67 protein-coding genes and 1 pseudogene are annotated in these 81,389 nt (G+C 68.6%); 35 read left to right on the top strand and 33 right to left on the bottom strand.

The genetic code is table 11. From position 1 onward, the window contains the following. Window positions 1–155 precede the first annotated feature (155 nt). The 3 genes from AC3A5R_RS19045 to AC3A5R_RS19035 all read right to left on the bottom strand — a co-directional run bounded on the left by AC3A5R_RS19045 (window position 156) and on the right by AC3A5R_RS19035 (window position 3,160). On the bottom strand, window positions 156–542 hold the full coding sequence (locus tag AC3A5R_RS19045) for a hypothetical protein (RefSeq protein WP_487622340.1): 387 nt from the start codon (window positions 540–542) through the stop codon (window positions 156–158). 93 nt (window positions 543–635) lie between these two features. After that, entirely contained in the window at window positions 636–2,219 is a 1,584-nt protein-coding gene (locus tag AC3A5R_RS19040) for an alkaline phosphatase family protein (protein ID WP_487622339.1), read from the bottom strand. An 80-nt stretch (window positions 2,220–2,299) separates the two neighbouring features. Beyond that, on the bottom strand, window positions 2,300–3,160 hold the full coding sequence (locus tag AC3A5R_RS19035) for a CDP-alcohol phosphatidyltransferase family protein (RefSeq protein WP_487622338.1): 861 nt from the start codon (window positions 3,158–3,160) through the stop codon (window positions 2,300–2,302). Between the two features lie 143 nt (window positions 3,161–3,303). Here AC3A5R_RS19035 and AC3A5R_RS19030 point away from each other — a divergent pair, with 143 nt between their 5' ends. The 6 genes from AC3A5R_RS19030 (at window position 3,304) to AC3A5R_RS19005 (ending at window position 8,600) form a co-directional block, all read left to right on the top strand. After that, window positions 3,304–4,323 (top strand): zinc-dependent alcohol dehydrogenase, encoded by a 1,020-nt coding sequence (locus tag AC3A5R_RS19030; protein ID WP_487622337.1) that lies wholly within the window; start codon window positions 3,304–3,306, stop codon window positions 4,321–4,323. 3 nt (window positions 4,324–4,326) lie between these two features. Further along, the gene (locus AC3A5R_RS19025; protein WP_487622336.1) at window positions 4,327–4,722 is read left to right on the top strand and encodes a 6-pyruvoyl trahydropterin synthase family protein; all 396 of its coding nucleotides are present in this window, start codon (window positions 4,327–4,329) and stop codon (window positions 4,720–4,722) included. Between the two features lie 10 nt (window positions 4,723–4,732). Further along, a complete protein-coding gene (locus tag AC3A5R_RS19020; RefSeq protein WP_487622335.1) occupies window positions 4,733–5,821 on the top strand; it encodes a glycosyltransferase family 4 protein in 1,089 nt (362 codons plus the stop codon). A 160-nt stretch (window positions 5,822–5,981) separates the two neighbouring features. Further along, window positions 5,982–6,986, top strand: coding sequence for a lysylphosphatidylglycerol synthase domain-containing protein (locus tag AC3A5R_RS19015; protein WP_487622334.1), 1,005 nt, complete (start codon window positions 5,982–5,984; stop codon window positions 6,984–6,986). After that, complete coding sequence (locus AC3A5R_RS19010; RefSeq protein WP_487622333.1) at window positions 6,979–7,851, top strand: RibD family protein; 873 nt, start codon at window positions 6,979–6,981, stop codon at window positions 7,849–7,851. The genes AC3A5R_RS19015 and AC3A5R_RS19010 overlap by 8 nt, the downstream gene beginning before the upstream one ends. Then, complete coding sequence (locus AC3A5R_RS19005) at window positions 7,848–8,600, top strand: GTP cyclohydrolase II (protein WP_487622332.1); 753 nt, start codon at window positions 7,848–7,850, stop codon at window positions 8,598–8,600. Before AC3A5R_RS19010 ends, AC3A5R_RS19005 begins: the two co-directional genes overlap by 4 nt. 80 nt (window positions 8,601–8,680) lie before the next feature. On the opposite strand, the gene AC3A5R_RS19000 is transcribed toward AC3A5R_RS19005, so the two are convergent. From AC3A5R_RS19000 to AC3A5R_RS18985, 4 genes are all read right to left on the bottom strand, one after another. Continuing rightward, window positions 8,681–9,532, bottom strand: a complete 852-nt coding sequence (locus AC3A5R_RS19000) for a carbohydrate ABC transporter permease (RefSeq protein WP_487622331.1) — start codon at window positions 9,530–9,532, stop codon at window positions 8,681–8,683. Further along, a complete protein-coding gene (locus AC3A5R_RS18995; RefSeq protein ID WP_487622330.1) occupies window positions 9,532–10,488 on the bottom strand; it encodes a carbohydrate ABC transporter permease in 957 nt (318 codons plus the stop codon). The genes AC3A5R_RS19000 and AC3A5R_RS18995 overlap by 1 nt, the downstream gene beginning before the upstream one ends. Window positions 10,489–10,508: 20 nt before the next feature. Then, a complete protein-coding gene (locus tag AC3A5R_RS18990) occupies window positions 10,509–11,828 on the bottom strand; it encodes an ABC transporter substrate-binding protein (protein WP_487622329.1) in 1,320 nt (439 codons plus the stop codon). 164 nt (window positions 11,829–11,992) lie between these two features. Next, a complete protein-coding gene (locus tag AC3A5R_RS18985; protein WP_487622328.1) occupies window positions 11,993–12,469 on the bottom strand; it encodes a hypothetical protein in 477 nt (158 codons plus the stop codon). A 224-nt stretch (window positions 12,470–12,693) separates the two neighbouring features. Between AC3A5R_RS18985 and AC3A5R_RS18980 the strand changes: the two genes are divergently transcribed. Continuing rightward, entirely contained in the window at window positions 12,694–13,611 is a 918-nt protein-coding gene (locus tag AC3A5R_RS18980; RefSeq protein ID WP_487622327.1) for an SDR family oxidoreductase, read from the top strand. On the opposite strand, the gene AC3A5R_RS18975 is transcribed toward AC3A5R_RS18980, so the two are convergent. From AC3A5R_RS18975 to AC3A5R_RS18950, 6 genes are all read right to left on the bottom strand, one after another. Next, window positions 13,586–13,957 (bottom strand): hypothetical protein, encoded by a 372-nt coding sequence (locus AC3A5R_RS18975; RefSeq protein ID WP_487622326.1) that lies wholly within the window; start codon window positions 13,955–13,957, stop codon window positions 13,586–13,588. The genes AC3A5R_RS18980 and AC3A5R_RS18975 overlap by 26 nt on opposite strands. A gap of 173 nt (window positions 13,958–14,130) precedes the next feature. Continuing rightward, a complete protein-coding gene (locus AC3A5R_RS18970; protein WP_487622325.1) occupies window positions 14,131–15,177 on the bottom strand; it encodes a LacI family DNA-binding transcriptional regulator in 1,047 nt (348 codons plus the stop codon). Window positions 15,178–15,272: 95 nt separating this feature from the next. After that, window positions 15,273–17,126 carry an ABC transporter ATP-binding protein gene (locus AC3A5R_RS18965; protein WP_487622324.1) on the bottom strand — a complete coding sequence of 618 codons (1,854 nt, stop codon included), beginning with the start codon at window positions 17,124–17,126 and terminating at the stop codon, window positions 15,273–15,275. Beyond that, entirely contained in the window at window positions 17,123–18,055 is a 933-nt protein-coding gene (locus tag AC3A5R_RS18960; protein ID WP_487622323.1) for an ABC transporter permease, read from the bottom strand. Before AC3A5R_RS18960 ends, AC3A5R_RS18965 begins: the two co-directional genes overlap by 4 nt. Beyond that, on the bottom strand, window positions 18,052–19,041 hold the full coding sequence (locus tag AC3A5R_RS18955; RefSeq protein ID WP_487622322.1) for an ABC transporter permease: 990 nt from the start codon (window positions 19,039–19,041) through the stop codon (window positions 18,052–18,054). The genes AC3A5R_RS18960 and AC3A5R_RS18955 overlap by 4 nt, the downstream gene beginning before the upstream one ends. 88 nt (window positions 19,042–19,129) lie before the next feature. Continuing rightward, a complete protein-coding gene (locus tag AC3A5R_RS18950; protein ID WP_487622321.1) occupies window positions 19,130–20,782 on the bottom strand; it encodes an ABC transporter substrate-binding protein in 1,653 nt (550 codons plus the stop codon). Between the two features lie 213 nt (window positions 20,783–20,995). Here AC3A5R_RS18950 and AC3A5R_RS18945 point away from each other — a divergent pair, with 213 nt between their 5' ends. The 8 genes from AC3A5R_RS18945 to AC3A5R_RS18910 all read left to right on the top strand — a co-directional run bounded on the left by AC3A5R_RS18945 (window position 20,996) and on the right by AC3A5R_RS18910 (window position 38,099). Continuing rightward, window positions 20,996–24,526, top strand: coding sequence for a GH36-type glycosyl hydrolase domain-containing protein (locus tag AC3A5R_RS18945; RefSeq protein ID WP_487622320.1), 3,531 nt, complete (start codon window positions 20,996–20,998; stop codon window positions 24,524–24,526). A 1-nt stretch (window position 24,527) separates the two neighbouring features. After that, window positions 24,528–26,693 (top strand): glycoside hydrolase family 3 N-terminal domain-containing protein, encoded by a 2,166-nt coding sequence (locus AC3A5R_RS18940; protein ID WP_487622319.1) that lies wholly within the window; start codon window positions 24,528–24,530, stop codon window positions 26,691–26,693. Window positions 26,694–26,756: 63 nt separating this feature from the next. Then, window positions 26,757–29,090: a beta-galactosidase gene (locus AC3A5R_RS18935; RefSeq protein ID WP_487622318.1), complete on the top strand. Its 2,334-nt coding sequence runs from the start codon at window positions 26,757–26,759 to the stop codon at window positions 29,088–29,090. 212 nt (window positions 29,091–29,302) lie between these two features. Continuing rightward, complete coding sequence (locus tag AC3A5R_RS18930; protein WP_487622317.1) at window positions 29,303–30,217, top strand: tyrosine-type recombinase/integrase; 915 nt, start codon at window positions 29,303–29,305, stop codon at window positions 30,215–30,217. A 136-nt stretch (window positions 30,218–30,353) separates the two neighbouring features. Next, window positions 30,354–31,538 carry a hypothetical protein gene (locus AC3A5R_RS18925; protein ID WP_487622316.1) on the top strand — a complete coding sequence of 395 codons (1,185 nt, stop codon included), beginning with the start codon at window positions 30,354–30,356 and terminating at the stop codon, window positions 31,536–31,538. 527 nt (window positions 31,539–32,065) lie between these two features. Further along, a complete protein-coding gene (locus AC3A5R_RS18920; protein ID WP_487622315.1) occupies window positions 32,066–34,615 on the top strand; it encodes an NACHT domain-containing protein in 2,550 nt (849 codons plus the stop codon). 265 nt (window positions 34,616–34,880) lie between these two features. Further along, the gene (locus AC3A5R_RS18915; RefSeq protein WP_487622314.1) at window positions 34,881–36,611 is read left to right on the top strand and encodes a toprim domain-containing protein; all 1,731 of its coding nucleotides are present in this window, start codon (window positions 34,881–34,883) and stop codon (window positions 36,609–36,611) included. A gap of 801 nt (window positions 36,612–37,412) precedes the next feature. After that, entirely contained in the window at window positions 37,413–38,099 is a 687-nt protein-coding gene (locus tag AC3A5R_RS18910; protein ID WP_487622313.1) for a hypothetical protein, read from the top strand. Window positions 38,100–38,536: 437 nt separating this feature from the next. Here the strand turns inward: AC3A5R_RS18910 and AC3A5R_RS18905 are convergent, their stop codons facing one another. Then, the gene (locus tag AC3A5R_RS18905) at window positions 38,537–39,373 is read right to left on the bottom strand and encodes a DUF4062 domain-containing protein (protein WP_487622312.1); all 837 of its coding nucleotides are present in this window, start codon (window positions 39,371–39,373) and stop codon (window positions 38,537–38,539) included. A 725-nt stretch (window positions 39,374–40,098) separates the two neighbouring features. Then, window positions 40,099–40,299, bottom strand: coding sequence for a hypothetical protein (locus AC3A5R_RS18900; RefSeq protein WP_487622311.1), 201 nt, complete (start codon window positions 40,297–40,299; stop codon window positions 40,099–40,101). 360 nt (window positions 40,300–40,659) lie between these two features. Between AC3A5R_RS18900 and AC3A5R_RS18895 the strand changes: the two genes are divergently transcribed. Further along, window positions 40,660–41,499 carry a protein NO VEIN domain-containing protein gene (locus AC3A5R_RS18895; RefSeq protein ID WP_487622310.1) on the top strand — a complete coding sequence of 280 codons (840 nt, stop codon included), beginning with the start codon at window positions 40,660–40,662 and terminating at the stop codon, window positions 41,497–41,499. 254 nt (window positions 41,500–41,753) lie between these two features. Here the strand turns inward: AC3A5R_RS18895 and AC3A5R_RS18890 are convergent, their stop codons facing one another. Together AC3A5R_RS18890 and AC3A5R_RS18885 are read right to left on the bottom strand one after the other, a co-directional pair. Next, window positions 41,754–43,400: a GTPase domain-containing protein gene (locus tag AC3A5R_RS18890; RefSeq protein ID WP_487622309.1), complete on the bottom strand. Its 1,647-nt coding sequence runs from the start codon at window positions 43,398–43,400 to the stop codon at window positions 41,754–41,756. 9 nt (window positions 43,401–43,409) lie between these two features. Further along, window positions 43,410–47,306, bottom strand: coding sequence for a GTPase (locus AC3A5R_RS18885; RefSeq protein WP_487622308.1), 3,897 nt, complete (start codon window positions 47,304–47,306; stop codon window positions 43,410–43,412). A 254-nt stretch (window positions 47,307–47,560) separates the two neighbouring features. Between AC3A5R_RS18885 and AC3A5R_RS18880 the strand changes: the two are divergent. The 3 genes and pseudogenes from AC3A5R_RS18880 to AC3A5R_RS18870 all read left to right on the top strand — a co-directional run. Next, window positions 47,561–47,752, top strand: a pseudogene (locus tag AC3A5R_RS18880) (ATP-binding domain-containing protein); the annotation flags it as partial. Window positions 47,753–49,245: 1,493 nt separating this feature from the next. Next, window positions 49,246–49,539 carry a class I SAM-dependent methyltransferase gene (locus AC3A5R_RS18875; RefSeq protein WP_487622307.1) on the top strand — a complete coding sequence of 98 codons (294 nt, stop codon included), beginning with the start codon at window positions 49,246–49,248 and terminating at the stop codon, window positions 49,537–49,539. Beyond that, window positions 49,527–50,141, top strand: a complete 615-nt coding sequence (locus AC3A5R_RS18870; protein WP_487622306.1) for a class I SAM-dependent methyltransferase — start codon at window positions 49,527–49,529, stop codon at window positions 50,139–50,141. The genes AC3A5R_RS18875 and AC3A5R_RS18870 overlap by 13 nt, the downstream gene beginning before the upstream one ends. A gap of 43 nt (window positions 50,142–50,184) precedes the next feature. On the opposite strand, the gene AC3A5R_RS18865 is transcribed toward AC3A5R_RS18870, so the two are convergent. Further along, window positions 50,185–50,916 (bottom strand): hypothetical protein, encoded by a 732-nt coding sequence (locus AC3A5R_RS18865; RefSeq protein ID WP_487622305.1) that lies wholly within the window; start codon window positions 50,914–50,916, stop codon window positions 50,185–50,187. A gap of 274 nt (window positions 50,917–51,190) precedes the next feature. Then, window positions 51,191–52,570, bottom strand: a complete 1,380-nt coding sequence (locus tag AC3A5R_RS18860) for a hypothetical protein (protein WP_487622304.1) — start codon at window positions 52,568–52,570, stop codon at window positions 51,191–51,193. 449 nt (window positions 52,571–53,019) lie between these two features. Here AC3A5R_RS18860 and AC3A5R_RS18855 point away from each other — a divergent pair, with 449 nt between their 5' ends. The 3 genes from AC3A5R_RS18855 (at window position 53,020) to AC3A5R_RS18845 (ending at window position 55,072) form a co-directional block, all read left to right on the top strand. Next, window positions 53,020–53,562, top strand: coding sequence for a hypothetical protein (locus AC3A5R_RS18855; protein ID WP_487622303.1), 543 nt, complete (start codon window positions 53,020–53,022; stop codon window positions 53,560–53,562). 143 nt (window positions 53,563–53,705) lie between these two features. Further along, complete coding sequence (locus AC3A5R_RS18850; protein ID WP_487622302.1) at window positions 53,706–54,284, top strand: ArsR/SmtB family transcription factor; 579 nt, start codon at window positions 53,706–53,708, stop codon at window positions 54,282–54,284. Further along, complete coding sequence (locus AC3A5R_RS18845; protein WP_487622301.1) at window positions 54,281–55,072, top strand: SRPBCC family protein; 792 nt, start codon at window positions 54,281–54,283, stop codon at window positions 55,070–55,072. Before AC3A5R_RS18850 ends, AC3A5R_RS18845 begins: the two co-directional genes overlap by 4 nt. A gap of 315 nt (window positions 55,073–55,387) precedes the next feature. On the opposite strand, the gene AC3A5R_RS18840 is transcribed toward AC3A5R_RS18845, so the two are convergent. From AC3A5R_RS18840 to AC3A5R_RS18815, 6 genes are all read right to left on the bottom strand, one after another. Next, the gene (locus AC3A5R_RS18840) at window positions 55,388–57,424 is read right to left on the bottom strand and encodes an alpha/beta-hydrolase family protein (RefSeq protein ID WP_487622300.1); all 2,037 of its coding nucleotides are present in this window, start codon (window positions 57,422–57,424) and stop codon (window positions 55,388–55,390) included. Between the two features lie 686 nt (window positions 57,425–58,110). Continuing rightward, window positions 58,111–59,025 (bottom strand): cysteine synthase CysM, encoded by a 915-nt coding sequence (cysM, locus tag AC3A5R_RS18835; protein WP_487622299.1) that lies wholly within the window; start codon window positions 59,023–59,025, stop codon window positions 58,111–58,113. A gap of 213 nt (window positions 59,026–59,238) precedes the next feature. Further along, the gene (locus tag AC3A5R_RS18830) at window positions 59,239–59,625 is read right to left on the bottom strand and encodes a Crp/Fnr family transcriptional regulator (RefSeq protein ID WP_487622298.1); all 387 of its coding nucleotides are present in this window, start codon (window positions 59,623–59,625) and stop codon (window positions 59,239–59,241) included. Between the two features lie 623 nt (window positions 59,626–60,248). Continuing rightward, a complete protein-coding gene (locus AC3A5R_RS18825) occupies window positions 60,249–60,413 on the bottom strand; it encodes a hypothetical protein (protein WP_487622297.1) in 165 nt (54 codons plus the stop codon). 135 nt (window positions 60,414–60,548) lie between these two features. Further along, window positions 60,549–61,247, bottom strand: coding sequence for an HAAS signaling domain-containing protein (locus AC3A5R_RS18820; RefSeq protein ID WP_487622296.1), 699 nt, complete (start codon window positions 61,245–61,247; stop codon window positions 60,549–60,551). Next, on the bottom strand, window positions 61,244–61,603 hold the full coding sequence (locus AC3A5R_RS18815; protein ID WP_487622295.1) for a PadR family transcriptional regulator: 360 nt from the start codon (window positions 61,601–61,603) through the stop codon (window positions 61,244–61,246). The genes AC3A5R_RS18820 and AC3A5R_RS18815 overlap by 4 nt, the downstream gene beginning before the upstream one ends. 553 nt (window positions 61,604–62,156) lie before the next feature. Between AC3A5R_RS18815 and AC3A5R_RS18810 the strand changes: the two genes are divergently transcribed. From AC3A5R_RS18810 to AC3A5R_RS18790, 5 genes are all read left to right on the top strand, one after another. After that, on the top strand, window positions 62,157–64,007 hold the full coding sequence (locus AC3A5R_RS18810; protein WP_487622294.1) for a glycoside hydrolase family 15 protein: 1,851 nt from the start codon (window positions 62,157–62,159) through the stop codon (window positions 64,005–64,007). 193 nt (window positions 64,008–64,200) lie between these two features. Next, complete coding sequence (locus tag AC3A5R_RS18805) at window positions 64,201–64,608, top strand: aromatic ring-opening dioxygenase LigA (RefSeq protein WP_487622293.1); 408 nt, start codon at window positions 64,201–64,203, stop codon at window positions 64,606–64,608. A 70-nt stretch (window positions 64,609–64,678) separates the two neighbouring features. Next, window positions 64,679–65,725 (top strand): glucose 1-dehydrogenase, encoded by a 1,047-nt coding sequence (locus AC3A5R_RS18800; protein ID WP_487622292.1) that lies wholly within the window; start codon window positions 64,679–64,681, stop codon window positions 65,723–65,725. Window positions 65,726–65,935: 210 nt separating this feature from the next. Beyond that, a complete protein-coding gene (locus tag AC3A5R_RS18795) occupies window positions 65,936–66,817 on the top strand; it encodes an NYN domain-containing protein (protein WP_487622291.1) in 882 nt (293 codons plus the stop codon). Window positions 66,818–68,139: 1,322 nt separating this feature from the next. After that, window positions 68,140–68,547, top strand: a complete 408-nt coding sequence (locus AC3A5R_RS18790) for a hypothetical protein (RefSeq protein ID WP_487622290.1) — start codon at window positions 68,140–68,142, stop codon at window positions 68,545–68,547. Window positions 68,548–68,703: 156 nt separating this feature from the next. On the opposite strand, the gene AC3A5R_RS18785 is transcribed toward AC3A5R_RS18790, so the two are convergent. Continuing rightward, window positions 68,704–69,177 carry an amidohydrolase family protein gene (locus AC3A5R_RS18785; protein WP_487622289.1) on the bottom strand — a complete coding sequence of 158 codons (474 nt, stop codon included), beginning with the start codon at window positions 69,175–69,177 and terminating at the stop codon, window positions 68,704–68,706. 152 nt (window positions 69,178–69,329) lie between these two features. Here AC3A5R_RS18785 and AC3A5R_RS18780 point away from each other — a divergent pair, with 152 nt between their 5' ends. Beyond that, entirely contained in the window at window positions 69,330–69,608 is a 279-nt protein-coding gene (locus AC3A5R_RS18780; protein ID WP_323095307.1) for an antibiotic biosynthesis monooxygenase, read from the top strand. 293 nt (window positions 69,609–69,901) lie between these two features. On the opposite strand, the gene AC3A5R_RS18775 is transcribed toward AC3A5R_RS18780, so the two are convergent. Next, on the bottom strand, window positions 69,902–70,369 hold the full coding sequence (locus AC3A5R_RS18775; RefSeq protein WP_487622288.1) for a cupin domain-containing protein: 468 nt from the start codon (window positions 70,367–70,369) through the stop codon (window positions 69,902–69,904). A gap of 314 nt (window positions 70,370–70,683) precedes the next feature. After that, window positions 70,684–71,145, bottom strand: coding sequence for a hypothetical protein (locus tag AC3A5R_RS18770; RefSeq protein ID WP_487622287.1), 462 nt, complete (start codon window positions 71,143–71,145; stop codon window positions 70,684–70,686). 169 nt (window positions 71,146–71,314) lie between these two features. Here AC3A5R_RS18770 and AC3A5R_RS18765 point away from each other — a divergent pair, with 169 nt between their 5' ends. Together AC3A5R_RS18765 and AC3A5R_RS18760 are read left to right on the top strand one after the other, a co-directional pair. Continuing rightward, a complete protein-coding gene (locus AC3A5R_RS18765; RefSeq protein WP_487622286.1) occupies window positions 71,315–71,518 on the top strand; it encodes a hypothetical protein in 204 nt (67 codons plus the stop codon). Between the two features lie 79 nt (window positions 71,519–71,597). Next, entirely contained in the window at window positions 71,598–72,008 is a 411-nt protein-coding gene (locus tag AC3A5R_RS18760) for an MmcQ/YjbR family DNA-binding protein (RefSeq protein ID WP_487622285.1), read from the top strand. A 35-nt stretch (window positions 72,009–72,043) separates the two neighbouring features. Here AC3A5R_RS18760 and AC3A5R_RS18755 read toward each other — a convergent pair whose 3' ends face one another. The 4 genes from AC3A5R_RS18755 to AC3A5R_RS18740 form a co-directional block, all read right to left on the bottom strand. Continuing rightward, window positions 72,044–73,006 carry an alkaline phosphatase family protein gene (locus AC3A5R_RS18755; protein WP_487622284.1) on the bottom strand — a complete coding sequence of 321 codons (963 nt, stop codon included), beginning with the start codon at window positions 73,004–73,006 and terminating at the stop codon, window positions 72,044–72,046. Between the two features lie 318 nt (window positions 73,007–73,324). Next, window positions 73,325–73,579 (bottom strand): Smr/MutS family protein, encoded by a 255-nt coding sequence (locus tag AC3A5R_RS18750; protein WP_487622283.1) that lies wholly within the window; start codon window positions 73,577–73,579, stop codon window positions 73,325–73,327. A gap of 405 nt (window positions 73,580–73,984) precedes the next feature. Continuing rightward, window positions 73,985–75,613, bottom strand: coding sequence for a SulP family inorganic anion transporter (locus tag AC3A5R_RS18745; protein ID WP_487622282.1), 1,629 nt, complete (start codon window positions 75,611–75,613; stop codon window positions 73,985–73,987). A 113-nt stretch (window positions 75,614–75,726) separates the two neighbouring features. Further along, window positions 75,727–76,071 carry an ArsR/SmtB family transcription factor gene (locus AC3A5R_RS18740; protein ID WP_487622281.1) on the bottom strand — a complete coding sequence of 115 codons (345 nt, stop codon included), beginning with the start codon at window positions 76,069–76,071 and terminating at the stop codon, window positions 75,727–75,729. A gap of 194 nt (window positions 76,072–76,265) precedes the next feature. Between AC3A5R_RS18740 and AC3A5R_RS18735 the strand changes: the two genes are divergently transcribed. Continuing rightward, on the top strand, window positions 76,266–76,856 hold the full coding sequence (locus AC3A5R_RS18735) for a TetR/AcrR family transcriptional regulator (RefSeq protein WP_487622280.1): 591 nt from the start codon (window positions 76,266–76,268) through the stop codon (window positions 76,854–76,856). Next, a complete protein-coding gene (locus tag AC3A5R_RS18730; protein ID WP_487622279.1) occupies window positions 76,856–77,947 on the top strand; it encodes a glycosyltransferase in 1,092 nt (363 codons plus the stop codon). The genes AC3A5R_RS18735 and AC3A5R_RS18730 overlap by 1 nt, the downstream gene beginning before the upstream one ends. 143 nt (window positions 77,948–78,090) lie before the next feature. Here AC3A5R_RS18730 and AC3A5R_RS18725 read toward each other — a convergent pair whose 3' ends face one another. Further along, complete coding sequence (locus AC3A5R_RS18725; protein WP_487622278.1) at window positions 78,091–78,522, bottom strand: ester cyclase; 432 nt, start codon at window positions 78,520–78,522, stop codon at window positions 78,091–78,093. A gap of 567 nt (window positions 78,523–79,089) precedes the next feature. Here AC3A5R_RS18725 and AC3A5R_RS18720 point away from each other — a divergent pair. The 3 genes from AC3A5R_RS18720 to AC3A5R_RS18710 all read left to right on the top strand — a co-directional run bounded on the left by AC3A5R_RS18720 (window position 79,090) and on the right by AC3A5R_RS18710 (window position 81,371). Then, window positions 79,090–79,731: a DUF1326 domain-containing protein gene (locus AC3A5R_RS18720; protein ID WP_487622277.1), complete on the top strand. Its 642-nt coding sequence runs from the start codon at window positions 79,090–79,092 to the stop codon at window positions 79,729–79,731. A 38-nt stretch (window positions 79,732–79,769) separates the two neighbouring features. Beyond that, on the top strand, window positions 79,770–80,516 hold the full coding sequence (locus AC3A5R_RS18715; RefSeq protein WP_487622276.1) for a DUF2182 domain-containing protein: 747 nt from the start codon (window positions 79,770–79,772) through the stop codon (window positions 80,514–80,516). A 198-nt stretch (window positions 80,517–80,714) separates the two neighbouring features. Beyond that, window positions 80,715–81,371, top strand: a complete 657-nt coding sequence (locus AC3A5R_RS18710) for an alpha/beta hydrolase (protein WP_487622275.1) — start codon at window positions 80,715–80,717, stop codon at window positions 81,369–81,371. Window positions 81,372–81,389: the final 18 nt, after the last annotated feature.

Below are 81,389 nucleotides of genomic sequence, written 5' to 3'. Positions count from 1 at the left end.
GACGACGCCACACCGCCCTCGACGGGCTCCCACCGATCAGCCGCCTGTCACCAACGTCATGACCGGGTACACCTAGGGGCGACGACCGGCGACGCGCGCGGGCTTTGTCACGCCAGTCCCCCACGCCAGCCAGCCGACGCGTCGGCACCGGCGCGTCAGGCGTGGCGTCCCGTGTGGGCGGTGGGGTGCATGACCTCGGCCCGCTGCTGCACGAGCAGCACGGCCCCGACGACGATGCACACGACCTCGGCGATCGCGGCAGCCCAGACCGACCAGCCGCGCCACTCCGTGTGCACGCCCATGAGCCCGACCGTCGAGGCGATGGTGAACGCGCCGAGCGTCGCGGCGCCGAAACCGAGCGTGAGGAACGCCGGGACCCAGTGCCGCCACCGCACGAGCAGCACGGCGATGACGATGCCGGCCACGACGTTGACGAGGAACATCGGCCCGACGCTCTGGTTGCGCACGCCGTCGAACCACAGGTAGAGGTGCACTCCGGCGGAGACGAGCAGCGCCGCGGCACCCACGAGTCGCAGGGTCATCGAGACCCTCCCTTCAGTGTCACAGCCGGTCGTGAGACGCGCGGCCCGCTGTTGGTTGGACACCCTTGACGACGCCTGTCGGGACAGGTCGGTTCAGCGGAACGAGGTGAGGATGCGGTCGCGGACGGCGCTCATCGGCCACACCGGTGCACCGGCGCCGGGGCGCAGGCCGGCGCCCCAGCCCCATGCGTCGACGCGGCTGCTGACACCGGCGTCGCGGGTCAGCAGGGCGACGGGCACGTCGTGCGACGCGTTGTCGCCGGAGACGACGCTGGCGGGCTGGTGGTCGCCGAGGACGAGCACCACGAGGTTGCGGTCGCGAGTGTTCGTCAGCCACGACACGACGCTCTCGAGGGAGTACGCGACGGTCCGCGCGTACGCGTCGCGCACCCCGGCGTCGGTGCGCCAGACGACCTGTTGCGGGATCGCCGTGCCGGCCTGGGCCGCGAAGACCGAGCCGTCGCCGAGGCTCGTCCAGTCGACGAGGCGCGGCAGGGGAGCCCATGGGATGTGGCTCGTCACGAGGTCGATCTCGGCGAGCACCGGCCGGCGGGAGGACGGTGCGAGCTCGAGGCGGTCGAAGGCCGACAGCGTGTACTGGTCGGGCATCGGCGCGTAGCCGAAGCCGGGTCCGCGGTAGCCGAGCGTGCGGGCGTCCCACACCTGGTCGTAGCCGTAGAAGTCGCGGCCCTCGGGCCAGTCGTGGCGGTTGGCGGGCACGACGTCGACGGTGCGGTAGCCGGCCTTGGCGAAGACGTGGCTCAGGGTGAGCCGCTGCGTCGTGACCAGCTGGTCGTAGCGCTGCTGGCTGTCGACCCACAGCCCGGACTGGGTGCTCGAGTGCGCGAGCCAGCTGAAGCCGCCGAAGGTCGGAGACCTGAGCCAGGCACTGCGCATCGAATAGCCTTGTGCGGAAAGCGCCTTCGTTCCGCTCGCCAGGGCCTGGTCGACGACCGGGGCGTCGAGGGCGACCTTGCCGTAGCTCTCGACGAAGACGACGACGACGTCCTTGCCGCGCAGCGCGCCGAGCAGCCCCGACGTGTCGGCTGCGGCGAACGGGTCGGTGCCGATGGCCGTCGCGAAGGCGGCGTGGTCGCGGACGTCGGCGACGGCCTTGCGCGCCTGCGCGTCGGCCAGCGCGACCGTGCTCGACGCGGCGAAGGGCACCCCGGGCGTCAGGGCAGTGCCCGTGACGAGAGCCACGAGCCAGACCGCCGCGAGGGCGGCGAGGAGCCGCCGGGCCGGCGTGCGGTGCCGTTCGGCGAGCCGGGCCAGGCGGCGCAGGGCGAGCGGCACCGCTGCGAGCACGCCGAGGAGCGCCAGCCCGGCCGCCACCGCCGCCACGACGGCGACGACCGTGCCGGACGCGTCGTTGACCAGATCGAAGCCGGACGCCGCGTAGCGCCAGTCGCTGAGCAGGTTGAACGGCCGGTAGAAGAAGACGTCGCGGAACACGAGGTCGAGGATGCGGACGAGCAGGAGCACGGCGAGCAGGACGCCGAGCGGCGGGAGCACCCACCGACGGACCCACCGGCCCACCCGCGACGGCACGGCGAGGACGAACGCGCCGATGACGAGCACCTCGACGGGGATGCGCAGGAACGCGACGGGTCGCAGGGGCGACGAGGTGGGGGCCGTGAGCGTCACCCACACGAGGGCGCCGGCGAGCAGCGTCAACGCGGTCGCCCCTGCGCGGCGCGCGCGCGGACCGGGCCCGACGCGTCGACGCGCCCGGCCCGACGTCGGCGCCGGCGCGGTCACCCGGACCGCCGCTGCGCGATGAGGACCCGCGTGTCGGCCATCGTCACGATGACGGCGCGCCCCGAGGTCACGGCCACGGGCCGGTCCGGCCTCGCGGGCTCCGGTGCCGACACGGGCGTGGCCGCGGCGGCGCTGTCGGTGCTGTCGGGGCTGTCGGTGCCGCGCCGGCGCCACAGCGTCGCGGCCTCGGTGCCGAAGGACACCGCGAGCGCCCCGAGCCCCAGCCCGACGACGCCGACGGCGAGCGCGGGTTGCAGCAGTCCCGAGGCGGCCGCTGTGAGCCCGACGCCCTGGTAGGCGGCGACGGCCTTGCGCCACCGCCGTGCCGGCACCCCCCGACGCAGCCACGGCGCGAACCGTTGGGCGGCGAGCAGCAGGTAGCGGGCGGCCCCGACGCCGAGCACCCACCAGCCGACGTCACGGGACACGTGGACGGCGAGCACGAGGATGAGGAAGGCGTCGGACTCCATGTCGAACCGGGCTCCGAAGGCGCTGACGGTGCCGGTGCGCCGGGCGACGCGCCCGTCGACGGCGTCGAGCGACAGCCCGACCGCCGCGAGCGCGACGAGCGCAGCAGTCCGCGTCCCGGCGCCGGCGTCCGCGTGGCTCGTCGCGGCGTCCGCCACGAGGGCGGCGACGCCGCAGGTCAGCACCGCCCGCGCCAGGGTGACGCCGTCCGCGGGCCCCGGCATCGAGCGTCCGGACGCTGCGAGCCCGACGGTGACGAGAACGAGAAGGACCGTGGCACAGGCGAATCCGACCGCGAGCCCGGCGGGCCCGACGCCCACCCCGACCGTCAGAGCCAGGACGAGCGCCACCGACGTGGCGAGCCCGACCACAGGGCCCCGGTGAACCATCCGTCCCACGCTACCTCCGGCTCGTCGGGCGGGCACCGGGCCCCGGAGGGCGGCCCGCATCGCACCCAAGGACGCCGGCCGCCACCCCCCGGTTCACGCGACGCATCGGCCGCGAGGCGGCCGGGCGTGGTTACGCTGGCGCCGTGGCGACAGACGCGAGGGCGTTCTGGCTGGTCGAGCCCGGCAGGGGCGAGATCCGGCCCGAGGCCGTGCGCGCTCCCGGCCCCGACGAGGTGCTCGTGCGCACGCTGCACTCCGGCGTCAGCAGGGGCACCGAGACGCTCGTCTTCCGTGGCGCCGTCCCCCGCAGCCAGTGGGACGCGATGCGGGCGCCCTTCCAGGACGGTGACTTCCCCGCGCCGGTCAAGTACGGCTACCTGTCCGTCGGCGTCGTCGAGGAGGGGCCGGACGCGCTGCGCGGGCGGACCGTCTTCAGCCTGCACCCGCACCAGACCGCCTACGTCGTGCCGGCGTCGGCCGTCGTCGTCGTGCCCGACGGGGTGCCGCCGCAGCGGGCCGTGCTCGCCGGCACGGTCGAGACCGCCGTCAACGCGCTGTGGGACGCCGCGCCCCTGCTCGGCGACCGCGTGGCCGTCGTCGGCGCGGGGATGGTCGGCTCCAGCGTCGCCCGTCTGCTCGGGCGGTTCCCCGGAGTCGAGTGCACGCTCGTCGACGTCGACACCTCCCGCGCCGAGACCGCCGCGCGCCTCGGCGTCGGTTTCGCGAACCCGGCGACCGACCGCCTGCCACTCGGCGAGTGCGACCTCGTCGTCCACGCGAGCGCCACCTCGGCCGGGCTGCAGACCGCCCTCGACCTGCTCCGCCCGGAGGGCACCGTGATCGAGCTCAGCTGGTACGGCGAGAAGACCGTCGAGCTGGCGCTCGGCGGGGCGTTCCACTCGCGGCGACTCGCCATCCGGGCCAGCCAGGTCGGCGTCGTGTCACCGGCGCGGCGCTCCCGGTACTCGACCTCGGAGCGACTCGCCCTCGCGCTCGACCTGCTGCACGACGACGCCTTCGACGCGCTCGTCACGGGCAGCTCGCCGTTCGAGGACCTGCCCGACGTGCTGCCCCGGCTCGCCGACGGCAGCCTCCCGGCGATCTGCCACGCCATCACCTACCCGACCACCCCGACCACCCCGACCACCGACGGAAAGGCCTGACCGATGTTCGGCGTCACGGTCCGCGACCACATGATGGTCGCGCACAGCTTCGAGGGCGAGCGGTTCGGCCCGGCCCAGCGCCTGCACGGCGCGACGTTCGTCGTCGACGCGACCTTCCGCGGGCCCGAGCTCGACGGCGACGGCATCCTGCTCGACATCGGCCTGGCCACGGAGCAGGTGCACGAGGTTGTCGGGGCCCTCAGCTACCGCAACCTCGACGACGACCCAGACCTCGCGCGCAACACCTCCACCGAGGTGCTCGCCCGCCTCGTGGCCGACCGCCTCGCCGAGCGCGTCGCGGCCGGCGACCTCGGCACCGAGCCGGGCCGGCTCACGGGGCTCGTCGTGACGCTCCACGAGTCGCACGTCGCGTGGGCGTCGTACGAGCGCACCGTGTGAGGGCCTGAGGGTGCCCACCCTCCACGCCGTCCTCCCCGACGCGGTCCACGACCCCGCGCGGCCGAGCGGGGGCAACACGTACGACCGACGCGTCCTGGCCGGGCTCACCTCGCTCGGCTGGACCGTGCACGAGCAGCTCGTGACGGGGCGGTGGCCCGAGCCCGACGCCGTGGGGCGGCGGTCCCTCGCCGACGCGGTCGGACGAGTCTGCGCCGACGGACCCGTGCTCGTCGACGGGTTGCTCGCCTCCCGCTCGCCCGACGTGCTCGTGCCCCTCGCGCGTCGCACCCCGCTCGTCGTCCTCGTCCACCTCCCGCTCGGCGGTGAGCCCGAGCGCGCCGTGCTCGCCGCGGCCGCTGTCGTCGTCACGACGAGCGCGTGGTCCCGGGACCGCATCGTCGCCCTGCACGGTCTCGACCCCGCCCGCGTCCACGTCGCCGAGCCCGGCACCGACCCGGCAGCCCTTGCGGCCGGCACGCCCGGTGGCGGGTCGCTCCTCTACATCGGGGCCGTGACCCCGCTCAAGGGCGTCGACGTGCTCGTCGGCGCGCTCGCCACCCTCACCGACCTGCCGTGGCGGTGCGTCGTGGCGGGGTCGCTCGAGGTCGACGCGTCGTTCGCGGCGCGCGTGGTGGAGCGGACACGTCGGGCCGGGGTCGCCGACCGCGTCACCTTCCCGGGGCCGCTCACGGCCGATGCGCTCGGCGACGCGTACGCCGCGGCCGACCTGCTCGTGGCGCCCTCGCGCGCCGAGACGTACGGGGTGGCCGTCGCCGACGCCCTCGCCCGCGGCCTCCCGGTCGTCGCGAGCGACGTCGGCGGACTGCCGGACACCCTTCGAGGACCCGAGCACCGGGGCCTCGACCGGATGAGTCCACCTGCGCACTCGACGGGGGATCCGGGCGTGACGGGGGTGCCTGGGGTGCTCGTGCCGGCCGGCGACCCGGCCGGCCTCGCGGCGGCCCTGCGCGCGTGGCTGACCGACCCCGGGCTGCGCGGACGGTTGCGGTCCGGGGCTGTCGCGCGGCGCGAGACCCTGGCACCGTGGTCGGAGACGGCTCGACGCGTCGATGCCGTGCTCCGGGGGCTCGGCCCCTGACCGGCGGCCGGCGCTTCGGGAGGCGGCCGACGGGGTAGTGGAGGGTCAGACCGGTCGAGGTCGAGGTCGAGGTCAGCCGCTGAACCTGGCGGTGCCCGGTGGCGTCCTCGCAGATGGCGCCGCAACGGCGTCGACGGACAGGCGTGCGGAGGAGGCGGTGATGGCTCGGACTCCAAGGCGGCTACGCCTGCTCGGCATCGGCGCGCTCGTGGCCGTGCTCGCGTGGCGGGTGGGACCCGCAGCCCTGGGCGACGCGCTCCGCGGCGTCGACGCGCGTGCCCTCGCGGTCGCGGCAGTGGCGGCCCTGGCCGTCGCGGCGGTCTCGACGCCGTGCGTGGCGTGGCGCTGGGTGCTCGTCGCGCGGGGTCTCGGCCTCGAGCTCTCGCTCCGAGACGCCGTCGCCGCGTCGTACCGGGCCCAGTTCCTCAACGTGACGCTGCCGGTCGGGGTGGCCGGCGACGTGCACCGCGCGGTGTCGCACGGTCGCTCGTCCGGTGACGTCGGTCGCGGGGTGCGGGCCGTGCTGTGGGAGCGGACGGCCGGCCAGGTGGTGCAGGTCGGGCTCGCAGTGGCCGTGCTGCTGGCGGCGGCCTCGCCGCTGCGGTCCGTCGTCATCGACCACCTCGCGGCGCTCGGCGCCGTCGTGCTCGTGATCGTCGTCGCGGTCACGGTCGCCCTCCGGATCCGATTGCGCGACAATGCTTCCCGAGCCTCCCGCGTGGCTCGTGCTCTCGTCGGCGACGTGCGTCACGGCCTGCTCGCCCGACGCGTCTGGCCGGGTGTCGTCGCCGCGTCGGCCGTCGCCGTCGTCGGTCACGTCGCCACCTTCCTGCTCGCCGCGTGGGCTGCCGGCGCCGCCGTGACCCCGATGCAGGTCGTGCCGATCGCCTTCGTCGTGCTGCTCGCGGCGGCCCTGCCCCTCAATGTCGCGGGATGGGGCCCGCGCGAGGGTGCGGCCGCGTGGGCCTTCGGCGTGGCGGGCCTCGGAGCCGCCCAGGGCGTCGTCGTCGCGGTCGTCTACGGCGGCCTCGTCATGGTGGCCGGCCTGCCGGGTGCGGTGGTGCTGCTCCGCGACGGTGCACGCCGGCCCCGCCGCACGGGTGGCCGGGTACGCGTCGACCCGCCTGCACGCGTCGACGGTGTCGTGGGAGGCGCCCGTGCCTGACGTCGGAGACAGCACCCCAGCCCTGCGCAGCCGTCGGGCCGCACGGACGGCCGGGTCACACCGGCCCACCACGCGCCCGACGCCCGACGCGTCCACCACGCCCGACGCGTCCACGTCACCCGACGCGTCCGCGGTGTCCGCTGCGCGGCCGTACGTCGTGCTCAGCTGCGGCATGTCGATCGACGGCTATCTCGACAGCCCGACGCCGCAGCGGCTGCTCCTGTCGAACGACGACGACTTCGACCGCGTCGACGCCGAGCGGGCCGCGTCCGACGCGATCCTCGTCGGCGCCGCGACGATCCGCCACGACGACCCCCGCCTGCTCGTCCGGTCCGCGGAACGCCGCGCCGAACGCGTCGCCCGCGGCCTGCCCGCGTCACCGACGAAGGTGACGCTGACCCGGCGGGCCGACCTCGACCCGAGCGCCCGGTTCTTCGCCGCCGACGACGCCGAGAAGCTCGTCTACTGCGCCTCCCCCGCGCTCGAGTCGGCCCGCCGCCGGGTCGGGCACCGCGCCACCGTCGTCGACGCCGGCCATTCCTGCGACCTCCGACGCGTCTGGGCCGACCTCGCCGGGCGCGGCGTCGGCCGGCTCATGGTCGAGGGCGGCGGCACGGTGCACACCCAGGTGCTCGCCGCCGACCTCGCCGACGAGCTGCAGCTCGTCGTCGCGCCGTTCTTCGTCGGCAGCTCGCGCGCCACCCGGTTCGTCGGCGACGCCGCGTTCCCGTTCAACGAGCAGCGGCGAGCCCGGCTGGCCGAGGTGCGCCAGATCGGCGACGTCGTCCTGCTGCGCTACGCCCTCTCGCCCCGCTTCGACGAGACGGACGACGGTTTCGACCACGGCACGAGGGGGAACGCATGACCCAGCCCATGCCCCGCTCACACCGCCCCGCCGGGGCCGCGCCCGCCGGGACCGCGCCCGCCGGGGCGGTCACGCCGATCCGACCTGCCGGGGGCCCGCCGCCACCGGCGTCGGTCCGGGCCGCGGTGCGGGTGCCGGTCGCGCTGGCCGACGGGTTCGAGACCACCGCGCTGGCGTACTCGTTCACCGGCCTCGTCGACGGGCTCGAGCACGTCGCTCTCGGACTCGGCGACCGCGCCGACCCCGCCCGTTCGTCCCACCGCCGCGCACACGGCCCCGAGGCGCCACCGCTCGTCCGGCTGCACAGCGAGTGCCTGACCGGCGACGTGTTCGGCAGCCAGCGCTGCGACTGCGGCCCGCAGCTGCACGAGGCCGTCCGCCGGCTCACGGCCACCGGCGGCTACCTGCTCTACCTGCGACAGGAGGGCCGCGGCATCGGCCTCTATCCCAAGCTCGACGCGTACGTCCTGCAGGACTCCGGCCTCGACACCTACCAGGCCAACGTCGCGCTCGGCTTCGGTCCCGACGAGCGCGACTACACCGTCGCCGCGCAGATGCTCCTCGCGCTCGACCTGCCACGCGTCCAGGTGCTGACGAACAACCCCGACAAGCCGGCCCAGCTCGAGCGCCTCGGCATCGGAGTGACCCGGCAGGTGCCGACCGCCGTCCACGTGTCTCCCGCGAACGCCCAGTACCTGTCGACGAAGGCCACCCGCGGCGCCCACACGCTCGACCTCCCGCCCGCCTAGAGCTGCCGCCCCACTTCGGTTCGAGGTATTCGCGCGTCCCAGAGACCGCGCAGATACCTCGAACCGGGAGGTCGGACGCGTCAGTCGCCGGCGATGCCGCTGCGCTCGACGCCCTGGACGATCCAGCGCTGGAGGAACAGGAACATGAGCAGAAGCGGCAGGATCGCGACGAGCGCGGCCATGAACAGCTGGCTCACCTGCACCGACTGCGCCGTGAGGAAGGTCGACAGCGCGATCTGGACCGTCCACGACTCCTGGTCGCGGCCGATGACGAGCGGCCAGAGGAAGGCGTTCCACGAGCCGATGAAGGTGATGGTGCCGATGGCGGCGACGAAGCCCGTGGAGTTCGGCACGACGATGCGCCAGAAGGTGCCCCAGTACGAGAGCCCGTCGATGAACGCGGCCTCCTCGATCTCCTTGGGGAAGTTCAGGAAGAACTGCCGGAAGAGGAACGTCGCGAGCGCCTGGAAGAGCCCCGGGATGATGAGTCCGCGCAGCGTCGAGATCCAGCCGAGCGTCGACACGAGCACGAAGCTCGGCACGAAGGTCACGGCCGCGGGGATGAGCAGCGTCGCGGTGATCGAGTAGAAGACCGCGTTCGACCATCGGTAGGGGATCCGGGCGAGGCCGTAGCCGGCCAGTCCCGACACGACGAGGACGCCGACCGTCTGGGTGACGGCGATGAGCCCGGAGTTGACCAGCGAGCGGGCCATCGGGATCGCCGGGTTGGCGAACAGGTCGGTGAGGTTGGCCGTGTTCCACGTCGGCGGCAGCCAGTGGAAGTCGGGCGAGGAGAGATCCTGCTCGCGCATGAACGCGCTGCGCACGACGAGGTAGAACGGCACGAGGAACAGCAGCGCCGCGACGACGAGCGCGCTGTACCGGGCCCACCCGGCGACGCGGGACTGACGCTTGCTGCGGACGATGGCCATCAGGCGTCCCTCTCCCCGATGCGCAGCAGCCGGCCCTGCACGACGGCGACGATCGCGATGATGAGCGTCAGGATGACGGCGCCGGCCGATCCGTGGCCGAAGTCCTGACCCGAGCCGAGGGCCGTGTAGTAGAGGTACACGAGCGGCGGCCGGGCGTATGGCGGGTAGGTGCCGAACGTCGACAGGATGTTGTAGAACTCGTCGAACGCCTGGAACGCGTTGACGAGCAGGAGCAGCAGCACCGCCGTCGACGTCGCCCGCAGCTGCGGCAGCGTGATGTGCCGGAACACCTTCCACCCCTCGGCGCCGTCGATCGCGGCGGCCTCGTAGAGCGTCGGGCTGATCCGCTGGATGCCCGCGAGGAAGAGGATCATGTAGAACCCGATCTGCAGCCAGAGCCGGGCCGTGACGATGACGAGCCAGTACCAGGGCGGGTCGGCGAGGCTGAGCCACGGGATCGAGTCGACGCCGAACCAGCCGAGCACCGCGTTGGCCAGGCCCGAGCGGATGCCGCTGAAGATCGACATCTTCCACACGAGGGCCGCGACGACGTACGAGCAGGCCGTCGGCAGGAAGAACACCGAGCGGAAGAACGCCTGCATGAACCGCGTCCGCGCCACGAGCAGCGCCGCGCCGAGCGAGAGCACGAAGGTCGTCGGCACGATGAAGATCGCGAAGAAGAGGAAGGTGAGCAGGCTGCTGCGGAACGCCGGGTCGCGCAGCATGTCGAGGTAGTTGCCGACGCCGACGAACTGCGTCGGGGTCACCGTGTTGTACGCGTCGAAGAACGACAGGTAGATCGACCACGCGATCGGCACGTAGACGAAGACGACGAGCCCGAGGACGAACGGCCCGACGAAGAGCCAGAACCACACGTTGCGGTTCTGGTAGCCGCGCAGCCGCCGACCCGGCGGAGGGTGGGGTGGACGCGTCGACGCGGGGGGCGACGCGTCCACCCGGGTGGTCGCCGGCGCGCTCAGGCGAGCACCCTCTTGAGCTCGGGCTCGGCGACGGCCTTGACCTTGGCGATCTCCTGGGCCGGGTCGGCACCCTCCTTGACGATGCGGTTCATCGCGTCGCCGAAGGCCGTGACGCACTTGGGCGTCCACAGCAGGGGACTCTGCGCGTGGCCGACGTCGGTCGCGAGCTTGGCGGCGTCGGCGGCCTGCCCCTCCTTGAGCGTCGAGGCCTGGCCGATGAGGCTGGTGCGTGAGGGGATGTGGAAGCCGTACGCGGTGGCGAAGTCGAGCTGGTACGCGGTCTGGTCGACCCAGAGCCACTTGGCGAACTTCTTCGCGGCGTCGACGTCCCTGGCCTTGGCACTGACGCACGAGCCGTACGCGCCCACGGGCACCGACGCCTTGCCCTGGCCGTCGAGGGCCGGCCAGGCCAGGACGCCGAAGTCGTCGCCGAGGCCCTTCTTGATGTCGGGGAAGGTCCACAGGCCGGTGAACTGCATCGCGGCGAGGCCGGAGGTCAGGGCCGACGCGTCGAACCAGTCCTTGGGCGCGCCGAGCAGCAGCACCTTGGCCTCCCACATCTCGCGCAGCTTGCCGAGCGCGGTGGCGGCGCGAGGGTCGTCGAAGCCGAACTCGTTGCTCTCCGTGAGGTAGTCGAGGCCCGCCGACCACAGCATCGGGCCGCCCATGAGGCTCGCGCCGCCGTCGTTGCCGAGGAAGAGGCCCTTGACGTTGCCCTGCGTCAGCTTCTTGGCCGCGGCGATGAGCTCGTCGATGGTCTGCGGGGGCTGGATGCCGGCCTTGTCGAGCATCGACGTGCGGTAGACGAGCAGCTGCATGTCGACGACCTGCGGGATGGCCCAGACCTTGTCCTGATAGGTCATCCGCTTGAGGATGCCGGGGTTGAAGTCGCTCCTGGCGTCGCCGAGCAGGTCGGTGAGGTCGACGACCTGGTTGCCCTTGATCATGTCGATCGTCGGGCCGTTGCCGTACTCGAAGACGTCGGGGCCGGCGTCGGTCAGCAGCGACGCCGCGGTGGACTGGTCGTAGTCGCCGGGCTTCCAGCTGACCTTGACCGTGGCGTCCTTGTAGGCGGCGGCGTACTTCTCGACGGCCTGCTGGGTGCCGGCCTCGCCGTACTGGTGGTACCACTGCTGGATCGACGCGCCGCCACCTCCGCCCCCGGTGGCCCCGCCGGACGCCGCGGGCTCGCGGCCGGTGTTGCTGCCGCACGCGGCGAGGGCGCCGGTGACGACCGCCGCCCCGCCGAGGCCGAGAAGGGTCCGGCGGCTGAACGCGCCGGAGAGCTGGGTGAGCTGGGTCTGCTGGTCCGTCATTCCCCTGGGTCCTTCCTGCCCGTGGCACGGGCACCGAGTGTCGGCCGGGCCCTGACTGAACAGATACCCGTCCGCGCTCGATCGTAAGCCGCATATCGGACCGTCGCCTTTGCAGGCGTTGGCGATTCGCGGGCCGGAGGGCGGCGGTGAGCCGGCTGCGCCGCTCAGATGGCGGCGGGCGAGTCGAGGGGGTTGTCGGCGGCGGTCTCGGAGGCGGTGCGCAGCAGCTCGCCGATGAGGATCAGGGTCTGCTCGTCCTCGGGCAGGATGCGCCGCCCGAACGGTCCGCGGGCCAGCGCCACGCCCTCGCCGATGCGCAGCACGGTGCGGCGCACGTCCTCGCGGGTGCCGGCGTCCATCCGCTCGAGCAGCCGCGTCACCGCGAGCATGCCCGACACGACGCTGCGCCCGTCGAGCTCGAACTCGTCGAAGAGCCAAGCCCGTTCGGCGGCCGCCCCGGCCAGTACCTCGCGGCCCGGGCCCTCGCTGCGCAGGGCCGCCGACGTGGCGGCGTCCCAGAACGCGCCGCGCTCGTCCTCGTCGAACCGGACCCGGCCGGCCAGGGCGCTCAGCACCCACACCGGCGCGAGGCGCAGCGTCAACCACTCGACGGCCGTCCACTCGTCCTGCCAGCGGCCCATGACGCCACCTCCTCCTGCCCGCGCGAAGACCCGACGGGTGACCCGTCCAGCGTACGACCGGCGCGCAAGCGGCTCCCCGCCCGATGACCGGCCACCGTCCGGCACGACCGTCCGGCGCGGGCATCCCCGGGCGGCCTCGTGCGTTGTCAGTGAGGATCGGCCGCAGCCCGCTGCCGCCCGGCGGCAGGCCCGCCCGGGCCGCACCCTCCAGAGAGGCACCGTGCATGACCCAGCTCCCCGACCTCACCGGTCGCCACGTCGTCGTCACCGGCAGCAACAGCGGCACCGGCAAGGAGGCGGCCCGACGCCTCGCGGCCGCCGGCGCCGACGTCGTCATGGCGGTGCGCTCCACCGACAAGGGCGAGGCGGCCCGCGCAGAGATCCTCGAGGGCAGCCCCGACGCGTCGGTGACGGTGCGCCGGCTCGACCTCGCCGACCTCGCCTCGGTGCGGGCGTTCGCCGGCGAGCTGCTTGCCGAGGGGCGGCCGATCGACGTGCTCGTCAACAACGCCGGCGTCATGGCGCCGCCGAAGCGGTTCGAGACCGTCGACGGGTTCGAGCTGCAGCTCGGCACGAACTTCCTCGGCCCGTTCGCGCTGACCAACCTCCTGCTGCCGCTCGTGCTCGCCGGCGAGCAGCCGCGGGTGGCGACGATGACGAGCGGCGCTGCTGCGATGGGTCGGATCGACTTCGGCGACCTGCAGTGGACCTCTCGCCGGTGGAGCGGCTGGCGCTCCTACGCCCAGTCCAAGCTCGCCGACAGCCTCTTCGGCCTGCAGCTGGCCCGGGTGGCCACCGAGCGTGAGTGGCCGCTCCTCAGCACTCTCGCCCACCCCGGCTACACCCGGACCAACCTGCAGGTGGCCGGGGCGAGCCTCGGCCGCGAGGGTGCCAGGCCGCCGCTCTACACCCGCATCTCGGTGCTGCCGGTGCAGGAGGTCGAGCAGGGCACCGAGCCGCTCCTGCACGCCGTCGCCGACCCGACCGCCACCCAGGGCGCGTTCTACGGCCCGGGCGGCCGGTTCGGGCTCGCGGGTCCGACGACGCTCGTGCCCCAGCCGCGGTCGGCCCGCAAACCCGAGCTCGCCGCGTCGCTGTGGGCCGTGGCCGAGAAGCTCACCGGCACGACGCTGCCCGACTGACGCGTCCGCTGCGTCTGGTGATCGGCATCCGACGCGCCTCGACGACCGGGCGCAGCACGGCCTCGACGTCCGGCGCGCAGAACCAGCGGCGCAGGCAGTCGTCGGCCAGCACGTTGGCGAGCGATCCGAGCACCATCGACTGGTCGAGCGACAGGTAGCCCTCGCCCGGCTTGGCGCACGGGCTGAATCCCCAGTAGCCGTAGTCCATCTCGTCGAGGGCGTACTCGCGCTGGAGGGCCACGGTACGGGCCTCGTTGACGCCCCAGGTGCCCAGCGCCCGTGCGGCCTCGGGCACGAAGATCGTCGGCATCAGCGCCTCGAACATCGAGCCGCCGTAGGTCGGCACGACGTTTGTCAGGCATGCAGGAGTCCTCGGGGAGGGAAGGGTTCGCGGGAGCGCTCCGACGGACCGCCACGAACTGACGCGTCGGGCGTGGCTGAGCACGGACGCCGCCGGTCGACGCGCGTCGTGGCCGTCCGTCGGACGCGCGCCGGAGGAGAAGGCGGAGGAGGCGGAGCTCAGGCGCCGGCGACGGACGTCTGGTCCCAGTCGCAGCCGCAGGAGCCGCGGACGACCAGACGCGTCGGGAGCACCTGGGGGTGCACGTCGGTGGTGCGCCCGCCGATGCGCTCGTGGAGGCGGATCGCGGCCCAGCGACCGAGCTCGCGCATCGGTTGCTGCACCGTGGTGAGGCCGGGGGCGAGGTACCGGGAGGTCATGATGTCGTCGAAGCCGACCACTGCGAGGTCGCGCCCGACGACGCGCCCCTCCCGCGCCAGCAGGACCATCGTCGCGAGCGCGAGCTCGTCGTTGGCACAGACGAGCCCGTCGACCGGGCCCTCCGATGCCTCGATCGCCCGCAGGCCCTCCATGACGGCACGGCCCGAGTGCTCTTCGTACGGCACGTCGATCGGCGCGGCCACCTCTTCGCCCCGCTTGCGGGCGAGCGCGTGCTGGAAGCCGCGGTAGCGCTCCGACACGTCGTGCGAGGTGGCGGTGTCGCCGACGAAGACGAGGCGTCGGCGTCCGTGGTCGAGCACGTGTCGCGTCAGCTCGGCCGAGCTGATGAAGTTCTCCACCTGCACGGCGTCGGCACCCTCGATGGCGTCGCGCGCCACGAGGACCGTCGGTGTCGAGCGGACGATCTGGCGCACCATGGCGTCGCTGACTGTGTCGTTGGCGATGACGATGCCGTCGACCCGGGCCAGCATCCGGCGCACCGCCGCCTCGACGTCCTTCGACGCGTCGCAGACGAGCACGACCGTCGACTGGTTGTCGGCAGCGGCCGTGGACTCGAAGCCCGAGAGCAGCTCGGAGTAGTAGGGCCCGCGCAGGCCGGGCAGGACGAGCCCGTGCGTCTCGTGCTGGGGCACGTCGACCGGGCGGCCGGCCCGGAGCGGGACGTACTCGAGCTCCTCGACCGCCCGCAGCACCCGCTGCCGGGTGCGGGCCGACGCCGGGGTGGACCCGCTGAGCACGCGCGAGACGGTGGCGATGGACACGCCGGAACGCTCGGCCACGGTGTAGATCGTCACCGGGCGAGCGTCGTCGCTGCTTGTCGTCACCGAGGCCCCTTCGCGTCGGGACAACTGTGCACGGCGTCAGCCGAGCGGACAAGCCGGGCGCGCGGTCGCGCCCGGCCGGTCGGTCGCTGCTCGGGTCAGAAGGGGTTGGGGATGGCGTCGATGAGCTTGCGCGTGTACGCGTCGCTCGGGTCACGGATCACCTTGAGGGTCTGGCCCTGCTCGACGACGCGGCCCTGGTTGAGCACGATGACCTCGTCGGCGAGCATCCGGGCGCTGAGCAGGTCGTGCGTGATGTAGAGGATGCCGACGTCGCTGTCCTGGACGAGGTCGTGGAGCAGCTCGAGGATCTCGGCGCGGATCGACACGTCGAGGCTGCTGATCGGTTCGTCGGCGACGATGATCTCGGGCTGCACGGCGAGCGCCTTGGCGATGACGACGCGCTGGCGCTGGCCGCCGGACAGCTCGTAGCCGTACCGGTTGACGAAGCGGTCGGCCGGGGTGAGGGCGACCTTCTCGAGCAGCTCGTGCACGCGGTCGCGCAGCTCGGCGCCCTTGAGCCCGTGGTAGTTCGCGAGTGGGCGGGACAGGATGTAGCCGAGCCGCTTGGCCGGGTTGAGCGAGCTGTACGGGTCCTGGAAGACCATCTGCACGTGGCTGCGGTAGTCGCGCAGGCCGCGTCCGCGGAAGCCGGATACGGTCTCGTCGCCGCGCGGGCCGTGGAAGACGATCCGCCCCGACGTCGGGCTGTCGACGCCGGTGATCATGCGGGCCAGCGTCGACTTGCCGCTGCCGCTCTGGCCGACGAGTGCGGTCACCTCGCCCTTGCGCAGCGTGAACGACGCGTCGGTGACGGCCTCGACCTTCGTGACGGTCAGGCCGCGGCGGCGGCTGAACACCTTCGACACGTTCTCGACGGTGAGGATCGGCTCGCCGCGCGCCGCGTCGGCCGACTCCGCAGCCGTCTTGACGAACTGCGGCCCCTCGAAGTGCCTTGTCGGCTCACCGAACTCGAGCGCGCCATCCTCGGTGCGCTGCAGCCGGGCCACGTGGCAGGCGGCGCGACCACCGCACAGCGGCGCCAGCTCGGGCTCGACGCTCGTGCACCGCTCGATGCGCTCCGGGCACCGCGGCGCGAAGCTGCAGCCGGCGATCGGCAGCGAGAGGTCCGGCGGGCGGCCGGGCACGTACGTGATCCGGACCTCCTCGGCCCGCGGGTCGCCGTAGGAGCCGAGCAGGCCCTTGGAGTACGGGTGCAGCGGCTCGCGCAGCAGCCCGGCCGCGGTCTGCTCCTCGACGATCCGACCGCCGTACATGACGAGGATCCGGTCGGACAGGTCGAGCACGGTGCCGATGTCGTGGCTGATGAAGAGCACCGCGAAGCCCTGCTCGGCCTGCAACCGCCGCACGTTCTCGAGGATCGAGTGCTGCACGACGACGTCGAGCCCGGTGGTCGGCTCGTCGAGGAGCACGAACTTCGGCTCGAGGGCGAGCGCCAGGGCGAGGTTGACACGCTGGCGCATGCCGCCGGACAGCTCGTGCGGGTAGGCGCCGATGAACTTGTGGTCGATGATGACCATGTCGAACAGCTCGCGGATGCGACGCGTCACGGCCTCCCCACGCAGCCGGGAGTGCTGCTCGATGACGTCGCGGAACTGCGCCTCGACGCGCGTCACCGGGTTGAGCGAGTTCATGCTGCTCTGGAAGACGGTCGAGATGTCGCGCCAGCGCAGCGACCGCAGCTCGTCCTCGGGCAGGCTCGTGATGTCGGTGCCGTCGAAGGTGATGCTGCCGCCGCTGATGCGGCCCGGGCGCTGGAGCAGGCGCAGCACCGCGGTACCGAGCGTCGTCTTGCCGGAGCCGGACTCGCCGATGAGACCGACGAACTCGCCGGGCGCGACGCTGAAGGAGACGTCCTGAACGGCGTCGAGCGCGCGGTGCGACTTGGGCTCGTAGCGGACCGACAGGTCCTTGACCTCGAGCAGGCTCATGCGTCCTCCCTCAGGTGGGGGTTGCTCAGCAGGTCGACGCCGAAGTTGATGAACGACATGCCGGTGATGAGGATGGCGAGGACGAGGCCGGGGGTGAAGACCCAGAGCCACAGTCCCTGCGTGATGGCGCCCTGCGCGTTGGCCTGGTAGAGCATCGTCCCCCACGACACGCTCTGCGTGTCACCGAGGCCGAGGACCGCGAGGCCGGCCTCCGCGCCGATGGCACCGGTGGCGGCGCCGACGAAGGCGGCCACGACGAGCGAGCTCATGTTGGGCAGGATCTCGCGGAAGATGATGCGCAGCGTGCCCTCGCCGGAGAACTTGGCGGCCGTCACGAAGTCGCGGTTGCGCAGGGTGATGATCTGAGCGCGCTTGGCCCTCGCGCCGCCCGCCCACGAGGTGATGGCGATGACGAACACGATGAGCCACACACCGCGCACCTCGCTGTACGCGACGAGCGTGATGATGAGCGGAAGCGCCGGGATGACGAGGGCGACGTTGGTGACGAACGACAGGATGTCGTCGACGATCGTGCCCTCGGCGTAGCCCGAGACCATGCCGATGACCAGCGCGATCAGCGTCGCCAGCAGTCCGCCGAAGAGGCCGACGAGCAGGGAGACCCGGGTGCCGTAGATGAGCTGGGAGGCGATGTCGCGGCCGTCGGTCGTCGTTCCGAGCCAGTTCTCGGCGCTGGCACCCGCCAAGGGGGTGAACGACGAGTCGAGCGGGTCGTGCGGGGCGATGAGGGGTGCGAAGACGGCGACGAGCACGTAGACCGCGACGATGACGATGCCGACGCGTGCCTTCCTGCTGCTCCACATCACCTCCCACCAGCGGTCGGGACGCTCGGCGTCGGGCACCTGCTCGACGTTGACGGCCTGGGTCGGGTCGCCCTCGGACATCACCTCGTGGACCGGCAGAGTGGTCATGACTGGGCCCTCCTGGCGCGCGGGTCGAGCACTCCGTAGAGCAGGTCGGCGACGAGGTTGGCGACGAGCACCCCGACGGTGGTCAGCAGCATCAGCGTCTGCAGCAGCGGGTAGTCCTTGTTCTGCACGGCCTCACCCATGAGACGGCCGAGGCCCGGGTAGTCGAAGGCCTGCTCGACGAGGATGGCGCCGCCGAGCACGCCGCCCAGGGCCAAGGCGAAGCCGGTGACGCTGGGCAGCAAGGCGTTCCGTGCCGCGTACTTCAGGGCTACGGCCCGGTCCGGCAGGCCCTTGGCCCGCGCCAGACGGATGTAGTCCTCACCGAGGTTCATGATCATCGTGTTGCGCATGCCGAGGATCCAGCCGATCGGCGTGACGATGAGCAGGGCCACGGCCGGCAGGAACGAGTGCGACACCGCCTCCTGGATGAACGGGAAGTTGAAGCCGGGTGTCGACTCCTCGTAGCCGCCCGAGGTCGGGAACCAGCCGAGGGTGTAGCCGAAGACGTAGAGCAGCAGCAGCGCGATCCAGAACGGCTGCAGCGTCCCGAGGAAGGTCGACCCGAGGGTCACGACGGAGTCGAGGCGCGAGTTGCGCCGCCACGCCGCATAGGCACCGAGGACGATGCCCACGACGAAGGAGAGCACCTGCGTGACGGTCACGAGGATGACCGTCCACCAGAAGGCCTGGCCGATGACCTCGGTGACCTTGAACGGGTAGTAGCTGTAGCTGAGGCCGAAGTTGCCGCGGACGAGCTGGCCGAGGTAGTCCCAGTACTGCGACAACAGTGAGCCGTCCGGGGCGCCGAGCATGGCACGCATGGCCTTGACCTGGGCCGGGTCGAGCTGCGCGTCCTTGCCGGCCAGCTTCTTGACCATGATCTCGGCCGGGTCGCCGGGCTGCAGGCGCGGGATGAGGAAGTTCAGCGTCACCACGGCCCAGAGGGTCGCCAGGAAGAAGCCGAGCTTGCGGGAGACGTACTTCATCGCGTCCTCCTGTCCTCGGTCAGGCGCGGCCGGCCGGGCGGGGCGGGCACGAGTGCCCGCCCCGCCGTGCCGGGAGATGCCGGTCGCATCACTTCGGCGCGGTGAGCCGCGTCATGACGAGGAGGCGGTCGTCGGACGGGTTGGCGTACGCGTTGTCCTCGCTCGGCCAGCCGACGGCGTGGTCGGTGCGGTAGATGATGCGCGCCGGTGCGTAGATGAGCGAGGTGACGGGGTACTTCGTCATCATCGTGTCGACGAGCTCGCCGAGGTACTTCTTCTGGTCGGCCTTGTCGATCGACTCCGAGAGGTCCTTGACCGCCTGGTCGGTGGCCGGCTCGCTGTAGCGCTCGACGTTCGGGAAGATGTCGGTCGCGGTCGGGATCTGCTTGCTCGAGAGCTTGGCTCCGATGTTCTTGGCCAGCTCGCAGCCGCCGTGGAGGTACTCGAACATCAGCTGGAAGTCGCCGGTCTTCTTCTGGCCGTCGACCGAGTCGGGCGCCGAGGCAGTCACCTTCGTGTTGACGCCGGCGGCGTTCATGCCCTGGGCCACGACGTCGGCCATCGCCTGGTAGTCGATGAAGCCGGCCTGCACCGAGAAGTTCACCGCCAGCGGCGAGCCGTCCGGGTTGGTGCGCTTGCCGTCGGCGCCCTTCTTGTAGCCCGCGGCGTCGAGCAGCTGGTTCGCCTTGGCCACGTCGTAGGGCAGGACCGTGTCCTCACCGGCGTACTTCTCCGGCAGCAGGTCGCTCATCGAGGGCAGCTTGAGACCGGTCTGGCTGGCCGGCTTCATGATGCCGTACGTGGCCTTCGTCGACATGCTCTGCTTGTCCATCGCGTAGCTGATGGCCTCGCGGAACTTCGGGTCGTTGAACGGCGGCTTCTGGTCGTTGCCGGTCAGCACGGTGGTGCCGTTGGGCGCGTAGTAGAAGTGGTTGTTCTTCGGGTCGGCGTCGACGAACGTCTTCTGCGGGTTGGGGATCTCGCCCCAGTAGGCGTCGAGCTGGCCCGAGCGCAGCTTGAGCGCGGCCTGCGAGGCGTCGTAGTTGCCCTCGAGGACGAGCTTCTTGACCTTGATCTTGTCGGCCTGCCAGTAGTCGGCGCGGCGCTCGAGCACGAGGCGGCGGCCGTTGTAGCTGCCGATCTTGAAGGGACCGGTGAAGATCGGCGTCTTGTCGACGTACTTCGACGGGTCGCCGACGGTGCCGTAGTAGTGCTCGGGCAGGATCTTGGTGCTGATGATGCTGTCGTACTTCGGGGCGGCGTTGCCGCTGAACTCGAAGACGACCTGGTTGCCCTGGGCCGTCACGGACTTGGCCGGGGCGCCGAACGTGTCGTTCCAGACGCCTGCCTTGTCGATCGCGGGGTACTTCTTCAGCAGGTTGAACGTGAAGGCGACGTCCTCCGCGGTGAACGGCTTGCCGTCGCTCCACTTGACGCCCTGGCGGATGTCGAGCGTCAGCTTGGTGGGCCCGTCCCAGGTCGCCTTGGTGGCGAGCCAGGGGGTCTCCTCGCAGGTGAGGTTGTTGCGCACGATCAGCGGCTCGTAGAGCCAGTTGGTCGTCAGCGGCTTCGGGGAGTTGGGGTTGTAGTTGACCAGGCCGCCGACGGTCGCGTCGGCCTCGGCCGGGAACGTCAGCTGCTCGATCATGCCGCCGCCACCACCGCTGCCCTGGTTCGCCTTCTGGGCGGCGCTGCCGGCGCATCCCGTCAGGGCGAGGGCGGCGGCCGTCAGGCCGGTCACGATCAACAGGGGTTTGGTACGTGTTCGCGTCATTGCGGACCTCCGTCAGGGGGCGGGAATTCCTCTGAGAATTGGGGCGGCCCGTCACGGATGTCAACGCTTTCGACGCATGTAACTACTTTCATGCACTTCCGCGTGCTCACGCTGACTTTCATTTGTTTTCAAGGCAATTGGGGGTGGAGGTCCGAGAGACGCTGGTGGTACGAAAGATCCGTGCTCGACGACAACGCCGTCCTCTCCGCCCTTCCGGCCCGTACCCTCAGCAGCGCCGCCGGTCTCACCGCCGAGGTGCTCGACGACGGTGCGCTGCGCCGTCTCGAGGCCTTCGGGCTGAGCCTCCTGCTCCACCCGGCAAGCGTCTCCGAGGCAGGTCTGGCCAACGTCCACCTCCGGGTGCACCGGCCGGACGGCGTGAGCCGCCTGCCCCTGCTGGGCCCGGACGCCGCGGGCCCGGACGCCGGTGCGCGTACCGTCTCGCTCGGCAGCGAAGGCCCCGGTGGCACCGACCGCACCGTCGTCGAGGGCGTCCACGAGGGCATCGCCTACCGGCTCACCCTGGCCCTGGGCCGCGAGCACCCGAGCTGGCACTGGCGCCTCACGACGCGCAACACCACCGACGCCGCCGTCCGCGTCGACGCCGTGCTGACCCACGACCCGGCCCTGGCTCCGCTCGGTGCCGTGCGCACCAACGAGTACTACGTCGCCCAGTACCTCGACGTGACGCCCGTGGCCGTCGACGGCCACGGCACAGCCCTCGCCGTACGGCAGAACATGCCCGGCCCCCGCGTGCCGTGGCTGCTCGTCGGCACGACCGGCCGCGGCACCGGCTGGGCCACCGACGCGCTGCAGCTCGTCGAGCGCCGTGCCGACGGCGTCCGCTGGCCGGGCCTCGACGCACCCGAGCTCCCGGGCGAGCGCCACCAGCACGAGCACACCTTCGCCGCCCTTCAGGACGAGGCGGTGCACCTCGCGCCCGGCGCCTCGCACACCACCGGCTTCTGGGGCATCGTCGTCGAGCACCACCCGGAGGCCACGTCCGACGCCGACGCCGAGTGGGCGCACGCCGCCCTCGCCGACGGCCCTGACGCGCCCGACGCGTCCGGGGACGGGGACGTCAGCAGCGACGCCGGCCGCCGCGCGTCCGACGGTGCCGGAGCCCACGCGTCCGGCGACGGCACCGGTGCTCCCGCGCACTCGACGCTGTGGTCGAGCGCGCCCGGCTTCCCGTCGCGCGGGCTGATGGGCGACGAGCTCGACGCCCTCGGGCAGACCGCCGGCCGCCGCCACGTCGAGACGATCGACGGCACCGAGGTGGCGTGGCAGCTGCCCGACGGCCAGCTCGTCACGGCCGCCAAGGAGCTCGCCGTCCTGCGCCCGCACGGCCAGCTCCTGCGCACCGGCGACGCCCTGACGCCCGACACCCGCACCCTCACCTCGACGGTGTGGATGGCCGGCACCTTCCACTCGCAGCTGACCCGCGGCCATGCCGGCCGGCAGACCGCCGTCACCGGGCGACGCACGTACCTGGGCCTGCTCCGCGCCAGCGGCGTGCGACTATTCGTCGACGACGGCGCCGGCGGCTGGCAGCTGCTCGAGACGCCGAGCGCCTGGAAGGTCGGCCTCGACCACGCCACGTGGTGGTACGCCGACGCGTCCGGCCTCCGCATCGCCGTCACCTCCACCGCCCCGGCCGACGAGCACCGGCTCGGCCTCACGGTCGAGCAGTCGGGTGGGGCTCCCCGGCGACTGCTGCTCACGGTCCAGGTGGCCGACGATTTCACCGACGCCCCCGAGATCACGCTCCACGACGGCGGCGCCGAGGTGACGCCGGCGGGGTCGCCCCGCGCGTGGCACGTGTCGTGGACCGGGCGCGGCGACGCCGAGGCCGGCGACGCGCGTCTGCAGTCCGACGGCCGCACCCGCAGCGAGGGCTGGCTCACCGTCCTGCTCGAGCCGGCGGCCGCCGTCGACGTGACGCTCACCGCGGGCGACGCGTCGGGCGACCCTCACGAGGTGCAGCCCTCCGACGCGCCGTTGGGCGCGAGCTTCTGGGACGCCACGGCCCACGCCGTCACCCTCGGCACCGACAGCCGCAATGACACCGACGCCTCCACCGCGACGCAGGTGGGCAACCTCGCCGCCGCGCTGCCGTGGTTCACCCACGACGCGTTCGTCCACTACCTGTCGCCGCGCGGGCTCGAGCAGTTCTCCGGCGGTGCGTGGGGCACCCGTGATGTGTGCCAGGGCCCGGTCGGGCTGCTCACCGCCCTCGACCGGCAGGACGCCGTGCGCGACGTGCTGCTCATGGTGTTCCGCGCCCAGAACGAGCGCGGCGACTGGCCGCAGGCGTTCGAGTTCCTGCCGCCGCTGCCCGAGTCGGGCCAGCAGGACTCGCACGGCGACGTCGTGTTCTGGCCGGTGCTCGCGGCCGGCGACTACCTGCGCACGACCGGCGACGCGTCGCTGCTCGACGAGCTCGTGCCGTTCGTCGGCGACGACGCCCTGGCCGCGCCGCTGCCGGTGGCCGAGCACCTCGCCGCCGCCGTGCGCCGCATCGCCGAGTCGACGGTGCCGGGCAGCCCGCTGCCGGCCTACGGCCACGGCGACTGGAACGACTCACTCCAGCCGGCCGACCCGCGTCTGGCCGCGAAGATGGTGTCGACGTGGACCGCCGTGCTGCAGACCCAGGCGCTGCGCACCCTCGCCGAGGGCCTGCGCGCGGCCGGGGGCGACAGCTCGACGGCGCGCCTCGCCGACGAGTGCGACACCCTCGCCGACGCCACGCACGCGGCGCTGTCCGCGCAGCTCGACGCCGACCCGGTGCTGCCCGGCTACCTGCTCCAGCAGGACGCCGGCGGCTTCGAGCCGCTCGTGCACCCGACCGACACGATGACCGGCCTGAGGTACGGCATCCTGCCCTGGATCCACGCCATCAGCGCCGAGCTGCTGACGCCCGAGCAGGCCCGCCACCACCTCGACCTCATCGGCGTGCACCTGCTCGGCCCCGACGGCGCGCGCCTCTTCGACCGGCCGGTGCGCTACGCCGGTGGCCCGATGAGCGTGTTCCAGCGGGCCGAGGCGAGCACGTTCTGGGGCCGGGAGATCGGCCTGATGTACATGCACGCCCATCTGCGCTACGCCGAGGCGCTGGCCCGGGTCGGCGACGGCGCGGCGCTGCTCGAGGCGCTGGCCAAGACGAGCCCGGTCGGCCTGGATGCGCTGGTGCCGCAAGCGCGCCCGCGCCAGACCAGCTGCTACTACTCCTCGTCCGACGGCGCCTTCACCGACCGGTACGACGCGCAGGACCGCTACGCGGCGCTCATCGCCGGCGACGTGCCGCTCGAGGGCGGCTGGCGGGTGTACTCCTCCGGCCCGGGCCTCGTGCTGCGGCTGGTCACCGAGGCGCTGCTCGGCGTGCGCCGCCGCGGCACCGACGTCGAGCTCGACCCGGTGCTGCCGCCGGGCTCGGGCGAGCTCGTCGCCACCGTCCCGCTCGCCGGCCACCGGGTCCGCCTGACGCTCACCGCGGGCGCGGAAGGGCACGGCGTCCGACGCGTCACCGTCGCTGGCCGTGACCTCGACACGCGCTCGCTCGCCAACCCCTACCGCCGCGGCGGCGTGGCCGTCACGCTCACCGACCTCGTCCCGACGCCCGACGCCCCCTACGCCGCAGCCGCGCCCGACGCGTCCGCATCCACGGTGTCCGGCACCCCCACCCTCGAGATCTCCGTGGAGACCTACTGACATGACCACGCCCACCGAGCGCCCCTGGCTCGACGCCGCGCTGCCCGTCGAGGAGCGCGTCGACCTGCTCATGGCGCAGATGACCCTCGCCGAGAAGGTCGCCCAGACCCACCAGGTCGCCAACATCCACCCCGACGACGACGCGGAGCAGATCCGCGCGGGCCGCATCAGCTCGAGCCTCTACGCGTCGGGAGCCACGGCCGGCAACGAGCGCGACGAGGGCGTCCTCGTCGGCAACATCGACGCGGCGCAGCGGCACGCCGTCGAGGGCAGCCGCCTCGGCATCCCGATCCTCTTCGGCCGCGACGTCATCCACGGCCACCGCACCGTGTTCCCGATCCCGCTCGGGCTCGCGGCCTCGTTCGACCCGGAGCTGCTCGAGGAGGCCGCGACGATCGCCGCCCGCGAGGCCGCGGTCGACGGTGTGGCGTGGACGTTCACGCCGATGGTCGACATCTCGGAGGAGCCGCGGTGGGGCCGGGTTGCCGAGTCGCTCGGTGAGACGCCGGTGCTGTCGGGCCGTCTGGCGGCCGCGCTCGTGCGCGGGTTCCAGGGCGAGCACCCGAGCGACCGCGACCGGCTCGCCTCGTGCGCCAAGCACTTCGTCGGCTACGGCCTCGCAGCCGGCGGGCGCGACTACGACACGGTGAGCGTCGGGGAGAACACCCTGCGCAACCTGCACCTGCGCCCGTTCAAGGACGCCGTGGACGCCGGCGTCACCACGGTCATGGCGGCGTTCAACGACGTCGACGGCACGCCGATGCACGCCCACGAGCGGCTGATCCGTGAGGTGCTCAAGGACGAGTGGGGCTTCGACGGCGTCGTCGTGGCCGACTGGAACGGCATCGGGCAGATCGTCTTCCAGGGCGTCGCGGCCGACCGGCGCGAGGCGGCCAAGCTGGCCATCCACGCCGGCGTCGACCTCGACATGGTCAGCGCCTCCTACCTCGACCACCTCGAGGAGCTCGTCGAGTCGGGCGAGGTCGACGTCGCGCTCGTCGACGACGCCGTGCGCCGCGTGCTGCGCCTCAAGTTCCGGCTCGGCCTGTTCGAGCAGCCGTACGCGACGCGGGAGGGCGCCTCGAACGCGCCCACGCCACAGACGCGCTCGGTTGCGCGACGTGCGGCCCACGCGGCGCACGTGCTCGTCAAGAACGACGGCGTGCTGCCGCTCGGCGAGGATGCCGGACGGGTCCTGCTGTCGGGGCCGTTCGTCGATGACGGCGACGCGCTGCTCGGCACGTGGGTGCTCGACGGCCGCGGCGAGGAGGTCGCCACCCCCGGCGACGCGCTGCGCGAGCGCCTCGGCGACCGGGTCACCGTCGCCGACGGACGCTTCCCCGACGTGACGCTCATGCAGGCGCGGGCCGCCGACACGTCGGTGCTGCTGCTCGGCGAGCACCGGTCCCGCTCGGGCGAGGCGCAGTCGGTCGTCGACATCGGCCTGCCGCCCGGGCAGCTCGAGCTGGTGCGGGCGGTGGCCGCGTACGGCAAGCCGCTCGTCGCCGTCGTGTACACCGGGCGTCCGCTCGACCTGTCGGAGGTGCTCGACCTCGCCGACGCCGTGCTGGTCGTCTGGCACCCGGGCACCGAAGCGGGGCCGGCCCTGGCCGACGTGCTCCTCGGTGACGTCGAGCCGCACGGCCGGCTGCCGATGACGTTCCCGCTCTCGACCGGGCACATCCCGACGAGCACCCACCAGCGCCCGACCGGCCGCCTCATCCGCGTCGACGTCGACCGGCAGGAGGGTCGGTACATCGACGCGCTCACCTACCCGCGCCTGCCGTTCGGCCGCGGACTCGCCTACACGACAGTCGAGTACGGCGAGCCGAAGCTGTCCGACGCGACCCTCACCGGTGACGCGTCGGTGACGCTGTCGGTGACGGTGACGAACACCGGCGACCGGCCGTGCCGCGAGGTCGTCCAGCTGTACTTCCGCGACCCGGTGGCGCAGGTGACGCGTCCGCTCGTCGAGCTGACCGACTGGGCCGTCGTCGACATCGAGCCGGGCGCGGCCCGCGAGGTGCTCTTCGACGTGCGGGCCGAGCAGTTCGCCTACTACGGGCGCGACCTCACTGCGCGCGTCGACGACGGTGCCATCGAGCTGCTCACCGGGCCCGACGCGGCGTCCCTGCACTCGGTGACCCTGACGATCCAGACCGCCTGAACCGCTGAATCCGCTTCACCTGCCTGATCTTTCGCTCTCCGCCTAGACCACCTGAGAAGGACCATGATCCAGACGAAGGACCGACAGCTGCTCATCGGCGGGGAGCCCCGCATCGTCATGGCGGGGGAGGTGCACTACTTCCGTGTGGCCCGCGAGGAGTGGGGTCAGCGGCTCGACCTGCTCGTCGAGGCCGGCTGCGACACCGTTGCGTCGTACATCCCGTGGATCGTCCACGAGCTGCCCGACGGGTCGATCGACGTCGAGGGTCGGACGCGTCCGGAACGTGACGTCGCCGCGTTCATCGACCTCGCGGCCGAGAAGGGGCTGCGGTTCCTCGCCCGGCCGGGGCCGTTCATCATGGCCGAGCTGAAGAACGAGGGCCTGCCCTACAGCGTGTACCGCGACCACCCGGAGGTCGTGCCGTCGGGCTGGGACGGCGTGCCGACGACGTCGCGCACCGTCGACTACCTCGCGCCGGCCTTCCTCAAGGAGACGGGCCGCTGGTACGACGCGATCATGCCGGTGCTCGCGCCGCGCCTCGAGCCGGCCGGCGGCAACGTCGTCGGCGTGCAGCTCGACAACGAGGTGGGGATGCTCGCCTGGGTGACGAACACACCCGACCTCACCGACGGGCTCGTCGAGGCCTTCGGCGCGTTCGTGCGCGACCGGCACGGGGACGCGTCGCCGTACTCGGCGTCGCCGGGGTCGGACGACTGGGCGTCGCTCGTGCGGTCGCCCTCAGAGGCGGACGCGGGGCCGCTGCGCCTCGACCTGGGGCTGTTCATGCGGCGTCGGTTCGGCGAGTACGTCGCGACGCTGCGCGCGATGTGCGAGGAGCGGGCCGTGCGCGACGTGCCGTTCCTCGTCAACATCCACGGCACCGAGGGCGGCAACGGGGCGCCCTTCCCCATCGGCATCAGCCAGCTCGTCGACACCTACTCGGGCATCCCGGGCATGGTCTCCGGATCGGACCACTACCTCGGCGAGGCAACGCTCAACACGATGACCGACCTCTACGTCATCAACGCGTACATGGCCGCGGTGCACGACGAGGACCAGCCGCTGACGTCGCTGGAGTTCGAGGCCGGGTCGGGCGACTACGGCGCGGGCGCCGAGATGCAGTACGACCCGTCGACGGCCGACCTCAAGACGCGCCTGTGCCTCGCCCAGGGCAACAAGCTCATCAACTACTACCTCTTCGCCGGCGGCATCAACCCGCCCATGGACGAGAAGCTGGGCGACGGCAACGAACGCGTCTCGTTCACCGGCGAGCGGCACGGCACGGCGGCGCCGGTCGGGCCGGAGGGGCAGAAGGGCTACGCGTACGCGGCGACGGCGGCCGGCATCCACGCGGTGAAGGCGAACGAGCCGTGGCTGGCGCGGATGACCGAGGACCACGACGACGTGTCGCTCGGGCTCGTGCTCGACTCGTACATGACCGAGTACCACCACCCCGGGTCCGCCCTCATGACCGACGTCGTCAACGACCTGACGTCGTTCCGCGGCGCGGGCGAGCGGAAGGCGCTGGCGCGGTCGCTGCTGCTGGCCGGGTTCCGGTTCGGCGCGACGTGGCTCGAGGCGTCGGAGCCGGCTGCGGGGTCGACGGTGGTCGTCGGCTCCGGTCGGTACCTGTCGGAGCGGGTGCAGTCGCGGCTCGTCGCGCACCTGTCGGGCGGCGGGAACGTCGTCCTGCTCGGACGCGTGCCGGAGCGTGACCTCGACGGCACCCCGTGCACGGTGCTCGCCGATGCGCTCGGGGTCTCGGGCGGCGTGGTGCGGCGCGACTTCGAGCACTACTACCCCTCGCTCGTCGCGCACGGGTGGGCGGCGCCGTGGCCGGAGATGCGCGCCGGGTGGGGGCAGCCGCTGGAGCACTCGCGCGGCGACGTCGTGCTGACGGACCTCGACGGTGGCGTGTGCGGTCTCGACATCCCCGTCGGCGACGGTCGGTGCGTCCTGCTGACGGCGCAGCTGCCGTCGGACCCCGCGTTCTTCGGTCGGGCGCTCTCGGCTCTGGGGGTTCGGCCGGGGCTGCGGTTGTCGACCGAGTGGCCGGGGGTGTTCGCGACGACGATGAGCGATTCTGACGGTCAGCGGACTCTGCACCTCATCAACACGTCCGGTACGCCAGCTCGCCTGACGGTCGGGCTCGACGGGACGGCGATCGCCGCCGGTGCCGAGCTCGTGCTTCCCGCGCGGAGCGGCCACATCCTGCCGCTGGGGCTGTCGGTCGGTGGGCGTCGCCTCGACTGGGCCTCGGCGGAGATCGCGTCGGTCGCCGGCGACGGCTCGGTCACCTTCCGACCCGGCGTCGACCCCGACGCGGGGACGACCGTCGTCATCCGCGGTGATCGCGTCCGGCTCGCGCCGGGGGAGCACGTGCTCACGTCGCGCTGAACGACTGGTCCACCGGGACGGCAGGGGTGCGACGTGTTCGCATCCCGGCCGTTGCGTCTGTCTGAGGTCGGAGCACCGGCCGGCACTTCCCGGCTCGGGAGCCCAGACATCGTGCGGTTGCGACGTCTAGCGTCGACGCGCCAATGGAGCCGGGTCAGGTCGGCGGCGGGCCGGCCCGTCCCGTTTCCCCGCCGCCGCGCGAGGTGACTCCCATGACCACGTCAACCCTCCTCCTGCCGTTCCAGCCGGCCAGCATGTCCGCGGCCCAGCTCGCCGCGGTGTCGTTCCTGGCCCGCTACTCCGGGCGCACGCACAGCCTCTATGAGTTCCAGCTGCGCGAGTGGTTCGCGTGGTGCGAGCGCAACGGACTCGACCCGCTGCGCGACATCCAGCGCGCCCACGTCGAGCTGTACATCCGTCAGCTGGGTGACCGTGGCCTGACGGACTCGACGGTCGTCACGATGATGCACGGCATCCGCGGCTACTTCAGGTTCGCCCACATCGACGGGCTCATCGCCGCCGACCCGGCCGTGTATGCGCGACTGCCGAGAGTGCACCGCGACGAATCGCGGACGCAGGGCCTGGACCGGCTCGAGCTGATCCGCTTCCTGCAGGTGGCCCAGACCATCACCGTGCACCACGGCGCCCTGGCCTTCCTGCTGGGCATCAACGCGCTGCGTGCATCCGAGGCCGCGGCCGTACGGATCGAGGACTACGCCGACACCCTGCGTGGCTACCGCGTCCTTCATCTGGTCGGCAAGGGGAACAAGCCGGCGACCATGCCGGTCACCGTGCCCGTGCTCCGTGCGCTCGAGGCGTGCCGTGGCACCCGGACGAGCGGACCGTTGGTGCTGCGACCCGTCTCCGGCAAACCGGTCGACCGACGCGACGTCTACCGGATGGTCGCCCGCATTGCGCAGGTCGCCGCGATCCCCCGACACATCAGCCCTCACTCGCTGCGGCACGCCGCGATCACCAACGCCCTCGACGCCGGCGTGCCGTTGCGGGACGCGCAGATCCTTGCGCGGCATGCCGACCCACGCACCACGGAGCACTACGACCGGGCCCGAGGAAACCTCGACCGTCACGCCGTCCACTTCCTCACCGCTTACGTCGCCGGCGTCTAGGAAGCGCACTCACCTGCCACACACCGCCCACTATGAGCGCGCCTCGGGGACTCGGTCACTCGTCGCACGCTGCGCGTCACAGCCTTGAATGTCCGTGAAAGAGGGGTGTTTCGTACAGGCAAGTATGATCTGACAGATGAACGAACTGCATTCTTGGGCGAACGGGCTTCGGTCCTTGCGAACTTCCGATTCCAATGCCGAAGCGGAGGCGGAGGCGGAGGCGCGATTCACCGTGCGCATGAATCGCATTTCCGTACCATCGCCTCTTGATTTTGACGCAAGTGTCGTCCGCTTTGTCTCGACCGGTGGCAGCATAGGCATATTTGGTCAGTATCCACAGTCGCAGTCGGTCCTACTGTGGCCCGATGCCCGGATAAACGGCGATATAGGCGACGCGCGCGCCGTGGCAACGCAGCTCGGCGCCGTCATCACCATGGCGTTGGACCGCAGATGCCAGGTCGGATCTAACGAAGTTCCGATCGCAATGGACGGGTCGGAGACGAGGAACTTCATTCCTGCACAAGTGAACGATCGCGAACTAGTGGGACCCGTACCCGCCGACTCACGAGTCTTATTCGAGCGGACCTTGGCTCTTGTCCTTGGGCTAGGGGACGAAGATCTGGCGACCCTTGGTGCAGCGATCGAACTCCATTACGCAGCCGTGATTCTCTATGACTCAGACCTGAACGCTGCATATGCTCTAGCCGTGGCTGGCCTTGAAACACTGTCTCGGCGGTACGGAAGCTATGTACCGTCATGGTCAGACTGGGATGAATCTGGGCCACTTGATGAGGTCTTTTCTGACATCGGCCTATCGGGCGGGGACGCCGATCTGATTCGTCAACAATTGATGGAGGGTCGCCATCTAAAGTTGCGACAAACGTTCGCGGGCTATATCGTAGACAATTTGCCGGATAGTTTCTGGGATGTTGAGCTTCAAGACTTCCTGCCCTCATATGACATGTCCCCTCAGGGCGAGGAGGTGTTCAAGGGCCTAGAGGCGTCCAGTCGGACACCCATCTCGTCATTTGTTCCACGCGACCCGTCGATTCTCCGTCGCAGAGTCCTGGCTTCGTACGATGCTCGATCCGTATTTGTTCATGCAGGCGCCCGTGAAGTAACTGAGCTGTCGGCCCTTTCTGCGATGGTGTCTGACGACGTACCCGCGAAACGTCCTCTGGAGTTCCTTGCTATTCGGCGAATTCTGCGTGCGCTGATCGAAGCCGAACTCGGCGCCCGATCTCAAGATGGCGAGCTGCCGCCAGTCAAGCTCTTTCACGACACAGAGAGAGCAGCGCGGGCGGCAATGTCGGAGCAATAGACAGTCCACGCATGCCGCAGCTACTTCCTTGAAGGGTATGCCGCACACCGCTTTTTCATGCGCGGAGGCTAGCCCACTTGAGGCTCCGCGCCGTTTCAAATCCGTGCACGGCGCCACCTGACGACCAGCCTCGTCGTGGTCCGGGATGCTGCGTCACTCCGCCGCCTATCGTGGCTTCGGTGTTGCCCGACCTGCCGCTGAAAGGTCTGGCTGCTCGGGTCCAAGGGAGAAGCTACGCCGATTAGCCGTACGCCGTCAGTGGTGTCGTTACGTCCAAATCCGAATCGCTGGCCCGTTCGGCAATGTGGCTGCAGCGAATATGGGGAGGGCGTGCCGGCCGCTCGGTGACGGACGGAGTCGCTGCCCTCCCTTAGTTAAGAGTACGAGGGGATGGCAAACCGCTTCAGGCCGCGACACCAGTCGGCGGAAGGCCGCATGTCACCGGCAAAGGGGGTCACCTAGTGACATTCCAGGCGCTCGGGCGCATGCAACAGCGGGTGCAGGTTACGAGAGCCGACTGCGACGACATGACGCTGTTCTTTGAACTCATGTATCTCGGTGAGCTCACGCTCAAACTCATGGTGGCCGGGATGGTCGCGGCGGTCGACGATGACAGGGATCGGCACCGCTATCGGCTAGAGCATGGCTTGGTCCGCGCGAACGGCGTTGGTGACTGGGCCAGCGCGCTCGACGATTTGCTGACCGGGCCGGCCGCGGTCACACTCGCACCTTCCGCACGGGTGCTCAGCGGGGCGCTAACCAAGAACTTCGATCTGACAGCGGATAACGTTTGGCAGGTCGAAGCGGTGGCTGGCGTTATCGATGCCTGCCGGGTACTCGACCCGCACTATGCCGCAGATGCTCGGAAGATTTCGGCGCGAGCGTGGGCGCGCCACTTCGCCTGGCTACGCAACAAGACTCGGGGACACGGCGCCACGACCTCGACGCACTGTGGCCGGATGGCCGTGCCCCTGGAACGATCCGTGTCAGCCGTCGTCAACGGCTTCGAGCTGTTTCAAGCTGACTGGGCCTATCTCCACAGGAACTTGTCGGGGAAGTATCGCGTCATCCCGATCACGGACTCTGCCGAGAGCCTCGAGCCGCTCAAGCGCTCTAACGATGCGTCGCTGTCCGACGGAATCCACGTCGTTTTTGACACGCCACGGCCGGTCCGGCTCGTGACCAGCGATGTGGAGCTGTCGGACTTCTTTGTCTGCAATGGGGGTTACAACGACACCACCTACGAGGTGCTGTCCTACGTCACGGACCAGCGGAAGCACTCCGACGCCGCGGACTTCAGGTTTCCGCCGACGCCCTTGCCAGAGAGCGAAACTGAAGGTCAGGGGACCTTGGAACCACAGGGCGGCCTGTTCGGCAACCTTCCACCGCGGCGTAACGACTACGTCGGGCGTCCACAGTTGGAGGCCGAGCTAACAAAGGTCCTGCTCAACGACCGTCACGCCGTCGTGACCCTCGTCGGCCGTGGTGGCATCGGAAAGACCTCGCTCGCCTTGGAGGTCCTCCACGAGCTCGCAAACGGCGCACTCGTCGAACGCTTCTTTGCTGTCTTGTGGTTCTCGGCCCGCGACGTCGATCTCACGGAGCTCGGTCCGAAGCTCGTCCGACCCCGAGTGGTCAGCATCCCCGATATCGCAGATCAGTTCGTCGACTTGCTCGGTCCCGCGGCCGCCAATGCAAAAGGCTTCCGCAAGGTTGACTTCCTCATGGAGCAACTCGGAGCCAAGCACGACACCCCGCTGTTGTTCGTGTTCGACAACTTCGAGACAGTGCTTGACCCGCAGCAGATGTACGAGTGGCTGGACACCTACGTCAGACCGCCTAACAAGATCCTCATCACAACTCGGCTCCGAGACTTCAAAGGTGACTATCCCGTCGAGGTCAGCGGCATGCGCCGAGCCGAGTTCGACGAGCTCGTCCAGCAGACAGCAACGCAGCTTGGTATCAGCCCCATGATGACGCCGGCTCTAGAGGGTGACCTGTTCGACCAGTCTGACGGGCATCCCTATGTCGCGAAGCTCCTCCTGGGCGACTTGGCCAACCTGGGGCAGCCGGCCAACTTCCGCCACCTCGTCGCCAACCGAGAGGACGTGCTTCAGGCACTGTTCGAGCGCACTTACAACCAGCTCACACCGCTCGGCCAACGTCTGTTCCTGACACTCTGCGGCTGGCGCTCCGCCGTGCCACGTCTCGCCATTGAGGCTGCCCTGCTCCGCGCCGCCGAAGAGCCTCTAGACACGGGGCGAGCCGTCGATCACCTAATCCGCAGCTCAATGGTCGAGGCCACGCGGACCCCAGATAACGACGAATTCCTAACGGTTCCTCTCGCCGCTGCCCTCTTCGGCCGCAAGAAGCTTCAGGTAAGCGCTCTTCGAAGCGCGATCGACGCTGACTTGGACTTCCTGCGCCTGTTTGGGGCTGCACGCGAAGCCGATGTACGACAGGGGTTGATGCCCCGGCTTAACCGCCTGGTGAAGGCGATCGCCGAGAAGGCTCAAAGCGACCCCGAGGTGTTGGACACGAACCGAGCAGTCCTGGAGCATATTGCTCGCCAGCACGCGCCGGCATGGCTGTTGCTTGCCGCGCTATATGAGGAGCAACAGGACGCCCGGTGGCTTGCCGAGGCCGCGGAAGCGGTCCGGCATTACCTGGAAGAACGACCGGCAGATATCTCCGCGTGGACTCGTCTGTCCTTGATGTGCCGGAGCCAGGGCGACTTCCACGCAGAGGCTCAGGCTCTGGTCAGCCGCAGCACTCAGCCCGGCGTCTCCTACGACCTCACGAGCGAAGCTGCGTACAGGTTGAACCACCTGTACGCCGACAACCATCTCCAGACGATGCAAGAGGACGATCGCGCCATCCTATGTGGCACCCTGCTTGACGTCCTCGACGCTGCGCCTAAGGGCGAGCTTACGGCGACGGACCTGTCCCGCATGGCTTGGCTCGCAATTCGGGTCAAGGACGAAACGCGGGCTAGGCGGTACATCAACGCCGGCATTGTTCGAGAGCCGGACAACATCCACATCAAGCGGCTGGCTGACCGCTTCACCACCCACTGAGTTCCCTACCTCCACGCGGGCCCCAGGTGCGCTCGTCCGACCACGGCCTCGAACAGCTCCATGAAGCGACAGTTCTGAGGCGCGTCCTTCCGCCGCTAGCTGGCGCAAGGCCCATGACCAGCCCCGAGCGAGGGTTGTGGACGTTTTCGGCGCGTTGGCCGCAGTCCCCGCTGGCCCTCCGGGGATGGGGCGGGATCGTCTGTCACGCAACCACGAGGTTCAGTCCCGACTGTTCCTGTCAAGCCCGCACTGGTTTACTGCGAGCATGTCTTCGGAGTCACGTGCGGCCTTGTGGTCGATCGTGGCGGCTCGTCAGGCACGGATGTTCACGCAAAGCCATCCCCTTTCGACGGATGGGTTCATCAAGGAGGCAGGCAAGCGGGGCGTGGAGCTCACCGCAGAGCTGCTCAAGGCCCTCTACCAGGCTCGGGCACTCGCCCCGATGTTCGCGGTGCATGACGAAGAGCTAGCGACGAAGCACTGGGTTGCCTCGACACCGCCAGTCACGTTCGGAACCTATGGACGCGAGTTTGCCGCAGCACTAGCTGAAGGACGGCTATCCGACCCGACGGTTACGCCGCTGCCCGTTGACTGGCGTTTTGATAGCCGCCGCCTTTCCGATCCAGATGGATGGTGGAACGGACTGCTCTACTCACAGCGCCAGATGGTGCAGCTGCCTGCGCTTAAGAAGCTGATATTGCTGATCCGAACGACAGATTCGGGTCCGCGTCCCGGGATTCTCGCGGCAGACGAGGACCTGCAGCAGACGGCCACCCGGAGTCGCGCGATCGCAGTTATCACGGCCGCTGTGGAAGCTCGATACTTGCCACAGCTACGTCCGCACGTTTTGAGCCTCGTGAACGTCTCAGAGGCTGAGTGGACCCAATTCAAGCGTGATTTCGATCCCCGGGCGGTGGCCCACGAGCTGAACGTCACAGCAGAAGAGCTTCGCAATGAGGCCGATCGGTTGCTCGCGACGGCACACACTCTGGACCCACTAGGCGACTGGTATCACGTCGTCAAGCATGCCGCACCCAAGCATTGGGAAAAACTGCGAGGCGACGCCCTCATGGCGATGGACCTGAGGATCAGCGCCGAGGTGCTCCTCTTGTTCGCTGAAGATGTCGAGGGCACCGGACGCACGGTAGACCCCAGCGGACACTGGTGGACGGTCCTGCATGACCGCCTCACCAGGAGAACCGAGCCGCTAGAGGTAGCGTTGGCGGAGCACGGCCTCGCTCCGGGCCCCAGAGTCGTGGTGGTACTCGAGGGACAATCAGAAATTGCCCTCGCACGACGTGTGTACGAGCACCTCGGCATCGACTCCGACGCCCTTGGAATCCGCATCATCTCCGCTCGAGGCACTGGCGGACTGGAGTCAGACCGGCGGGGTCTCAAGCCGGTAAGCAGACTCGCGGCACACGTTCTCACGCCAGTCATCTGGGAACGCCTTGGCGATTCCTATTCCACCCTTCAACCACTCTGCGCCGTAGTCGTTGCCGCGGACCCTGACGAGATCCGCGGAGGCGCAGAGCGACTTTCTGCGTCTCTCATCCGCGAAGTCATGGCAAATCTGGCGGACCAAGAGGTCGTCGATATCCAGCCTGCGACGTTTGAACACCTGCTAAGCGTTACGACCTGGCATGAGGAGTTCGAGTTCGCGCACTTCACGTCGGATCAAATCGCCGACGCCTTGCTAGAAATCCATCCCGACTGCGACGGCCTATCACACGACGAGATCCGAACGCGGCTCGATCAGTGCCGTCGCTCTAAGAACAACATCAAGACGCTTTGGAAGGGTTGGACACCAGAGCCCAGCAAAGTCGGCCTCGCGCACGCACTGTGGCCGTCATTGCGGGACGCGATTGACCGGAGTCAAGATGACGGCGGCGCTCCGCCCGCGCTAGTCGCGGTCCTATGGGGGGCGCGCAGTCGAGCGATAGGTCTGTCACTCGCGCGCTACGTAGTACCAGCGACACCGGCCGAACCAGGTTAGGCAACACTCATGACGAAGAGGCCACCGCGCAGGTTTGAATCCGGGGCACGCTTCGGCTCGTCCGGACCACCATCTCTGAGGGCGGCCAGGTCGTCCTTCCGAGTCGCGTGGAGGCGGCCCGTGGCAAGGTCCGAGGGTGCGTCGACAAGAATCTGGAGCGCCTCACAGTTCCGGGGGTCGCGCTCCGTCTTGGGCTAGGTTTGCTCCGTGGTCAAGCATGCGAGCCTCTACGAAGTGCCGAGTTCCGACGTCACATTCAAGGTAGTGCAACGCTTCGTCAGGGACGCCGAGGCAGCGGATCTCCTGGCCGAGTCGATGACCTTGGAGCTGAAGCGGGAACGGTCGGGGCGCAACGTAGCTGAGGCGGTGGCGGCTCTCGCGAACGCAGACGGCGGCCTCGTACTACTTGGGGTGGATGGGTCCGGACCCATTGGTGAGGACCGCTTATGTGGGGTCCCCCGCGGGGAAGTAGACGCTTTGGTGGATCACTTGCGAGGCCTTCTTGAGAGGCTGCCGGAAATAATTCCTGTGGCTATTCCAAACACTGACCGCCTGATAATTGTGCTGCGGGTGAATGCTGACGACTACCTACATCCAGTACTTATCGCTGGCCGTGTCGTGTTCCGAGTGCCCGGGGCCACCGTCCCAGCTGACCGCCAGAAGGTTCTCGATCTCGCTAATAGGGACCGGGTGGAAGGTCTATCCTCGCCCCTAGGTTGGCATTCCGCGATGGTAACGGATCCGTCTCGGTTCCCTCTTTGGGGTGACAGCGACGAGTCATGGGATGTCACGGTCAGGGTGATGGGCGGCGTCGCCCTGCCCGGCCGCGTTGCTGAGCGGCCTTGGCTGACCACCGCCGCTCGTGACTCGTTGCTGAGCGCGCTGGATTCCTCCGCATTGCCAAGTCAGCTGTGGCCGACGATGCAAACCGAAGGAAATGCCGCTCAGTGGCGGATTCGAGATCGTCGGTCGAACTGGATGACGCTATGGGCGCCCGGTCCCGGTCACCGGCTCGCCACGGATACCGGAGTCCTGGTTGAGGTTGGCGGGTACGTGGGTCTGCAGCAGCGCATGCTCTCGTGTTTGCTGGGCTTACGGCTCCGTGGCACCGAGGGGCGCTTGGTTCCCCTTGGCCTTGAGGACCTGTATGCCGCTCTCCTGGGTCAAGTAGCCGCGATACGCGAAACCTGGCTTGGCGTCGCATCGGCCCTAGATGCCTCCGAGCCCGTTGTCGCGACACCCTGGCAGGCGTGGCTGCAAGGCGGATCGGGCCTGACGGTGCCGCAGATTGTCGGCCTCGAGTCATTTCAGAGAGATAGTGACTCCTTCCCGGTCGAAGTGCCTTTTCCCACGATGCTGGCCAGGACGACTGAAGATGATGGCCTCGATGGGATGGTTCGCGATTGGATCACGGTGATGATGCTGGACCTGGGAGTTCGAGACTTCGAAGAGACACTCGCGACTCTTCCGCGTCCTGCCTGGCTGTGAGGGCTTCTTCCACGACAGCGGCATGGTCGGCTTCGACCCGTAGAGGCGAGGGCTTTTTCGAGCGCGCAAGTCGCGTCGAGGACGACTACAGTCGCAGTCTTCCAGGAGTGTCGAGCCAGAGTGCGGCTCCAGACGAAAGCAGCTGGATTCGTAGCATTCTTCGCCGACTGGCATGCGCGACCTTCCGACTACCGTCGTTCGATCGTCGCCCGGGACGAAAGGCCACGCGTCACTCCGGCTTCGAGGGCTGAGCGCGTGGATCGCCGCGCAGCCAACGACTGGAGAAGTTCGGCGACCGTCCCTGGATACGGCTCCCCTCGCCACACCGCTCTAGGAGAAGCTGTAGACCGTGGAACGGATGCGAAACCCCGAGCCGCTTGGCGTGGTTAACGAAGTTGTTGTCCAGCACCATCAGGCTGCGAAGGGAATCTTCACAGTCAGTCGATGTCGAACTGCCGGCTGTGCTCCGTTCCCGACTCCGTCCAACTCACGACGATTGCGGCCCTGGACGTGGCCATGCTGTACGTGACGGGCACCTTGCGCGTCTGACCGTGCTGGATGGTCGTAGGGCCGGCCCAATGAAGCCAGAAGTTCGTGTCCGGGGCTGCTTCCAAAACCACGTTCTCCGCGTCGACGTCGCCCCGATTAGTCAACTCAATCCAGCGTTTCGTCTCGTGCGTCAGACGACCGCGACTGTCAGTCTTCGGCAGACGCTCACTCGCGGGCTGAACTAGGAAGTCCACGCCGCCCTTCGTCTCTACCGGTTGATCGATGTCTGGCTGCAGCTGGGCGATATCGTGCTCGATTGCCTGCCAGACCCTGTTACGCAGTTCGCCTGGATTGGCGAACGTGCTGTACAGGCCCCCAAGTTCTTTCTGGAAGTCGCGCAGTCGGTTGAGCTCGTCGGTGTCTACGTCACGCGGCAACGGCCCGTCCGAGAAAAAAGTGTGAACGGGCTTTCCTGCGCCGTGGGCTCGGTTCATCTCCTCCGCCGTGCCGGAGAGGTCGCGCGCGGTCTTCTGGCCGAGCCGACTTCCGAATAGAGCAATCACTATGTCGGCATCGTCGACGAGCTGGTGATTAATGATGTCTTGCCCATCGCTGCCCAATTGCGGAACGGCGCTGGTCTCCCACTTCAGGGGCAGGAGAATCACGTTCCGGTGCCTCGTGTTGGCGCCGTTCCACTCGGTAAGCGAGTCGTAAACGGCTTGGCGAGCGTCAGGCACGTCTGAGGGCGAGGCGATCATGACGGTGAAGACTTGAGCGAGTTGCATGGCGCCAAAGTATCGGTGGGCACCGACTCAGCCTCGCTGGTCCCTCCGGCGTAGGCGGGTGAACTCGCTCATTTGCTGCCGGTGGTGCGTCACACCGCCGCGTGTCAGCGCTCGGCTACCGCATGCCGAACGTGGCCGCTGCCTCACAGCACGATGAACGACGAGCCAGCTGAGCCACTGACGGGCTCCAGAAGGCGGCTTCGACACAGGGTTCTAGCGCGACGAGCCCTCGGCTCCAGGATCCTTCGAGATCCAATTCAGCCCACAACGTTCACATTCGCGGTCATATCCCGGGTGCACGCAGCCGACCCACTCGACCCAAGCTGGCGAACTAGTCACAGCATCCAGGACGCCTGGAAGCCCGATCACGAGGTGCCGAACCTCATTCCCGCCGCAGGCCGGGCACTTGCCGCGCGGAACGTCGTAGGGCACAGCCTCGTAAGCGTCGATCCCACCCGGGGGAAACATCATGCTTGGATGCTCTCATCACGGTCCCACCGTTGGCACGGCATTACGGGCGTAGTCACCGAACCGCGCACGAGACCTCGGCATGCAGGATCCGGATGCGACCTCACGACGTCGGCGATGCTGCGAACTGTCCCTACTTCGGCGACATCAGACGTCGGAACTCCGCTGCGCAGTCCACGCAACTCGAAGATGCGCTCGGATAACTCACTATCAGGAGCATCTTGTCGCACCCGGGACAACGTACATCGAACAGCGCCTCAAACGGGCTCCATGTCTGCTTCCTTCGCCAGTCCGCTCCAAGCGCAGACCGGGCACACGAGCCTCTCTGTCGGCTGGTACTCGTGATGGTGCAGGATCTTGGCCGAGGGGGTGTCTGAGTGCAGAGCAGTCGTCGACTGCATGGTGCGCTCGTCAATCCTCCTTTGCGAGTCGGCATCGCGAATGAATTCGTCGGTCAAGGCCATCTCTCCTTGGTTCCTTCGATCGCTTGGAAGGGTGCGCCTAGTAAAGAGGCCCGAGTGCCACCTGGGGGCCCACTCGGATTTTAGGGCGCGGAACAACTTATGAACCCTGCTTCTCGCCGATTCCAGCGTCATCTCGGGAGCCGTCCTGTCCAAGGCGGGCAACGTGCTTCTGTGCGCCTCTTTCCGCCGCATGACGACGCGGGCAGTCCTGACCGGGCCGGTCGTACCCTGAGACGCCGCAACCGCGCCGGCGGGCTACACGTGAGCCCCCGCCTTCCGTTCGATGCCCACCCACTGCTTTCGCCCGGGTGTGCCTGCTGACGACAAGCCCAGTGTGAGGTAGAAACTCGAAGCATGCGATACGTGCTTCTGACGTGGAACCCTGGTCCGGATAACGATGACCAGTACACCCCTGCTGAGTGGCTCGAAGCGATGGTGCTCCCACTTCAAGCCGGGGAACCCCCGGCGGGCAACCGCTGGAGCATCGGGACGAACTGGAAGAAGATCCATGTTGGCGACCTCGTTTGCCTGCTGCGGCAGGGCATCCATGGTCGCGGGATCGTCGCAACTGGGGTGGTCACCCGCTCGCCCTTTACGGCGCCTCATTGGAATGAGGCGAAGTCGGGGGACGCGCACTATGTCAACGTCTCATGGGGTCGGGCGATGGATCTCAACCACATGATCACACTCGGCGAACTGGAGAGACAGGTTCCCAGGTTCCCCTGGAATCAGGTTTACGGCTCTGGGCGAATCATCGACGGTGAACTGGGAGACGACCTAGCCGTTCTGTTGGGTCAGGGGCCACCAAAGAGCAAAGGCCACGAAGAAGGGCAACAGTACGGGAACGCGGAGCACAATCGTCTCGTCGAACTGGAGGCGATGTCGATAGTCAGCGCCGGCTACCGGCATGAGAGCTGGATTGTCAGCGACGTCTCGATGGACAACAGGGGCTGGGACCTGGAAGCACGGCGCGGCAAGTTGGTCAAATACATTGAAGTGAAGGGCGCGACGGGTGCTAGTCCCGAGTTCTTCCTCACGCCGAACGAGCATCTAGCCGCCGAACGGGAGGAGAACTGGATCGCCGTCGTCATCACGAACATCTTCGGCGATGAGTCGTCCTGGTTCGAGTTGGAGCGGGGTGAGGTGCTGGCGGCTGCAGTCCCGACCCAGTACCGAGTTGCATTGGACACATGACTCCGCCTTCGCGCCGCGCGTCATACCGCCGCCATGTCGCGGCAGGTCTGGGCCGAACGGGTGCAGGCTCCCTACTTGCAGGTGTTCCGTGTGCGGTACCGGCTTCGCGTGGGCCCCACTCACTGGCTCGTCGATTGACATTCCGTAGCACCATGCGTTACCCACCGATGCCGTCGAGATTCGAACGCCCCTCGGGATCCTGTGGGAATCCTCCGCACGTTATGGGCGTATCACGCAATCACCGTGCAGCAGGGTCAAGACGTCTCGGCCTGTGGAGAGTTCTCGGCGCCGGATGACAGAAGCGATTCGCCCCGCTGGACCAGCTCGGCGGCAATGGTGCGGGCCTTCTCCAAGTCGTCCACGGCCTGGTGGTCGATGCTCTGCCCAGTGATCTCGTCGCGAAGCGTCTCCACGTCAGGTTTCAGGTTCGTCAGGGCCTGGTTCGCCGCATCTGTGACGATGCGGGTCACCTCCGCTTCGATCTGCTGACGTCGCTCTCGCTCTCGTGCCTTCTGGACCTCGGATTGCAGCTTGCCTTGGATGAGCGCGGCGAGCTCTGTTAGCAGGGGCAATGCCGCGTTCACGAGATCCGCAGCTTGGCCGAATGTGAGAGCTGATTCGATGATTTCGGCTGCCTCGGACGGGCGCTTAGTCGCCTCGTGGGCGCGGCGGATTTTGTCGATGGCCCGGAGCGCCTCGGCGGCCTTCTTGCCAAGTGACTCAAAGTCAGGGGTGAACTCGAAGTCTCCCTGCGGAGCGTCCTCCTCATCTGGTTGGTTGAATGTCGAGTAGAGACTCTCGAACGTGGCCCACCCTCTGCCAGTGCGCTCTCTCCCGAACGCCTGAATAGCGTCCTGTCGGATCCGCGCCAGTTGCGCCTGCTGAGCCTGCCACCACTCGTCCAGGACTGGGTCGACCGCCTCCCTAATCGACGTAGCATCGATCAGGGGGCTGTTCATTGCGCGACGTATGGCTGAGTCGATGGCACCTTCCAACGAGACCTTGGCCGCGTCTAGGAGCGCGTCAAGGCTCTTCAGGAAGACGGCCGACCTTCGTAGCGAGGCGGCCGCCACGTCGTGGGAGGTTGTCAAGTCCGCCAGTTCGGCGCGCAGTTCTGCCAATCGAACTGTGAGCGTAGCCCGCCAGAAACGAAACTCGGCCAGCGACCGCGACTCGGCGAGATCGATTGCCGGAAGGTCGGCCAGCGCTGCGCGCAGGTCATCCATTCCGTCCCACTCCCGGGAACCAGCCCACGTATCGGCGCTTGGCTGAGGCTCGAATGAGCCGAGTTGGCCGTAATCCGGAACAACGACTCGAATCGGGTAGGAGTCGTCCAAGGACAATGATGCGCGCAACTCGTCCCGCTTGTTCTTCCCCCACTCCTTGAATCCTTCCGGGTCAATCGCCGGATCAACCGTTCCTTCGTCGGCGCGAGAGATAAGAAACCACACCGACGATGCTGGCCAGCCTTCTGACAAAATGGACAAGAGTTCGGGACGCTCCCCTGTTGGGAGTTGCGGATTGGTGGTAACCACCAGTACGTCAGTCAAACCAAGGCTCGCTCTTGCTGCATTGGAGTTTTTGACGGACCGAGCGTCCTCCCCATCCGGCGACAGGCCGGGAGTATCACGGACGAGGCAGCCAACGACTTCGATGAGGCTGGAAACTGCGGTCTCGTGCCTTGCGCTCACAGTGAGCCATTCGGGGATCGCCCGGCTCGAGTCAACCAGGAGGCGACGGAGGATCGAGCTTTTGCCAGTGTCGTACGCACCGAAAAGGGTCACGACTGGCTGGGTGTTGGAAGCGAAGTCGGCCCATTGGGAGTCGAACCTTTCCAACGCATCGGCGCCGGACGTCTCGTTCAGCCAAGATCGAATCGCTGCTGTTGGTGTATCGCCCATGTCGTTACCTTATTGCTCCATTGTTGCGGTCAGGTCTTCGCCACCATGAAGGAGGGCGGTCAGCGTATCGAATCGCTGTGTTGCATCATGTGCTGAATTCCCTCGTTCCTCGGCAGCACATCTGAGACTTTCCATGCTTTCGGTGATGTCGACCTCGAACGCTTGTAGCGCCTTCATAGGGCCCTCGGGCTGTTCCAGAAGATCCTTGACGACGATCTCTTTGGTCTCCCGTACGTGTGCGACTGCCTTCTGTCTGGCAGACTCGCGGTCGCCTTCTTTCTTTGCGGCCAGCGCCCAGTCGAGAACGTCGAAACCGAGGGCTACCACGCCAAGGACGGCTCCGGCCTTGGCAACCTTCGCACCCAACTTCACCGCGCCCCACGGCCTGAACTTGCCGTTGGCTGCCTTGACGATGGAGTAGACGGCGTCGCGTGTTCCGGCCGCCTTGACCATGTTCGCGGTGTGTTTGGCGACCTTCCCGGCGACGCGGACACCGTCCTTGATTGCCGTGTTGTCTTCGTTGCCGAGGCCGTCGTAGTCATCCGATCTGACGGAGAACGTCATTTGTCGCACCGCTCGCTCGAACTCAGACGCGTGGCGTCGTGACCAGTCGGTGAGGTCGCGCTTTATTCCGGGTTCGAGGGAAGCCATGGCACTGGACAAGCGGGGATCCTGCCACCAGAACTGCAGGCGCTTTGACATTGCTTCGACCTGGTCTGGGGCCGCGCCGAGCGCCTCCGCGAAGACCTCGCTCGCATGGTCATCGACGACCCGACGCACACGCCGTTCTACGGACTGCTGCAACAGCCTGAGTTCTGCGACGGAGGTCTCGATGAGTTGTTCGAATCGCTCTCCCGCTGCACGCGCTTCTTCCAGATCATCGATCTCGACCTGCGCTCGCTGGCGCGCGTTCAAAAGTGCGGAGCGACCGAAGTCTAGGCCGGCCGAGGCAGACATCCCGGTGCGGCTCGCCTCGGATAGTTGCAGAAGTGGTGTGCAGAGAGAACTCACCCCATCCCAGATTCGATTGCCGGCGGAGTAGTCCGATGCTGTGACTGACGCCCTGTTTCCCACCAATCCGTATGGATCGGCGGCAAGAGCGAGCACATGGCTTCGTTCGACATGCAGGTTGCGTGACTCGAGGATGCCAAGGAGCTCGTCGACCTTGCGACGGCACCTCACGACAAACTCGCTGGGGGAGACAATCGGATCCACGCCGACTTCGTCCGTGCGACCGATGACGAAGATGGTTCGTGCTGCCTTGCCGACGACGGTCGGGCCGCCCATGAGTAGGCGTTCCAGCCGGGAGGTGTCGCCGATGAGCAGGTTGACGTGCAGAACTACGACCGCGAGGGCCGCCTCCTGGGACGCGTCTAACGCCAAAGTGTCGTGCTCGTCGTTCCCGCTTTGGAAGCCCGGTGCATCTACAAGGTTCAACCGTCCGAAGCGATAGTGGCTTGGTTCGCTCGTCGCGCTCCGAGCATCGACCTGCAGACCGGGCGGAGTCTCTTCTCCGGCCTCTGCAAGAAGTCGTTTGATGAGGCTTGTCTTGCCGGAGCTGTAGTCGCCGAGCACGATGATCTCAGGCGTTGCGTTAAGCAGTTGTGCGGCGCGTCGTAGTTCTTCCTGGGCGGTTTCGTCCAAGGCTGCGGATGTGGCGGCGCTTCTAATCCAGCTCCTCACCGAATTGACTTGGCTGTGGTCGAATGCATCTTCGAGAAGAGATGCGAACGCTGCGCGGTCGGACTCCCCGGCCCGCGCAAGCACCTCGCGATCTGCGTCGGATAGGCGCTCTGACGCGTCGACCTGAGCTCTGTCGTGCACCCAGTCCTCTCCTAGGAGCAGTGCTCGTAGGCTCGGCGGGTCCCAGGGTGCCGCAGCGAGGAGTCGTTCCGAGGCATCACGGATGACCTGAGCCGGAGATGCAACCGATGGTTGGGAGGCAGCTTGCTGCCGCAGCCAATCCGCCTCTGACAGGAGCCGGCCGCAGCCGGTGCGGATGTGGAGCGCCTCTAGGAGAATGCGCGCTCCTGGTTCTGAAGCGTTGGACCACGCTTCGTCCATGATCTTGGCAAGTTGCTGGGCCTCGCACTCGTCGAAGTAGGTATTGACGCTCGATCGGGCATCCGCCACGGCCCGAGCCCGCGACTCCGCACGGCCTTCTTCTGCGCGGTTCCGTGTGCGTTTCCCAAAGAATCCGAGCACGGCGCTCGCGATGCCGAGCCCGCCCAGGATTGCGGCTGCGGTCCAGCCGGCTGGGTTCCAGAGGTTCGTCAATGCGACGACTCCAAGGACCGCTCCCGTTCCGCTGCTGAGCAACCCACCGGCCTTGAGTGCGTTGGCCGCTCGGCGACGTCCGATGCCGGCTTTCCCTCGAATAGTGGTGGCGGAGCGGTCAATGAGTCCGAGATCGATCGTCGTATCAATCCTCGCCAGGTCTAGGTTCTCGACGAGGAAGTCTGCCGCGAGGTCACCGACGGTCTCGATGGCGTGGGCGATCTTGTCCGCGTCGAAGACGGCCGACTCGAACTCGTGCTCGTGTACCTGACGATGGTTGTCGAAGGCTTCGAGGATCAACTGCTCGGCAGCCCCCAGCGACCGACTGCGCAGTGGGTAGAGGTGTGACCTGAGGAGGTGCCTGACGTGGCCTTCTAGTCGGCCCGAGGCGGGTGCGGCAAAGGGCTCACCCCGTACCGCCTCCAAGTCTTCCAGGTAGTCGCGACTGTATGCGTCCGGGAGGAGGGAGCGGCGGCGCTCTGGATCGGGATAGCCGAGGACGTTCAGCCCCTCTGCGACGAGTCCTTCGATGGTCTTGCCGCGATTCAGGTGGTGGTCGGCAAGGCTGTCAATCTCATCCGCCCAGTCCCGCAAACCCGCTTGGAGCCCCTCTCGCAATGCAGCGAGTCTGAGTTTGGCGGCTCCTTCGAGGATGCAGGCGGAAATGAGACCCTCGAGGACAGGCAGATTCGACATTCGGTCGAGGTAGTCGAGACCGTATGTTGACCGCTCAGCCTCAAGCTCCTTTGCAGCAGGGCCGGAGAACGGCGTCGAGGCTCGGGCAAACAGGCTGCGCTTGGAGTGGATGGCCACCACCGGCACGTCGTGGAGTCCCATCGCTTCGAGTTCGCTCGTGATGTTGTCCGCATGTTGTTGAGCGGTGCGGGCCAATCCGTGGCGTTGCGCGACTGCGGCAACGCGGGCGGGATGCCGCCACATGGCGTTGCGGACATTGAGAACAGCAACGACTGGCTTCCGATAGTCGCGGACCCATGCGGCAACCTTGACGAACTCCGACGCCTGCTGACTCTGGCTGTCGAAGCACAACAGGACGACGTCAGCGACTTCGACTGCCTCGCGTGCCTTTTCTTCAAGATCAGGCCGTGGTCGGGTGCGGCCCCAGCCGTTGATCCCCGGGGTGTCATACAAGCGGCAACCCTGCCAGTCGAGTGGCTGGACATCAACAGTGAAGTCGCTCTGGCCATCCGAGACCAGTTGGCCATTGAGGCCACCCAGCGCAGACAGCAACGTGCTCTTGCCTGCCCCAGTTCGCCCGAAGAAGGCAACGTTGAAGGTTGACGCGAACCGCCGGCTCTCTCCGAGTCGGTCCCGCAAGTCGCCGACAACCGTGTCGAGAAGGACGGCGAAACCGTCCTCAGCGTCGGCAGGTCGGAAGGCAGAAAGGACCTCTCGTGCCTGCTGTAGACGCGACTCGGCTTCGGTGACGATTGCGTCCAATCGTGTCAACTCATCGAGTCCCGTCGCAACTGCATCGGCGACCGCGGCAGTGAGACTTGGCTGGTCCTGCGTGGGCGGCCGCAAGTCGACAACCACCTCGACCGGGCTGGCCGTTTCGGGAGCACCTCCGGCGTCCTGCCGGGCCGCATGGTCGATTGCTTCAGTGTTCACCCTGCAACATCCTTTCGATGCCCCCATCGAGGAACGCATGGCAAAGGCGACCACAGCGTCCGGCGCGACCCCATGGCTGCACCAGAGAGTGTCGCCAGAACCATCGAGGGCAAGGCTAGTGAGTTGGCCCGACAGATTGGGGCGGTTGGTCCGATTTAGAGGGTCCTTCCCACGCCGCGCAGCCGAATGGTCAGTTCGAGCGTTCCCCGCACTGCTCGTCCGTCAGACCGCGCAGTTGCTACGCATTTCTCGTTGATCCTCACGTGGCACAGGGCAGCGAGGCCCGCGACGTAACCGTCCTCGCGCCCGCGCTCGGGTCGCGGCTCTTGACCCGTGAACTGCTCTATACGGCGACCGCCCGCGCTCGCAACGACTCACGGTCGTTGGGAGCAGGGACGCGATCCGGAATGCCATCACTGCGCCTATCGAACGTTCATCGGCATTGACTGTGCCGATCCTGGAGATGCCCGTCACGTGATTCTCCTAAGCGCCAATGAACCGTTCTAGTAGTGCGCTCCCCAATGCATGACGACGCTCAAGCGCCGATCGACACCTGCGTCAAGCGGCAGGCGCGCCCCTGCCAAAGCGTTTTTTCCGCCGGAGCCAACCGGCCACGTTGCGACACACGCGGGTTCCGAAAACCGCTTGCCTGTCGCTGCGACGGGCGGTGCTGACCGACAGGGCGCGATCTTCGACAGCACCCTGATTCTTCCCCTCACCACTGCCATGGACCGTCACGCCTTGGTCGGCAGCATGCGCGTGAGCGGTAGGCGGCTTTTCGAGGCGGCCTTGGCGGCGAGGAGTTCTGTGCGGGTCCGCCAATTTATGGCGGTCAGGGCGCGCTGCACTTTGCGCCTCAGAGCGGGCTCCTAAGTCTCCGCGGTCCGCGGCACTACGCCACTCCACAGCACAGTTATTGCTTTCCCAGCGCACTCCTTCCACTTTCACCTGACGTATCACATCGGTACCTGATACGTTGACAACGTTAGGTTCCTTACCGCTGACATTCCGGCCAAGAAACGTTGCGAACTGCGTCATCACGGAATCTGGGCCGCACAAGTACATGCACGGACCCTGCTTTCCTTTTGGCCATGTGATACCTCCATCGCCATCAACCATCCCGCGCCAGTAAGCGGCCTGCGCGTCGTAGTCGTCGGCAAAGGCGTCATGTCGGATGGGAACTCGACGCACTGCCCATCCTGCAGGCCTGGTGTTGGCGCCCATTCGGCGAAGGCGGACGAGCACAGCAACATCCGACACGCCTAGGTCTCCGAGCGATCTGCGCGGAGGATTCGCCGTCGTTGTAACGCCCCCGGATCTCGTCGTCCCGGCCGAGGAGTCTGCCCGATGCCCGGGCGTCAGCGCCGAGCTTCGAGAGCTGGCTTGAACCCAGGTTGCCGACACTTTCAACGATCTCGCGATCTGGCCGTGGGTCTCCCCGTTTACACAACGTCTGACCGCTTGCGCGCGAAGTTCCGGCGGATAGATAGGACGTGGACGCTTTGTATGCACCGACAACTCGAGTTTCCCGCACGAGGTTATGAACCGCCTTGTAGGAGACGCCGAACTCAGACGCAACCGCGGTCATCGGCTCTCCAAGAGCAACCAATGTGCGGAGCCGCTGCACTCCTTCCTCTCGAGCGCCCGCTTGTTCGCCATGGCGGAACGCTAGTAGGCACTGATAGCGGAGCCAGGAGCGCGTTCGCGCGACTTCTTCCCTAACTCAGCCGCCATCGGAGAGGCGGGCGACTTGTCGGAGGGGGCCGAAACGATCCTCGGCGACCAAAGGTAGACCGATGTCCAGACATGTCATCGGTGGTGCGTCACATCGCCGCGTACAGCCTCCGACTGACGCGGCCGCGTTCTCCCCCCGCCTGTCGTGGCCGCCCTCGGGGCCGCAGGTCCGGGCCGTCTGAGGGGCCGCACCTAGGATCGTTGGGTGGAACCGGGGCAGGCGAGTGGAACGGCGGTCTTGGTGTGCCAAGGTCGCGCGGTGGCCGAGGGGCGTATCGGGGTGGGCAGTTTCGCTGACCCGGTCGCGGAGCGGCTGTTGTCCGAGCCTGAACTGGTGCCGGTGCGGCGGGCAAGGGACGGTGAACTGCCCGAGGATGTCCGCGAGCGGTTCGCCGTGCAGTCGGTCAGCGCCTGCGCCGAGGTCCTGGCGCCGCGGACGGTGCTCATCGACAGTGCTATCTGTGGGGCGCTGGAGCAGGGTGGGGAGTGGTCGTCCTGATTGGTGCCGGGCTCGACGCGCGGCCATGGCGCCTCGAGGCGTTGAGAGACACTGCGGTCTTCTCCGTGGACCACCCCGCATCCCAAGCCGACCTGCGCCGTCGCGCAGCGGGCCTTCCAGCGCCTGTCTGCGACCTGCGCCTGGTGGCGGTGGATCTGGCCCATGAGGCGCTCGGCCCCCTATTGGCGGCCTCTGGACACGATCCGCTGCGGCCGACTGTCTGGATCTGGGAGGGGGTGATCCCCTACCTCTTTCGGGCACAGGTCACCGCAACCCTCGCTGCGGTGACCGGCGTCTCCGCCGCCGGGAGCATCCTTGTCGCCCAGTACCAGTCCCCCTCCCTGACGGCGCGGATCGGGCGACGAGTGGCCGGACTGGCCTCGCGCCTGTCGGGCGTGCCATCACCGCTGGCAGGCGAGCCCTGGAGGTCGCTGTGGTCCCCCGCGCGTACTGGGCGACTCCTGGCCGACCGCGGCTGGGCGGTCGACAGCGACGTCAGCCTGCTCGAGGCTGCGACGCGGCTTGGCACGCCGACACTCGGCTCGAGGTCTCTGGCCAACGGTCGAGTTGCCGTGGCTCGCGTCGGAGCAGAAGCGGGCTGACTCCTTCGTCGCAACCGGCCGTGCACCAGCGTCATTCCCGCCGCTAGTCAGGAGGGGAGTGTTCCGCTTGGCGCTCTTCGAGTGGTGGGCGGTCTTCGCGTCCAGCACCCGGGTGGGTGGCGATGCGCTCAAGCACCGCGTTCCATTCGCGCACCTTGCCACCACCCTCGCCGAGGTCGTATCCCCCGCCGTGCCGGTCAGCGCGTGTCAGATAGAACGCCCAACCGCGCAGCAGATCGACGCCGCACCATTCGGGCACACGTCCGCTGTCTCGGTATTCACGCCAGGCCGGCTCCAGCAGACGGGCCAAGGATTGCGGTCCCTCCGCGCCTCCAGCTAGACGCTCATAGCCGTTGTAGGTATGCGCCCACTCGATCTGCCGCTGGATCAAGGGCCCGGACTCGTCCGCAGGTCCGCGGTCATCATTGTGATGCACCACCCTGCTCGACTCATCCACCGTGTAGATGTCAATCCCGAGGGCCTCACGGACGCTCAACGGAACGCGGAGCGCGGCAGACAGGGCAGTCGAGGGCACGACGACTGCGAACTGGGCTACTCCGACCGCGTCAGCAGGCACCCGCCGCAAGAGCTGGCCGTAGAGGGTGTCGATGTCCAGACCGGGGGCTGCAGTTCTGCCTTTCGCCTCCGCGAACATGAGTTCGGTTCCGCGAGTGGCTCGGACATCGCAGAAGGCCGCCTCACGCTCGACGACCCACCCGCCCTCTTCAAGCCAAGAGCAGAATGCGTCCACAACCCGTGTCTCATCCCCGCGCATGACCGACACGCTAGCCCGGTGAGACGGTGTGTTGATCCGCGTGGCGGTGTCGGAGTGGGTCTCCCTTGAGATCCGGAAGTCGCGCCAGCCATAGTTCGACGCGTGTGACGCCCGTGAGTCCAGACTTCGCGCTGACGAAGCAGCACCGTGACGATGAGGCGGGACGGCTCGTGCAGAACAACGGCCATCTGGCCGCGCTGATACATGCGCCGATTCGCCGCGTACGCCCTGGCAATTTGTGTTCGATCTGGTCCCCAGCCTCGAGCGTTGCGGGTCAGTGACTTTCTGCTGTCGCGAGGCTCGGCTCGGCGGCCACTCCGTCCTGTGATGAGAGCTCCGTGGAGGCAAGGCTTGCCGGAACGGTGTGCTCGATCTCGTCCGCAGTCTCGGGTGCGGGCCGTAGTTTCGGCGGGGCGGCGGACCATGCCTTGAGGTCTTGCAGGATGTCGGCATAGAACGCGTCGATGCCGGCCAGTACGGAGTCGATGAAGGTGCTTCGACCTCGGCCACGCTTGGCGCCGAGGTTGCTGTTGGCCGCGACGCGGAAGCTGCGGATTTCCTTCGATGGGTCGATGAGCAGCGAGGCGGGGTTTTCGCGGACGGTGCGCAGCAGCTCTGCGCTGCTTGAGCCGCGTGCGTGCGCCGCATAGCACTCGATTCGAACGGTGTCAGGGGCGTTTTTGAGCTGGCGCACGACCCAGTTCACGCGGGTGGTGGGGCGACCTTCGCGTGGTGCGTCTATGTCGACGTGGCAGGTCAAGGTGCTGGCGCGTACGTCGGCCGTGACGATGAGTGCGCCGACGGTGTCTGGAATGCGGATGGCCCCAGTCAGCTCCCCGTTCTGGCACAGCATCTGCGTCAGCGCCTGCGCGCGAAGCGTCGGGTCGGCAAGCTCCCGACGCGAAAGGACTGGCACGACTTCGGTGCCGAGCTGCCGCCCGAGACGCAGGCTCGCGAATCGGAGAAGCGCGTCGAACCGGCCGACGACGGCTGGGATGCCCTTGTCTGTCGGGCGCAGCGTGCCTGTAGCGACGGCGTCGCGGACCCCGGTCCACGCCTCGCCCATATCCTCAAACTCGAGCGCGCCCGACCGTGAATGCTCGAGATAGCGAATCAGCTCACCCAGGATCCAGGCCTGATCGGGGTCGGCCACGCCGCGGAACTCTTTCTGAAGCACGGCTTCCGCCAGGACCTGGGTCCACGCGACGTGGTGCAGCGCAACCTTTCGAAGCTTGCGCCCGTCGACCTTCGTCGGATGCTGGCCCGCGATGGCAGGGATCTCGTTTGAGATAGTCAGGACGGCATCGAACCCTTCGGCCCGAGCGATGTCGAGGTAGTTCTCCAGCTGCTCAGTTTGCAGGGCATTGCTTCCCGTCTTCACTTCAACGAGGCATGTCCAGGATTTCGATCCGCGAGCGACGCGGATGAGCCCGTCCGGGTAGAGCCGCTTCTCGCCGAGCATGAAGGGAACCTCGATATAGGTGCTGATCGCACCAGCTGGCGCGCCGAGCGGCTTCAGGAGCGATCTGCCAAATTCGCGGACCGCGCCCAACACCGCGAGGAGAGCGGACGTGGCCCGCCGTTCCTGCTCTTCCGCGCCGTTGATCCCTGACGTCGGAATGAGTCGCGCCTCGTGCCAGTTCTCCTCTGCCACGTCGTTCCCCTATCCCCTGTAACTGCTCTGCACCTAGCGACGGTGTGTCTTCGACCGAACCGTACCCTCGCTGCGAACGGTGCACGGGCTTTGGCACGAGGTCGCAGCCAGCGTGTCTGCGGGTTGATCCCCAAGGGGATGAGAGAGTACCCGTCCACACGATTCGGAGGCGCACGGACGGAGATGTCATGCGTCATTCCGCCGCCTGCCGCCCAACCACGGAGAATCACGTGGGCCTTGCCGCCCAGAGTGGCGAGGAAAGTCATCTGGCGTTGGAAAAGGAGGGCGCAGATGCCGCTGTTCCGGACGCCGTGACTCGGTTTCGGCCCTGCGCGCTCATGCACACCTCGAGCGCTGGCGGCACCGATGGTTCAGAATGCTCGTGGCCGGCAACGCCGGGTCGGGTGCCGCTGCGGTCACGCAGCGGTGCCGCGTGACAGGGGAGAAGAATGACGGACAGGAAAGTCCTCGACATGCGCCAGCAGCCGGGACCGGAGTCGACGTCGCACACACGGAAAGCTGTCGGGATCGTCGGTGCGGGGTTGGCGCTGGCAGGTGTCGTCCTGTTCGCGGCAGCGCACGCGCTGGCACCGGAGCGCGGCTCGCGCAGCGCGGCGGTTGCTCCCGCGAACACGTCGACGCCAACCGTGACCCAGCCCGTGGCACCTCCGGCCGCTGCGAGTACGCCCACGGTGACGTTGGCGCCCGAGGGCCTGTACCGCGGAGACGCCGAGCAGCAGTCGTTCTACCTGTGGGCGGCCACGCACCGGGTCGGGTCGCTGAACCTGCCGGGCCTGGACCCCGGGGGTCCGCTGCTGACCCAGGTCGCGACCGGCTATTGCACCATGCTGTCGGAGGCGCCGACCGGTTCCGGGAAGGCGGTCACCGCGGTCATCCGCCGCGACAGCGGAGCGTCATGGGCTGAGTCGCGTGAGCTGCTCGAGCGCTCCGTCGCGGCCTTCTGCCCGCAGAAGTACCGCCACCTCGTGTAGCCCACCCCTGCGGGGACGGGCTCTGGCGCGACCTCAGGTGAGGTGGCAGCCAAGGACCAGGGGGCGTCACTTCGCCGTGAGCTCTGCGCTCATGGCACGCGCGGACCCTTGACAATTTTTCTTGTCAAGAGGACGGTGGCGGTATGCGGGACGTGGAAGTCATCGAAAGCACCGAGGCAGCCGCCACTGCGCTGGATCCAGTTCGGGCCCGGCTGCTCCGTGAGCTGGCCACCCCCGCCTCCGCGGCGCGGCTCGCCGCGCGTATCGGAATCACGCGCCAGAAGGTCAACTACCACCTCAAGGCGCTCGAGGCCCACGGGCTGGTGGAGCTGTCCGACGAGCGCCGGCACGGGGGCATCACCGAGCGGGTGTTGCAGGCGTCGGCGGCGTCTTACGTCGTGTCGCCGGCGGCGGTCAGCGCGTCCGCGGCAGACCCCGAAGCGAGCGCCGACCACCTGTCGGCGAGCTATCTCGTAGCGCTGGCCGGTCGGCTGGTGCGTGAGGTCGGCGCGTTGACGCGCCGGGCAGGCGCGTCCGGCAAACGCCTGCCGACCCTGACGATCGACACACAGATCGGCTTCCGTTCGGCGGCGGACCGCGCTGCCTTCGCTGACGAGCTCACGGCAGCAGTGCTCGACCTGGCCGCTCGCTACCACCACGACGACGGGCGCCCACACCGGCTCGTCGTCGCCGCCCACCCCCTTCCTGAGGAGAACTCATGAGCACCACCCCGAACGTGCCGTACCGCCTGGAGTTCAGCGTCGAGGTACCGGGCACACCGGATCAGGTCTGGCAGGCCATCGCCACTGCCAAGGGCATGAGCGCCTGGTTCACACCGACCGAGATGCAGGAACGCGAAGGTGGCTCGCTGCACTTCACCATGGGCGCGGAGATGGGCTCCGACGGGCAGGTCACCGCATGGGAGCCGCCGCGTCGTCTCGTCTACGAGGAGGACTGGGCTGCCCTCATGGGCAAGGACCCCGATGCGCTCAGCCCATTGACGTCGGAGTTCCTGGTCGAGGCACAGTCGGGCGGAACCTGCATCGTTCGCGTCACCAGCAGCGGCTTCGGCACCGGCGCCGCCTGGGAATCGGAGTTCTGGGAGACCATGGGCCCGGGCTGGATGCCGTTCTTCGACAACCTGCGCATCTACCTGGCGCACTTTCCCGGCCAGGAGGCCACGCACCTGGAGGCCAGCGCCTCCCACCCGGGTGACGCAGAGGCGCTCTGGACAGCTCTGCATGGCGCGCTCGGACGGGGCGACGAGGGGGCCTCGATCGAGGTGCGAGGCGTAACCGGCACGGTCGAGCGCGTCGGCGAGCGTCAGACGCTGGTCAGGCTCAGCGCGCCGATTCCTGGAATGCTCAACGTCTTCGCGTGGGACGAGGGCGATGGCAGGGCGACGGCGGGCGTGCGCGCGTACCTGTTCTCCGCAGAAGCCGCGGACTATGTGCGGCGCGAGGAGCCGGCCTGGCAGGCCTGGCTGGAAGGAATCTCCGTCCCGGCCTGACCTCCACAGTGCCAAGCGGGCCGTCAGTGCAGGAGCGTCACAACGCCGCGATTCGCCGGCTGAGCGTGCGGCTCGGTAGCCACGAGATCGTCTAGCAGCTGTTCCAGCAGGGATGGCCGGTGAACGCAAACCCGACAGCCCCGCTTCAGAACGACGCCGAGCTTGCCGGCCTGCCCGCCTTGGGCGTCGACATCGTCGGCCCGCCGACCTTGGTCGCCCCTGCCCTGAGCCCAGGGTCACCCCCGAACTGGGCATGCGCGGGTATCTGGCTCCTCACTCGATGCGATCCGACCCCTGCAGCGTGAGTGAGGCCGATCAGTCCTTGAAGATCTGTTCGCGAAGTGACTCGCGCTGCTCCAGCGCCTGCTCGATCCGGTCGAGCTGCTCCTCGGTCGCCGGCAGGTCGAAGACCGCGGAGACGAACCGGGTCAGCTCTGGCCGGTAGTCGTGGGCCCACGGCTTATACGCGCCGGGTATCTGTGCGTTCTTCATGTCCACGAGCGTCTGGAAGAACGTCGTGACCGGTCTCCAGCGCAGCCGTGGCGGGATCCCGCGCGGGCTGGCTCCCGGGACCGCCTGCGGCAGCGGCCGGCCGGGTGCGAGCCAGGCGGGCCGGCTGGTCAACAGGTCCAGCCCGAAGCGGGCGACCCCGTCGTTGTCGTGCGTCAACAAGACGTAGCGCAGCTTCGACCGCTGCTCGGCCGGCATGGCAGTGAACTGCTTGAAGTCGTTGACGACCGTCACGAGCGAGGGGTCCACATCGGGCCGCGGCTCGCCGGTGACCTGGTGCATCCAACCGGACCCGTACGGCGTCCCGATCCACAGGGCCCGCTCGAGGCCGAGGGCCTGCGGGCCGAGGGTGCCCCAGTGCAGGAGCACGTCCTGGCTCGTGTGGGCGCCGAGGCTCTCGCCGAAGAGGACGACCCGCGGACCGCCGCCGTTGAGCTCACGAAGGCGGGCGCTCAGCCGCAGCCACAACAGCCGGTTCTGCTCGCGGGCCTGCTTGACCTTCATGAGCGACAGGGGCGAGGGCCGCTTCGAGTACTGCATGGTCACCATGGCGATGTCGCCGCGGGTGAGGTAGGTGGCGGCGGCGCTGGCGCAGTAGTTGACGTAGCCGCTGCCGGTCGGCGAGATGAGCATGAGCACGTACCGGTCCCATGCCCCGGTTCGATCCAGCTCGGCGAGCGCGAGCTCGACCCGTTCCGCCGCCGTCGGTGCGCTGTCCAGGCCCACGTACACCTGCACCGGCTCCGCCACCGCGGGCTGGCCCATGACGGCGGGGATGGTGAAGTCGCCGACGTCGGCCGGGCGGTCGGCCGGCGGCCGCGTCCGCACGGACAGCAGCGTGTGGCGTCGCCCCTCCCGGCCCAGGCTCGACCACGGCACGAGGCTCTCGGACGAACCGCTCACGGTCGGCTCCACCCAGTGCCGGCCCCCTTCAGGGTCGTCGAAGAAGGGGTCGATCCCGGAGGCGCCCGCCTCCACCTTTGTCATAGCGCGCTGCCATAGCACGTTGACGCCGGCCACGACGCCCGTGAGGCAGAGGGCGTGACCGGAGAGGCGGTACAAAGCCGGCGGGCCCGGAAGCCGTTCTGACAGAGCCTCACCCGCCAGCTCGGCAAGCCACATCTCCCCGTATGCCGCACCCGTGAGAGCCCCGGCGAGTACCACACCCAGGGCGGCCGAGCGGAGCCGCTCCAGCCCTTCCTCGTCCTGCCCGGTGGACGGCAGGTCCCGGACGTCGCGACGCTGGCGGCGAAGGATCGCTCCACCCACAGCCAATCCGACGGGGATCGCCACCGGGACCCGCGCGAGTCGGCCGTTCGCATCGACGGCGTCGTCGACGGCGATGAGACCTGCCCGGGCGGTGCCCAGCACGGCTCCGCTGATCCCGGTGGCCATGAGCCGCCAGCCCACCTGCCGAATGCCACCCCGGAGGATGGCCTCGTTCGGACGCCGCGACACGAACCGGAAGAGGCCGTACCCCACGGGGACAGCGATCAGGTCGAGGGCCAGGATGGCCAGGGCCTGCTTCCGGCCCGGGTCGCGACCGGGCAGCAGCGGCGCGACGAGGGCTGCCACCGCGGCGATGGCGTCCTGCGTCGTCGCCGAGAGGCCGTAGTTCAGGGTCGTCGTCAGGCCGGTGATGATGGCCTGGTCCTTCGTCGACCGGGGCACGAGCGAGGGCTCGAACGTGCCAGGCCACGACGCGCTCGCCATGACAAGGCCGGTCTGGGCCGCGGTCGCCAGTGGTTGTGACCAGCCCGTCTCCGTGACGGCCTGGCTCACGATCTCCTCGAACGTCCGCATCATCGGCTCCCGCAGACCGGCCACAGGCTCCGACAGCACCGTGGCGCGTCCTCACGGTAACCGCCTCGGGGTCGGGCGTCCGTGGAGCGCGCGCATTTCACACCCTCCGGGTGAGCCTCCCGGCCCGCCGTTCACCGTCGCGTGGAAGCGTTGAGCGTCCCGGAGCGTTGGAGGGAGAAGATCGGGTTCGACCGTACAGGCGCTCGAAGCGGCCGAGGCCAAGATCGCCAACCTGCAGGACGCCCTCACCACCGCGCGCACCATCGGCGTCGCCATCGGCATCCTGGTCGAGCGCTACAAGATACGCCCGAGGCGGCGTTCGCTCGGCTCGTCGACGCGCGCCAACGCCACAACGTCAAGGTCCGACAGCTGACCGAAGAGCTGGCCCTCAGCAGGCGGGACCCCTACGACGGTTGACCCGTCCCGGCCGAAGGGACCGGCTGTTCGCCCCTCCGGGTCGCCTCACAACCGCCGGACTCGGTCACCACACCGACGTGTCAGCGTGGACGGCTCGTCATCAATCCGTAACGACCGCGTCCGGTTCTGTGCGCGCTTATCGGCACGATGGGAACGTCCGATCATCGGCAGAACAGGTAACAACGAACCTCACTGCGGGGCGCCCGGCACTAGCGTCACAACGCCGCGTGCATTGCAGTCGTGCAGTAGGGCGGCGGAGAGGGCCGGTCCCACCCTCGACGGCTGTCTCCGGGCGTCAGCGGAAACTCTCAGGCAGGGAACACGCCGCTGGAGAGGTAGCGGTCGCCGCGGTCGCAGACCACGAAGACGATTGTCGCCCCCTCGACCTCCTCGGCCACTTGCAGGGCGGTCCAGCATGCGCCGCCCGCCGAGACACCTCCGAAGATGCCCTCCGCGCGGGCCAGCCGGCGGGCCGTCTCCTCGGCATCGGTCTGGGTGACCTCCACGGTCCGGTCCACCGCCGACGGGTCGAAGATCTTGGGCACGTACGCCGGTGGCCAGGCGCGGATCCCAGGGATCTTCGAGCCCTCCGCGGGCTGTGCACCGACGATCTGGACACTGAGGTTGCGCGACTTCAGGAACCGCGAGACCCCGGTGATCGTGCCAGTGGTGCCCATCGCGGACACGAAGTGCGTGATCCGTCCGTCGGTCTGCCGCCACAGCTCCGGGCCCGTCCCTTCCTCGTGGGCACGGGGGTTGTCCGGGTTGCCGAACTGGTCCAGGACCCGGCCGCGGCCCTCCCGCGCCATCCGCGTCACGACGTCGCGGGCCTCTTCCATACCGCCGCGCGCCGGGGTGAGAACCAGGTCGGCTCCATACGCCTTCATCGTCTGGATCCGCTCGGTGGAGGCGTCCTCGGGCATCACGATGACCAGTGGGTAGCCGCTGATCGCCGCCGCCATCGCCAAGCCGATCCCGGTGTTGCCCGAAGTGGCTTCCAGCAGAGTGTCGCCGGGGGAGATCTCCCCTCGCGCCTCCGCGCCCCGGATCATGTTGATCGCCGGCCGGTCCTTGACCGAGCCGGCCGGGTTGTTCCCCTCGAGCTTGGCGAGCAGCAGGTTGCCGCGGCGTTCGTTCTCCAGCCCCGGAAGGCGCTGCAGACGCACCAGAGGCGTGCCGCCGATGACGTCCTCCATCGTGGGGTACAGCGGAGGATTGCTCACCCGCCGCAGTCTAGGACGGCGGTCGCCGAAGAACCGCAGCCGATTGCTCGACCGCCACGCATTCACCGAGCACGATGAGGTGCGCGGGGATGACGTTCGTCCGGGGAGGCAGACCACACCTGCTCGAGGGTCTCGAGGAGCGTCCTTTCGCGGCGTGCCGACTTGTGAGCGCGGCAGATCGGGGCGCGTAGTGATGTCCCGTTCGAACCGGGATCAGCCGAAGGCCCTTGCCTCAGCCTCACGCAGACGCGCGCAGAGGGTTTGGAGAAGGCGCCGTGCGACGTCGGGATCCGCGTCGACCACTGCCTCGAAGTCTTGGTGGGGAATTGCCATCACCTTCATGGGCTCGAGCGCGGTGACGGTCGCGGATCGCGGTCGACCGTCGATCATGCTGATCTCGCCGAAGTAGTCACCCGGACCGAGGGTGCGAAGCTCACGACCGTCCTTGCTGACCGTCGCTGACCCCTCGACGATGAGGTGGAAGGCCAACGCACCGCGGCCCTCCTCCGCCACCGCCTTTCCCTGCGGGTGCGAGACCTCGCTGGCCGCGTTGGCCAACCGCTTCAGCTGCGCCCTCGACAGGTCCCGGAAGAGGTCCACGTCGGCGATGACCGCCTCGCGTGCTCGATCTCGTGCCATGACAGGCTCCTTCCAAGCAGTCCTTCCAAATTACGCCCGGCGGCGTCCGAACCTCGGCCGTTCCGGTAGGTCACGACCCTCAAGGTGAGGCTTCTGACGAGGCTCCAGCGCCTGCGCCACATCGCCGCCGGCCGCCCGTCCCGTCTGCGACGCAACGGACGGAGCGAGCATTCGGCTCTCCTCACGGCCGGCGCAGGGCAAGGTCAACCAGCAGGCCGGGGTGATCGGTGGTTCCCTGCATGTCGAGGACGGCGCGAGATCGCACCTCGGCACCCGGGCTTGCCATGACGTTCTGAACGGCCCTCCTCCGGGCCGGCCCTGTTGTCGATGGGACACCGACAAAGCTAGGAGCGAGAGCCGTGCCTGTCGTCACCACATGTGGTGAACGTTGATGCGATCTGCCGCCCCGGGCAGGACGGTGCACAAGCCAGTGGGATCGACTGCCGGGCTGGCCCGCCGACGTGCGAGCACGCGCACAGCAGAAGCCAGCTGTCACGGCGGCCTTGCGGTGACGGTGAACGCGTGGGTCACTTCGCCGCCTGCCGCCCCACGTCGATTCCGGCGCTCACCCGATGGTTCAACCTTCAGAGCTCGTTGTGCCGTTCGATCCGTGCGAGCACATGTTCTCGAGGTGGCGCATGCCCATGCGCCTGTTCCACATGGACGAGCAAATCGTCGGCGAGTTGCTCTGGGTCATCACCCGTCAGGATCAGCTTGCAGCGGGGGCACCGCAACGTGAGGTTGGCCATGCCTGCCAGTGTCTCGCCCGTCGCCAGAGCGGACGTCATGCCAGGGAAGCGTGGAGTCAGCCGGCGCCAAGAGGCACGAGCCTCGATCGATCACGTGGTCGCAGCCCCTCCTGTCGTCACGTGGACGCATCGGCCCTATGCCGTCTGGGCTCGTCTCCGGGTTAGCCGCCACAGCGCCAGGCTTCCGCCGATGACGATAAGAGCGAGCCCCAACCAAGAGCCGACGTTGATGCCGAGCTCAGTGCGGGTCACCAACCAGCCCAGCTCGACGAGGACTGCCAATCCCAGGAGCAGCCCCGGGACGAGCAGCACGAGCGCCACCTTCTCGGCCCTGGTCCATAAGGTGCTCGCCGCGATGAGTGCGGAGGTCGGTAGCCAGAGCCACGACACGGCCACGAGAGTCGCCAGCGAGGGCCCGAAGACGCCGCTGAAGCTGACCGGTCCCTGCGTGCACACCCCGTCGCCGGTGCACGACTCACTGGAGGAGTACGCGGGCATGCCGACGACGGCGATGACCGCGAAGAGCAGCGTCGCGCCGAGGGCGATGGTGACGACTGGTGGCACCCATGGCCGGGAGGCCCAGGGCGTGATGCGAGCGAGGCCACCCGGCCGAGCGGCGTACGCCTCCTCGGCGACGGTCGACGGGGGGCCAAGTTCGGCTAGGACTGCGCGCACCTCCTCGTCGGTCGCCTCGGGACGGCCCGCGAGCGCGCTGATGATGTGCTCGCGGACCCCGTCCAGGACTTCCGCGCGTTCGGCCGGATCCAGCTGGTCGAGCATCCGGGCGAGGTCGTCGAGGTAGGTCAGGCCGAGCCGGTCGGCGGCGTGGTTCACAATGAGGCCTCTCCAGAGTTCGGGGTCGTGTCGAGCGCGGCGTCCACGGCGTCGCGAAACGGCGGCCAGGTTCGCCGGAACGCCAGTAGGGCGGCGGTCCCGTCGGGAGTCAGCGAGTAGTAGCGGCGAGGCGGCCCTTCGGAGGACTCCTGCCAGGACGTGGTGACAAGACCCGCCCGGCGGAGGCGAGCAAGCATCGGATAGAGCGTGCCTTCACTCGCCATCAGGACCCCGCTGGACGTGAGCCTGCGCGCGATGTCCAGCCCGTACAGCGGGGCGCCCTTGAGCATCGCCAAGACGCAGTACTCGAGCGCCCCACGGCGCAAATGCGTCAAGATGGCGTCGCCAGATACCATGCGTCACAAGGTAGCGGTCCCGCCCATCGCCGACCAGGATTTCGACCCAAGAAGTACGTTCACCTATCGGCGTCACTCCGCCGGGAGGCAATCTTCGTGGCTGCCGCCGATCCGTGCGTCCAGGCTCGCACGGTTCCGGACTTGCGCCCCCTTTCGTCCGGGTACGGGACTGAGCCGGTCAGGCTCGAAAAGGACGCCAAGGCTGCGAGCTCGGGAAACGTGGCACTGCGTCGCCAGGCGCGAGACGTGGCCACGATCCCGGTCAACCTGCCGCTCCACGGCGTCGCCGTCCTTACCGCCGCGGGGACGTTGGTGGTGGCCTCCTTCGTCGGGCTGGGGCGCTGCACACGGCGGGCGATGTCGATGAGGGGGCTGTCTCCCGAACGGCACCTGCCGCCCCCACCTCCCTGCGAGCCTGAAGCACCTGCGTCACGTGGCGTTGGCGCCCCACGCGCAACGGACGCCATGGGGCAGATCACCCCAGCGGGATGATGCCCGCCGTGGTTCCCCCGGGCGAGCGTGGAACTGGCCTCGCCGGCGGAAGGAGCACCCCTTGTCCGGTTACCCGCTCATCGCCGACCACGGCCTCATCGGTGACCTCCAGACCTCCGCCCTCGTCTCCACCGACGGCGCGGTCGACTGGTTCTGCGCCCCCAGGTTCGACTCCCCGAGCATCTTCGGTTCCCTGCTCGACCACGAGCGCGGCGGACGGTGCAGCATCACTGCGAAGGCCGACGTCTTCACCCGCAAGCAGCTCTACTTCCCCGAGACCGCAGTCCTCGTGACCCGGTTCCTCACCGAGGCAGGGGTCGGCGAGGTCGTCGACTTCATGCCCGTCGCGGGGTCGACGCAGACCGCCGAGCACCGGATCGTGCGCATGGTCCGCTGCGTCCGGGGGGAGATGACCTTCTCCATCGAGATCGCGCCGCGCTTCGACTACGGCCGCGAGCCGCACGAGGTCCACCTGGCCGACGACGGCGCCGTGTTCCAGGGCGCCCGAACGGCGATGCGTGTCGACCTCGTGCGCGAGCCGGACGACCCGCGCCTCGCAGTGGGACGGGTGACCGGGGACGGCGACGTGCTGGCCGAGCTGGGGCTGACGGCGGGCCAGATGCGCGGCATCGTCCTCGTGGCAGGCAGCGGCGGGCCGACCCGCGCGGTGCGGGTCGCCGAGGCGTGGGAGCTGTTCGACGACACCGTACGGTTCTGGCGCAGCTGGCTGTCGCAGTCCCCGTACGCGGGGCGCTGGCGCGAGATCGTGCACCGCTCTGCCATCACGCTCAAGCTCATGACGTACGCCCCCAGTGGCGGCCTCGTCGCCGCCCCGACCGCGGCACTGCCCGAGCAGATCGGCGGTGAACGCAACTGGGACTACCGCTACACGTGGGTCCGTGACGCGTCGTTCTCGGTGTACTCATTGCTGGGACTGGGCTTCACGGAGGAGGCGGCTGCACTGGGGCGGTGGCTTCGCGCCCGCATCGACGAGGAGCGCGACGGGGGCACGGGACCGCTCAACATCATGTACCGCGTCGACGGGTCCAGCGACCTCGAGGAGGAGGTGCTCGGGCACTGGGAGGGGTACCGGGGCAGCGCGCCGGTGCGGATCGGCAACGGCGCCGCCGACCAGCTCCAGCTCGACATCTACGGCGAGGCGATGGACAGCATCTGGGTCGGCGACCGGCGCGGCCTGGAGGCGAGCCACGACGGCTGGCTCCGCCTCTGCGACCTGCTCGACTGGCTGGCCGAGCACTGGGACCAGCCGGAGGAGGGGATCTGGGAGACGCGGGGCGGACGGCAGAACTTCACGTACGGACGCGTCATGTCCTGGGTGGCCCTCGACCGCGGACTCCGCCTGGCTGCCGACAACGGCCGGCCGGCACCGATTGAGCGATGGCGCGCCGAGCGGGACGCCATCTACCGGCAGGTCATGGAACGCGGTTGGCACGAACGGCGACAGGCCTTCGTGCAGCACTACGACACCGACGTCCTCGACTCCTCCCTGCTGCGCATGTCATCGGCCGGTTTCATCGCCCCCACCGACCCGCGCTGGACCTCCACCCTCGCGGCGATGGACGACGAGCTCGTGACCGACAGCCTGGTGTACCGCTACGACCCGGCTGCCTCTCCCGACGGACTGCGCGGGTCGGAAGGCACCTTCTCGCTGTGCACCTTCGCCTACGTCGACGCCCTGGCGCGAGCCGGGCAGCTCGACAAGGCCCTGGTGACCTTCGAGAAGATGCTGACCTACGCCAACCACCTCGGGCTGTACTCGGAGGAGATCGCGCTGACCGGTGAGCAGATCGGCAACTTCCCGCAGGCGTTCACCCACCTGGCTCTCATCGACGCGGCCATCACCCTCGACGGGGCACTCGACCGCGCTGCCCGGTCACGATTCCCGTCCTGAGACGACGCGATCAGGCCTCGGATCATCCCAGAAGTGTCATGTGTCGACCGTGACGGGAGACCTAGTTTGAGATGCGTCGCCGTGCCGGCGGCAGAGGACGGGTCCATCCAGTGCACCGAACTCAGGAGGCTGTGGGATGACGAACACCATGCGAACAGCAGGCGGGGCCACCGAGACGCGCGGCCTGCGGGGCGTGGCCGTCATCGGCCTGCTCCTGATCGTCTTCGGCGCGATTCTCGCCGTTGCCGGCGTGGTCACCTGGGTCGCGGTCGGGAACGAGCTCGGCGCCGAGAAGATCACGGTCTCGGAGGACGCGGCCCGCTTCGCGGGCGCCACCGTGGACACCCCCTGGGAGGCCTACGCCGAGGCGGAGGTGATCCAGAAACATGCGATGGAGGCGTCCGGCGGGAAGACCTACGCCGAGCTCGACCAGTCGGACCCGAAACGCTCGACGGTGATGACCGCTTCGTTCCTGCGCGCCTCGCTCTTCACGTCCGTCGTCGCCTTCGGTGTGGCGCTCATGGCCGCGGCGCTGGGCGTCGGGTTCATCCTCACCGGGATTGCCTTGAGGCGGGTTGCCCGACGCGCCGACGTCGTCTGACCCGAGTCAGTCGGAGGCGCAGCAGCCCGCGTCGCGGTGCGCGCTGTCTGGCGGTGAGAGGGGGCTGGTCATGCAGGCGGTGACGGTGATTCCGGGCGTCGCGGGGTCCGCCGCCCTGAAGGACGTGCCGGACCCGGCGGTTGACGTCGGGCCGGTGCTCGTCGAAGCGCTGGCGGTGGGTGTGTGCGGGACCGATGCTGAGATCGCCAACGGCACGTACGGGTGGGCGCCACCAGGTGAGGATCGGCTGATCCTGGGGCACGAGTCCCTGGGCAGGGTGCTGGACCCGGGTCCGACGCGACTGGCCGTCGGAGAGCACGTCGTGGGCATCGTCCGGCGTCCTGACCCGATGCCCTGCCCGAGCTGTGCCGTCGGCGAATGGGACATGTGCTCCAACGGGCTCTACACCGAACGCGGCATCAAGCAGGCGCACGGCTTCATGGCCGAGCGCTGGAGGAGCGAGCCGGAGTACCTGGTCCGCGTCGACAGACGACTCGGCGCCCTGGGGGTGCTCCTCGAACCGGCCACGGTCGTGACCAAGGCTTGGCAGCACATCCTCTCGATCGGACAGCGCACCTTCTGGGATCCCCAGGTCGTGCTGATCGTCGGAGCAGGCCCGATCGGGCTGCTGGCCGCCCTGATCGGCGCGCAGCTGGGCAGGGAGGTGCACGTGCTCGACCGGGTTACGACCGGCCCGAAACCCGGGCTGGTCGAGCAGCTGGGCGCCGTCTATCACGTGGGTTCGGTGGCCGAGCTGGGACTGCAGCCTGACATCGTCATCGAGTGCACCGGCGTCGTGCCACTCATCGTCCAGGCTGCCGACGCCGTGGCACCCGGCGGCATCGTGTGCCTCACCGGCATCGGGTCGCCCGAGACACCGACCGCCAGCACAGCCGCCCTGCTCGCCAAGGACGCGGTGCTCAAGAACCTGGTGGTCTTCGGCTCGGTCAACGCCAACCGTCGGCACTACTACCGAGCCGCCAGGGTGCTGGCTCGAGCTGACCAGGCCTGGCTGGAGCAGCTCGTCACCCGCCGCGTACAGCCTGCCGATGTCCACCGGGCGCTGGCCGGCGAGGCCGAGGACATCAAAGTCATCATGGAATTCGCGCAGCCATGACAGCGCATTTCGCGTGGCCACCTGAGGCACCGAGGGAAGGCACGCGTTCTTGATGCCAGCCTCACATCGCCGCGTCAAGACCGTGCGCTGAGGGCATCCGCCCCACCGGCCAGCCCAAACGCGGCGTCCGCGCGTCGGTGCGGAAATCCTGGGCGCGTCGGGTCCGATCGCATGAGGGCGACCGCCGACAGCCGGTCGTAGGCTCGCGCCATGAGCGAACGGGTATCGGTCTACATCGACTTCGACAACGTGGTCATCTCCCGTTACGACGACATCCACGGCAAGCAGGCGTGGCGACATGACGATCCCCGCAAGCACGCATGGTCTACAACGTCGAAGGACCCGCTCGACGCGAAGCTGGCCGCGGCCCGCGTCGACATAGGGGCGATCATCGACTATGCGGCCTCCTTCGGCAGCGTGTCGCTGAGCCGGGCCTACGCAGACTGGTCGGTGCCCGCCAACGCGGCATACAAGGACGAGCTGATGGGCCGAGCCCTCCACCTCGTGCAGCTGTTCACCGCCTCCGGCGTTAAGAACGGAGCCGACATCCGGCTCGCCGTCGATGCCGTCGAAGACCTCATGCGCCACCCCGAGATCACCCACGTGGTCCTTGTCGCAGGAGACTCCGACTACGTCCCCCTCGCGCAAAGCTGCAAGCAACTCGGTCGATACGTGGTCGGCATCGGCGTCGCCGGATCGACCAGCAAGGCGCTTGTGTCAGCCTGCAACGAGTTCATCGACTACGCCCACCTGCCAGGAGTCACTCCGCCGCCGGCGGCCAAGCCGGTCGAGACCGCGGCACCAGCCAAGAAGGCCACCGCGAAGAAGACCTCTCGGAAATTTACGTCTGCGGACCCCTCAGCAGAGGAGGCGACCAACCTGCTCGTCCGCGCCATTCGGGTCGGGCTGCAAAAGGGCGATGACGACTGGGTCTACGCGGCAGGGGTGAAGAGCCAGATGCAGCGAATGGATCCGGCCTTCACCGAGAAGTCGCTTGGGTTCACAAGCTTCCGAGCGTTCGTGGAGTCCCGGAGCGACAAGGTGGAGACCAAACAACACGCCAACGGCCAGTTGAGCCTTCGGCTGGCCTGAGCTGCGGGCCAAGCAACGGCGGCTGACTCAGGTTGCCTCACATTGCCGCATAACACCGCGGGCCTCGGTGGCAGAGACTCGCAAGTCTGCTCCCGCCATCACTGAGGGAAGTGGGTTCGCGCAGCAGCCGCTTCGCGGCACGATCAGTGCAGCGCGTTCGTCCTCGGCTCGGTGAACAGCCTGCTCAGTGTGGCTCACAGAAGCAGAAGGAACTGCCGCATGCGTAGCACCTGGGCTTCCCGTCGCATCGTTTACAGTCGCAGCCGTGGATCGGCTCTGAATGGTATAGAACGTCGGCGTCGTCGGCCGCGTCGTAGTCGGTGTGACACGTGGAGCAGGTCGGCATCGGCGGTCCTTTCGATCAGGTTTTTGCGGCGCTCGATTGTTCAGTTCGATCGGCGTCGCCCCTGAGTTTATTGATGAGGCTGCGATCGGCAGGCCAGCGCCCTTCAGGAGCAAGGAGGCGCAGGGCGGAACTCGCTGACGGTGGGCGCGCAATCTGGGCCAGCGTCACTCCGCCGCCAGACGACCGATTCGCCGTTGGGAATTGACGTTGATCAGGCGAGCGCGGAGCCCCAGGCCACGTCGCCATGCGCAAATACGACCGTGCGCCCGGCACCAGCCCAGACATCGAGCCACGACGGGGCGCCATGGGGTCCCGTGAATCGCGGCCCCGTTCGTTTCAGGTCGTGAAGCTGCCCATCGGGAACCCACTGCGGTGTGCAGTCGCCGTGCGACCCGCCGCACCCACAAGTCTCGATGACGACGCCAGCCCCTGCTTGAAGCAGTGACAGTGCTTCGGCTTCTGTCACGTCCTCGGACACGAGGTGAAGGCGCTTACCGTCCAAGTCGAAGAACTCGCCAGCTGCGTTGAAGCCGCCAGGCCTGGGCGCGTGCTGACCCGTGCGAGAGGCATCGGTCTCAGACCACGTGGGTTCCTTGACCAGGTCGGCAAAGGTCTGCCGCAGGCGACTCTTTTCCATGCCTCATCGTGTCTCCAACGACATCCGGGTGGAGTCACAGCGCCGCCTGCCGCTCGCGCCACATGCGACATGAAGGGGCGTCGTCCGACGAGGGGCATGTGCGAATGGAAGTCCGTTACGCCTCCGGAGAGCTCTCGCGGCCGCATGGTGGTGGGGAGATGACCGCCCCCGACCACGGTGCACCAATGCCCTCCGAACGCGAGACATCTCAGCCGAGCAGGTGGACCGTTGAGGGAGGCGCCGCACGGTTGCCTGCAACAACAGGACTTCCAGTGACCCTGGCGATCGGCGGTGCTAGCACGCCACACAGCCTGCACGACAAGCCGAAGGGAACGGCGCATGAAGCGTGATGTGCATGCGTTCAGAGACTGGCTGGCCCTGCGCTCGACTTTGGGAGCGATGGCTTTGCTCGTTCTAGGGGTTCTGTTCGTCAGTATCGAGGCCCAGTCGCCCAACTGGGTTTACTTCACGGGTGACCACGTGACAGGCACTGTGGAAGAAGGAATCGTTTACTACAGAGTTGATGGACGCGACTACACGCAGGACGACACTCGATATCCGACGGGGGCCGATGGCTCGAAGGTCAGTGTCTACTTCTACCAAGACGCGCCGGCGGACGCCCGCATCGACCAGCCGACCCGGTGGATCGAGGGCGTGACCATGGTGCTGTGGTTCGCGGCTGCCGTGCTACTCGTGCTGGTGTCCGCAGTGCGGCGCTCAAGGAGGGGCCAGCACCCCCCGGTGTGACTCGACGCGGAGTGCTCTCGACCGATCTTCACTGATCCAGCGGGCGGCTCGCACCCATGAATGTGTCCGGCTATCTGCTGACGCGGCCGCGTGGCCGCCCCGTCGAGCCCCACGCTCATCGACGCGATCTGTGACTGGCAGGCGTCCTGCCAAGCCCTACGGCTCGCTCCTTGTCGGGGACCGAGGGCCCTTTGAGCTTTCCGATGGCTTGCCCGTCTCCACTTGGGTCCGGACCTGGACTCCCGCGATGAGGACGGCGACCGGACGGCTCAGGGCGGACACATCTCGTGAGAGGTCACCGTCAACGACGAGAACGTCAGCGGCATGACCCTTCGCGAGTCGGCCGGTCACTCCGCAGAGGCCGCAGGCATCCGCCGTGACGGAGGTCGCGGCAGCCAGCGCACCGGCGGGCGAGTACCCGGCCTGGACCATTTCACTCACGACGCGCCACACGTTGCCGTGCTGCTTGGCCGGCGCCATCCCCGAGTCGACTCCGGTGATGACGCGGAGCCATGCTCGCGGAACCGGCTCAGGCAGCAGCTGCTGCCCGTCCTTCTTCAGGAGCCGACCGTCCGGGGAAGGGAGAGGGCGGTCGGCCCGAGGACGCACGGGCGGCGGCGCAGCCGGCATGATGCGCGATCGTCCCTATCACTCGATCGAGTGATGTGCTCACCGCTGGCCGGCATGACACTCAAGGTGCCCAGTCCCAGTCAAAGGACTTCGCGTGTGCTCGGCCAGGTTTGGGTGGACCGGGCCACCCCGATCCACAAGTAGGAGGACACATGTCGGTCATCATGATCGCGGAGATTGCTGGCGCCGACGCCACGTTCTTCGATGCGATGCGCACCGCCGGAGTCGTGGACGCGCTCGCGAGGTACCCCGGGTTCGTCAGCCACGCCAGTGGCGCGGCGGACAGCGGGTACCGCGTCATCGAGGTGTGGGAGTCACGCGAAGCCCACGAGGACTGGGTCGAGAAGGTCGTCCTTCCTAACATGCCGCCCGGTGCACCGCCACCCACCATCGAGTACATCGACCTCCTGGCGGCCGTGCCGGGGAGCTGACGACCCGCTGATGGAGGTCGAGCCGCAGGTAAGTGCAGGCATGACGGCCGAACACTGTCGTGGCGATTTCGGCATCGGGTTTCACAGCAGAGAGCGACTGGACCCACCTGCCACCTCCATCGGCAGCGGCACCGCCGAGCCGGCTCACGTGGCTTCAGCGCGTGCGTCACATCGCCGCCAGCCGACTGCAGTGGCGCCACCAAGCGGCGTCGGGTTGCGCGGATGCCCGAGCTGGTATACAACCCCCTCAACGCGGCGATCGAGGGCGCGCCTGTGCCGGCGACCGGAGGTCGTCAGAGGCGTACGTGGTGCCGCTCCTGCAGACGGTCGACCAGATCGGGGTAGGGCCGCTGCCCGTACCGTTGCGCGATCTCCTGCATTGCCTCAGGGTTGGCGTGCGCGAGTGCGCCCATCTCCTCGAAGAAGTGCTCGAAGCCGGCAGGGCTGATCAGCTCGACGACTACCGCAGGGTGATCGGTGGCGTTCCAGAGGGCGTGCACCGCCCCGCGAGGCTTGAAGAGGAAGCCCCCCTCTTCGACTTCGGTCTCATCCTCACCGACCAGGCCGCCGATCCTTCCGCGATACACGAAGGTGAACTCGTCCTCGTTCTGATGACTGTGCGGCATCACCAGTGCTCGCGGGGCCAGGACCGCAGACTGCGCGGAGAAGCGTCCCTGCGTGTCCTCGCCGGTGATCAGGTGGCGGAAGACGCTGTTGGGGATCTGTGTCCCGGTATCCCAAGAAACGGAGCGAGCGGGCATGTGAACTCATCCCTTCACTGCGCGCAGCAGGTAGCGCCACTCTTCTCCCACACGAGCTCCCAGAGCAAGGGCCTTCAGGACCGGTGGTCACGGTGCCTCACACGCCGTGGTTCGGCAGGTGGGTTCGGCAGGTGGCTGAGTGGTCATCGTGCGGGAAGGTGTCTGAGCCACTCACGTCTACTGACGCGAGGGTGCCGCGGCCGTCCCGGCCAACACCAACGAAGCCCGGTGCCTGCCGCGCGTCACATCGCCGCGGTCGGCTCCCTCGGGCACGCGCAGCGAACGTCTGACCGGGTGGCTGACCGCTTCGTCTCTCAGCGCGTGGAGGTGGACGGTGTGCTCGTCGGCTGGAGCAGGATCGGTGTTCCGGTGTCCGGGGCGGGCTGGCCCGGGGCGCTGACGAACGCCTCCACCGGCCCGGGCGCGGGCCGCAACACCTCGCGGGCCAGCTCGAGGACGGTTTCGGCATCCGGCCCTCGCAGGTACAGCACCAGGTCGTCCTTCTCGACGAACGGCCCGTGCACCCTCACCCCCGTTGCCGCGCCCGCCGCAGCGGCCCGCTCGAGGCTGCGCGGCAGCGCCCGCCACCACGCGACAAGGAGATCGTCCGCCGAGTAGCCGGCTACGACGAGACGGGCCTCGACGCGGTCGGCAGCCACCGGCTCGGGCTGGTAGCGGGGCGCTTCCGGGAGCCCGGGCTTGGTGATGAGCCAGGTGTCCGAGCCGCAGGCGCCCTCACGGCTGGCGAGCACTGCGCCCTGCAGGTCGCGCGCCACCAGCCGGTCCCCCTGTGCCTGAGGGCACGCTAGACCGAGAAGCGCAGCGACGCGGTCACAACCAGCGGATCGTCGCGTCGATCATCGGCGGGGGCCGTTGCGAGTCGCGTCAGTGGGTACGGGCACCCCCACTGGGACCGCATCGAGCGGTACACCGAAGGAGATGACGATGCAGATCGACAAGCAGCAGATCATCGAGTTCCTCAAGACCCGCGGCGAGCAGGACAAGGCTCAGCAGGCCGAAGGGCAGCTCCCGGACCAGGTCGACACCGATCAGCACGCAGACCTGCTGGGCCGCCTCGGCATCGACCCGCAGGAGCTGCTCGGTGGCGCCGGAGGGCTCGGCGGCATCGGCGACAAGCTGGGCTTCTAGCTCGGCGAACGCACACACAGCAGCTCAGTCCTCGCACCGAGGGCGACGACCTGTCGGCGGGCGCTGGCAGACTCGCGCCGTGGCCAGGCCGTCGCGCATCGAGCCCTCAGGCGACGTCGTCGCGCGGATCGCGTCGACGGCGCTGGCGCTGCCCGACGCGTACGAGGAGGACGCGTGGGCCGGCGTCCGGTGGCGGGTCCGGGCCAAGACCTTCGCGCACGTGCTTGTCGCCCAGGAGGGGTACACGTCGGCGTACCGCGATGTGACCGGCGTGACCGAGCCGACGACGGTGCTGACCTTCCGCGCGTCGGGCGACGAGCTGCTGGCCCTCCTGAACGCCGGCCCGCCCTTCTACCGGCCGCCGTGGTCGCCCACCGTCGTCGGCATGGTGCTCGACGACGACACCGACTGGGACGAGGTCAGAGAACTGGTGACCGAGAGCTACCGGTTCTGCGCGCCCCTGATGCTGAGGCGTCGCCTCGACGCCTGACCGGGCACGGCTCCCCGTGGGGCCGACGGATCAGGTCAACCGGCCGCGAGGTGCAGTCCGAACGCGGTGGCCATCGAGGGGGCGGAGGCGGCCTCGCCGAGCGGCTGGGCACCGAGGACCTCGCTGTAGAGGCGCGCCAGCGAGTAGTGGGTCAGCGGCGTCGTGACGACGGCGCCGTGCAGGGACGGGTGGGCCACGGCCGTCAGGACGAGATTGTCCTGCCGGTGATCGTCCTCGTCGGCGGTCACCACGATCGCGAGCTCGCCCTTGTGCCAGTCCGGTCCGGCCATCACCGCCTCGATGTGGGTTCGGAGCCACTGGTCCGCGGCCGCGAGGTCGCAGTCGTGGGCGTCGTTGCACAGGTCGGGGATCACCATGCCGGCGTCGGGTAGCTGACCCTGTGTGACGTCTGCGCTCAGCTCGTCGATCGGCACGTCGAAACGGGCGCAGGAGGCACGCTCGGCCACGTGGTAGGCCCATGGGTTGTGCTTCACGGCATAGCGGCCGGAGTTCTGCGTGGCGCAGTTCTCGGGCATCCCCTCCGCGTACAGCTTCGCCGTCCGGCCCAGCGACAGCGCCTGGCCGAACACCGACGGTTGGTCGATCGGGTGGGTGGAAGGCGGGCCGTCATCGGCGACGCCGAACGTGCTGCCGCCCGTCATCGCCAGGTAGTTGGGCAGCGAGGGGTGCGTCACGGCCCGGTAGTCGGTCGCAAGGGCGAACTTCTTGCCCAGCGCTGCCGTGTAGGGCATGTCTGCCTGCATCTGGTCGAGCGAATGGTTCTCGACGACGAACACGAGCAGCTTCGCCACCTTCGCCGGCTGCGTCGAGGCGAAGGTGGCCGGCGCGGACGGCGCGGACGGCGCGGACGGCGCGGACGGCGCGGACGGCGCGGACGGCGCGGACGGCGCGGACGGCGCGGGCGGCTCGGCCGCTGCGCAGCCGCTCAGGACGGCCAGCGCGGTGGCGATCACCAACCCGAGCACCTTGTTCGACACGCGTCCTCCACGGTCCAAAGCGGCCTGCGGGCCGACAGTACCTCCGGGGCGTCACTGCCGGCTGTCGATTGCATGCCCCGCAGCTGCGGGTTCGATCGGCGTATGCGCGTTCGGCTGGGCCGCGGACCGCCGAGTGTTGCCGCTGCAACCTGCTTGGTGGCGTTCAACGTTGGCTGACTCGCCGGCTGCACCGGCCGGGCGGCGAGCGACCCGACCGGAGGGAGCCAGCCGACGTTCGGGCGCGGCGGCGACACGGTGCGCGTCCTGCAGATGAACCTCTGCGACAGCGCGCTCGAGGCCGCGGCCCACCATCTCTGCCTACCTCCACTTGAAGTGCACGAAGACGCGACCGAAGTTGTTGGAGTCCTTCTCCACCCGGTGGTAGAGGGCCTTGATGTCCTTGCGATCCAGGAAGCGCAGAACCCGCTTCTTGAGCTGACCAGAGCCTTTCCCCGGGATGATCTCCACCAAGGGCGCCTTCTTCTCGATGGCCTCGTCGATGATCGCCTCGAGCGCTCGCTCGATCTCGTCCCCGCGGTTGTAGATGTCGTGCAGGTCGAGCTTGAGCTTCATGCCGCGATCCTCCTCCCATCGCGTCGGCAGCGCCGAGCATCCGTGCTCCAGCAGTACGAGGAAGACCTGGCAGAACATGAGTGAGCACTCATCGATCGCCGTCGTGACGCACGCGTTCGTCGTGGGGTGGGTGGTTGCCCACGCCTTCGGCGGCCCGGTGGGACACCTGGCTGCGCCTGCCCGTGGACAACGCCACGCTGACGACTGTGGAACTGAACCGGCATGGGGAGGTCCTGCTGAGGCGTTTCAACCAGCGGCCCTGGGCCCCGAGTCGGACTGATCCAGGGCCTTCGGGTCATCGGCCGTTCCGGTAGATGACGACCCTGACAGGTGACAGACCCTGAAGAGGCGTAGAGCGCTCGCGGCACTTCGCAGCGGATGCCCACCTCACCGCGGATGCCCACCTCACCGCGGGTCTGATGCCGTGCGTGCCGGCGGGTGGTGTTCGGGGCTCTCGCGTCGGGCTGCGTGGATGCGCGCGTGGGTGATGGCCTCGGGTGTGGTGGCGAAGAGGTGGCGCTCGTGGGCGAGCTGTTCGTAGACGCCGAGCCGGTGCAGCACCTTCTGGTGGCTTGGGTGCACGCCGGAGAGCATGACCGTGACACCGCGAGACTCGAGCCGGCGGATGGTGTCGGCCAGGACCGCGGCGCCCGTCGCGTCGATCGCGCTGAGCCGGGACATGCGCAGGACCACCACCCGCACGTCACTGATCTCCGAAAGCTCCAGCAGGAAGTCGTGAGCGGCAGCGAAGAAGAGGGGCCCTTCCAGCCGGTAGGCGACGATGTGCTCGTCCAGCAGCGCCAGCTCCTCATGAAGGTGGCGCTCATCCTCGAGGGGCACTTCCTCGAGCTTCGCGCCCCGGGCGGCCTCGCGCAGGGCGAAGGCTCCCGCCACGACGAGCCCGAGGATGACGGCCGTGACCAGATCGAAGACGACGGTGGCAACCGCCGTGACCATCAGGACGATGGCGTCACCGCGGGTGGCCCGCAGCAGCGCCCGGACGCTGGAGACCTTCACCATCTGGACCGCCGTCGCGATCAGCACGCCCGCCAGTGCGGCCAGCGGAATCATCGAGACCCAGCGGGCCGCGACCAGCACGATCACCAGCAGGAGGACCGCGTGGGTCACAGCTGCTGCCCGCGAGGCCGCGCCGGTGCGGACGTTGACCGCGGTGCGGGCGATCGCCGCCGTGGCCGGCATGCCCCCGAGGACGGGTGAGGCCAGGTTGGCCAGGCCTTGGCCGAAGAGCTCCCGGTTGGAGTCGTGACGCTGGTTGACAGTCATGCCGTCGGCCACGGAGGCGGACAACAGGCTCTCCAGCGCCGCCAACGCCGCGACGGCCACGGCGGGTAGCACCAGTGAGTCCCAGTGATCGAAGGACGGCAGGCCCGGCGCCGGGATGGTGGAGGGGATCGCGCCGATCGGCTCCGCACCCAGGTGCAGGACACCGTTGAGCACCGTTGCGACAACGACGGAGATGAGGGAGAAGGGCACGCCTGAACGCAGCCGGGCGCCGATCAGGATCAGCGCAGCAGCCGAGGTTGCGATCCCGAGCGAGGACCACAGCGGCGCAGCGAGCCCGGCCGACAGCGCCGCCCCCGCGAGAGCCAGCACCTTGTCCGCGTGCACATGCACCCCGAGCGCCGAGGGCAGCTGCTGCAAGCCGATGATGACCGCGATGCCGATCGTGAAGCCCTCAACCACTGGGACGGGGACATAGCGGATGAACCGCCCAGCCCGCACGAACGCAAGACCCACCAAGATCAAACCTGCCAGCAGGCCGACAGCCAGCACGGCCTGCGTGCCATATCTGCCGATGATCGGGGCCAGGACGACCGTCATCGCTCCGGTGGGGCCGCTCACCTGAACGTGACTGCCTCCGAAGAGTGCAGCGACGGTGCCGGCGACAATCGCGGTGATGAGCCCCGCGCCCGCGCCCATGCCGGAGCTGGCACCGAAACCGAGGGCCAGCGGGAGCGCCACGAGGCCCACGGTGACGCCAGCGAGCACGTCCCGTCGTGGCTGTCTGCGCATCGCTGCCCAGTCCGCCCGACGCGGCAGCAGCTGCTGCAGCCGGATTCGGCCCTCGGACCAGCCGGACCTGAGGGCTGCTCCCGTCGACGTCCGTGCCACTTCCACCGATGCCCTCACCACTGGGCGTGGTCAGCTTCGAGGGCCAACGCCGCCTCGACCTGCGACTGGGCGGCGGCGATGCCGCCCATCACCTGCCGGGCAGCGAGCAGCATCTCACGCACCTCTGGTACGGACAGGGCATACAGCACATCGCCGTCCGCACGGCGAGAGATCACGAGCGACGCCCGGCGCAGCACCGCCAGCTGCTGGGAGAGGTTGCTCGGCTCGATCCCGATCTGCGCGAGCAGCTCGTGGACGGCGTGCTCACGCTGGCTGAGCAGCTCCAGAATCCGGATGCGGGCCGGGTGCCCCAAGGTGCGGAAGAGCTCCGCCTTCGCCTGATAGAGCGGTACTGACACCGACCCACCACCTGTCGAGTTTCGCAGTTGAAGAACTTTGCAACGCTTCACACCATACCCCTCCGGCGCCGACGTTGGAGACTCGTCCCTCGGCACGTGCCGGCCCTCCACATCTTTCGTGCGAATGAGTGTTGACACCAATGAACATTTTCATGTGAACTACTGTTGCCATGAAAACAAAGCGGAAGTACACGATGGGCGCCCGGGCCGAGGCGGTCGAGGAGACGAAGCGACGGGTCGTCCGCTCGCTGGTCGCCCTCGCCGGCGAGCGGCCCTTCGCCGAGATCTCTCTGGACGACATCGCGGCGGGCGCGGGGGTCAGCGTGCAGACCGTGCTGCGCCGGTTCGGTAGTCGGGACTCGCTGTTCGCGACGGCGATGGACGCCGCGATGTCCGCGGTGGAGGACGAGCGGCGGACGCCGGCCGGTGACGTTGGTGCGGCCGTCCGGACCGTGGTCGAGCACTACGAGCGGCGCGGCCGCGTGGCGTTGCTGCTGCTGGCGCAGGAAGGACACGACGACGTGGCGCGGAAGGCGACGGAGCACGGCAAGGCGATGCACCGTGGCTGGGTTCGCGACGCCTTCTCTCCTGCCACCGATGACGAAGCCGTCCTCGACCTGCTGGTGGTGGCGACCGATGTCTACACGTGGAAGCTGCTGCGACTGGACCGCGGTCACGGCCGGGCCCTCACCGAACGGCGCATGCGCGCCCTGGTCGACGCCGTCCTCGCGTCGGGCCCAGCACCACTCGATGGCGAGCACAGTTCACAGACGGGAGACGATTGATGAGCGAGATCCTGGTTGTCACCTGGGACGGCGGTGGCAACGTCCCGCCAGCCCTCGGCATCGCCGCAGAGCTGACCGCGCGCGGACACCACGTGCGGTTCATGGGCCACCGAAGCCAGGCCGACGTGTTTGCCGACGCTCGAGTGCCCTTCGAAGCGTTCGGCCACGCCCGGCCCTTCACCTCCACGGCGCCGTCCGGGACTGCTGCGCTGCTCGGCGTGTTCGCCGACCGCAGCATGGGCCGGGACGTCGTGGACTCGTTGACCAGCCAACCCGCGGATGTCGTGCTGGTGGACTGCCTGCTCTTCGGCGTCATGGAGGCGCTGCGGCGCGCCGGCCGGGAGTACGTCGTGCTGGAACACTCCTTCGACAGCTACTTCCGACGCGCCGCACGGGGCCCGATGGGACTGCTGCTGCGACTGCGCGGGGCTCGGGCGCTGTCGCTCCTCGGCGCCGGCCGCCCGGTGCTCGCCGCCACCCTCGGCGAGCTCGACGCGGGCGCCGGCCCGGTCGTGCACACCGGTCCCGTCCTCGGCACCCTGCCGGCGAGCGCCCCCGCGCCACCAGCCCGGCCCGCTGTGCTGCTGAGCCTCAGCACCTTCGCCTTCCGCAGCCTGGTCCCGACCTGGCAGAGGGTGCTCGACGCAGTCGACGGCCTTCCGGCTCGGGTCGTGGCGACCACCGGCCCGGCCGTCGACGCGACCGCGCTGCGCATCCCGGCGAACGTGGAGCACCACACCTGGCTGCCCCACGCGGAGGTGCTGCCCGAGGTCTGCCTGGTCGTCGGCCACGGCGGGCACGCGACGACGATGGCTGCGCTCGCCCACGACCGGCCCCTGCTGGTGCTGCCGCTGGATCCGAAGACCGACCAACCCCTCGTGGGCCGGGCGATCCAGGACGCCGGCGCGGGACGCACTCTCAGCCGTCGCTCCTCCCCGCAAGCCATTCGGACAGCGATCGAGGACCTGCTCGAGGATGGTCCGCATCGGCAGGCAGCAGCCCGACTCGGCGCGACGATCCGCGCCACGCCTGGCGCCTCGCTCGCCGCTGACCAGATCGAGAAGCTGCTCAGCGAACGAGTCACACGTTGAGCCACGGGATCAGCCGCCCACTGCGCGCGACGACCGCGTGACGGCCACCTCCCACGAGAAGGCCGAGACCCCGTCCCTGCGAATCGCAAGAGCCCCCTCCCGGCCCACGAACCCACCCCCCCACGCTCGGGGCGTTCGTCGTTCTAGGCGGTCCTCTCACGCATCTGGCTCTTCAGGGCGCCGAGGTCCATGGAGGTCCAGTGCTCGATGAGCATGCCCTCGGAGATTCGGAAGATGTCGATGAACTCGAACTCGACGTGGTTCCCGGTCGGCGTCAGTCCCCAGAGCTCGCCGCGATGAGTACCGCGCAAGGTCTTCCGTGTACTCACCAGCTCGCCCTCGGCGATCTGTTCGTTGATCTGCATGCGGGCATCCGGAAAAGCCTGCAGCAGCTGCCCGTAGAAGGCCTGGAACCCGCTGGCCGGTCGGTCCGTGCTCGGAATGGTCCGTCCCTCGGGCCGGTAGTGGTTCACGAACCCGGGGTGGAAGACCTCGTCGGCGTAGGCGAGGTCATGCTGGTCCTGGCAGCGATGAACGAACTCGGCCACGACCCGCTTGTTGTCGTCGGTGGACATCGGCATCATCCCCGTCCGCATCCATGATCTGGCCAATCTACGCGGACTCCGGACACGCGACCCTGGAGTCATGCGGCAACGGTGTGCCGGCGTCGCACCTGGTATGACGGGCTTGTAGCACTGACGCGCCCGGCCACTTCGTCCGCGTCCGCGGCGCGAGCGAGGGTGTGAACCTGACCGGGATTGCCTCCGACCGCGGCGCCGCGTCGGCGGAGGTTCGCGCCGAGGTGGGACGCCGGATCCTGGCGTTGCTGGGCGGTGGACGGTGAGCGGTGTTCGCCGCACAAGCACGGGCGTTGGCTCCCGACTCAAGGTGCTACTTCCGCGCGCGGGTTCTTGGTGAAAGAATCGTTTGTTGGTGACTCTGACGTCACTGAGGCGCCTCGGGAACGCCGTTGGAAGAGTCACCTCGATCCCGCCCGGGCAAACCTCCATGCATCCAAGGACCGCCGTCGCCGCGGCCGCCGCTGCCCAGTTCGCGATGCCGTTGACGCGTGCCGACCCCGCGCATTCTGGTCCCCTGGCGGATCCCATCGGTCCGGATCGACGCAGATGCCAGGAGGAGTGATGTCTGAGACAACGACGCTTGAAGGGGTCGTCTACGACCTGGAAGGAACCCTGCTCGAGGTCTGCACCTGTGGTGTGCTCTGCCCGTGCTGGGTGGGTGAGGATCCCGACAACGGATCCTGCTCCGCGATGAACGCCTACCACTTCGACAAGGGGACGATCCGCGGGATCGACGTCAGCGGACGGTCCCTCGCCCTTGCCGTATACATCCCCAACAACGTGCTCGAGCCCGGAAGCTGGAAGGTCGCGATGTACGTCGACGACGGGGCAAGCGACGAGCAGTTCCGGGCCATCATCGACGCGTACTCCGGAAAACTCGGTGGTCCGCTGGCGGACTTGGCGGGTCTGGTCGGCGAAGTGGTCACCGCCGAGCGGATCCCGATCACCCACGAGGTTCGGGACGGGGCCGGGACGTTGAGACTGGGCGACTTCGGCAGCGCCGACATGCAGCCGTTCCGCGACCCGAGCGGCACCAAGATCACCACCCTGCGCGACTCCCTCTTCTCCACCGTCCCGGGCTCACCAGCCTTCGTTTCGAAGGCCAGCCACGCGGAAGTCAATCTGCCCCAGTTCGACATGGTCTGGCGCAACGAGCAGGGCAACGCGATCCAGGCGGATTACCACATCACCTACTCGTCGTGACCACGCGGGTAGCGACGGGGGCTCGGCTGCCACGCGTCGTGCCGGCCACGATCATCGCCGCCTGGGCGACGGCAGTCGCCGCTGAGGCCAGCGGGTTCGGCGCACGGCTGCACCACGACGCGCTGATCGAGCACGGCCCGCCGTTGTGGGTCGGGTCGCTGGCCTTCCTGCTGGCCTGGCAGGTGATGGTGGCGGCGATGATGCTCCCGTCGAGCTTGCCCCTCATCCGCATGTTCGCGGTTGCGGCTCAGGGCCAAGAGCGGCCGGGAACTGCGCTGGCCGGCCTGCTCGTCGGGTACCTGCTGGTCTGGACGGCGTTCGGCGCCATGGCGTTCATCGCCGATGTCGCGGTGCATCGCACCGTCGATGCCACACCCTGGATGGCGGAGCGACCCTGGCTGGTGTCGGGCACCGTGCTCCTCACCGCCGGGATGTTCCAGTTCACGGGCCTCAAGGACCGATGCCTGGACAAGTGCCGCCATCCCGCGATGTTCATGACGCGCTACTACCGCAGGGGTCCGCGCCACGCTTTTGAGCTCGGGGTCAGGCACGGTGGTTTCTGCTTGGGATGCTGCTGGGCGCTGATGCTGCTGATGTTCGCCGCCGGTGTCGCTCACCTCGCCTGGATGGGTGCGCTGACCGCGTTGATGGTCTACGAGAAGGTCGGCCGCCGAGGCCGCGAGGTGGGCCGTGCCGCTGGTCTCGGCCTGGTCCTGCTCGCGGTAGCAGTCCTGCTGCAGCCCTCATGGCTGCCCCACCAGCTGCTGGTGCCCTTCTCGGAATGACACAGAGCGGGGTCACGTGACCACGCGCCGAAACTTGCAGTCTGTGACTTCACCCTGACGTCGAGGCGGGAGCGGGTCCCACGCTGATTCCGATGTCCGCTTGGGCCAGCCGACGGGCTCCAGTCAGAGTCCTTTCGCCGCCAGCCGACCCATCCCGCGGCCACGGGTGGATCATGACCGTCGACAGGAGGACGGGTGATGGCGCCAATAGCTGCTGGCGAGTTCGTCACCGAGACGCTCGACTATGACGGCGGTCGGCCGGTCACGGTGTACGTTCCGCCGGCTCGGCCCGAGACGGTCGTATTCGCCGGCGACGGTCAACTGCTCTCAAAGTGGGGCCCAGACCTCGAGGCGGCCGAGGTGCCGCCGACGTTGATCGTCGGGGTCCACCGCTCGGGCGACGAGATGCTGCGGCTGCACGAGTACTCACCCGGCTTCGACCCGGAACGTTTCGCCGCGCACAAGGTGTTCTTTGTAGAGGATGTCCGGGCATGGCCCCAGTCGCGGTTCGGGCTGGCGGTGCCCGCAGCCCGCACCGCCGTGTACGGCGTCTCCGCAAGTGGCGAGCTGGCACTCGCCCTGGGACTACGGCACCCAGAGATATACGGCGCGGTCTTCTGCGCCTCCCCGGGGGCGGGCTTCCGACCACCGGCGACGATGCCGGGGCCGCTCCCGAAGGGGTACTTCGTCGCCGGAACCCAGGAGCCGTTCTTCCACGAGAACGCCTCCCGGTGGGCAGCAGCGTTCAGGGGCGCGGGTGCGGACGTCCTCATGACGGAGCGAGTCGGCTCACACGGCGACGCCTTCTGGCGCCAAGAGCTCCCCCTCATGGTGGCGTGGGCATTCGGACGGTGACGCGGCTGCTCGCGCAAC

The sequence above is a fragment of the Intrasporangium sp. Soil_C_50 genome (assembly GCF_057656595.1).
This window is presented reverse-complemented; position numbering and strand designations above follow the sequence as displayed.

Bases quoted from the DNA above. Each gene is read 5' to 3' on its own strand.
- AC3A5R_RS19045 (WP_487622340.1), bottom strand. From the start codon at position 542: ATGACCCTGCGACTCGTGGGTGCCGCGGCGCTGCTCGTCTCCGCCGGA.
- AC3A5R_RS19035 (WP_487622338.1), bottom strand. From the start codon at position 3,160: ATGGTTCACCGGGGCCCTGTGGTCGGGCTCGCCACGTCGGTGGCGCTC.
- AC3A5R_RS19025 (WP_487622336.1), top strand. From the start codon at position 4,327: ATGTTCGGCGTCACGGTCCGCGACCACATGATGGTCGCGCACAGCTTC.
- AC3A5R_RS19015 (WP_487622334.1), top strand. From the start codon at position 5,982: ATGGCTCGGACTCCAAGGCGGCTACGCCTGCTCGGCATCGGCGCGCTC.
- AC3A5R_RS19005 (WP_487622332.1), top strand. From the start codon at position 7,848: ATGACCCAGCCCATGCCCCGCTCACACCGCCCCGCCGGGGCCGCGCCC.
- AC3A5R_RS19000 (WP_487622331.1), bottom strand. From the start codon at position 9,532: ATGGCCATCGTCCGCAGCAAGCGTCAGTCCCGCGTCGCCGGGTGGGCC.
- AC3A5R_RS18990 (WP_487622329.1), bottom strand. From the start codon at position 11,828: ATGACGGACCAGCAGACCCAGCTCACCCAGCTCTCCGGCGCGTTCAGC.
- AC3A5R_RS18985 (WP_487622328.1), bottom strand. From the start codon at position 12,469: ATGGGCCGCTGGCAGGACGAGTGGACGGCCGTCGAGTGGTTGACGCTG.
- AC3A5R_RS18980 (WP_487622327.1), top strand. From the start codon at position 12,694: ATGACCCAGCTCCCCGACCTCACCGGTCGCCACGTCGTCGTCACCGGC.
- AC3A5R_RS18965 (WP_487622324.1), bottom strand. From the start codon at position 17,126: ATGAGCCTGCTCGAGGTCAAGGACCTGTCGGTCCGCTACGAGCCCAAG.
- AC3A5R_RS18960 (WP_487622323.1), bottom strand. From the start codon at position 18,055: ATGACCACTCTGCCGGTCCACGAGGTGATGTCCGAGGGCGACCCGACC.
- AC3A5R_RS18955 (WP_487622322.1), bottom strand. From the start codon at position 19,041: ATGAAGTACGTCTCCCGCAAGCTCGGCTTCTTCCTGGCGACCCTCTGG.
- AC3A5R_RS18940 (WP_487622319.1), top strand. From the start codon at position 24,528: ATGACCACGCCCACCGAGCGCCCCTGGCTCGACGCCGCGCTGCCCGTC.
- AC3A5R_RS18935 (WP_487622318.1), top strand. From the start codon at position 26,757: ATGATCCAGACGAAGGACCGACAGCTGCTCATCGGCGGGGAGCCCCGC.
- AC3A5R_RS18930 (WP_487622317.1), top strand. From the start codon at position 29,303: ATGACCACGTCAACCCTCCTCCTGCCGTTCCAGCCGGCCAGCATGTCC.
- AC3A5R_RS18925 (WP_487622316.1), top strand. From the start codon at position 30,354: ATGAACGAACTGCATTCTTGGGCGAACGGGCTTCGGTCCTTGCGAACT.
- AC3A5R_RS18920 (WP_487622315.1), top strand. From the start codon at position 32,066: ATGACGCTGTTCTTTGAACTCATGTATCTCGGTGAGCTCACGCTCAAA.
- AC3A5R_RS18915 (WP_487622314.1), top strand. From the start codon at position 34,881: ATGTCTTCGGAGTCACGTGCGGCCTTGTGGTCGATCGTGGCGGCTCGT.
- AC3A5R_RS18910 (WP_487622313.1), top strand. From the start codon at position 37,413: ATGGGCGGCGTCGCCCTGCCCGGCCGCGTTGCTGAGCGGCCTTGGCTG.
- AC3A5R_RS18905 (WP_487622312.1), bottom strand. From the start codon at position 39,373: ATGCAACTCGCTCAAGTCTTCACCGTCATGATCGCCTCGCCCTCAGAC.
- AC3A5R_RS18895 (WP_487622310.1), top strand. From the start codon at position 40,660: ATGCGATACGTGCTTCTGACGTGGAACCCTGGTCCGGATAACGATGAC.
- AC3A5R_RS18890 (WP_487622309.1), bottom strand. From the start codon at position 43,400: ATGGGCGATACACCAACAGCAGCGATTCGATCTTGGCTGAACGAGACG.
- AC3A5R_RS18865 (WP_487622305.1), bottom strand. From the start codon at position 50,916: ATGCGCGGGGATGAGACACGGGTTGTGGACGCATTCTGCTCTTGGCTT.
- AC3A5R_RS18855 (WP_487622303.1), top strand. From the start codon at position 53,020: ATGACGGACAGGAAAGTCCTCGACATGCGCCAGCAGCCGGGACCGGAG.
- AC3A5R_RS18850 (WP_487622302.1), top strand. From the start codon at position 53,706: ATGCGGGACGTGGAAGTCATCGAAAGCACCGAGGCAGCCGCCACTGCG.
- AC3A5R_RS18845 (WP_487622301.1), top strand. From the start codon at position 54,281: ATGAGCACCACCCCGAACGTGCCGTACCGCCTGGAGTTCAGCGTCGAG.
- AC3A5R_RS18825 (WP_487622297.1), bottom strand. From the start codon at position 60,413: ATGGCCAACCTCACGTTGCGGTGCCCCCGCTGCAAGCTGATCCTGACG.
- AC3A5R_RS18815 (WP_487622295.1), bottom strand. From the start codon at position 61,603: ATGGTATCTGGCGACGCCATCTTGACGCATTTGCGCCGTGGGGCGCTC.
- AC3A5R_RS18800 (WP_487622292.1), top strand. From the start codon at position 64,679: ATGCAGGCGGTGACGGTGATTCCGGGCGTCGCGGGGTCCGCCGCCCTG.
- AC3A5R_RS18795 (WP_487622291.1), top strand. From the start codon at position 65,936: ATGAGCGAACGGGTATCGGTCTACATCGACTTCGACAACGTGGTCATC.
- AC3A5R_RS18790 (WP_487622290.1), top strand. From the start codon at position 68,140: ATGAAGCGTGATGTGCATGCGTTCAGAGACTGGCTGGCCCTGCGCTCG.
- AC3A5R_RS18785 (WP_487622289.1), bottom strand. From the start codon at position 69,177: ATGCCGGCTGCGCCGCCGCCCGTGCGTCCTCGGGCCGACCGCCCTCTC.
- AC3A5R_RS18780 (WP_323095307.1), top strand. From the start codon at position 69,330: ATGTCGGTCATCATGATCGCGGAGATTGCTGGCGCCGACGCCACGTTC.
- AC3A5R_RS18775 (WP_487622288.1), bottom strand. From the start codon at position 70,369: ATGCCCGCTCGCTCCGTTTCTTGGGATACCGGGACACAGATCCCCAAC.
- AC3A5R_RS18765 (WP_487622286.1), top strand. From the start codon at position 71,315: ATGCAGATCGACAAGCAGCAGATCATCGAGTTCCTCAAGACCCGCGGC.
- AC3A5R_RS18750 (WP_487622283.1), bottom strand. From the start codon at position 73,579: ATGAAGCTCAAGCTCGACCTGCACGACATCTACAACCGCGGGGACGAG.
- AC3A5R_RS18745 (WP_487622282.1), bottom strand. From the start codon at position 75,613: ATGCGCAGACAGCCACGACGGGACGTGCTCGCTGGCGTCACCGTGGGC.
- AC3A5R_RS18735 (WP_487622280.1), top strand. From the start codon at position 76,266: ATGGGCGCCCGGGCCGAGGCGGTCGAGGAGACGAAGCGACGGGTCGTC.
- AC3A5R_RS18730 (WP_487622279.1), top strand. From the start codon at position 76,856: ATGAGCGAGATCCTGGTTGTCACCTGGGACGGCGGTGGCAACGTCCCG.
- AC3A5R_RS18725 (WP_487622278.1), bottom strand. From the start codon at position 78,522: ATGTCCACCGACGACAACAAGCGGGTCGTGGCCGAGTTCGTTCATCGC.
- AC3A5R_RS18720 (WP_487622277.1), top strand. From the start codon at position 79,090: ATGTCTGAGACAACGACGCTTGAAGGGGTCGTCTACGACCTGGAAGGA.
- AC3A5R_RS18710 (WP_487622275.1), top strand. From the start codon at position 80,715: ATGGCGCCAATAGCTGCTGGCGAGTTCGTCACCGAGACGCTCGACTAT.